This is a genomic window from Peribacillus sp. ACCC06369 (genome assembly GCF_030348945.1).
In the GTDB taxonomy this organism is placed as follows: Bacteria; Bacillota; Bacilli; order Bacillales; family DSM-1321; genus Peribacillus.
Genome location: NZ_JAUCEN010000002.1, coordinates 2,479,877 through 2,595,219, shown reverse-complemented (window position 1 = coordinate 2,595,219; position 115,343 = coordinate 2,479,877). Strand labels below are relative to the sequence as shown.

The following is a 115,343-nucleotide window of genomic DNA, read 5'->3' as shown; positions in this document are numbered from 1 at the left end:
AAATTTTTAAATGGAGAGTGTTCATTATTCTATATTTAATCGCGATTCTTTTCCCTCCCTTAGCCGTATTATTAGTGGGTAAACCTATTCAGGCAGTGCTTAACTTAATCCTCACACTATTTTTCTATGTTCCCGGTTTAATTCATGCCATCTTAGTGGTGCATGATAAACAAGCTAATAAACGAATGAAGCGGCAAGCAGCACTTATTGCTAAATCGAAACGAAATGACTAAGTGAATATATACAACCACTTTTAACCCAAATAACGTACACCAAAGGTGTACGTTATTTGGGTATTTAACATCAGAAAGAATTCGTTACTTGAACCTGTGCGACTTCCTAGGCCCTCTATGGTAACATGCATCACATATATTAAAACGTGAGTCATTCGGCAACCTTTTTCCACAGCGCTTGCATTTTTTTTGATAATTCAACATTTCATCTTTTAACTGATCATGGACGCCATCACTGATTTCTTCACGGATACGCTCCCAATAAACAGCTTCAGTCCTCTTGCCCATCCGATACAAGAATAATAAATGAAGCCCTATCGCTTTATAAGAAAGCTCCAATTCCTCCAGGTTTCTAGTCTTGATGATCGGTTCAGGAAGATCACTGCCCTCGGCAATCGCTTCGACCGTTTCCAGCCACTGCCTGATCAGACTTGGTTCCTTGGCTGAAAAAGGAATATGCAGGAAACCATATAAATCCATTAAGGAAAAACGCGCTTCGATTTCAGTATCCCGTATCAGCTCGTAAAGCTCCCTTTCTTCCGATAGAGATGCCTTTTTCGTGCCTTTAGGGGGCTCGAACCTTTCCCACATTTCGAAAAATGTTCCCATGTTCCGGTAATATTTTTGAAAACGTTCAAATACAGCAGAGGTTGGGGCAATGGTGAAGGTTTGAACGGGTTCATCCACTTGTTCCAGCAACTTATTCATGATTCTAATCTCTGCTGTAAATGCTACCTTGCCAGTGTCGTAAATACCTTTTCTACCCGCCCGCCCTGCGATCTGTTTGATTTCTTGAGAAGTCAATCTTCTTCTTCGTGTCCCGTCGAATTTTTCATTTTCAAGAAAGACGATACGGCGGATTGGCAAGTTCAATCCCATCCCAATCGCATCTGTGGCAACGACAACTGATGTTTCACCGCGATTGAATAACTCTATTTGCCGTTTTCTATTTTCTGGAGGCATACTGCCGTATATCATGCTGACATTATGTCCACTCTCTTTTAGACGGGACGCGGTTTCCAGTACCTGCCTTCTCGAAAAACAAATTAGGGCATCTCCTTTTTTGGTATACTTCAATCCAAATTCCTTTTGTTCTACCTCAAGCGGTATTTCCCGTCTGTATTCGTGGAGTTCTAAATCTGCCTCATTCAAAAGGTTCAGAAGCATCATTTTGATATTCTTGCTTCCGATGATATGGACCTCTCTCGCATTTGCTTGCGTGATTGCCCGAAACCACGAAAAGCCTCGATCTTTATCGGCTATCATTTGGGCTTCATCTATAACGATTACTTCATGGTAGTCCTTTTCATGAAACATTTCAACGGTGCTCGAGACATGATTGGCACCCGCAACTGCCTTTTCTTCTTCACCGGTTTTTAATGAGCAAGGAACACCATCCGCATTTAATTTATCAAACACTTCGAGGGCCAGCAGTCTTAGGGGAGCTAGATACAAACCGCTCTCTGCTTCCTTCATTTTTTGTAGAGCCCTATGAGTCTTCCCGGTATTAGTCTCTCCGATATGCAAAACATACCTAACCTTTTTCCCTAATGATGGAGTATAGGCCTTACCTATGATGTCATCAATCATCCTTTGCTCTTCAGCCCGCTTTTTTGCTTCCTCTGCCAATACTTCAGCTTTTCTTCTTTCTCTGTTCGCCTCGTCCTTTTCAAATATTTCTTCATGCAATGTTTCATCAAAAGGTATTCCTTCGAGGTTCATTAAATCAGAAAGGTATTCTTCCTGAAGTTCATCAAAACAGGCCTGAGACAAATCAGTCAATTCATCCCGTAGTATACCTTGAAGGGCTTCAACCGTCAGTCTCTCACCATATGACTCCAAAAAATCATGATGCAGTGCTACAGGTAAATGGTTCAAGTATTTTTTAGGTGCTAATTTCATAATGAAATCCGAAACTAACCTTTCATACCGGTAAAAATAATTTTCATATTCATAATGGTTTTTTCCCCAATCGAGTAACGTGTGAATATCCCCTGTCAGCTCTTCCAAAAAGTCGGTGACCATTAGGTATTCGTTAGGTTGAAATCCACCTTCTTCAACCAATTGTTCTTCAAGCAAGTATGGATCGACATATTGGAATTTAGGTTTATTATTAAGATCCGCTGCCAAAATTCCGGCAATATGATACCTGACATGTAAATATAAAAGAAGTGAGTTTTTTTCAAAAAATGTATTGGCCTCTTCTTGTAGCCTTACGCGTATCTTCCAACGCTGCTTAGCTATCCGCTGTTCATCTTGTCGTTTAAAGAAGTTTTCCCTCGCATTTTTATATCTCTTCTCCCAATCATCTGGATTTTCAGCAAAGGATTTTTTAATCCACGACAAGGCATCAAATGGGCGATACTTCTTTAATTCATTCCGGAACATGCTATTGATCAGCTTATGATCTGAGCCTTCCGTAACAAATCCCCTTTCGCTAAGAAACACCTTTTTTTCCTTTCTCGGCACATCGTTTGATGCTTTATTTAACCAAACATTAATCCAAATTTGCTCAATAAAAGACATCCTGTCAGATAAATATGTTGCATATGAAGGCATTGACTCTTGATTCTCGAAATAAAAATCCATATCCTGGATTATTTTTTCCTTTGTATTCTCTATAGCAATAGGATATATACTTTCTAATTTTCCCATAATGATCCCCTTTTGAATTATCCGTTATGTACTAATTCTTACCTATTATCCTCTCCAAAACATTGTTTTAAATGAGCGAGATACATTCGTTTTATCTATATAATTCATGTGTTTCGTTAATCATGATAAAAAGCAGAAATGCCAAGCTGTATGACCTCCGGACGCGCTCGGGTTAATTCCAATCCAAGTATGTACGTTTAAGGTACTCTTACCATTTCACGTACAGTATAATAGATATTAGATAGACTGATTATCGACTTTAAGAAAGTGAAGTCTATCCCGCATTCAGAAAACAATCCACGATTTAGCTATTTGGTCAACAGGCGCATGAAAATTTAATGATATTAAAAAAAACCGATATTAAGGTAAAGGGCAATTTTTAACTGACTGACATTCGTACTGAACCAAGAAAAATAGAAACAGCCCATTACACGATCGGCTACTTCTCGATTACAATATCCAATAAAACGAATCCCACCTCTTAATTGAGTTTAGTGGAAATCCGGACGACTGTCACGGTATTCAGATTCCGCTTTCGTGTCTTTCTAGTTCAATATGAGAAATAACATCCGGAAACCTAAAAAGACTGTAGATAAAAGAGGAGCCTTAAAATGATTCAACAAGATATCAATTATTTTAAAAATTTGGACTCAATCGCTAAAGAAGTATTAACACTATTAGCTCAAAGCATTGGTGTGAATACATTCTTCCTTTCGATATTGAATCCCATACAGAGTTTTATAATCAAATCCTTCAATAGAAATGCAAAGTTAATTTGTGAAGGTGACATCATTCCTTATAATATGGTTTATTGCAAATTAGTTGTTGAGAATGGCTTGGAACCACTTGTTATCCCGAATTTAAAGGAACATGATTTGACTAGTGGACACCCTGCGACGAAGTTTATTGGAAACGGTTGTTTTATGGGGGCCCCCCTTATTAATGAGGGTGAAATCATTGGTACATTATGTGCATTCGACATTAAACCCTATGATTTTAAAGAGTATGATCTGATACTCATTAAGTCTTTGGCAGCTTTGATTAGTCAAACCATCATTCTTGAAAATGGAATTATCAGGGATCCTTTGACAGGTCTTTATAATAGGCACTTCATTTATAATTATTTTGATTATCAAAAGAATAAACAAAACGATGAAATGGCCATTCTTTACATCGATCTTGACCACTTTAAATCTTTCAATGATTCCTTTGGTCATGATGCTGGTGACGAGGTTATTAAACAGGCAGCTGGATGTCTTTTGCAAACCGTACCTGGTGACAGTCATGTGGCTAGAATCGGTGGAGATGAATTCATTGTATTATTACATCCATCCCATTGTGAGGATTTTATGAAAAGCACACAGCAAAGCGCTGAATTATTATTGAACCATTTATCCACCATGCCCATTCAAATTAATGGAAATGATCATTTTGTATCGGCTAGCATAGGGATAAGCTTTTATCCTCATAATGGTACGAAAATGGAGTCACTTTTGACAAAAGCGGATCGTACGATGTATAAGGCTAAAGAATCTGGTCGTAAGAATATTCAATACTACCACCCGCTGTGATTTTCGGAAAATTCAAAAAAAACCAGTTCTCCTTAGAGACTGGCTTTCTTTCACCTTAAAAAAATCCAACGTTTAGCTTTCAACCTTTGCAAAAGCTTGAGCAGATCAGCATTTCCCTTATGTATCCGTTTCTCGGATGGTGAAGCGGAGGGGGCCGGGATGTTAACTCTCTCGGGTTTTTTGTTCATATTCTGAAAGACCCTTCCTATTCTTTAATTTTGAATAGTATATGCGGGTTTTCCATTAAATATCATCAGGCAAAGGAAAAACCTCTGCCCCGTTTCTTATAAAACATTTTTTAACCGGCTGAAGCGATCAGCTTTTTCTTTTTGTTTCAGGATAATGCGTTCGTTCTGTTTCATCACCTTTTTAGTATGGGGACTTAATCCTACATTGGGTATTTTCACCTGTGGTTTGATTACGGTAACTGACACTTCGCTGCCAGCTTTATCATAAATGCTCATTTATCCTTCACCACCTTGGTTATGTTTTATGACCATATCGAACATCATGATTAATAAGGCTATTAATAAACAATCGACTTCTGAAACGAAGCTTTCTGATTTCACGTCAAGGATATAGGGTTCCATCAAAATGCTTACAGGCTGCAGAGCCATTTTCTCTTCATCATTATAATACGTATCTTCTCTTTCCAATGTAGCACGAATGGTACTGCCATTCAAGTTCGGATGCCCATTTATCACCAATTGCTTGTCCTGTTCCGTTTTGAAAGGAAGAATTTTCACGTCCATCCCTTCCTTTGCTGCATAAGCTTGAAGGAGAATGCTCAAATAAGCCAAGTATTCCTTATTCGTTTGATAATACTCAGGAATCCCTTCTTTCTTTAGGAGATGAAACATATTCTTGACCTTTTCCCTATTATCCGTTAAAAGTTTGTCACTTTCCGCAACAGCTTTTGTTGCATAGGACAGTTCGTTATCGCCAATTTTGGATATATACATGCTCAAGAACACAAACATATCAATGAGGATAAATACGATAGCCATAATCAAAAAATTTTTCCACTCATTAAATATACTCATCGGATAGAAATTCCAATAAATCAATGCTCCCAGTATAAAAATGACATACCAGGTTTTTCGAATCGCTTCAATCCTTTTAGTTACCTTGTCTTTATATTTCCAAGAAAGAATGACATATGCCAATAAAGCAAAAAATACTACCCATACAAAGACTCTGAAAAACATTAACAATCGACTTATCACCCTACCCTTCATCCTGCTGCTACATTTCTTATTCCGTACTCTATATTATTCATTATATATACCTCTATTCCCTGCCTAGGGCGTGTGAAACTTAACCACTGTCGATGAGTTTTCACTTGACTCCCAAAGTGAGTTTAGAGTTAATGAATCATCGGTTCACATCTATAGACCTGAAGGGTAAATCCAAATCATTTCCATTGTGGGACATCGCATTAAATAACCTTATATATTCTGTGATATGATAAGTTAACGAAAAGGTCTGATTAATATGGGAGGAACATATTCATGCTGAAAATTATAAAGATCATCATTTCTTTTTTTATATTATTGTTACTTTTCCTTAACCTCTATCCTCCGCTAGGGAGGCGGACAAACAAAGAAAAAGTGAGAGCATTCACTACAAAAGAGAATTTTGCCAAGGGTAAATTCCACAATCAGATTCCTGCTGGTCAAGCGATGAGCCTTAAACATACTGGTTCCATTTTAAGGGATTACATAAAAGGCAATCCAAAAAGAAGGCCCGACCATCCAATTGTAATAGGAGCAAAAGAACCTGCATCATCTGAGAATTCCAATAAAATCACCTGGTTTGGTCATTCTGCATTCATGTTGGAGTTGGATGGTAAAACCATTTTAGTGGATCCAATGTTTGGAAAAGCCCCCACTCCCTTTCCTTGGTTTGGAAACAAGCGCTTTAGCGGGGAGTTGCCTATCGATTTGGATTTGCTGCCACCTATCGATGCCGTCTTACTCTCACATGACCACTACGATCATTTGGATTATTTCTCAATAAAGAAATTAAAAGATAAGGTCGGTCAGTTCATTGTTCCACTCGGTGTCGGTGGACATCTTGAAAGATGGGGCGTGAAAAAAGAACTGATTCAGGAACACAATTGGTGGGATGAAGTTTCATTCAAAGAGTTGCAATTTGTTTGTACGCCTGCAAGGCATTTTTCTGGAAGAAGTTTAAACGATGGCAATACGACACTTTGGTGTTCTTGGGTAATTAATGGCAAACAAGAAAAGGTATTCTTCAGCGGCGACAGTGGATATGGTGGCCATTTTAAAGAAATCGGCAAAAAATACGGTCCTTTTGATTTAACTTTAATGGAATGCGGCCAATATGATGAGCGTTGGTCAACCATCCATATGATGCCTGAAGAAACTGTTCAAGCACACATCGATGTAGAAGGAAAACTGATGATCCCCATTCATTGGGCAGGTTTCACATTGTCTTTTCATGACTGGACAGACCCGATAGAACGGGTAACAAAAGCGGCCAATGATCATGCTGTACAGGTCTGCACACCTCAACTAGGCGAGCCAGTAATGATTGGGACAACAGATTTCCCTCAAACAAAATGGTGGAAATAAAAATGGTCCTTCCCGAATGGGATGGACCATTTTTATTCATTTCGCACTTTGTTCCCCTTTATATTCAAGATTCACTTTTATCGAATGCTCTTTCTTCCCGCCAAAATAATTCGTGCCTATTACACCTAAAATGATTAGTATCGACCCCAATATATCGTAGATCGTAATCTTTTCATCAAGAATGAGAGCTCCTGCAGCAATCGTGACAACTGTGGAAAGATTTGCAAATACGCTCATTTGGGACGCTTTGATCTTTGATAAAATCGTATTGGATAATAACGAAGTGACCAATGAAGCCAATATTCCCAGATACAAAATGGAACTGATGAATTCCATGCTCGACCATGGTGTAAAAAATTCCGGCATCGTTCCTTGTTTTAGATGGGTGAAAAGTGCGGCCACGTTAAAAATGACAAAGCCTGTTCCCATCATGAAAAAGGACATTTCACCAGGTGTAAAATCCTTGGCAAGTGAACGGGTCATCGTTGTATAACATGCGGTTGCTATACAGGATAGCAAGATCAACACCATCCCAAGCATGTCAGAAAAATTGATCGTACTCCCTTTCACCACGAAAATAAAAATGACCCCAATTACAGACAAGATAATCGAAAGCTTTTGATATAAAGATGTTTTCTCCTTCAGGAAATATCCAGCTATCATCAATGTTAGAATTGGAGTGACTGCAGATAGAATTCCAGCATCTGTGGATTGTGAATACTTAAGTCCGAAAGTTTGAAAGGCAAAGAAAAGAGTTGGGAATAACAAGGATAGCGGGACCAGATTTTTAACCGACTCCCATGAATAGTTCACTTTAATGACTTTAACGGCAACAAGGAATAAAATGATGACGAAAGAAACGGTGAATCGGAACGCCAAAGTATCAAGCGGATTCGATTCCACAATGGCCATTTTGGTGAATAAGAAAGATAGGCCGACAATACTTGCATGAAAGATGGCTAACATGTATGCAAAAGTTCGGGATTTCATGGATGCAACTCCTTAACTAGATTACTATATTTCCTTTTTAGGTATAGTACCCTTTGCATCTGTATTGCAACCCAAGTTAGAGTTAAAAGATAAAGTTGGCATAAATTCCTCCTTTGAATTAAAATGCTGCAGTTAACGTTCATGCGGTTTTCACTTTTTTCAAAAGATATAGATTAAGTACACCGTTAAGTATGATCATGTACAGTTTCAAATATGGTAAAATTTCAACGAGAAAGTGAGGTATACATATATGTTAGTTACTACAGTAATATTCCTTATGGCAGGACTGGCGGAAATTGGTGGTGGCTACCTTATTTGGCTTTGGTTAAGGGAGGGTAAATCCATTTATATTGGTTTAGCCGGAGGTTTCGGGTTGGTATTATACGGTATCATTGCAACTTTCCAAACGTTCCCTACTTTTGGACGTATATATGCTGCATATGGCGGGGTTTTCATTGTTTTATCGGTTTTATGGGGATGGGGCATTGATAAGAAAACTCCTGATTTATATGATTGGATTGGATCAGTAATCTGTCTAGCCGGGGTTTCAATCATGATATGGGGACCTAGACAGTAAAAAAATTAAAGGGCCTAAGGCCCTTTAATCAGACTGTAGACAAACTCAAAGAAAAGCGAGTTAGCCTGCAGTTTTTTTATTTTAAAAAACGTTCCAGCCTTTCAGAAGCCCGCTACCTTTCCGCCGACTGTCTGCCAAGCGTCTTGGTGTCTCTGCTAGCCGGTTTTTCTTGCAGGAGTGTCGCAAATGCTTCAATCTTGTACCGTATAAAACAGTAAAAAATCAGGGGAGTAATCTTACATGCTAGTATGTTGGCCACCCTTGGGAATCCGCACCCTGATTCCATTCTCACCTACTAACCCCGTCCCAAATGTATACCAGGTATTCCCTTCTTTAATTATCGATGGATCATGAATAAGCGTATCACCGATTAATGCCCAATTACTCGCTGATGCAGCGTTACCTGCTGAAAAAGTAATGAATAAAGTAAAAATCAAAACTGAAAATGTTTTGTACTTTCCCATAATCCCCTCCTTTAAATATATATTTGAAAACGCATACATAATTCATGATAATCTTTTCATTAACTGGTTCCCAATTGGAATACAACTCATGTTTATTAGTTAGTAGCACTATAAAGGGGCGGTTTAATTTCCATTTGAATTTTTTTGTCATTTGATAGAGTAAAGTAAGAAATAAGGGTAACAAGTAAAACAACTGCACTTAAGCAATAATATGTGTTTTGGAAACCCATGAATGAATACATACTACCCGCTACGGAAGAAAAAATAGTAATGGCACTCTGTTTCGCAAAATTAAATGCCAGTAAATAAATGGTTGCGCTTAGTCTAGTATCAAATACTCCTGTAATGTATTTAAAAATGGAAACTAAGAGTAAGGGCATTTCAAAAGCTGCAATCAACCTGAATATTGATAAGAGAACAGGGCCCGTAGCTATTGCACTTCCAAAAATACGAACGAAAGTTAATACACCGAAAAGAATGAGCCCATTTTTAGCACCCATTTTATTTACGATCACAGGGGCAAAAATCATTAATATGGCTTCAAGTCCAACTTGAATGGAGACTAGCTTACTAAATATATCCGTTCCATATTCTTTAGAAGAAAAGAATTGTACATAATAGTTAGGAAACTGTTGATCGAACACATCATATATGGCGGCCGTGCCGATTATTAAGAATGAAAGGTACCAGAAGCTCTTTATTTTAAATATCGAAAGAACAGCTTTTTTACTAATTTCATTTCCTTTATCCTTCGAGCCTCCTGACTTGATATGGTCTTGACCTTCTATTTTAGCCGTAAATAATAAGACAGCTAAAAAAACCGCAGCACCTGATGCAAACCAAAAAATTGAATTTGGGTTTTTTACAAACATTACTCCCCCAATCAATGAGGCCGTAGCCCCTGCTATAGATCCGAATAACCTTACCCTGCCATATTCAAAACCATTATTACGACTCACTCTTTCTATATAGGATTCAACAACCCCCACCCCGCCGTTGAATACTGCACTAAGGTATACGCTTCCTATAATTGCTCCTATAACTATATTCGCTTTAAGTAATGGGGCATAAAGGAAGCTGAAGAAAGGCCCCATGAACATTAAAAGGATTACGACGACCCAAAATAAGTTTTTTTTGAATCCCAATTTATCTGAAATGATTCCTAAAAAAGGTTGATAACATAGTGCAATTAATGACATCGATGAAAAAACAATGCCTGTTTCACTTGGGTTAAGTCCGGCAACATCTTCTAACCATAATGGGAGGAAACCAAGAACGATTGCCCAAATAATAAAGTAAAAATAAAATAGTCCTCCAAAATTCCAAAAACCTTTAGAAACATTCATATAAAGTCCCCTTTACTTATTATAAGACATGCATTTGAATGAATTTAACCATACTAAAATGCAAGCGAATCTTTCCACGGCATTGTAGAAAGATTCCAAGCTGAATTTTAATATTTCATCTTTAGCTTTTACTTTTACTTTTATTCACCTCATCCGGTACTGGGATCCCAAAGTTTGGAGAGCCATCCTGGTTCCAGTTAAATACTTGTGCCCGTGTATGACGATTTGGATCATACAAGGGATCCCCTTCAATTTCGGTATAATTACGAGCATGGTAAATTAAAATATCTTCACTCCCATCCTCTGAAACTGTAAAGCTATTATGACCTGGTCCATATTGTCCATTTTCCGGTGCACTTTGAAAAACGGGAGTTGGGGATTTAGTCCAAGAAGCAGGGTTTAACAAATCACTATCTTCCTCAGCCGTAAGTAAACCCATGCAATAATTATGATCTGTTGCACTGCATGAATAAGTAATGAAAACCTTTCCATTTCTTTTAAGAATTGCTGGACCCTCATTAACATGGAAACCAATGGTCTCCCAAGGTAATTCAGGCTTTGAAAGCATTACCTGTGGACCCTTAATTGTCCAAGGATTTTCCATTTCCGCAATATATATATTGGAATTACCTTTAATATTCAAATCCCTTTGAGCCCATACATAATATAAAATACCATTATGTTCAAAAGCGGTAGCATCTAAAGAAAAAGTTTCCCATTCTGTCTTAACTTGTCCCTTATGTATCCATTCTCCCTTTAAAGGATCAGGACTTTCATTCTCAAGTACAAACATTCGGTGGTCGAACGTTCCGTTAACTGGTTGATCGGTTCTCGCCGCAGCGAAGTAGATGTACCACTTTCCCTTTATAAAATGAAGTTCTGGAGCCCAAATCAGTGAGCTTTGCGGTCCAGTCTCATTTTTTCTCCAGACAGTAATAGCCTCTGCTTTACCTATTCCTTGAATAGTTTTAGATCGCCTGATTTCAAGTCGGTCATATTCTGGTACGGATGCAACAAAATAATAATAGTTATCCGAATGCTTATATACCCAAGGATCTGCTCTTTGTTCAACAATTGGGTTCTTATAAGTTTGCATTGTATTCATATTTTAGTCTCCTTTTTGTTTACGTCTATTCTTTGAATCTAGTTGTATTTATCTACGATATGGAATTTTTTCATGCCGGCAGAGAAAAAACACCACCCCCTATTGTGTTTATAATAATTTTTTGCTCCGACCCAATAATCTTAATGATAAATAGATTCGCAATTCATACGGACTAATTTTAGAAAATATCAAATTTTCTTAATATTCATCCGTATAATTAAATAATAAGTTGTCGTTTCGAGGATGTCAACGCTTTCTTTTGTTATTATTTTGAAATTCCAGAGTAATATATCGAATAATTTGTACGTATAGCTTTGAATGGTGAATGGATGACACTGAGAATTACCATTTCTAAATCGAAACCTTTTTGCTACCTATCTTGTCTACGATCCAAGCAATTATAAAAACACTTGTGAACAGTAATCAGTTTCCCATTATTGACAAGTTTGCTGTCACTCGGGACATACAATTTTCCCCCTCCGAATTCCGATGGTCATACTATTAAACTAAGGATTGCACCCTTTTTGATACGCCAAAAAGCCCTCTTATCAAAAGAGGGCTCAGTTTGTAGACAAAAGGGGTTCAGAACTTGAGGTGATGAGGATCCTTTTTATACATGATTCCTTGATACGCTCGTGTTTCCTTTCGAACCAGCAGCTATCATTAAGAGTCTATAGAAAATCTTTTCGGACAGGTCTGTATCTTTAAAGCGTCGCTTAAAATGACTGTAGGAGAAAGCGGCCCTGAAAACGCATCTTTCATCAAGTGATGTACCCGAAACAACTGATTCAAAGCAACACCTTCAACTCCTCAGGTAGGGTTTCTATCTAAAAGTTGATTAGAGAGGAAGGTACGAGACTCCTGCGGGCACAAGCCGAGGAGGTGCCCGGACCGCCAGCGAAAAGCGAGGCCTTGCGTTCCAATCAACGTTCAAATTGTACAAGCCATAAAAAAACTGTAGTCAAACTCGATTTTCATCGAGTTTGACTACAGTCTGAGCCCTCTTATCAAAAGAGGGCTTTTACCTAAGATAGGATCAAGCTTCCAAGGCTTCTTTACGCTTTCTTTCCTTTGATTCAGTTATTAGATCATAACCAAGATAAAGGATGATGGCTCCGCCTATTAATTTTATATATAACGGAACGTCCGCTACAAAGAAATAAATCATAGAAAATAATGTCCCTATAATGCATAACCAAAAAATAATATGTTTTAAAAATTTCAAAGTAATGACTCCTCTCAAAAGATGAGGTAATTTCTATTTCGCTCCACTTTAAGGAGGAATTAATTATCCGTACCATTATTCTAACATTTATTCTTTATATAATGGAGTGAATCGTATTGCGAAATTATGAACATTTATGGGTTATCCATATTTATATCCTTACAATCGATTTCTTCTAGCGCAGGACAAACGCCAAGACTTGTCAATTTGCATAATTTTGATAGGAACCATGACTCCGATAATAGAAGGTAATTATACATAAAATGACAGCTAGGTATCCCTTCACTGACATTTCATGCATTTGATTTTACATGATATTCATTTTATTGGACTCTACCGCCATTTCTTCAGTTTGTTCCTTATGATCATTTTTGTAATAAGCTATTTTCACTGGAACGAATGATAAAGCTACCGCGGCAATGAGACCCGGAATGGCGAAGGCAATGAAATTCAATTGGATGGGTAGCGAGATGGATAATAAGAATCCGCCAAGAATGGGTCCAAGCATACCGCCGATCCTTCCGATTCCAGATGCCACTCCTAGTGCAGTCGATCTAATATTTGGTGGATAGTACTGGGAAACATAGGCTTGTACTAGGTTTTGGGCACCAATGGTACAGGCTCCTGCAATCGCTACCAATGTGTAAATCACGAAGGAACTTCCACCCATTCCCAATAGAGTCAAACTGACTGCCCCAAGCGCATACATCGGCACAAGCATTTTCTTGGATCCATAACGATCACAAAGTTTAGCGATGATAAGCGTGCCTATGATAGCTCCCCCTTGAAGAACGATCAAGAAACCTAAGCTTGAATTCAGCGCATACCCTGCCTCGATCATTAGCTTTGGAAGCCATGTATTCAATCCATATACCATCAATAGGCACATGAAAAAGGCGATCCAGAACATCAACGTGCTCAGGGCACGGGAATCCTTAAACAATCCAACAATCGGCATATTGGTATCCGTTTTTTTCACATCTACAATTTCGTCCTTGATGTCGAATTCACTCTCCGGACTGACCCTGGATAATATCCTGATTAACTCCTCTTTTCTGTTAACTCTGATCAGATGCGTCGAAGCCTCTGGTAAACGTTTCATCATGAAGGGTAAAAATAACAATGGTATTCCTGCAAACCAGAATATTGATTCCCAACCTAATGTCGGCATAACCAGGATACCCAGTATCGGTGCAAGCATCCCTCCGAATGAATAACCGCACAAAACAATCGAAACGACCATGCTCCGCATCCTTTTCGGTGCATAATCCGTCAATAAGGCAATGACGTTCGGCATAATGCCCCCAAGACCTAATCCCGCTAAAAACCTAAAAGTCGAAAACATTGTAGGCGTATTCGCAAATCCACATAAAAGCGTAAACAAACTAAATAAAATCAGTGTAATCGCTATTACGTTTTTTCTGCCAATCCGATCTGCTAATGTACCAAAGAAAATGGCCCCGAACAACATTCCAAATAGACCGTAGCTGCCCATAGCCCCAGCTTCCACGGAAGTAAGGTTCCACTCCTCTGTCAATAGCGGGACGACCGTTCCGTAAACGACAAGGTCATAGCCGTCAAAAAGGATAATGATAAAACACCATGCCAGCAATCCAAAATGAAAGCGGTTGAACTTACTGTTGCTAATTACCTCAGTCGTATTAATTCTTGCCATAAAATTTTCTCCTCTCCAGGTGACTACAATAAATCTCTCAAAATGACAGCGCTTACGTAATACTTAAAAAAAACATCGATACACTCATCTTTTATACAAATAGTGAACTTAGTTATCTAATTATTATTATAATGGCTAATTATCTGATATTTCAATAAAAACTTTCATAATAAATTAAAGCTTTAAAATGATCCAAGACAATACAAGGGATATATGTTTTCTGAAATATCCTTAAATACAACTAGCTATAACGTATCTGGACATACGTATAGACAACAAAAAACCAGTTCCGTTAAGGAACTGGTTTCTAATTTAAAAAAGGTAAGCCGCCATTGCCGTATTCAAGTAAGAAAGTTTTAAACCACCACTCCTCAAAGTGGGTGTTTGCAGAAACAATCCTGTTGTCCAAGTCAGTGACGAGGCATAACATTCCTGTTTCGATGTAAAACTCCCTATTACAGCTTAAAGGTTAAAACTTAATTATCATTACGAACAACGCAGCTTGTATAATTATAATACCTAAATATCATCAATCTTGCAAGTTTAATAATCCCAAGGAACCAAAAAATTATTATGTTACACGATATGTGGAGCGAAATTAGTTACGGCAGAACCAAAGCGAAATGTACTTACTCCCCCCTTTATTGGGTTTCCTAAGGTAGGTAAGATATATTTTTAGAAATATTGTGCAAGATAAAATTAGGACAGAATAGCAAGTGTTTATCTTACGGATGCCTAGTTTCGGATGTTGAACCTGACAATAAATACTAAATAACCTTTGCAAATACTTGTCAGGAGTCTATAATATTAACTAACAGATTTGATTGGAGTGACTAGTTATGCTTTCAAATATTGGTTTTCCCGGCTTAATTTTAATCCTTCTTTTAGCTTTAGTTGTTTTTGGACCGAATAAGCTTCCTCAAATCGGACGGGCCGTCGGCACCTCGCTTAGAGAGTTTAAGGATGCAACCAAGGGAATAACGGAAGAAATACAAGAGGAATTCAAGGAAGACGTACAAGCTGCAAGGAAAGAATCGATAAAATGAAAAAATGAAAAAGACGCCTGCACGCAGCAGGCGTCTTTGATGCGTTTGAGGCGCAGAACCGTCAGGCCACATCCCGACGTTTAGCTAAAAGCTTGTTCTTCGACTTACACAAATTAGCTCATCGCTTTATTAATATAACATTAATTCTATTTTATTTCAAGAGATTTATTAAACGGCCGGTTAACGGCATCCCTTGGAATTGAATGTTGAACCAAATTTTATAAACCGCTTTGAGTTTTTTTTATTAATATATTCTATCGAGTTCATTATTAAAATACAAAAAATCAAATAATCTCCTTTAAGCCCGTTCTGCAAACAAATCCTTGAACTACACTACAAGTTCATCGTCATTTGGGTCAATTGATCCGATGAAACGGCAACTTGATTGAACACTTCATTAATTTCATCGAAAATATCATTCAGTTCTGTCATTTCCTTGGTGATTTTAATATTTTGCTCTTTTACTGAAAGCATGGCCTTTGCTATATCGGTAAAAAATTTGCCCGTTTCTTTCCCTTGCTTCGTGCCTTTAGTAATCTCCCCGCTAACCATGGAAATTGAAGTATTCATTACATTGGTAAAATGAGCAATGCCACTAACCAGTTTCACTACTTCCGAAACTGATTGCTTGGTATTTTCCGAAAGCTTCCTTACTTCACCTGCAACAACCGCAAATCCCTTGCCATTATCACCCGCTCTTGCCGCTTCAATCGCTGCGTTCAATGCCAACAAATTCGTTTGTTCGGCAATAGAAGTGATAATCGTGACAATTCGTTCAATTTCCTTTGATGTATTGGATAGCTGTTCCATATCTTTTGAGATGATCGTCATTTGATCCTGTGTTTTTACCAACCTTTTCTCTAACCCTTGTAACAGTTCAACACCTTCATTCGATTTCCCCTCTGCATGTATCGCAATCTCTGACCCCTTTTGAGTGAAATTATGGATTTCGACTACCTTATTTGCCATTAATTGCGTTGCTGAACTTGTCTCTTCACTGATTGCTGCCAATTCTTCGGCATTTTGATTGACCTGTAGTTTAATCGTCTCTTTTTCTTCAAGGTTTTGTTGACGAATCTTCTCATTTTCAAGTTCATATGCCTCTAAAACTATTTGCTGCTCTAAATTAATAATTTTAGTGACTGCCAGAATGTTATCCTGATATTGCTCTATATTCTTTATATTGGCCATCACATGAATGATTATTGATTGCAGTAAATCTTGAAAAGCACTCATATACCATTTTGGCTGCAGTCCAATTCGCACATGTACCTGTGCGATAACATAGCGCTGTTTAATGTAAACATCATCAATGGTACCGCTAAACATTTCGAACATATGACGATGCAGTGTCTTTTTCAACCTATCGATAGAACTATTGGCCGAAATGATTTTCAATAAAGAGGATTCATTCTCTAGATTTTTATAAAAATTTTCAACAATTTGGGTCAGATGTTCTTTCACTTCTTCTTGTAAAGAACGAGTGATGCATAAATCCCCGATCGTCAAATGAATCATCTCCACTTGTGTCAATACGCTCGGATACTCCCTTATATTGATACCGACTTGTTCCTTAAATTGCAAATAGTCTATTGAATCTATCTTTTGTTTATTTCGCCATAAACTTTTCATGATGAATTACCCTCCAATTTTTCTACCCATATATACTATTTCGACATAAAGCCTGTTAATCTTTAACTAATTTGATAATTTCCCCTCTAACAAGCTAATATCACACAAGACTTATGAACTATATGGACCAAAACAAAAAAAACACTCCAGAGAGTGTCTCAGACTGTAGACAAATTAGAGAAGAGCCAGTTTACCTACAATTTTTTCTTTAAAAAAGGTTCAGTTGATTTCATCCGTATAAACAAGTAAAAAAACATGAAGGATAATCAAGTTTTCATTTAAAATCATGGTTCGGGGTGAGAGCATTCCGAACCTCCTTTTGTCGTCTAACTGAGACACTACAGAGAGTTTCTTTTTCAATGATTATTTTTCCTGCTGGTTAAGGTTGGAATGTTTACGGGAATAAGTGAAGTAAATGACGACTCCGATAGCCATCCAAATCAAGAACCTTATCCATGTATGACTTCCCAATTGAATCATCAAGAATACGCAAAAAACGATTGCTAAGCCCGGAACGAGCGGTACAGCCGGACAATAAAAAGCACGTTTCATATCCGGTCTTGTTTTCCGTAAAACGATGACCGCTACGGAAATCATCGTAAACGCAGTCAATGTTCCAATGTTGACCAACTCTGCCAATTCACCAAGCGGTATGAATGCTCCCAGTAAGGCCGCTATCAAACCAAACATCCATGAAGCAGCATATGGTGTTTTATATTTCTTATGAAGTCTTGATAAGGATTTAGGCATCAGCCCATCACGTGACATCGCAAACATGATCCGGGTTTGGCCATATAACATCACCAAAATCACCGTTGTCATACCGAGGAACGCACCTAGATCAATGATCCCTGCAACCCAATTTTGTCCTGCGCTTTGCAAGACCAAAGAAATCGGGTGATCGAGAGCCGTGCTGAATTGTGCATACGGTACCACACCTGTCATTATTAAACTCACGACCATGTATAGCACAACACAAATGACAAGAGAACCGAGTATTCCACGTGGTAAATTCTTTCCTGGATTTCTTGTTTCTTCAGCAGCAGAAGCAACCGCATCAAAGCCGATGAAGGCAAAGAACATTAATGCGGCAGTTGAAAATACCCCATCGATTCCAAATGGCATGAATGGCTGCCAGTTTTCCGGTTTTACATAATAAATAGAAGAAACGATGAACAGCAAGACTACCAACACTTTTATGACGACCATTATGTTATTAATCCTAGTCGTTTGTTTCGTGCCTCTGGAGATCAATAAAGTAATCGCCATTACTATCAAAAAGGCTGGCAAATTCATATAAGTCGTGACACCATCAACCGAACCCGGTGCTGCCGTAAATTTCTCTGGAAAGTTAATCCCGAATCCACTTAAAAATGATTGGAAATAGCCTGACCAGCCTGCCGATACGGCACTAACGGCCAATAAGTATTCAAGGATTAAATCCCAGCCGATTATCCAAGCGGCAAATTCACCTAGAGTTGCATAAGCATACGTATAAGTCGAACCGGAAACCGGTACGGATGCTGCAAATTCCGCATATGCGAGTGCAGCGAATAAACAGGCAAGACCTGCAATAACGAAAGATAATGAAAGTGCAGGACCAGCATTTACTGCACCAGTACCTGTTAATACAAAAATGCCTGTACCAATGATCGCTCCAATTCCAAGCATCGTTAAATCCCAAGCGCCTAGTTCCCTTTTCAATCCCTTACCGCTGGAACTTGCGTTTATCAATAAGTCCTCAATGGACTTCTTTCTAAAAATACTCATGCTATCTCCTCCATAAATTTTAAAAACTATTCTGAAAATTGCAGACGAATAAATTAACTTGCTATTTATATCGGAGAAATTTCGACAAATTCCTACAAAGCCTGAATTATCTGACTTTCAAATTATACGTATTAACACTTCCATCGTCAATGGATTATTATTGTAAAATTCTGTTTTTGATTCCTCTACAGAATGTAAGAATTAGCATTAAACAGAATTATCCTTCATTATCAATACATTCAGTAGTAACCTTTGTAGTTCATGCTGTTTTTTAAATCGAACGTTCATTATCTTAATATTATCAATAGCAAAATGCTGGAGTGTTCCCTGTAATCCTGTATTTTGGTCTTATTGAGTTTTAACATTATTTATCCTAGATGGATTTAACATTCATTTTTCCATATGTATTATTATGAAATAATACATCAATATTATTCTGATCATTCACGCACCAATAGTTTGACGGAATCAAAGTACATCTCTATACTTATTAAGTCTTAAAAAAAGTACGGGAATCATGCTTAATAATTGAAGAAGGTGACATTCATGGATTTTACGATTACCTATCTGTCTTTTTATTTAATCCAAGTCGATGGAAAAGGCGATCAGGCTGATAAGCGTTTTAAACATTTTCAAACTCTTGATACCCAGGAATACGAAGAAAGTCCTCTAAAGGATTTTTTGGATGGGGAATTGATGAAGATTTCCAAACGAAAAGTGGACCGTCATCCAAAAACTGAACAAATACCGACGAAAATCGGTTCTTTTATTGTCGAAGAAGGACATGCACTTGATTCCAACCCTAATTACAATGTATTTGACCGTGTTCGATATGCTAAAACGAAAGAAGAATTCCAAGAGGAAAATGAACAATTCACGCGGTCATATATTGATACTAGTGCCGTCCGCGGTGGTGTCTTCATAATCGCATCGGCTAAATTATCGAAATATCTCGATGAACCATTCGTTTTCTTATTAAAATGTGATTTCGAGCCAAAGGTTGCATCCATTTCGGATGAACGGACCCTGATCAGACACGTTGAAATGGCCATCACCACCAAAAATATGAAATCCATTCAATATCCCTACATGCCCGAAGAAGGAATGGTCGAAGAAGCCGAACTGAAAATCCACCAGGCTTCACATGCTCGCTACTTTGAGGACTTTTTGAAATTTGTTGAATATGGCGAATCGATGCCGGAAATCATGAAAAACCAGGTCATCCATATGGTCCATGAACATGTATCCGCTCAATTCGAAGAAAACAGTGACGAACTGCACAAATTCGAACAGGACCTCGAAATCTGGGAAACAAGCGATAAGCGGGAAATCCAGGAACGTCTTGAGACCCACCAAGTCGTCGAAGCCACAGCCCAGATTGTCGAACATACACCTGAAGCCGAACTGCGAATGAAGCTTGGCAGTACATCTATCAAAGGATTGCTAGCCGATTTTGGCGACAGTATCCATTTAGGAAAGATTAACGGGAAGTATGTATTAATGATTGAATCCGATACAATAGAGTTCGATAAAGGTGTTTCGCCGATTGAATTTCATAGGCCTGATGATTTGATGGAGATTGTGGAGAAGATTAGTAGGAAGGTTTGAGAATTGAAGAAAAAATAGCATCATTAAGACACTTTTAACTGGCTTAGTGACCGCATTAGTGACCGCTAGTATGACCTCAAAACACGTATCATTACAGCATTTATGACTATATTAGTGACCAAAAATGTGACCGCTCCCGTAATCAATTTTCTAAAAACGGTCTTAAAGTTTGTGATTAAGGTTTCTATTCATTTTAATCCACTAAAAGGAAGTTCCTAAAAAATAAAAAAACTTCTTTACCTATATATAAACTATTTTTGATTTAACGCATAAACGGGCAAGCAATTACGCAAGCCCGTTTATTTATTCTGTATAATTAAGTTTGTTTAAACTTTGGGTAATTGATTATAACCAATAGAAGGATAATTTGATTGATAGTATCTTATGTATTCTGCCTCTTTAACGTTAACCTCTTTATCGGTGGCGGTATTGGATTCCCACAATATTTCTTTACGTATTGTAAAATCTCTACGTTGTTCCCTTGTAAAATCCTTCGCAATTAACTTACTACTAACACTACCAAAGTAGTTAATTAATATCATCAGTCCAATCCTTGCCAACATAAATCTTTCCGTTAGGGTAAGTGATTTTGTAAATAACCTTCAAAATCCTAACCTCCACTATCCTAATAATTCTTTAAGCTCATTAATTGATAGCCACGGTCTTCTACGGTGTAACATACGGTGGCAATTAGCACAAACAAGGACTATATCTTCAATTTTTGTCTGCTCATCTTCACCCATTTCAGAAATAGGTTTAGTATGATGCCCTTCTATGTAACCTTCTCCTATATCGCCATAATGTTCTTTAAAATCAAATCGACACACTTCACAAAACAGCTTACCGTGTCGTTCTATAAAGCGTTCCTTTGCTAACTTAATTACTTCGGGATTCCGTTCCCTTACTAAGTGCTGTTTTAAGATTCGCTTACCTTCGGGGAAACCTTCATCATCTTCCGTAAAACCAATACGGTCTATGGAGTTAGTATAGTTTCATGGACACATTTTAGTTAAGTCCTTACAATGATTTTTGAGAGGATGTGTCCGTCTTGGAACGTAAGAATACAGGTAAAAAATACAATAATGAATTCAAGAAGACTATTGTAGATCTTTATCACTCGGGTAATTCGGTCAAAGAATTAAGCGGCGAATATGGCGTATCAGAAGTTACCATTTATAAATGGGTTAAAGAATTTACTCCAATCGGTTTAGGGGAAGAGTCCATGACTCCAAAGGAATTAGCCGCCATTCAAAAGGAAAACCTTCGGTTAAAGCAAGAAGTTGAAATCTTAAAAAAGGCTATGGCCATATTCGCGAAAAAGTAACCGAAACAGATCTTACCGAATTTATTGAGGAACACAAGAAACAATATCCCGTACAGAAGATGTGTGAAATACTAGAAATCCCAAGAAGCAGCCATTATCAGTCCCTTCAAATAGTCGTATCAAATCGCGAACAGGAAAACCAAGAAATCACGAAGGAAATTCATCTCATTTACCTGGAAAGCAAGGGACGATATGGGGCTCCAAAGATTCATGAAAGCTTATTAACCAAAGGGTTTTCCCTAAGTCTAAAGCGTGTTCAACGCTTAATGAGCAAGGCGAGAATTCGTTCTATTACTAAGAAAAAATACCGTCCCTATCCATCTAAAGAAAAGGTTATTCAATTGGATAATTTGTTAAAACGAGACTTCACTACTCAGACCATTAATGAGAAATGGGTAGCAGATATTACGTATATCCATACGTTAAAAGACGGATGGTGTTATTTAGCTTCGGTATTAGACCTTCATTCTAAGAAAATAGTAGGGTATTCATTTTCTCGTTCAATGACGACAGAACTGGTCATAAAAGCTTTCAATAACGCACACCTATCACAAAAGCCCTCGGAGGGCTTAGTTCTTCATACCGATCTTGGCTCACAATATACAAGCAGTGAGTTTACTCAACATATCCAAAACCATCATATTAAGCAATCCTTTAGTCAGAAAGGTTGCCCGTACGATAATGCCTGTATTGAATCCTTTCATGCCCTATTAAAGAAGGAAGAAGTCAACCACGTACAATATCTAGACTATCAAACAGCTAAATTAGCGATGTTCCAATTTATTGAAGGTTGGTATAACCGAAAAAGAATTCACAGCAGCTTGGGTTATCAAACCCCACAAGCCATTGAAGATCGAATTAGGAATACAGCTTAAGATTTAACTTTTTAGTGTCCAAAATATTGACTCAAATCCACTACTTCGTTCAGTTTACGCATAACTGTTTCCATAGTGTTAAATCCGTGCTCTAAAATTAAACCAATTTCTTTATCTGTTATACCTTTAGACTTACCCGATACAACGCTATTTTTAAACTCAATACCAATTTCACTTAAATATACGGGGTTATCGAATACTTGAAAATCGGATAAAATAATACATCCTATTTCACCGTTATCCATATCAGTTTCAAACATACTATTCATTCTTGTAACAAAACTTTCTTTCTCTACATCACCGTTACCTTGCCCGTACCTATCCCATGCTTCATTAACTGTTAAAACTTCAAATCTTTCATATGTTGCCTTACCTAATACGGCTCTTTCACCTTTAACACCATTTTCATTTTTCACTATGAAAAAGTACGGCTCCTCCGTTGTTAATACATTAAAATGGTTAGTGTTTTTACGCCAAAAATTAACTTCACCTACATTATTTTTATTGGATAAATACTTAAACCACTCCCTAGAAGTAACTCCAATATACCCCTTCATGTTTACGCTCCTCCCGTTAACAAAGTCCGTTTCTATATAAACTGCAAATCAAGTTTAATTAGTTATAAAGACTTTTTTAATGTGGTCTTAAATAAAGAACGCAGTTTAATTTAATTAACCAAATGATTAGTTGTACATTCCCATTAACTTTTCAAACTCCAAGCCAATATTGCATTTATTTAACCTATTTTGTCTTATTAAATATAATTCTCGGATTATTGGCTCTATTTCTTCCATTGTGGCATGATGGACTGTTTTATGACAAAGAGGACATAACGATATAATATTCGCTTCAACATCCAAGCTATTCTCAAATTGGTCTTGGAACTCCATAGGAATTAAATGATGTGCTTCAACATAATTTTCACCTGTTGTAGCCGATTTAAAAAATAAATGCAAGTTATCATATTCACACTTATTTTCAGCTAATACTATAGCCTTCTTAGAAACGATAGGATTCCTTTTCCACTTAGTTATTGGAGTGATTATATGTGTCCCTTTTATTATTTCTTTAGGTTCATCCACTACTTTCTCTGAACCATCCGTATTTATATTCTCAATTTGTTTTTGAAAAGATTCCTCATCTACTTCCCCATCAAGTACATATCTAATATTTTTCCTTAATAAAAGTTGATACAATAATTCATATTGTTTAATATCTAATTTTTGTAGAGACTGATTAAACCCTTTAAATTGAGTCCAAATATTCTTCATTTCCTCGGAAGTAATAGGGCTAAAAATAGCTATAGATGAAGGAGTAAAATAATATGCTCCTCTGTATTCCCCTTCATTATCTTCTGTATACATTATCTTTTCTTCAAGAATAGCAGAAGCAATAACATGCCCTTTATATTGAAATAAAACTAGAGTTCCAGGGTCTGCATTCATTCCTTTTTTAAAATTATACTTTCTAAAAGGTAATTCACTTACAAACCATTCTTGTAAATTTTCTATAGTTTGCTCTGCAAACTCTGGGTCAGTTTCTGACATTGGTAGCAGTCTAATAGCAAGCACAGTTGCTGTAGAAGTAGTAACCATACTCTCTTCTACTATTTCATTTTCAATTTCAAATCCATATTCTTTTAATCTATCTAATACAACCTGTCTTTCTTCTTCACTAAAAAGTGATTGATATGCTTCCTCAAGAACTAATGCTTCCACTGTTAAATCTAATCTCCCCAATAGCAATAAGCTTGTAAATCCATCAGAAGGACTGTTGCTATTAATGAACTTCTTAGCAACATTTAGTCCACCTTGATTAGCAACCATTTGCTTAAACCTTGAAGCATTATAACCAATCTTTCTTGCGTTCTCATAAATATTTAACATATCCTTATGAAATTGAATTTCTAACTGTCTTTGATTGGCAGTTGCCATACTAATACCTCCATTAAAACTGGATATTAAATGATTTCCCATAAGTTAAAATAGTAACAATTATCCATAAAAAATAATAGGCATTTTGTAACACAAAAAGATTATATTTAATCGCAAGAACTAAGGCAAACATAAAAAGCACCATTCTAGATTGAATGGTGCAAACACATTATAAGATTTCAGGTAAATCGAAAATCCTAAATCGCCAAGTCCTCATTGCTGAGAACATGTGGGTGTATTAAGTGATACGGTCTGTACGGGACATGGACTATCTTATAATAAAGTGACTAAATCAACGTTTATTAACTCGTTTCATCCTATTTATATGTGATTGTACTCATAGTTCAATAACAGTTGGTTCACTTTACCCACTTTATGTATGAACTAGGTTTATTATAACAAACTCTGCTTCAGTTGTTAAGAGCATAGTAGCAACGCTTATTGTTAACATCCATAAAAGAAAAAGACACACTGTTCAAATGTCTTTTTAAATTTTACTAACCATAGATAGAGGACTAATTTAGTATTCAGACCCCTTAACTATCACTACATAATAATAATGGCTTATCCTCTTATATTTCTTATATACTTCTCTCTAAAAGTCTTGTCAGTAAGAGAATACTTTCTTAGTTTTTCTTCTAACTCACTTTCTGTCCAAGAATTAGGTGATTTGTGCGATAGTTCCATACTGAATTTGCGCAAGTTACTCTTTAATAAACCTAATTTTTCTAAATCAATCACTGAAAATTCATTATTAATATGAGCATCCTGAGCAACTATATTACTTTTATGAAGAATTACTCCTACCATTCTATCACTTTCAGTATATACTGCTTTATACCATCTTATTGAAGCAGTCATTTGGTTAGCTTCATCTCTACTAATGTTATTTAAACTGTTGTTTTTACATTCTATAACAAAATCAAAGTTCTCAGTTCTCCAGAAATTATCTGGTCCATCATTAAATTCTTTATCTGGACATGTAGATACAAAACCTAAGAACTCTCCTATTTTTTTAACTGATGTTTCAAAGTCCTTATATAATATATCAGGAGAGTATTCTAATGTTGAAAGGATGTTATTCACATAAATAACCAAATCTGTTCCTCTATCAAATTCAGCTACTTTATTTTTAAAGTTTGGTATCTGACTACCATAATTTTTAACTTTTTTACTTCTAACAAAATTGAGAGGTCTAAGCAAACTAGTATTTAATTCTTTAGCTATTATTTGTAAATCACTGGCTCTAGTAGAATCCAAAGAATGTATTAATTGTGCATAGAGTTGAAAATACCATCCCTCATCGTTACTTTTAGCAACTAAAGTCAATATTCCCCTCATAATTTTATCAATATTAGGTAAGTCTTCTTTTCGTTTTGCTTCAAAAAGTGTATTTTCTAGCACTGACAAATCTATGAGGTTATCAAAGTTAACAATGCTAAATTCATTTTCCGCAGAGTTAACTAGTTGCTTATGAAAAGTCCTCCAACCATCATTGGCTTCAAGGCACTCTTTAATTGCTTCTTTCATGTAACCAATTGCAATATCTTTATCTAATACTTCCTCTCTAGCAACTAAATTAACCCCAAATTCCAATTGGGTTTGAATCACTGGGCTAAATAATGGTTTATTAGCGTTTTTTCCAATAAAGGATAATAAATCATCTCCCATTAATATAGTAACACAATGGTCAGTTCCTGAACGCACCCCTCTTCCTAACCCTTGTTCAATAGTCTGCGCTCTTTTCATATTAACTAGCATTGAGTTTTCTCTGTACTGCATTTCAATTTTTTCTTTTAAAGATTCCTTTGTAGGCATACCATCGATGACCAATAATCTACAAGCATCGTCCAATAAATCCATTCCATCATATCTATTCTGTACAACACAAACTCTACCTATTTTTTCACTCTTCAATTTGTTTATTTCCTCGACAACGTTGTCACTGTTTAACAAATCTGCCCCCATATTAGTCCAAATTTCGCTTTTTTTACTATTAGGAACAATAACAACAACATTTATGTCTTTTGCATATTCAAAACATAACTGACGTATTTCTAAGTCTGTAATTTCCTTATTATATCTCTTAGGAGCGAGGATTAAGCGTTCACCTAAGCTGATTGTATTTACATTTATTGGATTTTTAACAGCATTTTCATCAATTCCTAAATCACTTATTAAAGAAAATCCATTATTTAAAGTGGCAGATAAAATAAAGCGGTGTTGAGCTTTATTAAATGCTGGAATTTTATAATAGGGAATCATTATTGGTGTTATCTCAATAGTAGTACCACTTATATAGCACTCACAATTATCTAATTCATCTAAAATTAGGTTTGAATTGAAAAATATATCACTATTCCTAATATTATTATTATCCTCTAGCAATTTAGTTACACTCGATAATTTATTTTGCCAATCCCAATAAGGAATTTGTTTAATAACACTAGATTCACCCTTTATAATACCGCTTAATGCTGCTCTTCCTTGAATTTCGAGGTCTTTAATGAACAAATTACCTAAATTAGCAAACAATTGTTCATTTTCCTTTTTATGTATTTTTATAGATGCCTTTTGCCTAGCTTTTTTTACACACTCATGAGCATCATCTATTAACAATGCACCAATTTCTTTTATTTCTCTATCATTTCCAATTACTCCAAAAACAGACCTACCATTAAAAAGTTTATCAAAATTCGCTATCAAGATAGCTTCACCATTCTCATATTCTAAAGGGAATTGTTGATAACTTTCTGTTAGCTCAAATTTACATACTGGTATACCATACAAGGATGCTTGTTGATATACTTGCTCTACTAATTGATTATCAGGACACAAATAAACTGCAGGTCCAACCCCTTCTTTAAGCTTGGAGTATAACATTAATAAACCCGTTAAAGTCTTACCAGAACCAGTATCCATTAAACCAACTATATCTGTATCTTTCCTCCTACTATCCCAGAGGTTTAAAAACTCAGTTTGATTTCCTCTCAAAAAATCATATCCAGGCTGTTGTATAAGAGATTTATTAAAAATTTCTATAGGATTAGTTATTATTTCTTTTGGTTTTGCCGAATATTCCTTCATCTTCCTATCAAAAAAACCCATAAAATCATTCCTCTCAATTTCCTTTTCTTATTGATTTTCATAAGATATTTATGTTATCCTTTACTAAGTTAAGTTTTAAAGCGGATAGAACTCTTAGGAAAAACGCCATTTTTTCACTAAGAATCCCCAAAATCTATTTATTTCCAAAATGCAGAAAATACCCTATACTTTTACATTTTTCGACCTTTGGTTTTATTTTATCATAGGTCTATTCGTCTATCAATTTTTTTGTTCGTTTTAGAGAAAGTTTTCAAAATACATAAATATAAACTCCCCTTTACCCGATTTAACAAACCACCATAACACTATTAATCTACTATTTTACCGCTACTTGTATTTTTATTTCATTACTAATCAGACACCCTAATTGGATAATAATCCTTCTAAAAACATAATAGCTTCTTTCAAATCTTCTTAAATATCTATCTCCAAATCAAAAGGTTGGTATTAAGACATTTTTTTACAAAATGCCTATTTTGTGATATAATAATATTATCAATAAAACACTAACAAAACCTCGTAATATCAATTCTGGTTTCTTATCCTACAATAGAAAATATCCAAACATAAAAAAACAGTACGGTCAACATACGTAAAAACTATGTCTTTTGACATGATTTTATATCAGAAAAAACACTATTTACACGTAAAGAAATACGCACGGAGTGCAGGGTTAGATATGCTTATCCACCTCATACAATAGAGAGTTTTCCTATTAGTAGAAAGTACGTCAATTGTTTATGAGAAAACATTTAGACAATAATACTGTGTACCTTTTTTACACAAGCACGTTAAAAAAGTTGCAAAGCTCTCGCTTTACAACTTATTTCGCCGTGTTGCGATGCAAAAAAGGTACGCCAAAAAACATCGCTGGTTACAGTATTTTACTTACTTAATCAACGCCTTTGGTACTTTGGGCGAGGTCTGTCGAAAGCTAAGCTTTTGACAGAGATGGTGGCAAAGTACAAATATATAATGAAAAAAAGGCAACAAACTACAGCAAAAGTTGAATGGAGTATCGTTGAGTATTTAGGTCCTAGAAAAGGTTATAAGTTGGCTGAGAAACGTGATGTATTAATAGAACGTAAGGACTTATTAAACTATGATAATTGTGGACAAGGACAGATGGTTTATGCTTACGAATTACATAATCTTGTTTTAAAGTACATCTTGGATAATTGCAAAAATAATCTAAAAAACATGTCCATTAGTCAATGGTTAGTTGAGATAAATATAATTGGTTGGGAATTAGCAAATGCTTCTTGGAACGACAGCACCAAGAAGCAACACCTTGAGCAATTAAAGAATAAATACAAAGATAGTAATACAGTTTTTATTGACCAGGATATTGAACTATTAGAATACTTCATTAACCTAGAGCTAAGTCGATTAAAGAGGAATTTAGCATCTGTGTTTGAGAAATTGGCTGAAGGAAAAATTATTATTTACAAAAGGTCAATGTATGGAAAACTTATTAATGGCGATAGTCGCGAATTAACAGATGAGGAAATCACGAATTTCTCTAAGGTGAAACGTGAATTAGCAACAAAGCACAATGTATCATTGGATGAAATATCTTGGAAAACTAGAAGTAAGGATGTTATTGCATTTAAGAAAGAACTTGATTGGATTTTAATTGACTATGGATTTCGGTATATATATATGAAACTCATGGCTGCGTAGTACAAGCACCTGATAGACAGATATTAAAGTTTATTGATAAGTTAAATAAAAAAGGATAATTAAAGTATGAACATGGCTTGAGTGAAGATGAACTAACAACGTTGTTTCATGATTTTAAAACCCTATATGGTGAAAATTCCATTAACTTAGCAAAGAACCGACAAGATAAAATTACTGGAACTCAACATATAAAAAAGTTAAAGATTCTCGGTGACTATGTTCCATTATGGGAGAAGGTTTTATTATTTTATAGATTGGCAAATGAAAAGGAGAATAAGAAAAGTGAGTTATAATTATGTATGATTTTCGTAAAGCCCCCCAACTTTTTGGAGGGCTTTACTTATAGAAATATATTTTTGATAAACTTGTTCTTTTATCAACTAAGGATGCGTCACTAAGGGTTGTTGGTCTACTTAACTGGACAATAGCCTTTTTTTCTGGTTATTAAATTCTTCCTCTGATAGGACACCTTCCTTTAGTAATAAAGCTAATTTTGATAATTCATCAGCAATTGAGGAATTGGGAATATTCACTTCCACCTTATCCATAACTTGTTCATTATCCCGCTCAATTTTATTCTCCTTTTCACTCTTTTTTATTATGACTTCTAATAGCTTAAACCAATTAAATGCCATGTTATTTGCATTAGCATATTCCCTTGAATTAGTATCTACTGGTTTATGGAAACGTTCTATCTCTATAGAATAGGTAGGATTTTCCAAATCATCTAATGTTAAAATTAGCTTAATACTTTTAACCGCTCTTTTCTGTTTTTGTTTTCCACTTAAACCACCTATAACAGCCCCAACCCCACCAGCTAAAGCTCCACCAACAAGAGCGCCCCCTAATTGGCTTGTTCTTGATGTAACACCTACTGTTTCATCATCTTCCTTCAATTCAACTTGAATAATATCTTGATAATTGAATTGTTTAATAATATCTTTTGGTTTTGAATATAAGATAACCCATATACATTTATTCTTGTTATCATGTATTAGAGTGTAAACCATCTTCATATCAAACCTTTTGGAAATCGTAATTTTATTTTCCTCAATTACCTTATTAACACTTTTTTGACGAATATCCTCAATTTTGTCTTCACCTTTATTTATTAATGCTACTAGCAAGAAACACACTCCTGCAATAAGGAAACAAACAAGTATAGCCATTTTTTACCTCCACTTTTATGTTATAAACCATACGCTCTTTATAATTTACTCAGTTTGCGGGGGGGGTAGTACATATCTATAATTTGTATTTCAACATTGTCATTTTGGTGAAAACTACCCCGACTTATTCTTTGCTATTTATTTTTTATGTTCATTAAAGGACTTGATTTTGTAGCCATTTCAAGAATGTTTTCTGTTTCTAATCCCATTAGATATTTTTTTGTAATCTGTATATTCTCATGACCAGCTATCCTAGAACAACTATACAAATCCAATCCATTTCTTAGGTTTGACTGAATAGAAAAATGTCTTAATGTATGAGGACTACAACGAATCTCTTCTCTTCCCTTCGCCTTCACACCAGCATTTCTGACAATATTTTGGATTTGCACTCCTGTTAAGGGCCTTCCACTTCGTGATAAAAAGTAATTATCATATTCTTGTTTCTTATTTTTGAAATATCCTTCTTTCAACCTCTCATATCTAATCATATATTTCTTTAGCATTAGGCTTACTGGTACGTATCTCCATTTAGCCCCCTTACCAAATACTTTTATATTGGTTTCATTAAACCAGCTAGATCGAAGATTTATTAACTCGCTCATTCTCATTCCTGTATCAATAAACATTGCAATTATTACCTTGTTTCGTGCGTTTAAATAGGTTTTGAAGTCATAAGCAGCAATCATATTTGCTACCTCTTTATCAGTAAATGTTTTAATAATCACTTTCTCTTCTTTCAAGAATTTCACTTTCTCCACAATATTGTGGCTAACATATTCTTCAGCCACCAAATAATTATAGAACGCACGTAGAAGATTTAATGATGGTATTTATGTAATTCGATTTGTTGCCTAAATGTAATTGCTACTGTACAAATCGCTTAATATGTATTGTTGAAATCTCTTCTATTTCACTAAAACTGAAATGTTCGTCTAAGTAATACATTAATTGGTCAATATTATAATTGTATGTTTCAATCGTCCTCTTGGAGTAATTCTTAATTTCTAAATCAAATTTAAATTCCTTTTGTAAATCTTTTACCAACATAAAAAAACGTTGTACGACTAAGCTCATGTTTTCGTACTACATAATCCATCTAGCATAGAACTGTTTTGTACGAAACTTTGCATTCAAAGATTACTTCTTTAAGTTATAGAAAGATTTCAAGCCTGCATAAACAGCCAAGTCACCAAGCTGGTCTTCGATGCGAGGAAGTTGGTTGTATTTAGCGATATGGTCTGTACGAGACATAGAATTTTATACAAAACATGATTAAATTAACGTTTATAATTTTTTTCTTCCTATATTATATTATTCCACAATTATACTTAGTTGTCCTTCTTGAACTAAATTCACACGTAGAATAACCCCAAGACATGTTTTTCAAAAGAATCACACGTGACACATTTTTAACACAATCGAAGGGGAAGAATACTATTTTTTTTATAAAACATCTCTTTTATCCACCCTAGTTATCAAATAGATAAAAAAAGCGGTAAACTTAGAAAGTAAGTATTACCGCAAAATAATTTATAGTTTTGATTTTCTATATCCAGCAGATCTAGCTTCAGCTTCTGTACAGAAAGTTTCTTCAGGTTCAGTCTTATCATAAAACTGACCTGAAGGCACATGGTAAATCTTATCGCCTGAACTTGAAATATTACCTCGAATGTTTGAACAAGCTTGTTGTTCTTTTTCTTTTTCTTTTTCTTTTTCTTGTTCTTTTTCTCTTTCTGCTTGTTCTTTTTCTCTTTCTGCTTGTTCTTTTTCTCTTTCTTCCTGTTCTTCTTTTTCTTTTTCTGCTTGTTGTTTTTTCTCTTTATCTTCCTCATCATTGGTCAATACTTGATGATGGTTCATTTCGGTATCAGTTTCAGGTTCCTCTTCCAAATCTTTAAAGTGTCCAAATATACAAGGAATTAAAAACCAGGCTAGTAAAAGTAAAGAAAGAATAATTACTATAACTCCTTGCCAAACTGACTTCTGATTTTTCCTTCTAATTTTATACCACCACAGGGTTAATAAGATGATAATAATGAGAAGAATATTCCACCAAGCAGAAATTATACACTGAATAGTGTAAACAAAAAGTGATATAACAAAAAATATAAGACATAACCAAAATAGTATTTTTATTAATCGCACAATTTACCTCCAACTCTCTGATAGTGAGTTTTTATCAGCTCACTTATAAATTCCCTTTTGTTACTACCTACAAAAGCTCAATCGGTCGTACTCTGCTCTTTTATCTATATTGCTTTAGTTTTAGCTAGACCTCCAAATTTTTTCTACATAACTTCTACGTATTGTTGATTGAGTAGGGAAATAGTACATACAGGCTCTATAATTTTTAATTAGCCATTTCTATCCTCCTCAGGTATGCTAGTCGATTAGAACCATGATAATATTATCATATAATTGGATAAATGAGGAGAAGAGAAAAATTTCCCAAAAAGATTACTTATTATAAGACTTTCTGGACTTTATTATAGATTGTCTGACACCTTCAATTTCCTCTGGTGTTTTTATAATAACTAATTGAGATAGATACAAAAGCAAATTCTCAAGGTAACTAAAACTATTATTCTATCGTGGTTCAAACTTTGCTTATTAATGAGGACTTCCTTCCTTTTTTATTTACCAAGATTTCACGCACTCTAAATGTGAGTTTAAAAAATTTCTTTTGTCTTACCCACCCTTTTATTACAAATCATAGTTTAAAAAAAGCGGTAATACTTGGCTCAGTATTACCGCAAAATCTATACAGGTACCTTTTAATACTAATTTTATCTTGATACTAGCTCACCTTTACCGTTTTACTCTTACTCTTGTTGCCAGATTTGTCTTGGGCATATACCTTTAATGACGAACCCTTCTTTTGTGCCTTAATTTTCGCTTTAAAATATCCTCGACTATCCACTATTCCTTGCCCAATCTTCTTACTTCCATTGTAAATATAAATAGATGCTCCTTTTTCGCCTTTACCAGTTACCGTTACTGTCTTACTTGTAATATTATTGACTGTTGGGGTGCTTGGTGGAGTTTTGTCTATAACTTTAACTGTTTTACTTCCACTCTTATTACCTGAAGTATCTGTAGCATAAACAGAAATGCTTGTTCCTGCTTTTTGTTTTGCAATCTTAATCGTATATGCTCCATTTTTTGCAGTTACTTCTCCGATTTTCTTGCTTCCCACCATTGCATATACTTTTGCATTTGTTTCAACTTTGCCACTAATTACAGTAGCGTTATCATATACATTATTAACTGTTGGGGTGCTTGGTGGAGTTTTGTCTATAACTTTAACTGTTTTACTTCCACTCTTATTACCTGAAGTATCTATAGCATAAACAGAAATGCTTGTTCCTGCTTTTTGTTTTGCAATCTTAATCGTATATGCACCATTTTTTGCAGTTGCTTCGCCAATTTTCTTGCTTCCCACCATTGCATAAACTTTTGCATTTGATTCAGCTTTGCCACTAATAACAGTAGCGTTATCATATACATTATTAACTGTTGGGGTGCTTGGTGGAGTTTTGTCTATAACTTTAACTGTTTTACTTCCACTCTTATTACCTGAAGTATCTGTAGCATAAACAGAAATGCTTGTTCCTGCTTTTTGTTTTGCAATCTTAATCGTATATGCACCATTTTTTGCAGTTGCTTCGCCAATTTTCTTGCTTCCCACCATTGCATAAACTTTTGCATTTGATTCAGCTTTGCCACTAATAACAGTAGCATTATCATATACAACATTAACTGTTGGAACGCTTGGAGCTGTTACATCTTTTACTGTTACTTCCTTCACTTCACTTACGTTTCCTGCATCATCTGATACAGTTACCGTTAATTTTGTTCCTGCTTTTTGTTTCTCTATCGTTACTGTATATTTATCTTCGGTATCAACAGTCGCTGTTCCTAATACCGTCGTTCCTGCTTTTACTGTAATCGTAGAACCTGCTTCCGCTGTTCCAGAAATATTTGTAGAGTTTTCCGTTACTTCATTCACTGTTGGAGCTATGGGAGCTGTCACATCTTTTACTGTTACTTCTTTTGCTTCGCTTATGTTTCCTGCATCATCTGATGCAGTTACCGTTAATTTTGTTCCTGCTTTTTGTTTCTCTATCGTTACTGTATATTTGCCTTCGGTATCAGCAGTCGCTGTTCCTATTACCGCTGTTCCTGCCTTAACGGTAATCGTTGAACCTGCTTCCGCTGTTCCAGAAATATTTGTAGAGTTTTCCGTTACTTCATTCACTGTCGGAATCACTGGAGCTGTTACATCTTTTACTGTTACTTCCTTCATTTCACTTACGTTTCCTGCATCATCTGATGCAGTTACTGATAACTTCGTTCCTGCCTTTTGTTTCTCTATCGTTACTGTATATTTATCTTCGGTATCAACAATCGCTGTTCCTATTACCTCTGTTCCTGCCTTAACGGTAATCGTTGAACCTGCTTCCGCTGTTCCAGAAATATTTGTAGAGTTTTCCGTTACTTCATTCACTGTCGGAATCACTGGAGCTGTTACATCTTTTACTGTTACTTCCTTCATTTCACTTACGTTTCCTGCATCATCTGATGCAGTTACTGATAACTTCGTTCCTGCCTTTTGTTTCTCTATCGTTACTGTATATTTATCTTCGGTATCAACAGTCGCTGTTCCTATTACCGCTGTTCCTGCCTTAACGGTAATCGTTGAACCTGCTTCCGCTGTTCCAGAAATATTTGTAGAGTTTTCCGTTACTTCATTCACTGTTGGAGCTATGGGAGCTGTCACATCTTTTACTGTAACTTCTTTTGCTTCGCTTATGTTTCCTGCATCATCTTTTGCAGTGACTGTCAATGTTGTTCCTGCTTTTTGTACATCAATAGGAACGGAGAATGTTCCATCACTGTTAGTTACCCCTGTCCCGATTACACTAGTGCTTGCCATAACTGTTATCGTTGAACCTGCTTCCGCAGTACCAGTAACATTTGTTGATTTATCCGATACTTCATTTACACTTGGAACGTTAGGAGGAATTAAATCATTGGTTACTCTAAATGATTGGTAAAATCCACTTCCTTCACTTGGACGTATACTTGTTTTATTCCCTACATTATCCACAAAGTAAATCCAGGATATATACCATACCCCATTTATTGAATTAGTAGGGACGGTATATGTTCCAGTGTATTTCTTGGTTGTAGAATCATAATTTAGATAAACATATTGGTAAGTATCACCATTTTGTTTTTGTACTTGAACTACTCGATTCGTTCTGGTATTTGAAATTCCTGATTCCAAGTCTTCTGCTTCGACCTCAATATTTATATTGTCTCCTGGTTCAACTGCTGTTTTATCAATTTTAATACTCTTTACTGTTGGTGGTGTTGTATCATTACTACCATTAGAAACAACAAATGATTGGTAAAATCCACTTCCTTCACTTGGACGTATACTTGTTTTATTCCCTACATTATCCACAAAGTAAATCCAGGATATATACCATACCCCATTTATTGAATTAGTAGGGACGGTATATGTTCCAGTGTATTTCTTGGTTGTAGAATCATAATTTAGATAAACATATTGGTAAGTATCACCATTTTGTTTTTGTACTTGAACTACTCGATTCGTTCTGGTATTTGAAATTCCTGATTCCAAGTCTTCTGCTTCGACCTCAATATTTATATTGTCTCCTGGTTCAACTGCTGTTTTATCAATTTTAATACTCTTTACTGTTGGTGGTGTTGTATCATTACTACCATTAGAAACAACAAATGATTGGTAAAATCCACTTCCTTCACTTGGACGTATACTTGTTTTATTCCCTACATTATCCACAAAGTAAATCCAGGATATATACCATACCCCATTTATTGAATTAGTAGGGACGGTATATGTTCCAGTGTATTTCTTGGTTGTAGAATCATAATTTAGATAAACATATTGGTAAGTATCACCATTTTGTTTTTGTACTTGAACTACTCGATTCGTTCTGGTATTTGAAATTCCTGATTCCAAGTCTTCTGCTTCGACCTCAATATTTATATTGTCTCCTGGTTCAACTGCTGTTTTATCAATTTTAATACTCTTTACTGTTGGTGGTGTTGTATCTGAGGAGGCTAATGCCTGCAAAGTATTTAACATTGTAAAAGAAAAAAACAATACTAAAACTATAAAAATCCTCAATTTTTTAAACAAGATAAATCCCCTTTTCCCCAATAAATTATTTTTATAATAATATTACAAAAGTTTAACAGAAAGATATATAAAACCTCCAGAATAAATCTTACCATAATTAACAGAAAATTGGAAAAAATTTTATATTATTCTAGTATGTTATATATCATCCCAAATGATAAAAATCGAATTTTATCGATTTTACAACATAAAGGATAATGAAAATAGAAATAAAAAGAGGTACTTAACATAACAAAAGAACATTAGATTTCTAATGCTCTTTGTCAAATTTCTTTAATTGAATTTAAGACTTCGAGAATAAATTTTTTATTACTCTTTTTGTTTCTTCTGATGAGAGAATTTGTTGCAAATTATATAGAAATTCTTCTTCATTATTACTTAAATAACCATGAGTAGTTCCGTTAAATTCAAAAAGAACAGGATAATCTGAAACAGGTGAAGAAAAAACAGTAAAAAGATTGTATTTATAATTATCTAAATAATTACAAACAATATTAAAATTTGTCATTAATGTAAAGCCTTCGATTGGATTTGTTTGGATATTACTTGTTTCAATCCCTGCAACCAGTCTATAGCCAGTTTTACTACTGAGGAGGTCAGCTTGCTCTCTCATAAAATCAAATATACTATCTTTTTCACTACTTAATTCAAGTTCTCCCCATAAATCTCTATCACTCATTTTAGTCCTCCTTAAACATTTAATGTAAAAGATATTGGTAGATGGTCAGAAAAAACGTTTTTATTCGGAACTCCATTGAACAATAAGTCTTCTTCTTCATTAAATTTAGTGAGAATTTTTAATGAATCTATATTAAATTTACCCACCAAATTGGGTCTTAAAATAACCTGGTCAAAGCAATGCCATAGATAATTTTCAATACCAGAGTTATAATAATACGTTCCTAATGTATCATACGTAATATTACCATAAACATGCCACATCGGGTTATAAAAGAACATTCTATCCTCTTCATAAACCTGTCTGACAACGTTATTGACAGCAGTTATAGGACACATAATCGCATGGAAACCCTCTGCAGAAATCATTCCACTTTCAAAAGGGTTCATATTAAAATCTCCAAGTATCACAGTATTATTATGTCCTTCACTGGATTCAAAGTCCGCTATTGCTGTTCTTAACCTTGTAGCTAAAGCAAGTCTACCCTTCTCATTTGTATAAGATTGACCTTGCAAATGAACACCTGCAACATTTAGATTAAGGTTTTCACGCTTTATCCGAACAGCTGTATAATATGTATTACCTGAAATTCGACTTACGTCATTGCCTAGGTTATGAAAAATCTTAATCCTAGAATGCTCTGTTACTACTTCAGAATAGGTTTCACCTAATTGATGCAGTAGGGCACTAATATCTAAATTCTCAAATTCATTTACGATAATAATATTAGCTTCAGTTTCTCTACAAAGGTGTGCTAATGGGCTATGTAGATTTTTTTTTCGTAAATTCCAAAATAAAAAATTTAGCAATATATACCTCCTCCCTACAATGAATTATAACTATTTACAATGTTCATTACTACTAAACCATTAACATATTTTTCTCCTTCTTTTTAATTAAAGTTTATTCTTAATCTGAGTTATCTAACATGAAATGAAATGAAATTAATTATGTCCTTTTGAAAAATAATATAATAACTTATGACCCTTCCAATTTATATGCGTGCAATTTTATACATTGAAAAACCCCATTAATATAGAATGGGGTTTTCATCTTTTATGTTTGAAATCTCAAATAGCTTTACAATTCCCTTATTTGAGTATATATTTTGTGTTTTTTTACGTTTATAAAGTTATTTGAAAATTCAATTATCGATGTATTTATTTGGCTGTTATACTACTTTTTAAATTTAATCTCCTCATTATTTAACCATTGCTTCAATAACTTCCTCATTCTAATACTTGCAATATATATATTTATTGGTTCTGGTTTATGTTTTCTTATTGCACTTCTCCACATCCATTAGCCCAGATTGTCGAGCATACACCTGAAGCCGAACTGCGCATGAAGCTTGGCAGTACATCTATCAAAGGACTACTAGCCGATTTCGGAGATAACATCCATTTAGGAAAGATTAATGGGAAGTATGTATTGATGATAGAATCGGATACGATAGAGTTCGATAAAGGCGTTTCGCCGATTGAATTTCACAGGCCGGATGATTTGATGGAGATTGTGGAGAAGATTAGTAGGAAGGTTTGAGGGATTTTATACGTGTATTTTGAACATTGTGTGACCACTAATATAACAGAAAACAGCGATACAAAGGTTTTCTCGGCAATATTAGTGACCGAAAGTGTGCCGCTAAATTGACAAAAATGGCTCTTATTCCTGTTTAAAGGTTTCCTAAAGGATTACTAACATAAAGAGAGAATGCATTATGAAATAGCATTCTCTTTTTATATTTATACTTCAATTCAATGGATAGAAGAAGGAAAGCGTAAAACTATAAGAGTTAATGTATATGAGCGCAATCCTATTGCTCGCAAGCATTGTATGGAACATTATTGGCCGAGGTTAGTAAACTATGCGCGATATTTGCGTAAATTGTTCCTTTGTACACTGAATGAGGATTTTGTGCTCCTCGCCTTCTTCATCGATTAAATAAATGTAAGCGTTTGAAGTTTCTTTTTTCATTGCTCGGAATGCTACATCAGTGATTACACCGACTGAACCCACAAGAGCAGTACTTAAAATCGTGCTGCTTTTAGGTTTACCGACGTTTCGACTTTCACCATGTTCCCACTCAATCCGTGAAAGTTTGAAGTGTTTTTGTCCAAATGCAGTTGTAACCTTGACCTCGCCTGGCTGCCTCCTCTTCATTATAGTCATTCTGTTAACGCTTTCTTTACCTTCGACATTATCAGTTAATACGTGACCGCCTGCCAATACGCTGACTTGAATCCGCGGTTTAATGACCTGTTTCCAAAATCCCATAAAAGCACCGTCCCTTTTCCTTTTGTCTTATAATTATATGTACGCATCCGCCTACGAATGGGTTCATTCCTCGTAGGCTTCGCATTTATTTCGTTAACCGTTAAATGTCTTCGTTTCTTCGGAAAGAATGATCCCGTAATCTGACCGAAGTTCATAACTAGCGTGCCGATAATAAGATTCCGCGTCTGCTCGTCGCCGTAAAACACAAATAAGGCCGCCGACAAAACGATCAGCAGTCCGAAGGAAAAGAGGTATTGGAATTTAATCCGCTTGATAATAGTCATCATTAGAACATCACCGCCCAAGTCTTCCGCCAACGATACCGTCAGCCGAAAGCTTCTTGCGTTTCTGATACGCCTTGACCGCTGCCGACGTCCCTTTTCCGTAAATACCGTCAGGCTTAATGCCGACCGCACGCTGGATCCGCTCAACGTCCTTACCTTTAGCCGATTTCGATAACCTTCCCCGGATACTTGACGATAGAGGCTGTTGGTTTCGCCGCAGGTTTAGCCACGGGTTTCTGCTACGTTTTTTTCACCTAACCACATGTTCATTTTTTCATTGATCCATGATGAAGCATCCATAGCAGCCATAATCACACCCAAACTTTGTGAGTCAAATAAAATCTTCTTTAATTGCTGGATATCTTCTAGAATAAAATCAAATAAATCTGATCCTGATTTCGTTTGGATGTTTTGTTTTAACTCTTCTATCGATGTTTGACTACTCTTAATCAAATCAGAAACGATTGTCGGATCGTTTTCGATTTGTGCTTTAAAACCCGCAGACGACATACCTTTATTGCTTTTACTGGGACTCAGTTCTTTTTTATCATTTGGTAACGATTTAATAAAATCTCCTCGCTCTACTATGGTCATGAGTGCGTCCTTTATGAGCGGATCGGATTGTCCCAAGGTATCTATTATCGTTTTTCTGCTGACAGGCGAGGCCAGATTATGCGTGACATCAACAAATAACCTTCCACCAGCTTTAAACCGGGGTCCAAAAGAGGTTAACTGGAATACAGACATTCCCAATGGTTTCATGGGGTCGGTCATCATTTGTTGATGACCGACAGATACATAAACGTGATTTTCTTGATCATTCGCTTCAGGGATCGGGTATAAAGTAGTGATTGGCCGACTCTGGACAATATAAAATGTATCATCAACCAAACACCATTCGATATCTTGTGGGTAACCAAAATAAGCTTCGATCTGTCTTCTTGTGCGTGCTAGTTGTAAAATTTGTTGTTCAGTAAGTGTTTGAGTCTTTTGCTGATCAGGGTCGATCTGTTGTGTCTCTGTTCCGCCTTCTTTTAGTCCATAGATAGCCAATTTTTTGGTTGCTATCATCTTATCGACGATTTCCTCTTCCTGTACTTTATAACAATCGGCAGATACCAAGCCAGAGACTAGTGCTTCTCCAAGTCCAAAAACTGGCATCGATTGATAGCAGCTTTCGGTTAGAAGTAATCGGATCAGCGGTAAATACAATCCCTGAAGCTTGTGGGAACCCATTCGTTGATTGTCTTTAAAAATTCTTGTTCCCACTTCCAATTTTAAGTTTTATTAATAAGCTCTATATATTGTAAATCTCCATAGCCTACTGTTGGGAACAGAGCAAATAACCTATTAATTAATTCTGATGTTGCTAAATCTTTATTTTTGGAAATATACTTTACTACTGCATTATCTTCTTTTAGCATATCCAAATATATGTCTATTGCCTGACACATGACCGGAAGTAGTTCATTTGATGGTTTATTATGATTGACCAATACTTCCTCGTATACAGAATAATAATGACCTAATTTAAGTTCAGCTTGATTAACTTTAAATTCATCCTCTCTGAAGCAATTTAAGAACACTTTGCCTTCATATCCGGACTGTTCAAGATAGGAAAGTATGGTAAGTAGGTTCATTTGACAAAACATGTCTTCACCAAACCATAAAACGATACATTTATACTCTTTATTAAAAAGATTGTCTAATGGAACAATGACCTTTTTGATATAATTCTCTACCGACTCATGATGTCCAGAAGCTCGTGTGTTTATAAATTCTTTATCAAAAACTTGTTTAGTAGTCGCGTTTACACACATCGCTTCATTAAATGGAGCGTAATCAGAATCTCCCATTAGTCTGTTATCTTTAAACTCCTCATACATAACTTGACCATTCAATATGTTGAGTACATCTTTATCAAACAATTCACTCTTCTCATTTTGTAACTGTTCAACCTCAATTTTTCTAGAAACGTTCATTCTACACCATTCCCCGCCTTTATTAATAGTGAGCTTAACAAGGAACTGGACAGGCAACTTGTTAAGTTGATATTCTCTAGGATTGATACCAAAAACAGTTTTAAAGGCTCTGCTATATGCTTCTTGCGTAGAATAATCGTAATCAAAGGCGACGTCAATTATCTTCCTGTTGTTTGCTAAATCTTCCGTGGATAAATACAATCATCTAAGAAGAATATAGCGCCTAATACTTATACCTGTTACTTGGTGAATTTTAAACGAACAATAATAAGGGGACTATCCCATATAATTAGATAGTTCATCTAATGAAAATTGATTTTTTAATTTGTCTCCAATCAATCATAAGCTGTATCTGTTCATTCATTTATCTCACTCCTTAAAAAAATTATATGAGGTATCAATTTCTTTTATTTGATATTTCTTGTGATATTAAAAATTAAACCTACACTAAAATCCCGAAATATTGTTAAAATTATCAAACTTTATATTAAAGCTACAATAAAAGCCGTCACTATTAAAGTATAGTGTCGGTTTTTCATTTACATAATCTACCTTACAAATTGGAAAACGATCGCATGATTGGCTTAAGGTTATTAATTATCAATATACCGATGCAGTAATAACCAGATAAAGCCAGCCGGTGGAGTTTGTCACTCCTGCAGCCAGGAAACAATTCTATAGCCAGTATCAGGATTTAATTATTGGTGAAATTCATTTATATTGATCCGAAGATTAGGTACAAGGTAAGGTTCAGAAATTATACAACGGCGGGGCTATTGCGTATTCCGTCCATATTGTTGGATTAAAAATGAAATTTTTCAGAAAAGTAGGTGATTTTATAAAAAAACAATCCGCTCGTAAAAGTGACTTTTACGAACGGTAAATCTGTTCTTTTGATTTCTGATTTGAAGCAGCGGGAACTTTTCGTGTCTTATAATTTACCATATCTGAAGAGTAAACCCTGATACTTACCATTCCTCCTTGCGTTGTAGCTCGGATTAGGATAGGTTGATTGTACTTGTTTTTAAAACTAAAATCAGGACCATACCAACTTACTGTAGCATCGCGGCCAGATGGAACATACGGAACGCTCCTAGTATGGGAATAGCGTTGAATAGTTTGCAACCCTGCATTGTCGATAGCATTAAACAGGGTGGATGACACCTGACATATCCCTCCACCAATTCCTTCAGAAAACTCTCCTTTAACGATAACTCGAGCGAGCATATATCCTTTATTTACTGATCTCTTGCCAACGGCTTGATTAAAAGAAAACACCTCTCCTGGAAACACGACATAATTATTAATGGCTTCTGTAGCAAGCGAGATATTATTTGTACGATTTTTGTTGTTCACATTAAAATAAGTTCTATATTCACCTATCTTTTTTTCTCGAATCTCCGCAAGTAATTCGCTATCAACTTTTGGATGAATAGCAAGCAAAGGTACTTCTAGTTTATAGGCTCTACTACTGTACAAAAAGGAATAAAATTGCTCTTTAAATGCTTGATGGTATAACTTGTAACCTACCCGCCCAGGAAGAATATTACCTTGTTTGTCTAATGTGGCATTTACAGGTTTTTGGTAAACTTGTCGGTCTATTTTTTCGACAAATTGATTGTATTTATCCACGTCCATGATAGGAACATCTAGTAAGGGCATAGTAATATCAGCATGGTTGACTCTAGCAATCGTTTGTCCTTGGTGGGTTACCGATATCCTTTCAGAAATATTCACTGGTTGAACGAATAGTAAAAGTCCGGCAATCCATGATAATCGCATAGAATTCACCCCCATACTGGATTGGAATTTATTTTTACAAATCTTATTTTAAGTCTTCATAGATCGCATCTTGATCAATGAACCAACGATCAGTCAAATTCTCCCTTCGGATCATAAAATGCATAACCTTTATTTCTTTACCTTCTCTCTTCTTATAAAAAGCTACTTGAACGGGTACATCCACGAGAAATAGCCCATTTAGTTGTTCAGGAGGTTGTCTTAAAGGGTCAACTACTCCAAAATATGTAATATCTTTAACAAGTGTATTGACTCGATTAGGATGACTCGGATTTGATAAGGTCATTGCTAATAATTTCTGATTTCCTTGATTAATGGCAATGGTAAAAATACGTATAAGTTCATAGGGACTTACCGTTTGAATATAATCATCAAGCTTACCAGCCGCTTTCAATACCATTAATTTATGAGAAAGGTCTTCGTTTTTCAAACGATGCGTAATGCTTCCAGAGAAATGAACACAGAAATGACCTGAAAAACCATTTTGAAGTGCACCAGCACCATGTGGCATTCCGTGCATTGATGCAGCAATCATTTGATTATTGATTAATACAATAATGGCTCTTCTATTCCAACTCCATTTATTATTATAAATTTTCTTCATGATTTGAGTATCTTCTTTGGTTAGTGGCTGTACGTCGGCATGATGGCTACCTGCTCTTCGTTGTACCTTAAATGATAAACCAGTTTCAATATCAATAATGGTGAAATTTGTTTTATTAGGAATAATGTTGTTTACAATCTCCCAAGGTAACATCTCAATTTTAAAGCTAATAGGTACTTCTTCATCTTCCCATTCAATTGCATAGACCGAGTGATCGACCATTAAGACAATTATAAAAATAGCGATAAATACCTGATAAAATTTTTTGTTTTTCATTTGGTTTCTCCTACACTTTTTCTTATTATTTCAGGACATGATCAGTTGAATACCTTCAAATACTTGGGAATTTTTCAAATTAAACTCCTCCCTGTTAATTTATGTTCTAAAACACTGGGTTTGGGGGAATCAGCTATAAAGGCATAAAATGGCTCAATCAAAAAGTTCATTTTGAAAGTGGAATGCATTGATATTTCTCGTGGTAAATTTAACCTCTATCTCTCTTTGTTAAACTGTTTCTATAAGCTAGTACATCTTAATTTAAGTGTTTAACCTCACATTTGAAAAAAAGAAATCGACTACATCTGTTCTAACCAGGGAGCAAAAAGTTAAATGGTCAAATTTCATTACTCTTAATCACAAGGAACAAAGAGAACATTTATAGGGGGTGGTCTTTATGAGAACAAGTTATAGAAGATGGACAGAATATCCTTACCAAGGGGAGAGTATCCCGCCTAAAGGTTCTCCAGAGGCAGGAAATTGGTCGATGTTTATTTTCTCCATGAAAACCCCTCCTATGATATATAAAAGTATTTTCCTCCAAAATAAAGGTAAGGTCACGACAGATTCATAATGTTCCCATATCAGGTTGTATCCATATACAAGCATAATTTTTACTCTAATGTTGAATATGTTCTTTATTAAATAACCTTGATTAATCGACACCACTGGAGTAAACATACTTTTTATTAACTTATGTAAAAAAAACTTTCTATCCAATCCCAACCTTTCCAACTCATATAAGGCTAGCCTTCCTAAAGTAATATTCCCCACCTATTTTAAAGTGTTTCAGAGCCTGTGAAGTGTTTAATTGGCTCCCCTATAGTAATGGTGAAACGCCTTCTGCACTTCGTTTAATCTGTCAAAATCAAGTGGGAGTCTAAGGAGAGGTGTTATTTTAAGACTTCTTCCGAGTTACAAGCCAATAGAAATTACATTAATCAGAAAAGATAATACTAAAACAGATCTAAAAAGGATTTAAAAATATCACCAGCTACACTTGCTAAAATGTCCAAGGGTGAAAATGTTGCTTTATCCATTTTGATCAACATTTGTGAATACCTTGAATGCAATATTGAAGATGTAATTGAATTAGTTCAAGCAGAAGAAAACCACCAATCTTAAATGACTGGTGGTCTCAAGCTATAATTAATTCTTTTAAATTTTAATAATGGTCTACTGGTGCACCTAGGTTATCCAAGTCTTGTGAAATATTTAGAATGATTAAATATCTCCACTCGTTTTTAAGTTTCCCTAAGTCCACAACCTGATGAACCTCTACTTCATCATTTTCATACTCTTTACTAGTTTCGCAAATCTCATATAACCTTTCTACTAACTCTGTATTATCCCAATTCCTAACATCTAACTGTACGAATGTTTGGCTTTTTTTTATTTTCATTTTCTTCACTCCTAGTTTTTGAAAGATAAGGGATATTGAGTACTCCTATTTGATTTAGTTTTGTTAATTACAACCCTATGGTTTTTTGTTGATGTATCCTTAGTGCTAATATTAGAATCATAACTCTTAGCATAATGAACCTGAACTTGATTAGAGCCTTTGTCCTTAGTTGTCCACTTATCATCATAGTTGGCCATCGTATCTTCTCTTAATTTTTTCACATCAACATCTTTTCCATATTGAGTAGCCTTAGCTGATGATTTTACCTTAGAATTATATTTGTGCTTATTGTACGCATGCTCATTAATAAAGCTCGCTTTGTTTGATCCCCCATTCAATTTATATGGTACTGCATTTTTTTTGGTTTTTGGGTTCTTTGGCTTCTTTTTTTTAAGAATGTCCATTGTCATTAATGATGCATCTGAAACAACAGATGTTATATTACCGTTAATAATATCCGTTGTAACCATTAACTTTACATCCAAAGTTGTTCCATCTTCATACATGGGATTATATATAACTTCACTTGTTGTATCATTTTCGAATGCGGATTCTTCTTGAAGTATATCTAATCCATAAAATTCAATAGTATCTAATAATTTCAATCTCTCAAACTCCGCCCAATCCCAATCTGTTTCTTCTGCATAAGAAATATTAATACTACTAAACGTGAAAACTCCTACTAATAATAGTGAAACTAAAAAACGAATCTTTAACACTTTTGTCCATCTCCCTATGAAACTTTAATTGGAAACAAATACAAATTATACCATAAAAATAATATTTATGTATTTTTTTCATTAAAAGTAAAAAAATAATAATTTCAATAAAAAATCACCAATCATATTGACTTGTGATTTCCAATCATTTTGTATATTTTGCTACGATTATAATTAATCTATTTTTATAATAACTTTCCCATACTCGTCAGCGTTTTTATAAGGTCAAGGGTTGTTCCAACTATAGTACCTGCAGAACTAACTATCTTTTCTGCTTTCTCAACCTTTCCTATTGCACCATCAAAAAAGCTATTTTCTTGTTTGCTTACTTTTCCTGAATCATCTTCGGATTCACTTTCTGCTCTTTCCAATTGTTCTTGATGTTGTTTTTCCTTACTATTTTGATATTCAACTCTTAGTACACTCACAAAAGATATCCTACATAACATAACAATAAGGAACAAAGAAACGACACATGGTAACAATTACTTTGAGTAAGTTAATAAGAGTGTCGTTACTAACTGAAAGAGATGTGAATGGTCTCTTTTCATAAACCGTCTCAATTTTTTAAATAACACCGATATAACATCTGCTAGAAATCCTTTTATAAACAAAAAGCCGAGGAATTAATCCTCGGCTCTGTAATTGAACTTAATGTTTTACAACTTTAGTAGTTGCCTTTGAACTAGTATTCCCTGCCTTATCCTTTGCAGTTATAGAAAGTGTAGTCCCTTTTTTCTGTGCTTTAATCTTGACTGAGTAGCTCCCCTTAGAAGTTGCTTTTGCTGAACCGATGGTTTTACTTCCTACCTTCACAGTTACAGTTGAATTTGCTTCTGCTTTCCCAGTAACAACTTTATCATTATCATCTACTTTCTTTACTGTTGGCTTGCTTGGTGCGACAACATCTACTACAGTTACCGATGCACTTGAACTCACATTCCCTGCACTATCTTTAGCTGTGATTGTCAATTTAGTGCCTGCTTTTTGAACTGCTATTTTAACAGAGAATGTTCCTTTAGATGTTGCTTTTGCAGAACCTAACACTTTACTTCCACTTTTAACAGTAACCGTGGAACTAGCTTCTGCCTTTCCCGTTATTACTTTGTCATTGTTGTCAACCTTATTAACAGTTGGCTTCGATGGTTTAACATCGTCTACAAATGCTGTTGCCGTAGCATAAATGTCATATTCTGTATTATCGTCAATGTACTCGTTATCATGGTCTATAACACCCACATAGTATGTGCCTTTTTTAGCTTGATACGCTTGTACTTCAACACCGTTATCATATTCACTACCTAGATATACTAAGTTACTATTTTTAACAAAATCTTTTTGCACAGCAGCAAATACTAGATCAATAACATATGAGTCCGTTAATCCTGCCACTAATAAAACTCCACTACTAGGAACAACTACTTTATGAAAATCCACATCATTTAAAGGAAGCAATTGCCCGATTGTTCCTTTTTCATAAGATGCACTATCTGCTGAATCAAAGTCGTCATTGTACTCAGTTTCAAAAATATAATCGCTACTGGAAGAACTACTTATTCTACCCATTTTGTTAAAACCTTTAACTGAATGTGATTGAGAACCAAATACTTCTTTTTCAAGTTGATTAAACGTTTTAGAATCAATAACACCTTTTTCAAGTGGTTTTTCCACCTGACGTTCAATAGCTTTTCTTGCCAATCCGTTCTCGTTTCCTTCTGCCTTAACAGAAACTACAGACAATGATGAAGCAAATAGACCTACAGCAACCAATGACAAAATACCTTTATTACGCACGATTATTCCCCCTGAATTCGTTATAAAGAACCACTCACTTCACCAATACTAATACATAAGTACCTGAATTACCATAAGTTTCTTTATGTATATTTTGACAAAAATATACATGAAAAGGTCTCCCCACCCTTTCTCCCGGCCCAAAGAAGTCGAACTGAAAATCAACCAAGCGTCAGTTTCCTGCTACCTTTAGGGGTTTCCTGAAATTCGTCGAATATGGTGATCAATTCCAGAAATCATAAAAACCATTCACATTTGCCATGAACAATTCGAAGAGAACAGTGATGAACTGAATAATTCAAAATGGACTTGGTATCTTAGAAACAAGCAAAAGATACTTCTTATACTCAGTATGTCTTTCTGACTTATGTCATCACAATTAGGGAAAAAAAAAAGCCTGAGCATTGTGCCCAGACTCCTATCCAGAAATTACTTTTGGTATGTTGGTTTTTTAATTACTAACAAAACCCAAAAAACCATGATTATTGGAATGAAAAATAAATTTAAATTAGTTCTTTCATCAACGATAATTGAAAAAACATCGTTAATAATTAAACTAACTAAGCTTAATAAAATGCATAAAACCAAAGAATGTATCGTTAATTTCAGCATTTTCACTCTCGAAAAGTCAGGTATGTCAAACATTGTGTTTCCTCCTTAGTTTCGGATATTTTGCCAGTATCCTAGTGCTTTACACGCCTTATTAAATTCAGGTTTCTTTTTACCCCACTTGTGGCAAGCAGAATAATCACCTAATTTATACCAGTCTTGAACTATTAAAGTAGCAGCAGTAATCCCAACAACAGCTCCAAATACAAGTTTTAAAGCTTTTTCAAATCCTGAAGGCGGTGCAGCATGTCTACCAATAAATGACGCTGTGAGTCGAAACATGACTCTAAAGTCACACTATACCTGTATCCAGATTATGAGGTCTTTGTGACTGCCTAGTATTTTCTACTATTATATAAAGTTATCTCGTTTGTCGAGGTCCACCACCCGGATCAGCACTATGTTTGTAATATCTTAAATGAGGTTGGTCTTAAGCTCTAATTAATTGTATTTTTTTAATAATGGTCTACTGGTGCACCTAGGTTATCCAAGTCTTGTGAAATATTTAGAATGATTAAATATCTCCACTCGTTTTTAAGTTTTCCTACGTCTACAACTAACCAATGCTCTAAATTCCCCTGGGAAATCATCTGTATTTCCACCAGGCAATAAAATCTGAAATATTACCATATTAACAGGAAGGTTACCTATTGTCATCATACCTTCTACAATTGACATCAAATCTTTAGGATGATTAAATCTCACTCTAGTAAATTTCTATTATATAATTAAACTAATAAAATAATTCAATATATGTTGGGTACAATCATGGACATAAATGAAAGATTAGCATGAGACTCATTGTTATCTCCTGAATTAATCAGCAAACTGAAAAACTTTTCAGATAATACAGACATGCCTATCCCGGAATTATTAGAAATATCTGTATCGTCTCTCACAGAAAAGATGAGCAGTCCTGCCGAACTAAATATTGGACTTAATAATAAGGAAATGATTTTAAGAAAAAAAAATCATCATTAATCAAAATAAAGAAGTATTAAATAAATAGATACAAAAAAGCACTTTACCATTTAGGTTAAGTGCTTTTTTTGATTGATGAGTTCCTTGAGTTAAATATTTTTACATTTCAAGAACATTGAAATAAACATTCATTTTCTTTGGTTTCAAAATCAATTTAAGGTTAACCTCACTACATGACCAATCCATTATTCTACTAACAATATTCCGTCGGCAATTGGACGTTCACCTGTTGCATCAGATGGTCTTGTGACTCGATCATCCCCAACTGTCATGGTCGTCGATCCGCCGCCATCAAGATTGATGGCATCGACGGCTCCTAATGACTTCATGATTTTCGCACTTTCTTCAAAATTAGCCCCCACACTCCATCCGGGTGCGCGTCCATCGATGGTGACAAATAATAGATTGCCATTTTCCTTGATTCCTGCAAGCGTTCTAGGATTACGACGTTCCCCAAAACGATAATAAAACCCAGGATCTTCTTCCCAGTGAAAACCTTCCTCTACGGCATTAATGGAAATTTTTCCGTTTTCCAATAATCGAGGACCTCCATTTATCATGCTGGTAGTTTGGTCTAATTCCATTTGCTTTCCATCACCAACGATTTCACTCTTCACCTGAATCTTCATCCCTTGTTGGGCATGCTCACGAAGCCACTCTGCTGCTTCCCCCGTTCCCGCAAGAACAGAACCGCTGCTTGGAATGTCTCCCCCACGATGGTTACGAATTTCCACCACTTTTCCGGCATGATTTACTACCACTTCCACACCGTTGCCCGATTCTGTCTTTTCTCCAAATACGGAAGTATATTGGATAAGTTCACTTTCATCCTTACAAGTAAAATCATGTTTCGGCCGTTCTGTAGTGGTATCCCCTCCAACACCGCCACAATTGCGGATTAATCCTGGCTTCCGGTTTAATCCATCCACTTCTCTAACTGCACCATCAGATGAAGTAGCCTGAATTGAAGTGGAAACAGAAGCAATGTCTGCCTTCTTTTCAACAGAAGATAAAATCAGAGCTGAACGGCCATTAATCGCTTCACTGACAAGCTGTCCATTGCTGGCAAATATACCGGCAAGATCGCCTGGTGTTCCATCCTTTTCTCCTACAACAAAGTAACCGGCATTAACTCCTGCAATGCCATCATTTCTGTCAGCCATTTGGGTCAATGTTTCTTTCCCTGTCACAGCATCATTTGCTAATTCAGGCACCAATTGCCCTTGAAATTGATCCTGATCCACTTCAAGGACGTTTACTACCCATGGTCCTGTCGTTTTCTCTCCGTCCTCACCCGTATACACATTCCGGAGACCCGTATATCCCTTTTCCGATAACCTTTTTCTCATTTCGGTTGCGTCCGCTTCCAGCTGATATTGGCCGACGCGAACTATGTATCCAAGTGGATCTTTTTCGCGATCATCCATGGCCCGATTCTGTTCTCTAATGATACGAGCATTTTTGAAACCATCCTTCTTTAAATTTGCCAACAAGCTTTTTGCCTGTTCATGTGTTTCTACAAATGCCACATCCACTGTGAAAAAGTCTTTTGAAGATGTTTCACCACGATTGATTTTGGTATACGTAACTCCTGGTGCTGGATTCATTGAAGTTCTTTGCTCATGTAAATTAGGTGTTCCCAGCGGAAGCACATGATTTTTCATTTGCACTTGTGATTGAACATTCGAATTTGCTTGAACTAGAGTTTCCGGAATGGTATTTACGACCATCACAGAAGCTAAACTAATAGAAGCGATAGGCAAAATAGCCTTATTCCATAAATTCTTCATTTTTTCCCTCCAATAAAGTTATGTCATCCTTTAACTTTATTGTTTAAATATTACGGAAATTCAAAAGAACTATTATATTTCAGTCAATTTTAAGTGAATAAAAATGAGTATAAATACTCGATAAATATTACAATTCACATTTGTGAGAGGACAGAATTTTGGATATTTTCTCTTTGTACATAGTAAATCAACCTTTACTTTTAACAAAGCCTTCACCTTGCTTTGCTACTTGATCAGTGGATATTATAAAATGGGATTATCTTGGAGGTGAAATTTAAGGAGATAGTAAAAAAAAACGTGTTGTTGATGCCCACCATTTTGTCGGTTATCAATGTGATCTGCCTTGCTTCATTCCTCATTGGACTTAGTTCTATGAATTACCCAATTTCAAGGATTTTAACTGACCTTGGCTTGTTATGCCCATTGATCGCAACCTTATCATTCTTCTATTTAGTAATTAAAGTCAAAGGAATAAAGCATTCCGCATTAAAGTACTTTCATATCGTAAATGCGGTTACATTTCTTGTCCCGATATGTATTCTTACTTTTCTTATACTTCGATTCTTAAACGATTGGGATATTTACTTTTAAAAAACTGCTATTATAAAAATCCTTTTTCATTCATACAAAAAAAGCCCTCATTTTTAGGGCTTTTTGCTAAGGTAATTGCTTCAAGCATTATAGTTCTATTCCATTTCATATATCATCCAAATAATTTTGCAAAGGTATTTTCACCGGCGATCCCGTCTGCAGGTATTCCCGTGGCCCTTTGAAATGCCTTGACCGCTATTTCCGTTCCGCTTCCAAAGATACCATCTATGCCATGCGGATTATGTCCTTCCATATAAAGTGCTGCTTGTAGGATATAGGTGATATTCCCTTTCGCACCTTCCCTAACATTAGGTGAAGCCGCTTTTGTTTGGGGTCCCCATATTCCATCCACATTAATCTTTGCACCATATTGTTTATTCAATTCGGTTTGAAAACCCTTGATCAGCGCTTTTTTAGTATTAGGACCATAATAACCATCAACATCTATTTTTGCATTATAACGGCTATTTAATGTCCTTTGAATGGACTTGATAGTCTGATTGCCGCTGTCCTTTGCAGGCGTATCTTTTACAATGACATCGGATTCGACTTGTGTTGCTGGTGGTGTGGTTCCATTCACTTTTGATATCAGTCTAGGCTTTGCTCCCGCTTTTAACTGAGAATAAGTTAGTCCACCCGTCATATCCAAGTGCGGATAATCTTTAAAGCTTGACCAATCCCCTCCCCATGCAAAGCCCAAGGATTTACCAATTGCCGCTACCCGTTTCCATTTTGAATCAACTGTCCATATGGCTTTCTTCCATCATCGCTGACTATGAAATAATCTATGGCTAGTCCATAATTATGGTAAGATTGACCTGGCATCGCGTTGGTCACTCTCGGTTTCGATAAATCACTATAGTTTATACCATCGTAGTTATAACCTAGGCGACCTTGACCATATAGCTTTGCTTGCTCTTCCATAGACCGATAACCTGCGCTGATTTGAACGAAAATACCTTCTTGGTATGCCCGTTTAACCATTTCCAATGCTGATTCTTTTACGACTGGATGAATACCGCTGCCCATATTCTTTTCCGAACGATCCAATAAAGTTTCTAATTTAACTGTCAATTTAACCACCTCCTATAAATAGATAAATTGAATTAAACAACCACATAATCAGTCAATACTCTTCTAAATCCCTCATTTCTCTGCTCTCTACAATATGTTTTCTAAAAAGAGTTTACACTCTAGAACAGATTAGACTTTCAAAAGGCTAATGATCAAGGAACGTTGTCGACCTTTTCCGGGTATAAGAGGTTCTTGTAAACGTAAGACTAAGAGTTTCCTAAAGTCTTGAAACTCCACGAAGTGTATACCTCTCCCCCCATTCCTGTTCAATATACTTCGACACTAAAGAAAGGGTCCAATTGTAAGTTGTAGAAATTCCAAGATCATTGGGAGTTTGATAAGTGACTACTTGAACATGTGGTGCACCAGGAGAGTGTCCCATTTTAAAACCATCAATTCCGCCTTTTTTATAAGCATTGATGTAAGAGGAGATGATTTTAAGACTCCGCTTCGAGTCGATTTTATGCCCAAAATGTTGAAAAATAATCCCTTAATTCACAACAAGTGAATCATAATAGATTCTATTCAAAATTCAATAATTCTTAGTTTAATCCAGTTCATTTTAAAGCAATTAATTTTATCCTACTGTCTTTGTAAATCATTAGATTGATGTTTATTCATTTTTATTAATAGATCTTATATGATTGTTTGAGGGAATATTGAGGTTCCTCGTACGTACTGACCAGCAAATCTAAGACTATGAAAACCTATCATTACTTACCAGGGGCTTCTTCATATTACTTAATTCGTTAAAGCAGCCAGGATAAGTAATACCTCTCCAAGATCCTGGATTGAAGGCTGCTTTATTCCCGATTTAGAATATAAAAACCAATCAATTTAGGGGTGACAGAACTTTTAAGGTAAATAGATGCTAAGACAATTTTCTGTTCAAGAAAATCCTGATAAAGTTAAAGATATGTTCCTCAAATATTGACTTATTGGATATTTTTACATAATTACACCTACTTATACTTTTTTTATAATACTAGTAGATGATATTAAAAAAAGTCTGATCTCATTTGTAGCGATTTAGTACTAAAGTGCAATTCTTTAATTCGAATAAGGTTAGTGTTAACATATAGTATGTATATCTTCTAATGAAGGAGCCAATTATGAATCCCAATATTTTATTACGTAATAATGTAAAGATTAAAGGTAGTGGTACACGACCAATGATATTTGCCCCAGGTTTTGGTTGTGATCAAAATGTCTGGCAATTAGTTGCAAAAGACTTCGAAGATGAATACCAAATTATCCTATTTGACTATGTTGGGTCAGGTAATTCAGATATAAATGCATACAACGTGGAAAGATACAGTACTCTTGAAGGGTATGCACAAGACGTACTTGATGTATGTTCGGCTTTAGACCTAAAAGATGCTATATTTGTTGGACACTCTGTTGGATGTGTGATTGGCATGCTGGCATCAATTAAACATCCTGAATATTTTTCTAAACTTGTTCTGGTTGGTCCTTCCCCTTGCTACCTGAATCTCCCTAATGATTATTACGGAGGATTTGAGAAAGAACAGCTTTTAGGATTGATTGATATGATGGACAAAAATTATATAGGCTGGGCAACCGCCTTTGCGGGAACGGTAATGAATAATCCAGATCGCCCAGAGCTTAAACGGGAGCTAGAGAATCGTTTTTGTTCTACTGATCCTATTATCGCTCGACAATTTGCGGAGGTTACCTTTTTTGCAGACAACCGTAAAGACTTAGCAAAAGTTAAAGTACCATCACTCATTTTGCAATGTTCTAATGATGTTATTGCTCCGTCAGCGGTAGGTGATTATATTCATAAGCATCTTCCTCATAGTACATTGAAATTGATGAAAGCAACAGGACACTGTCCACATATGAGTCATCCTGAAGAGACGATATACCTAATCCGTCAGTATTTGGATGAATTTCCGACAAACGATTTACAGAAAGGAATGGGTGTGAACTTTTGTGAATGTACAATTAAATGAGGCACCCTGCGGATATTTGACTTTATCAGAAGAAGATACTATTTTATCCGTTAACCAAACCTTACTTAAAATATTGGGATATAATCTCGATCAATTGAAAGAGCAGCATATTAATTTTATCCTTTCGGCTTCTGCTATACTCTTTCATCAGCTTTATCTGGTTCCTCTGATCAGGTTAGAAAATCACATTGAGGAAATATATATATCCTTAAAGTCTGTAGATGATGAAGAAATACCTGTGTTACTCAACGCTGTTCGAAGAAAGAGAGATGGAAGAACTATTATTGAGTGTGTGGTGATTCCCATGCGAAAAAGAAACGAATTAGAAAATGAGCTTCTACTAGCGAAAAAAGAGGCAGTGACAGCTCTAAATGCTAGGAATAAGGCTTATTCTGATTTAGAGAATGCTCATGAAACGATGAAAATGCAAAAGGATAAACTTATTGAATTGAACGAAACAAACGAAAAATACAAAGTAGATACAGAAAGAGAAATGGAGTTTGCCAAAAAAATCCAAGAGACACTATTAACTGTTCCCATTATTAATGAACATCTTGAAATTCAAGCGTATTATAAAGGCTCCAATCAATTATCAGGTGATATTTATGGATTTTACCAAATTGACGCCCGACGGTATGGCCTTATCCTACTTGATGTGATGGGGCACGGGCTTTCTTCAGCTCTAATTACCATGTCACTTCATTCCATATTTCAGAGATTAATTTTAAAAGGTTCTGAAGTAAGAACTGTGATGAAGGAATTAGATGATCATCTTCATTCTTTATTCAAAAACACAAGTGAAACTTCTCATTATTGCACAGCTGTCTACCTTTTAATCGATACTGATAAGAGAGAAATTAAATATATCAATGCAGGCCATCCTTCCGTTCTTTTACAGGATATAAACGGAAAACAATATCACTTGCGTTCTAATCGGCCTCCACTCGGGATGTTTGAAGATATAACTTTTAAAGTAAATACCCTTACATACAATAAGGACAGTAAGCTGTGCCTTTATACAGATGGAGTTGAAGAACCTCTAGGTTCAGACCGTTTATGCTCATTGTTAAAGACCTATTCGGCTGCCCCTATATCTACACTTAAAGAGGAAATTATACATTCGCTTAGAAATGAAGAGGGCACTGACCAACGTAAAGATGACCAATGTCTTATTTTAGTTAACCTAAAATAAGACATTGGGGTTGTGCTATCCGTTACATAAACCAATACAGGTTGCAGTTAACTTATTATGGGTAGCTTCTATTTTTTACGCAAAATAATTATTAAAATCACGTAATATAAATAATAAAATGACAGCTTCCAATCCAAAAATCATCCAGCTCCCAGTACAATTCACCAATCCACAACCAACTTTCCATTAATCCCCATTCACTTTGTTCCATTTGCCTTCCAATCCTTTCCATCATATAATGGAGCTATTAAAGCTGATGGGGGAATGCAAATGAACGATGGTAGAGATCCATTTGTTTCTTCACTCGCTTCTCATTTAAACATGAGACTCACTCGTTTAGCAGATGAAAGGGGTATCCCACTGGAAAGATTGTTGGATAAATCCGTCGAATTGTTACTAGAATATATGGAAGACAATGAATTGATCAATGATCATGTTAAGTTAAACAATGTGGAAGCCATTAATAAAAATAATGAAATCATTCAGCAAAGCAGGCAAATCCTTAAGAAAGATTAACTGATGAACACTTAGCCACCAAGGTTAAGTGTTTATTCATCTTTATATGATTGTATAAATCAGGCTCACATCTATCACCATTATCTGCGTGTCAAAATAAAAAAGGCAGCCACTAGGACTGCCCTGTAGAACAACTGCCTTACAGTTGCTTCATTCTTTTAGTGATTAATACAAACGGTGCTAGTTTTTTTTGCATTTTTTACATTTACAACGCTTTCCAGGAAACCATATTGTACTGGGGTCATTGTTCTCAAAACATTTTTCTACATAACAACAATTTATCTCCATCCTAACACCCTCCTTACTATTGTATATGCATGGACTAATGGAAGGTGTGGACAAGTTGCTAAAAGTTTAGAAGTGAATGCGAATTATTTTTATTTTCATGTTTCTGGACAATTTCCAATGTATGTGGAAGCAAACTGAAATCCCCCCAAGTTTTATGGCCTGGAATCACGATTTTCGCATCATTATATACATACATTAAATTCTTCATCGTATTTGGCCATGCTTCCATGTTAGCTTCATCAATGATCCCGGAATTTTTTTGTTCCAGCGCGAAAATCATATCACCAAATAATAAGTTATACTTTGGAAGCCATATTGTCATGTTATCAGAAGTATGGGCTTTTCCCAGGAAGTATGTTTCGATTTTCATATTTCCAACTTTTAAAGTTGATGCCATTGAATCCAGGGAAGGATCGGGCATAGGATAGTTGAACTCTTTTGCCAATCTTGCAGTTTCAGGAGTACTTATTGTTTTTATTTTTTGATCCAATAATGTCTGTATACCCCCAATTCTATCGTATTTGTGGTGCGTAATTATAGCCAGCTTTACAGGTTTTTTGAATTCCTTTTTAATCATATCCAATAATTGCTTTGCCAGCGTATCGTCCCATGTTGCATCGACTAAGACGATTCCTTCTGAAGTATTAAGAACCAAACCATTCGCACCAATCTTATTACCACTGATTTCCGTATAGGTTGTATGAACCCATACATCTTTTTTTATTTTAGTTAAAACCACTGTTCCATCTTCACTGGTTATAACCGTTTGTTTTGATTTGAATTCATGAGCTGAAACCGGTGTCGAAATGTTTAAGAGTAAAAAACAAACACTTGCTAAAACGATTAAAAATCCTTTTTTTAACTTTTTCATATAATTCTTCCTTTCTCTACTATATTTATAGAATTATATACACTTCCAAATTTTAGTTTAAAGATACATGACGTTCTATTAATCGCAAAACAACAGCTCCTCTGCTACACGGAGGAGCTGTTGCGAATTTGCTTTTAGGCTTGTGCTTCATGGATTTTCTGTTTTTTTGCCGGTTTCCAAAATTCTTCGATTTCCTCGAGCGTTTTGTTTTTGGTCTCAGGGATGATTTTCACGACGAAGATGAAGCAAATGACGTTAATCGCAGCGAATATCCAGAAAGTTATCGCGCCGCCTAGCCCATTAAGTAATATCGGCGTGAATTGCCCAATTGCCCAATTCGCTCCCCATAAGAACATCGTAGTCAGCCCTACTGCACGCGCCCTTAAATGGTTTGGAAAAATTTCGGGTATCATGATCCATGGTATAGGACCCATCGATACGCAAAATGCACCTGTGAAACCCATTATTAAGATAATTAACAAGGGACCATTGTTTATATCGAAAAAGAAAACGCCTCCAATCAGCAGCATGAAAAGAGCCATGAAGGCAGAACCGATTGCCATGAGCTTCTTACGACCGATTTTATCGATGAAGATCACTGCTGCTACAGTGGCAGCCACTTGCATGAGTCCGACCAAACTAGTCGCAACGAATTCTGTGTTATTCTCGAATCCTCCCATTCTGAAAATTTCCGGCCCATAGTATGTAATCGCATTCATTCCTATCACTTGATTGAAAAGAGCAAGAAAAATCCCCACTCCAAGTGCTTTCCTTAAACCTGGCTTGAACAATTGCATCATTGATAGATTCGTTTCGGAATCAATCGATTTTTTAATGGCCTTAAGCTCTTCTTGGCCTAATTTTTTCCCATTAATCTTAGATAGCACAAACAGTGCTTCTTGGTCTTTACCCTTTTGAACCAAATACCGGGGACTTTCTGGAACAAAAATCAACGTTACAAAAAAGATGAGGGCTGGTATCACTCCATACCCCAGCATCCACCGCCATCCAGTTTCCACTCCCCATTCATGTGTACCGGAACCGGCAACCATCAGATTAACGAAGAATGTGGCTGATATCCCGATAATCGTGAATAGTTGGTACATGGAGGATAATCTTCCACGAATGGCAGCCGGGGCACATTCGGTAATGTACGTGACAGCTAAGGCTGAAGCAAGTCCAATTCCTACACCGCCAAATATCCTGGCCCCAATTAACATCTCGACCGAAATCGTGAAAGCGGATGCAATGGCGGATATGGCAAAAAACAAGGCCGCCAACATTAGTATTTTCCGTCTTCCGAAGGCATCGCTTAAATACCCTGATACACTGACCCCTAAAATACCGCCTACCATGATACTGGATATGACGAATCCTTCCATGGCCGGTGACAGATCGTATAACTCTTGTAAAAAACCGATGGCTCCCGAAATGACTGCGGTATCATAACCATAGAGTAAACCTGCCATCCCTGCCGCTGCAGAGATAATAACAATATACCAAAATGAATTTTTGTCCCTTACCTTACGATTCCCCATTTTTAGTTCCTCCCAGTCTTTTATGCTTCCAGTTTTTATGTAATATTCTGAATACTGAAACTATAGCCATTGACAATGGAACCTGTTACTTTCCTTCTCCCGCAGATAGTAAGAAGCTAACTGAATAACTATTTTCAGGAAGCGCTTTCTTTAATCGAGTTTATAATTTATACGTATAAATGTCAACACTAAAAATTAGTCTGCAAAAAAATGATACCAATCGCCGATTGGTATCATTTTTTTACTTTTTTCGTAGAATCCCGCTTTACTAGTTCAGGTTCGTAGACAATCGATTCGATGTCCTTACTTGTCTGCGATCCGATTAACTTAAGAATCATGTTTCCCGCATCTGTGCCCATCTGTTCTTTCGGATGTTTGATCGTCGTTAATTTGATATCAAGCATTTTGGCGATCGGTGAATCATCATATCCTATGACGGATAGTTCATCCGGAACGGCGATTCCTAATTCTTTCGCAATGGAAATCACCAGGAAAGCGATTTGATCATTGTAGCAAACAATTCCAGTTGGCCGATTGGATTGTGTCAGGACGGTCCTGATACGGTCGGATAATTCCTTTTTCTCTTCATTTGTTTGGAAGGTGATGAATTGGCCGGGAGAAGCAAGTGAAGGCTGTTGCTGATATGCGGCAATAAATCCATTCATACGGTTTACCCCTTGCTTATCATCCGTTTTAAATATCCCTAATATTTTCACATGGCCAAGCGTTAGAAGGTGTTCCGTGGCCATATACCCCCCTTTAAAATCATCAACGACGAGAAACGGGAAATCCATATCCTGATAAGTGGAATTAATCATTAAACATGGGATATCATTTTTCTTTATATTTTTGTACATTCCAATATTCTGGCTGGGAAAGGAACTTTTTGTCGGTTCGATTATCATGCCATCGATCGGTTGGGATAATAGATTTTCCAAGCTCTTCCGTTCTATTGCTACATCATTGTGCGTACTGGCAAGAACGAGTGAAAATGAATGCTCCGATAAGACCTTTTCAATGCCGACGATGATGTTGGGAAAAATATAGTCAGCGATATGGGTCGTTAAAACGGCAATGGTTTTCGTTGGTGCCTGATTGATCCGTTTATCCTCCCAATCCGCAACGAATATCCCCCCGCCTTGAATGCGATACAGATAATTCGCCACTTCCAAATCTCCAATTGCCCGTCTGATCGTGTGTCTGCTGACATTAAATTTATCCATTAATTGCGTTTCAGTCGGTAATTTATCATGAGGAAGAAACTGTTCCTTGAAAAGCCAGGACTTAATCTCTTCTATTACAATTTTATATTTCGGTAACATGGTATCCCTCCGTAAATCATTACTAATATCATACCTATTTACTTCATTGATTACAAGATAACCATTGAAACGCTTTATATTCATTAGTACAAAAAACTTAATTGACATTTGTACGTATAAATATTATATTAGCTTCATAGAAAACGCTTACTCGAAAGGGAGGATAAAATGCGTGGTAAATACTCAATTGGGGTGGATTTCGGTACCTTGTCAGCTCGAGCCGTAATTGTCAATCTTGACAACGGGGATGTTATAAACTCAACCGTTAAAGACTATCCTGACGCGGTAATATGCAATCATTTACCTGGTACAACTATTCAATTAGGAAAAGATTGGGCCCTTCAAAATCCTAGGGATTATGTAATTTGCTTGATTGATACAGTCAAGGAAGCGGTCTCCCTAAGTCATATAGCTAAAGAAGATATCATTTCCATTGGGGTGGATTTCACTGCATGCACAGTATTGCCTGTGAAAAATGATGGCACTCCTTTATGTGAAATCCCAGAGTTCAGGAATCGTCCGCATGCATGGGTGAAACTGTGGAAGCATCATGCAGCACAATACGCTGCAGATAAATTGAATCGCATTGCCCAAGAACGGAACGAACCGTTTTTGGCCCGATATGGCGGTAAGATCTCCTCTGAATGGATTTTCCCGAAACTGATGCAAATCGTTGATGAAGATCCGGAAATCTATCAAGCTATGGATCGTTTTATTGAAGCTGCTGATTGGATCACTTGGCAAATGACAGGAAAAGAAACACGTAATTCCTGTACTGCCGGTTATAAAGCTATGTGGAATGAACATACCGGATACCCGGATTCCTCTTTTTTCAGCGCTTTAGACCCTCGCCTTGAACATGTCGTTTCTGAAAAATTAAGTGAGGAACTTCTTCCTGTTGGTTCGAAAGCTGGTGAATTGACTGTTGAAATGGCTCACGAAATGGGACTTTTACCTGGAATCTCCGTATGTGTGGGAAATGTCGATGCACACGTTTCCGTTGCTCCAACCGGAGTGATCACTAGCGGAACCATGCTTAACATAATGGGCACTTCAACTTGTGACATTACACTTTCCGATAAAGAAGTGCTTGTGCCTGGAATGTGTGGGGTCGTGAAAAATGGTGCCGTTCCTGGTTATTATGCTTACGAATCCGGGCAAAATGCAGTCGGGGATATCTTTGCATGGTTTGTCGATAATCAAGTTCCCCCTTCTTATTTTAAAGAAGCCGATCAAAGGAACATCAATATTCATCAATTATTAGAAGAAAAAGCAAATGAATTGGCCATAGGCGAAAGCGGTCTGCTTGCCCTTGATTGGTGGAATGGTAATCGATCTGTGCTTGTAGATACAGATCTAACGGGCTTAATTCTTGGAATGACCCTCAGCACAAAACCTGAAGAAATTTATCGAGCCTTGATTGAGGCAACCGCCTTTGGAAAAAGATTGGTCATTGATACGTTCAAAGCCTCTGGCGTTGACATCAACCAATTGATGGTTTGCGGTGGATTGCCTCATAAAAATCAAATGCTCAACCAAATATATGCAGACATTACCCAGAAAGAAATATCCATTGCCACTCACCTTCAGGCCCCCGCCATAGGTGCAGCGATGTTTGCTGCGGTAGCTGCCGGACAGGATGCCGGAGGCTTTACTAATATCGAAGAAGCCGCAGCAAGGATTGCCCGTATCCAAGAAGAAAAAGTGAAGCCGATTCCTGAAAACATGAAGAAATACAATGCTTTATATCAGGAATACGTTAAGCTGCATGATTATTTCGGCAGAGGTGCAAATGATGTAATGAAAGTGCTGAAAACTCTAAAATCCAATAGTGGAAAAGAGGAATCGTTAATATGCTAGAACAATTAAAACTGCAGGTATATCAAGCAAACATGCTGCTTCCGCAACATCAACTCATTACCTTTACCTGGGGAAACGTAAGTGCTATCGACCGGGAAAGCGGACTGATTGCCATCAAACCCAGCGGCATTGAATATGACAAACTTCAGCCTGAAGATATGGTGATCGTGGACTTGGAAGGAAAAATAATTGAGGGAACCTATAAACCTTCCAGCGATACGGATACACATATCAGGCTTTATCAAGCGTTTAAGGATATTGGCGGTATCGTTCATACCCATTCTCCTTGGGCAGTTTCCTTCGCGCAGGCTGGCTGCGGCATTCCCGCTGCCGGGACGACTCAAGCCGATTATTTTTATGGGGATATCCCTGTAACCAGAGCCATGACACAGGCTGAAATCCAGCAAGACTATGAAAAACAAACCGGTGATGTGATTATCGAAACATTCACCGAGAATCATATTGACCCCAACCGTGTACCAGGCGTCTTAGTGAATGATCATGGTCCTTTCACGTGGGGAACCGATGCAAAGAATGCTGTACATAATGCTGTAGTGCTGGAAGAAGTGGCAAAAATGACTTACCATTCCCTTCAGCTTAATCCGCACGATATTCGCATGGACCAAAATTTATTAAACAAGCATTTTAATAGAAAGCATGGACCTCACGCTTACTATGGCCAAGGTAAATCCAAAAAGGACGGAGTGAATGATTATGTTAAAAATTAAACAAAAAGAATTCTGGTTCATTGTAGGCAGTCAAAGTCTATATGGTGAGGAAGCATTAAAAGAAGTGGAAAACCATGCAATGGAAATGGCAGAAAAACTCAATCAATCCGGCAATCTAGCTTACCCAATCCAGTTCAAATCCCTGGCCACATCAGCCGATGAAATCACTGCCATCATGAAAGAAATCAACTACCAAGATAAGGTCGCAGGTGTAATTACTTGGATGCATACATTTTCTCCAGCAAAAATGTGGATAACCGGAACAAAATTGCTTCAAAAACCACTGCTACACCTGGTAACTCAATACAATCAAGAGGTTCCTTGGTCTACGATCGACATGGATTTCATGAATTTAAATCAAAGCGCACACGGAGATCGTGAATATGGTTTTATCAATGCGCGACTAAAGAAAAACAACAAGACCGTTGTCGGTTACTGGAAAAATGAGGACATCCAACAAGAAATAAGTGACTGGATGAATGTCGCTATCGGGTTTTGCTACAGTTCACAGCTAAAAGTAGCTCGGTTTGGTGATAATATGAGGCATGTTGCCGTAACGGAAGGTGACAAGGTAGAAGCCCAGATTCAATTTGGCTGGACAGTTGATTATTATGGCATCGGTGATCTAGTGGCAGTGATGAATGGCGTCACAGAAGATGAAATCAATCGAACCTATCAAGAATATCAAACGTTATACGATTTTGAGATCGGGAATAATGATCCCAACTACTTCGAAGAACATGTCAAAGAACAAGCAAAAATTGAAATTGGTCTACGGCGTTTCCTGGAAAATGGCGGTTACACAGCTTTTACGACCAACTTTGAAGACTTGCATGGTATGAAGCAATTACCCGGGTTGGCGGTTCAGCGTTTGAATGCAGAAGGCTATGGGTTTGCTGGAGAAGGAGACTGGAAGACCGCTGCCCTCGACCGCTTGATGAAAGTGATGGCGAACAACGAACAGACGGGCTTCATGGAAGACTACACCTATGACCTAACTACAGGAGCAGAACGGATAATTGGTTCACATATGCTTGAAGTGGATCCCACACTTGCTGCAAATAAACCAAAAATCGTCGTACACCCTCTGGGCATCGGTAATAAAGAAGATCCAGCACGACTTATTTTTGATGGAGCCGCCGGAGAAGGCATCGTGGTCTCGATGCTGGATTTAGGAACCCATTACCGTCTCCTTGTCAATGCCATAAGTACAGTCACATCGGAAAATGAAACACCTCATTTACCAGTCGCCAAAGTGATATGGGAACCGAAACCCAACTTCAAAGACGGCATTAAATCTTGGATCCAAGCTGGCGGAGGCCATCATACCGTACTATCCCTCTCCCTTTCAGTTAATCAAATTGCTGATTGGAGTAAGATGGTCGAGCTGGAAACTGTAATCATTCAATAATGTAAGCAAATGAGGCGCATAGATCAATTATGCGCCTTTAATTCATATAAATAAATTATCTTCGTTTTATAGGATAGACTATTAAAAAGTTTCTCATTTTTATATATCCTAAATTTTTCAACAACCATTTTTCATAACATTTCTTTATTTAATTTTTCAGATTTATGTAATTCTACAAGTAATGAATTTTGATAGTCACTATAACTATCCATATAAGCCCTTATACTTCCGATAATATTTATTTCTTTTATATCTTCATTATTCTCTAATACTTCCAATGCATTCTTATATCTTTTATATATTAGTTGTAAAACACCACTATTTATTTCACTACAATAATCTTTTTCAAGCTTATTTATCACCAATTTTATTTGTTCGATTAACTGCTCTCGCTTATCCATTATATCCACCCTACATGTTTAAAATAGATTTTGTTTTTGAATTCGCTGCAAAGTAATGTAGTAATAAAGAGTGGGTGGTCTATATTCGTCAACTGACTGATTATATAGTATTGAATTATAAAGTAACTCTTTAAGGAAGATAATAACTTTTAATTCACAGTTACTTACCTTATTTTCATAATTTTTAAAATTACTATTATATATAACTAGTAGAAGTAACAAATTGTTGTCCAAAGCATTAATATCTCATAAAAAAACTAACCTTATTAAGATTACTTTGTGATTGGTGGGAATGGTATTGGAGTTGGATAAGCATGTATGTTTTATTACATATTTCATATAGGATTTTCACTAGACTTAGAGCTTAGAAATAGTGAAAAAATTAAGCACGAGGCGCTGGCCGATAAAAAGAAGAGAGCATCTGTAAACTACACAGCTGCCCTCCTGATTTTCTCCAAGATCCATCATTAATCTCGTAATTCTGTACAATGAAGTATTTAATCTACCGGACGGTCATCAAAATCATAGTCTACCGTGCCAGGAGCTACACGTGCATTTGTTAATGCCGGAGTTTCCGGACGGGCAATTTGATACACACTGGCACCAACAATTTCAGCTGCTTGCTGCAATTTTTCTTTCGATATCTTATCCAGTGTATCTGTAGGCTGGTGATACCAAGGCTCTACAGGGGAATGGATAAACAAGGCGGATGGAATGCCAAGCTCATGGAATGGTTGGTGGTCACTCCTGCCCAGCTGTCCATAAGGAATCGCAACATCCATCGTTCTGGCCCCTGCTGAGGAACCCAGGTCCGTCACAAGGTTTTTCATTCCATCAATGGTATACATAATCAAACCACCTGCAGGATTATCCTCGCCAGCATCACGTCCGCCTATCATATCCATTTGGAAGTGAGCCACCATGCGGTCTACATCCTCTTTGGGAAGGGAATCTGCATAGAAGGATGATCCAACGAGCCCTCTTTCCTCAGATCCGAACGTGAGGAAGCGAATTTCAGTGTCAATTGGCGTTTTGGCCAGGATCCTTGCCAGTTCCAGCACAGCTGATACACCCGAAGCATCATCGTTTGCACCAGGGCCGCCCGGGACAGAATCATGATGGGCTCCAACAGTTACGATTTGACCATTATCCTTATTGGCTTTTGGTTTTAGGGAAGCGATGACATTGTAGGATGTCTTTTCGATTCTTTCAGCTTTTCCCACTTCCAGAGTGGACGTGATTTGTTTAGTTTTAAGCTGTTCGACCAACTCTAACCCTTGGGCTTGTGTAATGGCTACAGCAGGTATATTTTGCCCCGCTGATACTTGTCCAAAATTATTTCCTGATGGTGAGTTGTTGTACATTAAAACGCCAACCGCTCCTTTATTTAGGACATTCTGAACCTTTTCAACAAAGGTAATGTCCCCACGTTCAACTAGTGCAATTTTCCCAGATACATTTTCTCCAACTTCCTCTGGCTTTGCTTTTCCAACATTAACAAGTTCGGCCGTTACCTTCCCGCTGATACTGCCGCTAATGGCACGCGGTGTTCCTCCTAAATCACTGTCACCAATTTTCACTTTTACATTTTGCACCGTATCATAGATGGGAAAAGGCTGAACCTTTGTTTCAAAACCAAGACTCTTAAACTGACTTTCTATGTATTTGACTGCACGGAGCTCCCCTTCTGTACCAGCAGCCCTCGGTTGCTCTGATAGATAGGCAATCGTATTATACATATTGTCCGCACTAATTTTTTTGATAACTTTGTTATCAAAAGCTGTGTCAGACTGGGCATTTGTTGCCCCGTTTGTTTGTGCGAATACTGTACCAGTTGATAGAACCATACCCGCAGCTAATAGTACTGTTAGTGATTTTCTATACATATAATCCCTCCTTCTTCATAATCTTCCTAATTATGTATTTAACTGAATATTTTGTAAATGAGTCATTAGTCTTTAAATTCCTACTATCAATTGATGTCTGACACCCGCTCTTGTTTTAGGATGCTTCAGCATCCGTTGGCAGGCTCGATGCCTGCCTTATAATCAAGAAAAAACGTAGGTTTTTTCCTTCCATAATATCAATACCGGTTTCATGTTCCATTTGTTCATCATTAAATGCAAATTGTCCATCATTATTAACTTTTGCTTGTACTTCTTCAGTATCATTAAACGCATACTATTATTGGATTAATTTTCTATTTTACCTTACCCTGAAACCATTGTTAAAGATAGTTCCCTTCTTTCCTCTACTCTCGTAATACACTGTTCACAGTCATTACAGTCTATTTACAGGACAATAAGAATTTAACACTTAGTGTATTATAAAAATTATAGTGCTCTTTTAATTTTTAACGCTAAAAAGCACTCGTTGCCTTTAGTAGACAATCAAGCGCTTTAAGTTCATTTTCTAAATAAAACATTAAGTTTCATGTTTTTATGGTGACAGTATGACATCTATGAGGGGTCCTATCTATTAAAATGTTATCCCGCCCTATTCTCGTTCTTATTGCCTAATATTAAAATTACATTGACACTCCTTGAAGGTACAACCTAGATGAGTCATGAATTCAAATTAGAGCATATCTTTAACTGGAAACAATTTAAAGGTTGTTATTTTTAACTCCTCAAACCACTCATTAGCAATATGATGGGCCGTTTTAATATCGTCATTAGTATATACTAAATCATACTTGTATTCAGCTTTAAAGTTCCCACTCTTAACATCATATATTAATTTCATCTCAGTGGGCATATCTCTTTCATATTCTTTGCACAATACTTTTATTTTTTCAGTATTTTCATTGATAATATCAAGTACCATAAACCCTCGTCCTGCAGACACATCATATCTTTCTTCCCCATTTTCCAATGCATCATTCAATTTATGAGACTTTACATACTTATTGTTAATCAAATAAAAGAAACTGCTCGAAATAATTCCTTCTTCACATGAAGCATAAACATATACTTTATCAGCTCTATCTTCAACATATTCCATACATATGGATATCATATCTGCTTGCAATTCACTAAATATATCTTCAAATTCTCTCATACTACTTTTTCACTCCTTTGATTAATTTTTAAGATTTGCAGAACCAAACTCACAATCAATAGTGTAACTGACTATAAATTTCTCTGGACGCATATCGTTCCCAGAGTAAATTATATTAACATCAACTGTTACTTTTTTGGGAGGTGTTTCTTTTAGAGTTGCAGCCCATATTTCTTCAAGTTTCTTATATTGCTTCAAATTAACATCAGATAATTGCGAAACCAAATTATCAATTTTAGGTGAGCCTCCAAACCTATCACCTGCCAAATGCCCTGCATAGTCTTGACCTTTTACTTTACCTGGTGTATTTTTGCTGTGTGACAATCTGTCTTTTCTTTCTGTTAATTGTAAATTTTCTGTTTCAAATTTTGTAATCCTACCTAAATTATCTGCATATAAGTAATCATACTCTCCAGTTTTATACCTAATATCAGGCTTTAACCTATCTACCATTTGTAAACTGTTGCCCTTTGTCGATAAATGTTTTGACTTCACTTACTCCAGAATTATCTTTACGCGTACCCTTAGGAATAATCTCCCCTGAAACAGCCTCTACTTTGCTATCCTTAACCGTAAATTTCTGATAGGCTTCCTTAATTGTCTGCTTTTCCATTACAACTTGGGGAAGGTTTGGTCCTCCTGCGAGGGAAACTTGTTCCACACTTATACGTTTAGGATTTTCCTTTTTACCTAGTTCTTCACCTATATTTTTTAACGTGGTTTTTCCTGATCTCGCTATATCTGTTATTGTAGCTTGAACCTTCTGAACCTGCTTTTGCGCAAACTCCTTACTGTAAGGAATGAACTTTGTACCACTCGCTACTTTTTTCTAAGCAACCTTGCCTTGAAGTAAATCTGTATGATTTTAAGTCCTTACGGCCTATTATCGGAGGAGCCCGATATGGCGTAAGATGATCCATTTTCATATTTCAACAATGAAAAGACAAAAGACCTTAACTTTTGCGTTAAGGTCATTCAAAAGAACAAGCTCTTCTTGTCCTCCAATATTCATTCTTAAGGTATTCTTCTAAAATATTCTTATCATATTCAGATTCATGTAAAAGACCCAAGGAAGTATATTCCCAAATAACCCTTCTTTCGTGATTATCTGAATCTGATAGATCTTCATAATTATAATCATAATCTTTTCAACTTGATTGGTTCTCCCTTATTCGATTGGTCCCATGAATTGAGTAATCAGATAAATATGTTCAATAAGTTTCACCTTTTTCAGGTTTTCCACTTTATCTGGTCCACCTAATCCAAGGAGAGGGGTATAACCAAAACATTCATCAAAATTTGGTTCTCCATATTTATCAACTGCTTCAGGATAAGGATTCCAATCTAATTCTTCAACAATAAAGCTATTATCATTTAAATCATCTAGAAAAAAGTCAAAACCAGCTGAAATAACATTTACATTCCCTTTTCTAAAATTTAGCAAGTTTAAATATCTTCCTTTTTCCCAAACAATTATATCGCCCATAGATGTAGCAAATAACGGAATAGCATCTTCGCTTCTTATATATACATCTTTTAAAAGTTCTTCAAATACATCAGGGTTTACCAATTTTAAATAACCTTTTAATATACTCCCAAACCCGTATTGCCTCCATATTTCTGTTATTTGTTCTGGTATCTTCTCTTTATATTTATCGATGACTTCTTTATCAATTTTTTCTTCTAATATAAATCCTTCAAATACATTATTTGACAAATTATTCTCCCTCCAATAATTAATTCATTAATTTAACATTTAAATATGTTGATTTTCTTTCTGATTCAACCATGGTTTTTGATAGCTCTCTTATTTGTTCATCTAATACATCTATTCTGTATTTCCATTGAGAACCAATAGAAGAATTAACTTTTTTATCCCCCATCCCACCTATATTAATAGGATTTCCTCCCGCAATTTGATCCGGGTTATGGAGAGCAGCTTGAGTTTCTAACCATTCATTTGCTTTTTTGTTTGCGTCTTGTCTAGACAATCCTTGTTTACGTAATTCTAAAACTTTTTCTTTTAAAGCTTCCTTTCTAGCAAGTTTTTGAGCTGCATTACCTTCTAAAGCTCTTCCTTCTTCTATATATCTTTCTCTATTCTTTAAATACTCTTCATTAGTTAAATCATTCAACCCTTTTTCTTGGTCTTTAACTGTCTTGCAAATTCTTCTGCATTGTGTTTTGGATTTTGCTTGAACATAACCTCTATTTCTGAGATTCTTTGGACATGGTATAACATGCCTGTACCCTTACCACCATCACTCTTCACCGCAAACTTCTGTACTATATCCTTAATAGTCGTTTTATCAAAAGTGACATGCTTGTAGTTGTTTCCATACGCCGTGGCTAACTCTTCGACCCTGATACGAAGAGGTACTTCCACATTACCGATTTGCCGGCCGAATGCTTTTGCCTTCTGAACCTGCTTTTGCGCAAATTCCTTACTGTAAGGAATTAACTTTGTACCACTCGCTACTTTATCTGCGACCTTCGCCGCACCTGCACACCGCCGATTCCGAGTGCCATCAACAGCCCGTTCTGGCGCTGTTCCTCGGTTAGCTGGTTGCCGAACATGTCTTTGCCGGTGGCCGCTTCGCCGAGGCCATTAGCTGCGAGGAGTCCGTACAAATCGCATTTGGTCTTTTGGATGATATGTTAGCTGAGGATTAATTTTCTTTTCTACTTTCCCATAAAGCCCACAACTTGGGGAAGGCTAGGTCCTCCTGCGAGGGAAACTTGTTCCACACTTATCCGTTTAGGAATTTCTTTTTTACCTAGTTCTTCACCTATATTTTTTAATGTTGTTTTTCCTCGATCTCTCTATGTCTGTTATTGTAGCTTTTACATACTGAACCTGCTTTTGCGCAAATTCTTGCTGTAAGGGACGAACTTTATACCACTCGCTATTTTTTTCTTAGCCATCTTGCCTGAAGTAATTCTATATGATTTTAAGTCCTCACGGCCTTTTATCTGAGGAACCGATATGGCTTAAGATGATACATATTCATATCAACAATGAAAAGACCTTAACTTTTGCGTTAAGGTCATACAAAAGAACAAGCTTTTCTTGTCCTTCATTATTCTTTCTTAAGGTATTCTTCTAAAATACTTGTATCATATTCAGATTCAGGTAAAATACCCAAATGAGTATATTCCCAAATAACACTTCTTTCGTGGTCATCTGCATCTGATAGATCTACATAATCATAATCAACCTTAAATTTTCCTGTACTTTCTAAAGTAAAAGTTAAATTGGTACATCGTTCTTGATTATTCTGTTTAAATTCTTCTGATAAGTCTTTTAAGATCTTTATTAACCTCCGCCATGTTTCTCTATGCTCCATTCAACTAATATGTAATTAAGGTATATCATGGATATATATGAGGTTATCATTAAAATTAAGTGATAGAAAATGAACGCTGTCCCTGTCCCCACAGTAATTTCTCCATACAAAATTACTTTACTCCACTCTCCTGGAATTATCTCATTTACAGTTTGAGCTATTTTTTGGTAGTTTGATTCATTCAATTCTTTTACTCTCCTGCTCTAAAAAAGACGCTACCTGATAAGAGTAAAGTTTTGGTTTATTTTGTATAAAAGGTCAAAAGAATTATAACCATGGCTAATAGCTTTTAATATCATTCATAAAAACGAACAAATTGAAGAATAGCATCAGAAAGCGTTGATGATAGTGCTTGGAATCCACCGGGTTCTATATATTAATTGTTGTATTTTCGCACCCAATATTCAGACTTTATTTACTTTGCGACAAATAAATTGTCCATGAACTCTTTAAAATTTCCAGATATCGGTTTAATAAATTCTTTCCTTAATTCATTATCCTCCTCAAAGTAGTCCATGTCACAAAAATAAACTTTACCTTTTTGTTCTCTATCTAAAGATAAACAGATTAAACTATTAGCCGGATCTAATCCTATAGGGAGAAAATCTTTCGGTACAATCCTGCTTTCATTATACTTAATGAAATTACTTTCTAAATTTTCTTCTATTTCACTAGATAAAGGGAAAAATAGTATAATCGAGGAAGTTATTGTTCGATCTTCTGTTTGAAATCTTCTATTTACCGCTTTTCCACCATTATTAGATAATAAAAATTTACTGAAATCTTCCGGTAGTACTAAATTAAATTTTTTCTCGAAATTTTCAAGTTCACTTACTGTAATATTTTTAAATGTATATTCAAATTTATATTCCATTTTATTTTTGCTCCCCCATCTACTTTGTATCTTCTAAAGAATACATTTGCTCTAGCAAATCACTAAATGTATCACACACTAATGATAACGCTTCTTCTTCATGATTGAAGAAAATTATTTTGGGAGAAGGATAATTATTTCGATAATCAAAACATAAGTAGCTTCCAAATGGATCTCTGGCAAAAGGCACAATCCCTTTTAACGTTGGACTAGAAAATAGCTCATAAAACATCCCTATATTTATATCATTATCAGTAAAGCTAATTAAATCATTAAATACTCCCTGTTGCCCTTCACCAAAATTAAAGATATTAGGCTCTGGAAAACCTCCGTTATATCTCATAACACACATTTTGTAGTCATCAGGATATTCAATCTCAAACACTCTTTCAATCGAAGCAATTACACCCTCATCGGGTTTTTCTTCCTCTACAAATAGCCACTTTTTTAATCCCATGTTACCATCTCCAGAATTTCTTTTTTTATAATACCTTTTCTGCCCGATTCACCACCGCCCCATATAGCTCTTCCACCAGTATGTCCGGCTGCTTGGTGTTCAAAATAATCCACAATTTGCATTCTACCTGTTTCCTGATGATGATGCCAAGTAAGTGTTTTAGGAACTCTACCTTCTTTTAACACTTCATATTCTTTCGCTGTGAACTTTTCAGCTAGTTCTGGATTGCTTATAATTTCTTCAGATAAGGTTTTAGATAAATATTCAAATTGTGCAGCATCTGTTTCTAAAAAATATTTTTCTGGTAAGTAAATTTCAAATTTTGATTGAAAAATTGGGTATCCATCTTTGTCATAAATTACTTGATATTCTTTTCCATTTTTGTTTGAAATAAAAGTGTACAGTGTAGTTCCGTCTTCATTACGTTCTTTATATTTATAATTTCTTGGTTGGTTAGGTCTTCTTGTATATGCTGGTAGATTTCTAACTGCTTCAACCATCGCATCGTCAGCCTTTGCCTGGTTTACAGTAGACAGTCTCTTCACCGCAAACTTCTGTACGATATCCTTAATCGTCGTTTTATCAAAAGTGACATGCTTGTAGTTGTTTCCATACGCCGTGGCTAACTCTTCGACCCTGATACGAAGAGGTACTTCCACATTACCGATTTGCCGGCCGAATGCTTTTGCCTTCTGAACCTGCTTTTGCGCAAATTCTTTACTGTAAGGGACGAACTTTGTTCCACTCGCTACCTTATCTGCGACCTTCGCCGCACCAGCCACACCGCCGATTCCGAGTGCCATCAACAGCCCATTCTGGCGCTGTTCCTCGGTTAGTTGGTTACCGAACATGTCTTTGCCGGTGACCGCTTCGCCAAGGCCGTTGGCTGCGAGGAGTCCGTATATCCCGTATTCGGTTTTCTGGAGGAGGCTAAAGCCTTTTGTCGTTTTATAGGCATCGAGTGCGTGGTTCGCTGCGTTGAGTCCTTTGGCCGTTTTGTATAGGGCGCTGCCGCCTTTGATGGCCCGGCCAGCCCAGCCGACGACGGGGATGAATCCAGCGGCGGCCATGGCGCCGGCGGCGATTCGTTCGGCATCGGACAGCTTGCGGCCCGTTACTGGATCGACTCCGGTTGAGGCCCTGATTGAATCATAATATCCCGTGAATTCCCCTGTAAAGGTTTTTGTCGTATCCCAGGCTTTTTCATACCATGGGCGGTTTTCGAGTTCTTCCATTTCATGTTCGATTTTCTGGGCTTCGGCTTGTTGCTTTTTGAAGGTCTGATAGTCTTTCATCTGACCGGCGACTTCATCCTTCACTTGATAGACGTCACTATTCTTGAATGCCGATTGGTTGAACGTCATCGGCGAAACGTTGCCGTCCTGTTTGGTGGCATCAAGCAAGGCGCGGAAGAGGCCAACGGCCACGTTTTCCTGCCCGACGGACACATCATATTCCTCGACCAATTGCCGGTCGACATTCTCGACCTTTGTCACGGTGTCATCCAGTCTCTGTCCGGCCAGCGTGATTTTTTCATTAAAGTCCTTTTGGTTGAACATATCAAGAGGAAGGATATCGTCAATGCTGTTCAGGATTCTTTGAAGATCGCTCGCTTGTTCATCGACAAGCGACTTCGCTTGGTTAATGCCGGTCGAGACTTCGCCATCTAAAAAGGGAACCTCGACCACCGTATTTCCGGATAGATCCGCCTCTTCCAGGCTGGCTGGAATGCCTTCCAAAAAACTGATCTGGGTAGTGAAAAGTTCCATCCAGGCGTCCGCCACCTCGATTTGCGCTTCATAGAAGCTTTTGATGGCGGTGGCACCAGCACCTTGAAACTCATTATCCAAGCTAACGATGCCCTGAAATTCCTTTTTCAGGGCTGCGACTTCTTTCTTTAATTCTTCATATTGCTTGGCACGCGACTTGGTTGCGGCCGTCAATGTCTTGGCTTCATATATTTTCATCGCGGCTGATACCCATGTGAAGACGTATGGGCGATGGCTTCATCTTGTTCTTTTAATAAGTCAATGTTGGCACGGGTATCTTCCACATTTTTCTGGACGATTTTGATATATTGCTCAAAGACCTTCTCCAGGTTCGTTTCCCGATCGATCCACTTCGAGGTGAATTCCAATTTATTGTTGCCAAGTTCGCCTGCCGGCAGATTTCCGAGCGTGACTGTACCAAGTGCCGTCTTCACCTGATCGACTTGCTTCGTTACGGCAGGATGATTCAGTTTGATTGTCGTCATTAAAACAACCGCCTTTTTAAATCTGATATTTTGCTTTCCAGCTGCTCAAATGCCTCTTCGCCTTTACTTAAAAGGTGGTCGGCTTCTTGGGCTATATTCCCCGCTATGCTCAGAAGCGTATTCTCGGCATTTAACTTTGTAATCATCGCTTCGATTTTCCATTGGTAATCGTCATAATCGTCATGAATGATACTGAACATCACATTATAGGCATCATGACGGGCTTCCTGAAAATGATCTGAGCGCTGCCCTGTCCAGCTGCCACCTAGCTCAGGGTCTTTTATTTTCCTGATCTCGTTAAGGCACATACTCTGTTCTCTTATAATATCGTTTTTCGCATTTACCAAACGTTCAATTTTCACATTTAAATCAGCTTTTTTACCGGAGATAGCAGAGTGTATATTACTCAATATATCTGCATATACCATGAAACTCACCTCAAAAACAGTATATTCCTACACTAACTGTCATATTTTTCTTATTTATCATTATAAGGATTATAGTCCGAGAGTTAAATAGGGAAAAATATGCTATTTTATCAGTTAAAAGAGAAGTTTGGCATACAAAAGTTCATACATACCATATTCTTTATACCCTGAATTTTACCAATTTTAAACAATAAGTAAAAAATGTCACCTCGTTAGATCCCCTATAAAAATTTCAACCACTTTATTCAAACTGCCCCAGACTATATCTGTTCATCAAATCACCCTGAACAAACTCCCTGCAAGTGGAAGATAGATGTGACCGTTGAGGATGTATTAGATCTCCAAAAGGCAAATCACCGACAAATTTAACTTCGCCTTCAAAACTCTGTCCGGATTCAGCATCAAAACCGATTACTTTCACAAAGCAAGTTTTGTGTCCGGTTTTCATAAAATCAATTACCGTTAACACATGATTATGTACATCATTCATTCTTTTTCCTCCAACCATGAAAACATTGAGTAAGGATAAGATCATACAAATTATTCTTTACTAACCTTATAAATAAAGAAACCGATCAAAACAATCATCGCTAAGATCGCTATAGGCATTAATATATTGGAAATAGGTACACCTACTTTCCATGAAAAAACTTATTCTTTATTTTTCTATGTATTTTGATTGATCTATTCACCATTAACTATACCTTTATTTAGCTGTCATTGCATGTCTTGACTTTCCAAGACATCACTTATGCTTTTCTTATGTTTCCCAATAAAACGCGAAAGAATGAAACACTTACATAGTAGAAGATATACTCGCCTTAGCATGTTTATGATCGCATATTACGTTAATGTAAGGTCAGCTTTTACACCCCTGAAAACCAGCCCTCTTCTATATAGATTTATAACCTGCTATAATCTAAGGATTGGAGGTGTGAAAAATGAAAGAAATCATCCAGATATTAGCGGAAGTCGTCAATAATCTTCACGATTTCATTTTATTCTTTGTGAGTGACACATTAAATTCAAATGCAACGGACAAAGATCTGCATTTTTGGATAATGGGAATCATCGGTATCATCATATTTTTGTTCGTGTTATTTATATCTAATTTAATTTCCCGGATGCGTTTTGGGATTACGATACTCTCTTTCCTTTATACCTTTACTGTCATGGTTGTTTTAGTATTTGCCATTGAAATACAGCAAGCCCTTACCAGCAGAGGGAATATGGAATTTCAAGATGCGGCTATAGGTCTTTGGGGGTTCATCGTATTTTTCATGGTTTTTGCTGTACTATCATCCATATTCCTTTTAGTGAAGAATTTTTTCAAGCAATCAAAAAAAAGGTAACGATAGGTCACCTTACTTAAAATTTTCCTTATGGACATTCAATCAGGATGATCTTTGAAATTCGGATTTTGCATCGGGAATGATAAACTCTCTGTAGCATCATCTTAAATCAGATTGGAAAGGTTACAGAGAAGCGGATTTGAGGCGGGGTAAAATAAACATATGCTATCAATTACTTCGGTTCACTTTCATTGAATAAATCAATGCTAAACAGATTAAAAGAATCGTCGTCATTAATTCGTTCTTGATCATTTCCGGATATTTCAGAACTATTTTCCCTGCGACGGCGATTTACTTCACGTAATTCCGCTTCCAGAAACTCCGCTTGACCATGGGAAAGCTTGATCGTAATTTCATTATTATTTTGATCATCTGCAGCTTTCAAGAGGACATAACTATCCGCTGCATTACGTAAAGTCACATTGCTTACTGTTAAGTTCATGTTCGCGAGTTCATATCTTGCCTTCATAACGTAAAAAGAACCTCCATCGGAAAATACCGGTTAGAATATTGTATATTAAATATACTCTACTTCAAGATATCTAAATATACAAATCCTTTGTTTGATATTTTAGGTCTATAAAAGCTTCATTCCCTATATACGGAATGACGTTTCAGACTATAGTTTTAAAAAAGGGGCATCTCACGCCATAAAGGTATGCGATGAGTCTTTCTGTCCAAATATTTCTCTTTAATTTGTTTTGTGCCATTCCGGTCAGCTGGCTTGCATGAGAACTATATCCATATAGGTATAAAATTAGAAAATGTTATTTTCATTAGTTATAACTCCCTCCTTAAATAAGACAAGACCGTTTAAACGGTCTTGTCTTCATCGCATTTTTCTTCATATTCAAAATTATGTTTTGTATCTTGTGCCGGGTGTTCTCTTTTAACATCTTCTTTTTTCCCCATTAACATGTCATCGTATGGTGTATACATGTTAGAAGGCGTTTTCTTTTTAAAAATTATTCTGTAACCAATCAGGACTATAATGCCAACTACTATTATTATAAATAAAGAAGAAACCATACATATCCCCCTCAAATTATCTTAATACCATATTATAACATAAGGCATGAGGGGCAATTTCACTATCGTATTCCTTCCATTTCTCTTTCAGCACTATTTTGTCGATTTGTAGAAAACCTATATTTACAACGATTAGGGGCTATTTTTTGCACTTTTCCGTATTGATTCGAGTAATTAGGATAGCGCTTTTTAAACTAGGTATTTAAATGAAGGATGGAACCTTTCCCTATCGAAATGGTTTCATTTGTTTATAATTCTTTCTCGATTGCGCGGGCAATATCGTACGGACCCATGCTTTCATTTGAAACAATGACCGTTTTCATCCGATTTGCCGGATATACCGCAGAATGGAAACTTACACCGGGGTCATATCCCATAATATGATATTTGAATATCCCGTCATTTTTTTTACTAATCCATATACCATACCCATAGTATTCCCCTTCATCTTCCGTAGAAATATGGGGTTCCAATAAAAGATTGGTATATTCTTGATTCAGTAACTGATTGGAAAATAACCCTTCCCAAAACCTGAACATATCTGTTGTGGAAATATACGCCCCTCCATCCGCTCCACCTTTGATCGGAAGGGAATAAACATTCGTTCTCCATGCTCCATTTTCTTCGTCAATGTACCCTAATGCAGTATTTTTAGGAAGCTTGTCCATGGAAAAATAACCGGAATTCTTCATTTCACAAGGCAGAAAGATATTTTTATTGATATATTCAGAAAATTCGAGGCCGGTTAGTTCCTCAACAATTAATCCCAATACAATATAGCTAGCATTATTATAATGAAATCTTCCCCCGGGTTCGAACATCATCACGCCATCTTGAAACATTGGCAGGAAATCTTTTAATCTTTTTATATGGTACATCGGATTTTTCTGCCATAGCTCTTCAAAATCCTCCATCACTTCTTCATCAAAGTAATCAGGAATGCCCGAAGTGTGTGTTAAGAGGTGATGTATGGTTACATTTTGATGAAAATTAGGAAACACCATCGGAAGACAGTCTTGAAGTTTAGACTCAACGCTAAGTTTCCCTTTTTGTATTAACTGGCAAATGGCGATCGCGGTAAACAGTTTACATCCAGAAGCAATTCCGAACCTTGTTTCAGTCGTATTCATAATCTCATCCGATCGATTGGAATAGCCATGTGCTGAGCTATGGATCAGATCATCTCCCACTTTCACACCAACTACACCCGAGAAATCAATTTCCTTGCTTGTTTCTTTAATAAGCCTGGATAAATCCATATGTAGAGTCGACATTTAGTTTTCCCCTTTGCTGGTAAAATTTTTAATTACTGATGTGTTAGCAAAGGTGATAGTAGTGGTCTTGTAAAAAAACACCCGCACCTTAAGAGATGCAGGTGTTAAATTTCTTTAACTAGTCTCGGCTTCACACGTTCTTTTATTTCCACCAAGTATCATAAACGTTTATGGCTTCATTGCGTTTATGTTCGGTTTTTGTATACCATCCTTCGATGATTTCAGCAGCTTCCGTCCTGATTTCCTTGCCTTCAAGGTAATCATCGATTTCATCGTAGCTAACGCCTAAAGCGACTTCATCAGGAAGTAACGGTTTGTCATCTTCTAAATCGGCCGTTGGTATTTTCGTATAAAGACGCTCAGGAGCACCGACGAATTTCAGGATTTCTTTTCCTTGCCTTTTATTTAAGCGGAATAATGGAATGATATCCGCTGCACCGTCACCATGTTTCGTAAAGAAACCTGTGATCGCTTCAGCTGCATGGTCCGTACCAAGCACGACGCCTTTATAAAGTCCGGCTAAATCATATTGTACCTTCATTCGTTCACGTGCTTTGACATTTCCCCTTAAGAAATTCGATAGCTTTTCAGAAACTGCTTCTTCCACAGCTTTTACTGATGCATCCACCGCTTCCTTGATGTTGACTGTAACCGTTTGGCTGGGCTTGATGAATTTTAAAGCCAGCTGCCTGTCATCTTCATCAGCCTGTACTCCATATGGCAAGCTTACAGCAACAAACTTATAGTCGCTGCCATTCGTTTCTTCATTCAATTCATTGACAGCGGTTTGGGCAATATACCCCGCCAGTGTTGAATCTTGACCTCCAGATATTCCAAGTACAAAGCTTTTCAGAAACGTATTTTTCTTCATATACCCTTTTAATAGATCAACACTTTTCCTGAATTCGACTTCAGGATCGATCGTTGGTTGGACAAGTAATTTTTTTACGATTTCTTTTTGTAATGGACGCATTGGCATAGCCCCGCTTTCTAATAAAATAGATTGGTCATTTCGTTAGCATTCTTTCTACATTGGCTTTAACTTCATCTATATTCCTCATTTTATTATCCCAACAATCCTGGCTGAGATCTACCGGGTATTCCTCTGGATTAAGTGCACGAAGGTACTCCGGCCATAATACTTGGAGGTTTTTTTGCGTGAAGGCCTTGATTTCATCTATGGTTGGCAATTCATAAATCAAGCTGCCATCCTTGAAAATATCCACATGCAGATCAACCGCATCGAAATCCGTGACGAATTTACTTAGGAAGGTATGGACAGGATGAAACATTTTTAATTTTTCCTGTTCCTGCGGCTTCTCATATTCCATCGCCAAATAATCACCTTCAGCATGATGGTTCACTTTATTGATGATTCGATATACTCGTTTTAAGCCAGGTGTCGTAACCTTTTCAGGGTTAGAAGAAATTTTGATGGTATCTCTCATATTCCCATCTTCGCCCTCTATTGAAACCATTTTATAAACAGCACCGAGCGCTGGCTGGTCATAAGCCGTAATCAATTTGGTTCCGATTCCCCAAATGTCAATTCTTGCTCCTTGTTGCTTAAGGTTGATGATCGTATATTCATCCAGGTCATTGGAAGCGACAATCTTCGCATCATGGAAGCCTGCAGCATCAAGCATACGTCGTGCTTCTTTAGATAAGTAAGCTAAATCACCGCTGTCAAGACGGACGCCAATGAAATTGATTTTATCGCCCAGTTCCTTGGCAACACGGATTGCATTCGGGATGCCGGAACGCAATGTATCATAGGTATCAACCAAGAATACGCAGTCTTTATGGGAAACAGCGTATTTATGGAAAGCCGTATATTCATCTTTATAAGCTTGGATCATGGAATGGGCATGCGTTCCTGAAACAGGAATGCCGAACAGCTTTCCAGCACGTACATTACTAGTGGAATCAAAGCCGGCAATATAGGCCGCTCTCGCTCCCCAAATTGCAGCATCCATTTCTTGCGCCCGTCTTGAACCGAATTCAAGGGCAGATTCTTCACCGATGACCTGTTTGATACGCGAAGCTTTTGTTGCCACGAGTGTGTGATAGTTCACAATGTTGAGCAACGCCGTTTCTATTAGTTGAGCCTCGCCAAGTGGTGCCTCCACCCGTAAAATCGGTTCATTGCCGAAGACGAGCTCTCCCTCTTTCATGCAACGGATCGCTCCCGTGAAACGGATGTTCTGCAAATATTTCAAAAATTCTTCATCGTAGTGCAGGTCCGTTTTCAAATAGTCGATATCACTTTCCGAGAAGGAAAAGTTTTGAAGATAATGGACAATTTTTTCAAGTCCCGCAAAAATCGCATATCCGCTATTAAATGGAAGCTTTCTGAAAAATATCTCGAAAACTGCCTTTCGGTCATGTGTTTTGTCCTGCCAATAAGTTTGGGCCATATTGATTTGGTAAAGGTCAGTGTGTAATGCGTAACTGTCGTCGTTGTACTTTTTTTCCATGGATAGTTCCTCCCAAAAGAGAAGCATTCGCTTCCCTTCTATTCTGTTGCGTGAATCGTTATTATAGAATGGTGGCTCCAAGAGATCCTTTAAAATGTCCAAGCGCCCAATGGTGACCGGCATCATTGAACGAGGCCACTGCATTTTCATATACAAAGATTTTATAGCCTAGATTATAAGCGTCGATTGCCGTATGCAAAATGCAGATATCTGTACAAACCCCGACTAAATATACATCAGTAATGTGGCGTTCCCTTAGGCGGATATCTAGGTCCGTTCCTGCAAATGCCGAATAACGCGTTTTATCTATATAATGAACATTCTTTTGATTTTTATTTGTTTCATACTCTTCTTTTAACGCCCCATATAGGTCTCTACCCATTGTACCGCTAATATTATGCGGCGGAAACAAATTCGATTCAGGATGTAAGCGGTCTCCTTCTTCATGCAAGTCAATCGCAAAGACTGTGTATTCGCCTTGTTTGATAAATTCCTTTGTTATGCTGACAAGTGCCTTCTCGATATCCTGGCCTGGCTTCCCGCAAGTCAATGAACCCCCGTCTGCCACAAAGTCATACGTATAATCGATATTGATCAATGCCTTTTTACCCATTTCACTATTCCCCCTTAGTAATAAATAGAGTCCATGACAACCTCTGCATTAAATCGGTAAAGTTGTGAAGGCCGATATGAATTACGTTTCGTTTTCTTCTGCATACCCTTTTCATCCAAGACTTTCTCCAAGAACGGGAGTTTAGGGGCTTTAGCATAAAAAAGTGAGTCTGCGCTGATTTTTGCATCATCTCTAGCTGTCAGCAAAACCCGTTGCAGTTCAGAAAGAGTAAATTCATCCGGCAGGAATTTTTGGGCTATCGTCGTTTGCACCATTTCTTTTTTCATTAAGTTCATCGCATCGTTAATGATTGTATGATGATCAAATGCAAGCTCTAATCGTAAGGCTTCCTGTATCGTGAACAATTCAACCTCGGCTGCATCGTCATTCGCTTTTCTTTGATGAAGATACTCTTCCTGGACAATTGCATAAAAAGCATTGGATATGATCCATCCCCTGGGATCGCGTCCTGGCCGGTCATAGACCCCGAAATGCTTGACATGGAATCCAGCTACGCCCGTTTCTTCTTTTAATTCTCGTTTAGCTGCTTCATAGGCAGTCTCGAAAGCATTGACAAAGCCTCCGGGCAAAGCCCATTTATCTCCTTCGACATTTGGGCGTCCTTCTTTATCTTTTGTTGCGCGTTTGATTAATAATAGCTTCAAAAACATTTCAGGCGGGGCTTTCTCTGCCGTTTTCTTCGAAGTTATAGTAAAGATCGCAATATCAGCTGTGTATCCATCTGGAGTAATATATTTCTTTTTTTCCTGCTGAGCCATGGCAACTCTCACTTTCTTTCACTAAGTATGGGATTGAGTAATTAGTAAATCATTAATTACTAATTATAGTACTCTTCCTTGTAAGATTTAGCAACTCAAAATCAGAAAAATTTTCTAATTTTTTTAAAAATCATTTATTTTAACACATGTAAATAGCCCCACCCGTACGTCTTACCCTGGCTACTGATATAATAGATTCTATTAAAAAACTGCACCTCCAATTGTTTGTTGTGTCTAACAATTGGAGGTGCAGTTCATTTTTACTGGTCGACCGTATAATACGAACGCACCCTTTAGTTTAAGTAGAAAGCTTCACAATCATTTCTTTACCTAAAAAATCCAATCCCTGAAATTTATAAGTATATTATAAAAAGACGCCTTCTTATAAAAGAAAAGCGCCCTTTAATGGAATAACTTACATTTATCCTCGTTACTAAGAACCCCTTATTTCTAGTTCAACTAACGCAGTTTAAGAACCACTATATTTTCTAGTTTTTGAAAAGTTAAAAATTCTAATCAACAAGCATTTCATACTCAAAGCCTAAATAATTCCTGGTAAACCGGAATTGAAAACATCGATTAATTGAAGGAATATAGTCTATGTTAGGATTCAAGTCTTTTGACACAGCTACATCCATTCATTTTGGAGTAGAGGCCATGCAAATGATCAAAAAAGAACAGGTTGATTTATGGAATCATCTGTCCATAATCAGAAAGAATTCGTCCATCAGTTCTGTTTCTTCTCGTTTTACATATGGATTGTATAAGGCTTTCCGCATCTTACGTTTTTAAGGAGGTATCGTCCCATGGTAAGCATAGGAGGACTAACCGGGCGTGTAATCCTGCAAGGCTCACCCCGCTATGACGAAGCAAGACAAAATTATAACGGCCGCTTTAATAAATTCCCAAAGGTGATCGTTTACTGTGAGGTCACACAGGACGTTGTCAACGCGATCCTATGGGCACGTAAGCAGCAGCTTCCTTTTCGCGTACGCAGCGGCGGACATAGCTATGAAGCATTTTCCCTCGTCGACGGTGGTCTCGTCATTGATGTCAGCGGGCTGCTAAAGCTGCAAATCAATAAAGAGGGCGGCACGGAGCAGATCGGCGCGGGGTTCCGTTTGCTACCTTTGTACGAAGCGCTTTGGAAACAAAGATTAACCATCCCATCCGGGACGTGTCCGACGATCGGTGTATCCGGAATAACTCTCGGAGGAGGATACGGGTTGTTGTCCAGGCAATTGGGAATGACCTGCGATAACGTACTCGAGGTGGAAATGGTTACAGCACAAGGCAAGATTATCCGTGCCAATGACAGTCAGCACAGCAACCTGTTTTGGGCTTGCCGTGGTGGGGGAGACGGCAGCTTTGGCGTGATCACATCCTTTACCTTTCGTGTGCATCCGATCGAGTATGTCGCTCGTTACAGAATAACATGGGACTTTGCCGTTCTCGAAAAAGTGGTGCGTTATTGGCAGACGTGGGCTCCCCATACCGATGCATGTCTGACATCCCTGCTATTGGTTCCTGCGCATAACCAGGGCGATCTCCGTTCCAGCGGCGTATTTGTCGGCTCGGAACAAGAGCTCAGGCAGATTATGCGTCCTCTGCAAGAGGCGACTCGGCCCAAGACCGCTGAGTTCCACTCCACTACTTGGATTGAAGCAGCCCGCCTGTTTGCAGGACGACAGGTAAAGCAAGACAAATTTAAACATTCTTCCGCCTATGCCTACGAACCTCTGTCAGATGCGACACTTGGCGTATTGATCCATAACTTGCAAACCGCCCCCGGCACAGCTAATGTGATCGCGTTTGACTCCTATGGTGGTTCGATTGGCCAAGTACCCATTAAGAGCTTGGCCAACTTCCGGCGGAGGACTTTGACGCTGCATCAAAGCACCATTATCCCAGGTTCATTCTCATCGCCAGTCACCGCTCCCAAGTAAGGCATTCCTGCGAAATCACTCCAATCTTGAAATGACCATCCAAATACCTCACCATAAAATTTCTTTGCCCATTCCATGTCATCCACATGAATTTCGAGGTGAACTAATCTTCCCATGATTACCTCCTAGTTTTGTTCAAAATTTTTCCTCTTACCGTAAGTTGATACTTATATAGCTTCATGCCTATGGTGCTTTATTTATATTTTAAAGTCTAAGATGAAGCAGGCTTTTCAATTTGAGTTAAGTCACCTCTTTATTATAGGACAGTTGCGGGAATATCTGACAAAAAAGGCAGCTCCCTGATGGGGGATAGCTACCTTCGTTTACGATTACTATGAAAAGGTAGGAGCAGGGAATTCATCAATTCTCATACGAAGTAAACTATATGGTTTTTCCCGCAGGTCTCTTCCATAATGAAATCTCGCCTGCCGATGTAATTGATTCACAATGACATATAAGTATTGATCGGGGCCAATCGAAAAAGTATCCGGCCATAAAATTCTGGGGTCATGTGCGATGGTTTCCATTGCGCCATTCGGCAATATCTTCCGGATACTATTGTTTTCATAGTCTCCCGCATAAACGGTTCCTTTTGCGCCGGTGATCATTCCATCAGACGCACCTTTTTCCCCCCAATACTGCACATATTGGGATAAATTCAGGTCCTGTATTCTTCTGTCTCTTAGGGCTTCTGTTGAGATCGAGAACAGCTGACGGCTGGTTAGCGGAGCATAAAATAAAACCTTTCCATCAGGAGAAATCGCTAAACTATCGGAAGCCAATCTAAATGGGAAAGTTGCGCCGTCCGGGTTTCGATTCATCAAAATTCCACCTTCTACTTTCGGTAAAAAATAGGGATCAGGTGAAGTTGATATTGCCCCATTTAACCGTCTAAACGCGTTCCCATTTTCTAAATCTACGACGATAATAGCCCCTGGCCCACTGGAAGAAGAATCTGTTATATATGCATAGCCTGCTCTTCCAACCCGAAAATCCAAACGGACATCATTCAGATAAGTTGTTGGCAAGACAACATCTTCTGTAAAGGTATATACTCTCCTTATTGTATTCGTGCTTAAATCAACAGCAACTAATTTTGCTCCCCCTTGAATAGGTTCAGAAAAATTTGGTGCCCCTGTATCTAGTACCCAAAGTGTTCCTCTTCCATCAGCAACGATACTTTGGACACTGACGAAAGACATCGTAATATTTCCAGTATTAACTAAATTGGTTTCTACACTGGGATAAGGCTGTAATGCACCCTTAACAATTTCCGCCACAGTAAATTGAACATCGTCTCCCCATTTCGGAAAGCATACAAAAATACGACCGGTTTCGGAAACGCTGACACCTGTAGGCATAGCCCCATAAAAAGCATGCACCAGTTCAAACTGCCCAAAATATTTTTCCATAGGTAACATAGGTTGCATGATATCCTCCTCATCAAATCCGAACGGATATCACCTATATATGATGAAATTTTTTTGTAGTGCCTGTTTCTTGATAAATTTTTCTATCGTGATGGATGCTGTGGGTTTATTAGTCCAGGAGAAACATGGGAGTTTCGATAAAGTGATTCAAACTTCCACTGGCTCTCCAAAGACGGGGAATGAGAGCATTTGAATTTACGTTTGCAGTCAATTTTAGAACTAACATAAAAACTATTATGATTTGCTCCCGTCCAGCAGCCTGGTTAGAAAATATATCTGTCTCCTTTAAAGGGGAGTATTTTTAAGTTTAGTGTAACTTTTTCATCCTGAGCATAAGTAAGAATTTTTAGAAGCCTATAAAGTGGGCGGATACTCATTTAATATAGATTATTTAAGAACCTCATTTTCTTATGATACGGTTCCCCGTAACGAATCTAAATGAGGTTATAAAACCATGATATATTTTATTTTTCATTTAAAGATCTACTTTACCACAGTCAAGACTAATACCTGTGTCATTTTATTTGCCATTTTTCAACGTTGAAGTCTTTTACTTTTGAGTAAATAATTTTGGTGTCTAAAAAAGTTTTAAAAATTCTTTTGCTGCTTTTGATAAATAACTATTCTTCCTCCAAATTACTTTGGGTTCAGATATTAAGGTCTGATCCTTTAGCTGAATGACTCTCAATCCTCCCAATGAATGGAGGGATAATAACGAGAGCGGTAAGATCGTTGCACCAAACCCCGATGAAACGAGACCAAGTAACATAATTAAATCCTGACATTCGCACAGTATGTTTGGTTCTAAATCTAACCGTTGAAATTCATTGACAATTTGTCCATACGCACCTAAACCATAGTTTGGTCGCAGAAGAATCAATGGCAAATCGATGATTTCCTCTAACCTGCATTGTTCTGATCCACTCCACGTCCATTTTTCAGGCAAAACAAGCACATATGGGTCACTTTCCAATGTCATTTGAGAGATACTTTTTTCTGTTATTGGACTATTTGTTATCGCAATCTCAATCTGACGTTTAGATAACATTTTTATGAGATGAATCGTTTCACCTTCCCATACTTTGAAAGTAAGACCAGGATTTTTCTCACGAATATCTACCACCTTGGAAAGAATTAAAGATGCACAATAAAGATTGGATCCAACAGATAAAATCCCACTGGCGTCTTTCCTCAATTCTTGAACTTCTACCATTGTTTCATCAAGTTTATTTAAAAGTTCTTTTGCTCGAAGAAGTAATCTTTCCCCCTCCAAGGTTAAATTAAGACTTTTATTATCTCGATCAAATAAAATGACGCCTAGCTCTTCTTCCATTTGTTTGAGTTGTCTGCTCAATGGGGGTTGAGCAATATTTAATTTCTTTGCAGCTGTCGTAATCTTACCTTCTTCTGCTATAGTGACAAAGTATTTTAACTGTCGAATATCCAAGATGAAACCTCCATCATACCTAAAAGATATAGTAAAAAGATAAAACAGATATTTTAAGTATTGATAAATTAAGTATACACTAAGATGTAGTGTTATTCATAAGTTGAAGGGGAGTGACTTTGTTGTTCAAAAAAAATACCATACAATTTCCAAAGCTTTTATCGGTTGGGAATATATCGAATGGATTTGTGGCCTGGCTTTTTGGTTCAGCAGGACCATTATTAATTGTTTTACAAGCTGCTGAAAAAGGTCATTTGTCTGGTAGCATAACCAGCTCATGGATTTTCGCCATTTATGGAATGGGGGGACTCCTAACGCTCATCGTCTCCTTATATTATGGGCAACCCATAGGCTATGCCTTTTCAATACCTGGAGCCATTCTTGTCGGCTCAAGCTTAACCCATTATTCTTTCAACCAAGTGGTTGGTGCCTATATTATAACCGGGATCCTTATTTTTCTTTTAGGATTATCTGGCCTTGTTACAAAATTGATGAAGGTTTTGCCTATGCCAGTTATGATGGGGATGGTGTCAGGCGTCTTACTCCCTTTCGGAACTGAAATGATCGGCTCGGTTGTAAAAAATCCTTTACTCAACGGAATCCCTTTACTTGTCTTTCTAGCTCTTTCTTTTTTCTTACGATTTTCAAAAAAGTTTCCGCCTATATTAGGGGCGATCATTGCAGCAATTCTTTGTCTTAAATTTTTGCCGAACGTTTCTGTACAGCCTATCCATATAACAATGGGCATTCCCCATTTTATCATTCCATCATTTAGTTTTTCCGTTGTAGGGGAACTTGTCATTCCATTACTCTTAACGGTTATTGCCATTCAAAATGCCCAAGGGATTGCTATGTTAGAGACCCATGGCTATCGTCCACCGATCAATGCCATGACCAATTGGAGCGGAATCGGTACCATTATAAATGCTTTTTTTGGGGGCCACCCAGCCTGTATTGCAGGTCCCATGACGGGCTTACTTGTTAATAAAGAATCAGGCAAACTTGAACATAGGTATGTCGCTGCTATTGTATTAGGAGTATTATCCTGTCTATTAGCTCTATTCTCTCCAATAGCTTCGCAAATTCCATATGTCATTCCTGCCTCATTAATTCAATTACTAGGTGGCGTCGCCATGATTAGTGTACTGGTTGACTCTTTGAAAATGAGTTTCTCTGGTCCATTCAAATCAGGCGCCCTCTTTTCTTTTATGATCACAATCTCTGGGATCTCTATTCTCCATATTGGAGCACCATTCTGGGGTCTGGTTGGGGGTACCTTGGCCACCGTATTCTTGGATAAACAAGATTTTTACAAATCCGAATCAAGTGACCAAAACAATGAAACTAACTTGAGTGAAGCTCTTTACAAGGACAAAATTTCCTAACACCGTTTCTTTAGACCTCGGATACATCTCATGACAAAATAAATGACACCTAGACATAGTGCAGTCTAGGTGTCATTTATTTCTTTGTATAGAATAAAAACCTCATATACTTATGATACGATTCACCGCACCTATTCAAGCAGTGATTTTTTAAAAACTGTCAGCCTTTTTATTTTACACTTCTACTTTAAATCGACGCTGCTGATGAAGCAGCTGCTTGATCAGCCTTCACACAATCAAATGCAACAACGAGTGAAATAATAATGGGTTCCCATCTCTTCATCTATTATTTGAACCTGTAGCTATCGCCCCAAGTGAACCACTCCTTGCCCACTTCACCTACGATTTTACCATGCTGTAAAACTTAAAAATCCATATCCAACCAATTACCATGTACCTCAATGCCTGCCGCATCAATTGTATATCGTGCTTTTAAGAAGGAAATTCCTTCTTTATTGTTAATACCTCTCGACCATTCACCTCAACCAAAAACTTTGGTAAAATGCTGAACACCTTTTTCGTAATGAGTGCTACTTCATCTCTTGCTGTATTATACTGGAGAAAGTCTTTGGAACTTGCATAAAACTTCCCTCCACGTAATATTTAAGTCTTTTACATTACTTACGTTTGAAATGGGCATTGGTTCCAATCTTATGCATTAAATTCCAAATAATAGTTTCACTCAAAAGCACCTTCTTTTCGATTCATCACTATTTATCCTTACTAATTTACCTTTTGTAAAGTCAGCAATTCTTCCTAAGTGTAATCCTTCACAAACTCCCCTTTTTCCACCCTATACCAGTGATGGTATAGGGTGGTAAATAACTGCAGATACATGCAGTTCTATTAAAAATTTGGTATATCTATCGATTATAGTAAGATAAGCATTGTTTACTTCTTGAAAAAGGTTTAATGTTTTTTAATATTTAATAATTGTTCTTCCCAAATGGTGACCATTTTTAATCGCTTCAATCGTTTGAGGTAATTCTTCAAGTGAAATTTCACTTATTAGAGTAGTTTGAGAAATATTCCATTCATTTGCTATTTTCTCCCAAATATAACAACGATCTTTGATTGGTACATTTACAGAATCAATTCCCAAAAGGTTAATTCCTCTAAGTATAAACGGCAATACTGTTGATGTTAGTTTTATACCACCTGCATTCCCACACATACTCATACTTCCACCATAAGAAATTTGAGGAATTAATACAGAAGCAATTTCCCCACCAACAGTATCTAGGACAAAGTCAAACTTTTGCTTATTTAATGGTTTATTTTGCACTCCTAATTCATTTACAAAAATGACATCGGTAGCTCCTAAAGATATAGCTACCTCTATTTGGTGTTCTTTTCGAACTAAAGCAGCAATATTTTTGTAACCAATTTTAGATAAAATTTGTAAAGCAATACTACCTACTCCACCAGTTGAACCAGTGACTAGAATCCTAGGGTTTTTAATTATATCCATACCTTTCTCCTCTAAAGCTATGATAGAAAGGGCAGCCGTAAACCCTGCTGTTCCAAAAACCATAGCATCTTTTAAGGATAAGTTGACTGGCATAGGAACAATCCAATCTCCAGGGACTCTAGCATATTCTGCAAATCCTCCTGTATGGCTCATCCCCATAGCAAAACCTGTAACAACAACTTCCTGTCCCTCTGTGTAACGATTATCTGTTGTATGAACAATGGTTCCACTTAAATCAATTCCGGGGATCATTGGGTAATTCCGAATAACTCCTCCATTTTTTTGAACAGCTAACATATCCTTATAGTTTATTGAAGAATATGACACCTTAATTAAAACCTCGCCGTCCGAAAGACTGTCAAGATTAACATCTTCCAAACCATAAATTACTTGATCATGTTTTTCTTTTACAATTATTGCCTTGAATGTATTCATAGATATCTACCTCCCTTTTGATACAAAACATTTTTGTACCAAAAATGTTTCATTACAAAAACTAACATGATATTATAGGTAATGTCAATATGGAGGAGATACTATGGAATTAAAAGATTGCATGAACTTTTTACTAAGTGCTAGTCAGAATAAAGTTTTTAAATATTTCAGCAAGCTTTTAGAGGAATATGGAGTAACACCAGCTCAATATGGTGTGTTGAATTGTTTGTGGAGAGAAGGACAATTATCTCCTAAACAAATTGGAGAAATGGTATATTTAGAAGCTCCTACTGTCTCGGGGATATTAGATAAAATGCAAAAAGCTGAATTAATAAAACGTTCGGTAGATCCAAAAAATCGTAGAAATGTTTTAGTGATGGCTACTCAAAAATCTAAAGAAATCAGAGATGAAGTTGAAGCTGCAACAATTAAGTTGAATAATAAGGTTCTTCAAAACTTGTCGGATAATGATAAAGTAGTACTAAAAAAAGCATTAGATACAATAATAAAGTCTGATTTTTAACGATATGTAGCCAATATAATAACACTTATTTTCTTAACCTACGGTTGGAACAGTACTTGGTTGGAGTGTAAATTTGCAGATTAGCTCTACCTAGTTTGTTAATATAAATTAAATTAGCCCCCCCTTCATAATGGTTGATGGGGGGGCCTGACTACGTTGTATAATGTAAGACTAAATCCCATTGTTAAACTAACCTGCCCCTTCGTATTATTAGGTCAGCCAGATATTTCTGGTTGACCAATTTTTATATAGTTTTAATATAACGGTAGCCGGGGTAGAACGTACCTGCCCGTGGGGCTTAAGATCCCGTCAACTAAACAGTTCGCCCCCTACTTGCTTAAACATGATTTGGCTGGTTGGGACCAAGATCTCGTATAACAAGCGAAGCTATGATACTGCAAGAAGGATTAGGGGTTACCGGCAAATATTATGTTTTTGGAGGAGATAAAAAATGAATCCAGTGGTTGGTCTGGATGTAGCTAAAGGTGAAAGTCAGGTTCAAGCATTCTTGGAAAAGAAGAAGCCTTATCAAGGCAGTTTCAAAGTTACACATACCATTGAAGGATTAGAAACGCTATTTCAGTTTCTGAGAAAAATAGAAAATAAAACAGGAATCAAACCTCCGATTGTATTGGAATCCACGGGGCATTATCATACGCCAGTTGTACAGTATTTTGAGGAGAGAGGCTACTTATTAATTGTCGTTAACCCACTCATTTCTTATCGTGCGAAGAGCTCAAGTTTACGCAAAGTAAAGACAGATATAATCGATGCACGTCACCTCTGCGAGCTGTACTATAAAGAGGATTTAGAGCCTTATAAAAAACGAGGGATACAACTCTTAAATCTTCGTAATCTTTCAAGACAACACGAAAATATAACAGGTATCTATGTACAAACAAAACTACAGTTCCAGGCTGTTCTTGATCAAGTATTTCCTGAATATAGAGGGGTTTTTGGAGATTTGTATTCGGTTGTTTCTTTGCTTACTCTATTAGAATTCCCTACTTCTGAAGACATATTAGCAGTCGGTGAAGAAACTGTAGCAAATAGGATTAATGAACTTTGTCCAAGTCGTTCTAAAAAGTGGGCGAATACACAGGCAGAGAAACTTACGGCTGCCTCAGCTCGAAACCCTTTTCAGAGAACCTTATATCAGAGTCACATTTTAAGCCTTGAAATGTATATAAAAATGCTTCTAGAATACCAAAAGCACCTATCCAAATTTGAAGACGAGATAGATGCTTTGGCAAAAGAAATTGAAGAATATAAGATTATCCAATCCATCCCTGGAATCGGTGAAAAAATCGCTGCAACGATTATTTCTGAAATTGGAGAGATTGAACGGTTTAATCACCCTAAAAAACTAGTGGCATTTGCCGGAATTGATCCAAGTATCTTTGAATCAGGTAAATTTAAAGGCACAGTAAATCGGATTACCAAAAGAGGTTCTGGCAGACTAAGACACGCCTTGTATATGGCTGTTAAATGTGCCATTCGTGATTGTCGCAAGAAGAAAACGACAGATGAAATCATCCCTCGTAACAAGCGATTACGAGAGTTTTATGATAAGAAACGTGAAGAAGGAAAGCCCTTTAAAGTAGCTGTGATAGCATGTGCCAATAAACTCTTACATTGGATTTATGCACTTTTAAAAAGCAACTCACCTTTCCAAGATAGGCTAGTTTGAAAGTATAACTAAACCACCCAGAACTTTCCAAACACAGAAACTTGGAAGGTTATTTGGTATGCACAAATTTAGTATAGCATGAAATATTTTAAGGTTTTATTGAAAAATATTGACAAACTATTGGCTGGTTTAGTTGCATAACAAAAAGCTGCCTTAAAGGCAGCTCCGATCTTCTTCAGCCAACGCAAAAGTGAATTGTATAATTCAAGGCGAAAAAACATTGGAAAGAAAATAAACCCATGAATCTAATATCATGGGTATTAAATAAGTTTTGGTCTACTTTAAATATTGTGTTAATATTTTATTTTAAATCAATCAAAATAAAACACTGATCATCATTTTTAAATTTCTCTTCTCCTTCATTCTGAAGTGATTGCAAAATTTTTTCTTTTAACCCAATCAAAGAATCAGATGAGTGCTCCATTAACAAGGAACCCAACCGGTGGAAGCCAAGAGGCTCCGAGACACCATCTGTGTATAGAAGGATCTTGCTACCTTTATCATAATTAAATGTTTCTATTTTAAACTGTATTCCCTCAAATGTTCCTATTGGGGGCGAGGTTGCTCGTAGTTCTAGCTGATTCCCTGCAGAATTCTGAAAAATAGCTGGTGGATGACCAGAATTCGTATATTCAATAGTTTGTTTGTCGGTATCAATAATAAGATAAATAGCCGTGCAATAATGCCAGGAATCTTGATTGTTATGGAACAAAGTATGTAAATGATCATCTAATTCTTTTATAACTACATTAGTAGCAGCTCCTTTTGTAATCAACCTTTGGAATAAAGATTGAAGAGACATGGTTATAAGTGCGGAAGAAATACCATGTCCCATTACATCTAATAAAATAATTCCATACCGATGTTTATTTATTTGATAGCAACCATAAATATCACCTGACAATTCCCTCGATGCAAAATAATATGATTCAATCTCAATGTGATCATCAGAAATAGTTTCAGGTAGTGACCTTTCTTGTATTTTCTTCGCTAGTTTCAATTCATTATGAGTATCTCTTTTGAATTTTTCGTTCTGTTTATTAACCTCCAAAAGTTTCTGCTGATTTTCCTCCAAGTCCTTAAGGGCTTTCTCCAATTTAGAATTAGCTTCACTTGTTTCCTTTAGAGCATCCTCAGCAAGTTTTTTTGATATAATTAACTGGTTTACGTATTCGATTCTTCTTTGCATAGGTATAACGACACACGTTATAACTTGGTTATCCGTATCTTGGCTGAGGGTGGCGTTAATCAGAACTGGTATTTCCTCTCCACTTACATTTGTAAGCGAGAGATACATTTCCTCTATTCGATGTTGAACGGTTACTAATGGAAAGAAATAAAGTTGAATAAATAACCGGGCAGATTTAGCAAGAATTACGTTGATGTGATGTCCAACCAGTTGCTCTGAACTATATCCAAGCAATTGTACTAATGTCTGATTAATAGATAAAAGAATGCCCTCCTTTGAAAGTGTAACAAAACCACAAGGAGCATGGTTTAATTGCTCATTCATAAGCCGGGCTCAAAACAACTTTACTAGGAAATTTCCCCAAATAATCACGGATTAATTGAACCGTCTCTTCAGGATGACTCATATGCGGGCAGTGTCCTGCTGCTTTCATATATGTAATCGTACTTTTGGGTACATGTTGACTCAGATACTCACCTACTACGGTAGGAGCAATTACATCTTCAGAACATTGTATGATTAGAGAAGGTACTGTAACTTTTGGCAAGTCCTCACGGTTATCTGCAAAGAAACAAGCCTCTGCAAATTTACGAGCAATGACGGGATCAGTAGAACAAAAACGATTTTCCAGCTCGTTTGCAACATCTGGCCGACCGGGATTATTTGTAACGGTTGAAGCAAAAAAAGTTGCCCAGCCGATATAATTTTTATCCATCATATCAATTAAGCCTATCAAATCTTCTTTCTCAAAACCTCCAAAATATTCAGGGAGGTCATTAAGGTAACAAGGGGATGGACCGATCAAAATAAGACGGGAAAAATACTCTGGATGTTGTAGTGATGCTAGTAAACCAATCATTCCTGAAACGGAATGACCAACAAATATTGCATTTTTAAGATTTAAGGCTGAACAAACATCTATCACATCTTGGACATAACCGGAAAGTTTGCTGTATTTATTCGGATCAAATGCCTTTACATCTGATTTACCCATCCCAACATAATCAAATAAAATAATTTGATTATCACTTTCAAATGATTCAGATACAGATTTCCATACCGTTTGGTCACATCCAAAACCTGGTGCGAATATCATAGTTTGTTCTCCATTACCTTTGATATTTACATTATTTCGGTTTAGGATATTTGGGTTCATAATAAAGCCCCTTTCTTATCATAACTGTAAAAAATATAACATTTTTCAAACTGTCTAATCCATCCTCATATTATACTCTTCCTCACTTATCACTTTTTATCAGGATTACTTATATTACTTAAAACCTCATTATCTCGACTATCAAGCAACTTCTCCCATACAGTAAAATCGCCTTGTATGTTTAAACGTGGTTTTAAAGAAATAGAAGAGGGAAGAAATGAAAAAATCAATTCCCTCCCTAAAGCGAATAAAGGTACACCTGTTTCAAATGCTTTCATCTCATCGGGTGTCCGCAGCATCCCAACACCCATCACAGGAACACGATTGCTGACACGCTCATGGATGTCTGATTGTTATCATCACGGATTGATCCGTTCCAAAAGCCGCCACAGAAATATGGAGATAATCCAGGTCCTGGTCCGCTAACTTGTCCACTAATTGCAACAACGTTTCTTCCATGGTGAGGACAGTTTTGACCTATTTTAGCTGAGTAATATCTGCCAATATTTCATAGGAATGGAGGCGTGCCTTATGATCATAAACCTGGGCGATTGCCATAATTTCATCGGCTTGACTTTCATCCAGAACCTTTTCCAGCTTTTCTTTTACGATTTGAGGGCTGCCGACAATCGAAGTTCCTAATTGATTCTCAAGGGCAGCTATTTCATAGTCGCTCGCTATATCATTAATATTATCCACTGGCGGCTGCAATGGGACTTCCTTCCCGCGCATCAAATTCAAGAACTGCTGCTGCAATGTTGTAGCGAGCCGCTCAGCTTCTTGATCTGTATCGGCCGCAATGATGTTTAGCCCTACCATTGCATGCGGCTTGTCCAGTACTTTAGAAGGCTTAAACGAACGGCGGTACAGCTGGATAGCCGGCAGTGTGTTATGCGGCGAGAAATGGCTCGCAAATGCAAACGGCAGTCCAAGCTCTCCTGCCAGCTGAGCACTGTATCCGCTCGAACCTAACAGCCAAATAGGTATGTTTAATCCCTCACCCGGAATTGCTTTAACATGACTATATCCTTGTGCCAGGGAAGGGTCAAAGTAATTCCGGAGCTCAGCCAGCTGCTCAGGGAAATCTTCTCCTGAACTTCTCAAGTCACGTCTTAATGCACGTGCGGTAAGCTGATCAGTGCCAGGTGCACGGCCCAAGCCAAGATCAATACGTCCTGGATATAATGATTCCAGAGTACCAAATTGCTCAGCAATAACAAGAGGTGCATGATTCGGCAGCATAATGCCGCCTGAACCTACCCGGATTTTTGATGTACCTGCTGCAACATGGGAAATGACTACCGATGTTGCAGAGCTGGCGATAAATGGCATATTATGATGCTCAGCGAGCCAATATCGGTTATACCCCAGCTTTTCAGCGAGCCGGGCCAGCTCCAAAGTATTGCGAAAAGAATCAGCCGGCGTCCTTCCATCTGCAATTGGAGAGAGATCCAGGACCGAGAATGGAATATCCGTAATTTGTTTTGTATTATTTTCAGGCATATGCTCATCTTCTTTCTTTAAAAATTTCGTTTCAAACCTATAAAAGAATTTACAGGTTGTATTCTTTGTCTTCTTTTACTGCTTCAATCTAAATCACATTAATTTAACTGATTTAATATCTGCAGAAAATACATCCTTTATTAGACTAGACAATGTTTAATTTACTGCAGCCTGAGCCAAAATTTCATAAGAGCGCAGCCGTGCCTTATGATCAAAAATCTCTGTATGAGCCATAATTTCATCAGCGTCAGTCTTTTCTATTAACTCATGGAGCTGCTGCTTCACACCTGCAGGGTCCCCGATGATGGAAGTGAAAAGCTGTTCTTCAACCGCCCTGCGTTCATTATCGTTCCAAAGCTTGTCCATATTATCAACTGGTGGCAAAATGGGCGAAGGCTGTCCGCGGGTTAACAAAAGAAATTTTTGATACATCGAAGTGGCAAGCCTTTGTGCCTCCTGTTTCTCATCAGCAGCCACCACTTGTACGGCTAACAGTACATAAGGCTCCTCCAAAAATTGAGACGGACGAAAATAATCCCGGTACAGTTTTATGGCCTCCATCATGTTACCTGGAGCAAAATGTCCCGCGAAAGAGAATGGTAACCCAAGTATTCCAGACAATTGTGCACTATAAAACCCTGAACCTAACAGCCAAATTGGCACATTTTTTTTTTCGCCGGGAATGGCGTGAATGCTAAATGAACCATTCTTAGTGGCTGTTCCTGTACCATAAAGATATGCGATAAGCTCCTCAAGCCGAGCATCAAATTCAGGTTCACCAGCAACCCGCTGCCGCAATACATTTGCTGTATATTGGTCGGTGCCAGGTGCCCGCCCCAATCCAAGGTCGATTCGGCCAGGGAAGAAGGTTTCTAATGTTCCAAATTGCTCAGCCACGGAAAGAGGAGAATAATGGGAAAGCAGCATTGCGCCTGATCCAATACGCATTTTTTCCGTGACAGAGGCTACTCGTCCAATTACGATCGGGGATGCTGAACTCGCCATTCCTGCCCAATTATGATGTTCAGCAAGCCAAAACCGTTTATATCCCCACTGCTCTGTTTTCTTTGCTAAATCAAGCGTGTTTTGAAGGGAAAGTTCGGCTGATCCTCCCTCGACAATTGGGGAGGGATCTAGCACTGAAAGTTCTATTTTCTTTGTCATAATTCTTCCTCCTTTTATACAATTAAATTTTTTAAAGCTGGCCTGTACCTTTATGGGTTGGAAAGTAAGGTAAAACAAATTCTCCAAGTTCCTGAATTACTTCCTCTGGAGGGCGCTTGGAAAAATACAGAACAAACGCCAAATGGTTGACACCAATCGCTTGAAATTGATGAAGTAGATCAACTAAACGGTTTCTTCCCACGGAATAGCCTAAGGGTATGGGTACAGACATTTCATCGGGATTTTCCAATAAATTGATGAACAAGCTTTGAGAGAAGGGTTTAAAATCTCCTGGAGCATGAACTTCAGTTAAAGCACGATAATCCTGGATAAGCTGCGCCTGTTGAATAATGCTTCTTGGGTATTGAAGCCACCCATCCCCATTCCTGGCTATCCAATTGATAGACTGATTGCTAAATCCAGTCACCATGGTCGGAATCGGAGATACAGGCTTTGGGATTAACCTCATATCTGTACCATCGATCAGCCCGGCGTTGCTGTGGATTGTCGGCTGATCCTCTTTTAACAGCCGGTCGAGAATTTCGAAATTTTCTTTAAATAACGGACCGCTTTCTTGCTTAGATATCCCTAAAGCTGTAAAGTCTTTTTCCCTGTCCCCTGATGCCACTCCCATAATCAATCGACCTGGAAACAATTGATCGATTGATGCAGCTTCCTTGGCTACCCTGACGGGGTGGCGCAAAGGGAGAACTACACTTCCTGTCACTAACGCAATGTGCTTCGTATAGGCAGCAAGATACGTCAAATAAATCCATAAATCGAACTTTTGGCCGTTATCATCAATATTCAAATTCTGCATCGTAATATCACGGAGCCATAATGAAGCAAAGCCATATTCCTCAATTTTACGGGCAAGCTCCAGCTGATTCTCCATAATCGGATTTTTAGACATCCTGGCAGTCGGGAGGATAAATCCGAGTGTCATTTTGTCTTTCTGGTACATGCTGTTATAGGCACGATGATTTTGAAAACTCACTCTTGGTCCTCCTTAAAAGGTTATATTTTTAAGCCTATATACTTTTCAAACTGTTTAATGGTTTCCTCATTGCGTCGATAATAAGTCCATTGTCCGATTCGTTTCATTTCCACCAGACCGCTTTGCAATAGGATAGATAAATACTGGGAGGTAGTGGACTGTGATAGTCCTACTTTGCTGCGAATATCACTAACACAAACCCCGCCATCAAAGCTTTTTTCTTTGATGACATGGGCCTGCGGGGAAAAGTTATTATCAGGTTCTTTCAACATTTGCAGAATATTTACTCTTATTTGATTTGACAGAGCCTTGAAAATTTCAACTGCCTGTTCGTCATTTATCATATTTGATTCCCGATTCAACGGTGCCCGCCCCTTTCTGATCTTATTAAAATCTATTTTGCTTGGAATGCGTATAAACTAATCGAACAAAAGGAAATTGATAATTTGCGATATCTCTATATTATTTTCCTTTATACCCAAAATCAAATTTTATGCTTTAGACAGGGCTAGGAAACGGCTTTATAAAGGAACTACACAAATTAGCTTTGAGAACAGGTGGCAAAGAGATGAGGATTATTTTGCCCATCTTTTAAATGGTTTGGGTTGGTATATAGCTTTGAAAATCAAGACTTTAAAAGGATAGGTGAAGAAACTTCTGATGAAAATGATGTTATAGATGACGATACAATGTCTATGGATTCTGTTGCTTCGTTTGGGATCCTTGTAAACAACGTTTTGAAGCAGTCTTTATTGAGTCAAAGAGTAAACCCTCTCAGGATGATATTGTAAAATGGATTAACAAGTGTAGAAGTGCACAGGAATTTATAGAGGAAAGTGATGAGATTCCACATAAATTATGTGCTGGAACAGGGCAGGAAGACATTCAATGTTCAAAAAGCATTGACTTTCTGTACAAAACTATCGTTCAGTAGACTTAATAGCTAACGAAGAAGCTGAAAAACTGGTTAATGGGATTGTTTTTGTAGCGGGTGCAGGAAGATCCGGGCTTATGGGTAAATCCTTTGCCATGCGAATGATGCACATGGGGATAGTAGATGGGTTTATGCCTAAAAAATTTTTAAAGTCTTCAGGTAACTGCATAACACTAGCTCCTTTTTATTTTTTATAAAGGGGACCACCAGCAAAACGCAAATTTACAACGTTAAGGAAATACTAATATTAAAATGCCCAATTTCTCAGCATTAAATTGAGAAATTGGGCTTTTTTCCATACTTTAGATAATGCCTCGATTGTGGAAGATTGATAAATTTGAACAAAAAAGTGATTATTTCTACATCTTTGGGTGAATCATATCATTTCACAGAAACTTTACCTTGAACTTCAATTTTAACATCTGCTTTTTTCAATATATTTCCGACATCGCACCCTTTATCTGCTGCTTCTGTCGCTCTTTGTGCAGATTGAATTTGTTCTTCTGTCGCGCCAGCAGATAAAACGATGTGAGGATAATGGATAATTTTAAACTCATTATCAGATATACTTGCCTCAGAGTTCACTGTAAGTTCTTCCACAGGAAGTTTTCTGCTTTCAAGCACAAATGTTAGTGTTGCTGCATAACAAGTTGTTACAGAAGCAACGAGAACCTCTTTTGGATTTGCTCCGTTACCACTACCTCCTAATGATGTTGGAATAGCGATTTTTGTATCCAGATACTCCGCTTTAAGGGTTCCATTCCCTGTTACCCCACCATCCCAAATTGCATTCACATTTATTTTCATATCAGCCATAATTAACACTCCTTCAATATATTAAATGCATATATATCTTGCCTATTCACGTATGTTTTTACTCGATGGGTATCGCAAACACTTCGTTAAAAGACAAGAAGAACATTTTAGAGGGCGTGGCTATTTTTGGAATTTGGGTACGTTCGTGATTCAGCTAAGGATCAAAATACAGAACGACAGCTTAAGAAATTTCGTGAACTTAGAATTGAAGAACGTTATATCTTCATTGATAAACAAAGTGGAAAAGATTTCAATCGTCCGCAGTATCAGGCGATGCTCCTAATCATTCGCGAAGGGGATTTGATATACCTTGATGCACTAGATCGATTAGGTCGGGATTATGATGGTATTATTCGAGAGTGGAAGTATATTACTCGAAAGTTAAACCCAGCTATTGTGGTATTAGAGAATGAGACGCCTTTTGATAGCCGGAAATTCCGGGGAATGGGTGATCTTGGGAAGTTAATGGAGGACCAATTTTTAAGTCTACTTTCTTATGCCGCTGAGCAAGAACGTAAAAAAAATAGACAACGGCAGGCTGAAGGAATTGAAGTAGCAAAGAATAAGGGAGTGAAATTCGGGCGACGTAAGTACAAGATCAATGCTGATTTCATTCAGGTGTATGATGAGTGGAAATCTGGATTTATTACTTCGACAGAAGGAATGAAGCGTCTTGATTTAAAGCCAAATACCTTTTATCCACGAGTCATCGCGGGACTACAATCGATTAGGCTTTGCCGTCCAATTAGCACTACTACGTTATGCGGGAATAATTCGAAAAGGGTATTAAACTTCCCCGATAAAAAAACTGTATGGAATAAATTCTACACAGTTTTTTTGAAATTCCTATTAGATTGTCAGCAACTCCAAAAATATTCCCTCTTTAAAGTGAATTTTCAAATAATATCCAATGGCATTTTCCTAGTAGGTTTAGGAAATACTTGATCTATTCTACTGAGATCTTCTTCAGTAAACTCAATTGCTGCTGCTTCAGCATTTGCTAAAACATGTTCATCTTGAACCGCTTTTGGAATAGAGATGACGTTATTCGAACGGATGGTCCAAGCAAGAGCGATTTGTAATGGTTGGACATTGTATTTGTCAGCAATATCATGAATAGCTGAATCGTTTAAAAGCTGTCTTCTTAAAGAGCCTCCTTGAGCAAGGGGACTATAGGCCATGATTGGCATGTTATGTTCACGCTGCCATGGTAAGAGATCGAAGTCGATTCCTCTTGAACCTAAATGGTATAGCACTTGGTTCGTCACACAATTTTTTCCATGCTTAGTGTTCCATAGCTCTTCCATATCAATCGTGTCAAAATTAGAGACGCCCCATCTTAAAATTTTCCCTTCTTCACGTAGTTTTTCCATTCCTTCAATTGTATCCTCTAAAGGAACACGTCCTCTCCAGTGGAGAAGATATAAGTCCAAGTGGTCTGTTCCTAGTCGTTTTAAGCTGTTTTCACATGCTTTTGAAATCTTATCTAAACCTGCATGATGGGGATACACTTTTGAGACTAAAAAGACTTCATTTCTGCGCCCTTTAATGGCTTTGCCAACTAAGCGTTCAGAGTCTCCATTTCCATACATTTCAGCAGTGTCAATAAGTTTCATACCCAATTCTAAGCCGAGCTGCAAGGCTTTTATTTCTTTGTCTCTCACTTGGGGATTTTCCCCCATGTACCATGTTCCTTGTCCTAGACTAGGTAAAGAAGTGCCGTCAGGCAGGGTTACCACGTGTTTGGCTAAAGCATTTTTAATTTCCGCTCTTTTCTTTTCTTCCATTAGGCTCGACCCTTTCTTTTATGTATTTGGGTATCATAGAAGTAGAATGTTAACGTCTCTTCGTATAATTACGCATATATTTAAAATTTCCGCAACCAAAAAAATCCTTCTTTGTTGCATGATATGGCCATTTCTGCTTCCGTCTGTGCAAAAAAAACAAAGAAGTGAGGATGGCCTATAAGTGTCTGACACTTTGAGTCATCCTCATCTATTCTAAATAAATTTATCAATCGACTTTGATATCAAATGGATTAGATCAGATGAGCTCCTCCATCGATAAGAACCGATGTGCCAGTTGTAAACCCATTTTTCACTAGGTAAACATAGGTTTCAGCAATATCTTTAGGTTGAGCAACACGTCCGACAGGTAATTGCTTAGCAATCCCATGGTACATATCTTGTCTTTGATCTTCTGGCATTCCGCCGTAAAGAGGAGTGTCAACGATACCAGGTGATACCACGTTTACTCTGATGGGTGCCAGGTCTACTGAAAGTCCTCGTACTAATCCATCGATTGCTGAATTAATGGAAGCTAGAGTCGTTGTACCTTGAGGAGGACGCACACCATATACACCAGAAGTTAATGTAATAGAACTTTCATTATTCAAGTATGGAAGAGCAGCGCGAACCGAAATATACTGCCCCCAGAACTTACTATCAAAAGCCTCTCTTACGGTTGCAACAGGCAGTTCGCTAAAGTGACCCATAACGCCTTCACCTGCTGTAACCACCAGGTGATCAAATTTCCCAACCTTCTTGAAAAAGTCTGCAACCTTTTCCTCGCTGCGAAAGTCGATTTCATAGCCCTCTACGTTACCACCAAGCTTCACTTTTGCGTCAGATAATTTTGAAGCAGAACGGCTAGCAATAATAACTTGAGCGGATTCATCGATAAACGCCTTAGCAGCGGCTAAACCAATACCAGATGTACCTCCTAAAACAACCACTCGTTTTCCTTTTAATGACAACGCAATTCCTCCTTTATTCATACGTTTGTTTAACCAACTTGTGGATCCTGATTAATGAATCCGCAAGTTAGAAATATTTACGTTTTTACATCAGCATTATTTAGCTAAAAGTTTAAGTGATTCACGATTAAATGCTGGAATATCTTTTGGTTCTCGACTTGTTACAATATTTTTGCTGATGACAACTTCTTCGTCTTTAAAATTTGCACCAGCATTTTTCAAATCGTTGCGAATGGATTTATAGCCAGTGATGTCGACACCCTTTAAAAGGTGTGTATCGATTAACACTTGTGGTCCATGACAAATGGCAAAAACAGGTTTTCCATCTTGGATAAATGCTTTTGCAAATTCACCAAAACGATCGTCTTCACGCAATAAATCGGGAGAGAATCCACCAGGGATAAGCAACGCATCAAAGTCTGCAGGATGAACTTCATCAATGGATTTATCAATTTTTACGGTTGTGCCTTTTTTACTACTTCGTTACCTGATTGTTTGTCAATCGTGATAACTTCATGACCAGCTTCTTTAAAGGCTTGTACTGGTTCAGTGTACTCCACATCTTCAAATAGGTTTGTTATAAGCGTAGCGATTTTTTTGCTCATGTTCATTAACCTCCTTAAAATCATAGAACAGAAGTAAAAATATTCATTTTCGTACCATGTTCTGATTATCTTCATTAGAAGTTGATTTTATCTCCGTTGTAAGCCGCAATATAGATTTTTTTCATATCCTCCACCGATACTTCTCGTGGATTGGACGGAGTACAAGGATCCTCAAAAGCTCCTGCCATCTGGTTCAGGTGTTTTTCAAATTCTGCTTCTCCCACACCAAATTCCTTTACTGTTAATGGCATTTTTTCATCATCTCACCTGAAAATATGTATTATTCTTGATTCCTTACTATAAAACAGTTCAGCTAAAATCCTTTACAACACAGGAATATTATTTACCTTTTTTCCAGAATGTACTCCTTTATTTCCTTTATGAACTGGATCATTGCAAATAAAAAGACCACAAGTCTTGACTTATTAAAAGTCTACTTGTGGTTTTTAATCCCCTCTTTTTAGAATGATTGCTATTTAATAGGTGCACTTTTATTGGCAGGAGTATCCATCACATTCTCCATATAGTTTTTACCCCATTCATACATGGAATCGAGTATTGGCATTAAGCTTTTTCCTTGTTCGGTCAATGAATATTCTACTTTTGGCGGAACAACAGGATAGACTTTTCGTTCAACAATGAGGTCTTCTTCTAGCTCGCGTAATTGGTTAACAAGCATTCGTTGGGTAATGCCCGGCATAAGAGCCTTCAGCTCACCAAATCGCTTCGTTCCCTCTTTTCCTAAATGCCACAAAATCAGCATTTTCCATTTACCGCCAATAACATAAAGCGTTAATTCTTTTTCACAGTTAAACATTTTTTCCTGCATACGTGACATTTGTTTCACCTCCACTTCTATATAGTATACTTTTTAACACTATGTAACAATAAAGTGCGTACTTTCACACTTTTAATATACACATTATACTAACACTGTACCATTATTAACAAGGTTACGGTTGCCAGGAGAAATGAAAGTGAGTAATGGGCATAATTACTACTGTGCAACAAACTTAAAAAATTATGAGGAGTGAAACATAGATGGAATTACAATTAGCATTAGATTTAGTCAACATTCCAGAAGCAATCGAATTGGTAAAAGAAGTAGAGGAGCATATTGATATCGTAGAAATCGGAACACCGGTTGTGATCAACGAAGGTCTCCATGCAGTAAAGGCAGTAAAAGAAGCATTCCCTAACTTAAAAGTATTAGCAGACCTGAAAATTATGGATGCTGCTGGATATGAAGTGATGAAAGCTTCAGAAGCAGGTGCTGATATCATCACTATTCTTGGAACGGCTGAAGATATGTCGATTAAAGGTGCTGTAGAAGAAGCGAAAAAACAGGGTAAAAAAGTCCTTGTCGATATGATTGCGGTAAAAGACCTTGCTGGACGTGCTAAAGAAGTGGATACTATGGGCGTGGATTATATTTGTGTTCACACGGGCTACGATCTTCAAGCAGTCGGAAAAAATTCTTTTGAAGATCTACAAACCATCAAAAGTGTGGTTAAAAATGCTAAAACGGCCATCGCAGGCGGCATTAAATTAGAAACACTTTCAGAAGTCATAAAAGTAAATCCGGACCTTGTCATTGTAGGCGGCGGGATTACTGGACAAGCTGATAAAAAAGCTGCTGCTGCCAAAATGCAACAAATGATCAAAGAACAAACGGTTACAGCAGGTTAATCCTAAGATGCAGACGACTCAATATTTAGCAGAAATCTTAAAAGAGCTTAATCATTCAGCTGACTTAATCGCAGATGAAGAAGCTGAAAAACTCGTCAACGGGATACTTGAATCGAAAAAAGTTTTTGTCGCCGGTGCAGGCAGATCAGGATTCATGGCCAAATCCTTCGCCATGCGGATGATGCATATGGGAATTGATTCTTATGTAATCGGTGAAACTGTAACTCCCAACTTTGAAAAAGAGGATATCTTAATCATCGGATCAGGATCCGGGGAAACGAAAAGCTTAGTCTCCATGGCTGAAAAAGCAAAAAGCATTGGTGGTAAAATTGTAACTGTCACGATATTCCCTGATTCCACTATTGGACAGTTAGCAGATATCACCATTAAATTGCCTGGATCCCCGAAAGACCAATCAAAGGGCGATTATAAAACCATCCAACCAATGGGCTCACTATTTGAGCAGACCCTTTTACTTTTTTATGATGCCGTCATCTTGAGATTCATGGAGAAAAAGGGATTAGATACCAATAAGATGTATGGCAGACATGCCAATCTTGAATAAAACATAGTCCTAAGAATGTAATAACCAAAAGACCGCAGACATACTAAAGAAACTTTGCGGTCTTTTGGTTAGTCTTTAAATCATTATTTTGTTATTATTAACAATTATTCTAAAATTTTTTAAAAAGGAATGATAGCATGATTTCATTAAAAGGAAAAACTGCTTTAATTACTGGGGCAGGCAGAGGAATCGGGCGTGCAACTGCGATTGCTTTAGCAAAAGAAGGAGTTCATTTAGGATTGATTGGATTAACGATGTCAAATCTTGAAAAGGTAACCGCGGAACTAGAGCAATATGATGTGAACGTTTCAGCAGCAACAGCAGATGTAGCCGATCTTGAAGCAGTTCATCAAGCTGTTGAACACATCAAATCAGACCTAGGTTCTATTGATATTTTAATCAACAATGCAGGTATAGCTAAATTTGGCGGTTTTCTTGATTTAACTCCTGAAGAATGGGAAAACATCATCCGAGTAAACTTGATGGGTGTATATAATGTAACAAGAGCCGTTTTACCTGATATGATTGAAAGAAAATCAGGAGATATTGTGAATATCTCCTCAACTGCGGGCCAAAAAGGAGCACCTGTTACAAGTGCTTACAGCGCTTCTAAATTTGCTGTTTTAGGACTAACGGAATCACTCATGCTAGAGGTAAGAAAGCATAATATCCGTGTAACGGCTTTAACACCAAGTACAGTTGCAACTGATTTGGCCATTGAAACCAATCTTATTAGTGGAAATCCTGAAAATGTTATGCAACCAGAGGATTTAGCAGAGCTGCTTGTAGCCGGGTTAAAGCTTCATCCAAGAGTCCTAGTAAAGACTTCAGGATTATGGTCAACTAATCCTTAATTTGAGAAGCGATCGTCTCTTCATGTCTATATTGGTTAAGAAGTATGCTTGTTGTAAAGTGTACCCTTTGTAAAGGACATTGTAAAAAAAGGGATTAGGCAGCCTAGAGAAGATGATCTCTGTATTGTGGAGTGACCCCTGTCAAATAGACAGAAATAAAAAAGACTAATTAAGCAACCTGAGTTCTATATTGATATGGACTCAGGTTGTTTAATTTTTTCTGGAAGCGATGATGATGGTTATAGAATCGAATATACATACTTACAGCACCTCGAACCTCTTCAGAGGTACCGAAGGAGTTCATATAGAAACACTCCGATTTAAAGTGGCTGAAGAAATTCTCCATACAAGCGTTATCCCAGCAGTTTCCCTTTCTTGACATGCTGGATTGCATTTTATATTTTTTCAAATAGGTTATTGTATTGGTGGGAAGTGTATTGGTACCCCTGGTCGCAATGCAGAAGAATTCCTTTAACATCCCGTTTTTTCTTTGCTTTTTTTATTGTTACTATTACAAGTGTTAAGTCGTTTCTCCGGCTGACTTGATAAGAAATGATTTCATTGTTATAGAGGTCTTTTATGGCGGATAGGAAAAGTTTCTGTCTATTAAAAATCAAATATGTAATGTCAGTTACCCATTTCTCATTAGATCTGGATGCATGAAAATCCCTATTAAGAAGGTTTTTTGAAATGACATATGCTTCTTTATGATTAGTAATATTTTTCAAATCTCCTTCAATTGTGGTAGCAACTTCCAATCTGGCATTTGTAAAGTGTCTAAGTAAACGGATGCCACCGAAAGCTATAATTACGATGGAAATGTCGTTTCTAGATTGGATTAACCAACTTGTTAAAGAGTTGACCATATTCAGCTCGCTGCTCCTAAAGGTAGTGAGGACACTGCAAGAAAATTTTTAAATAATATTTTAGGTTTTGCCGAAGTTGAAAAACCTGAAGAAGGGGTCCTACCAACAAAATGCGGAAAACATACGTTAAGGAAAATCCTGCTTTCGTATTTTCAAAGAAACACGTTTTACCCCGTTCCAATCCTCTAAAATCCTGTGCTCTCGCGACATGATTGTGCTTGGCTAGGATTTACTCCGACAATTAGGGTTTCAGAAGTCATTTGAGTGGTTTTATGATTTTGGTTATTATTCATTGTAGACCTCCAAATAGATGTGTTTTGTCCTTTTTTAGCTGGCCAGCTTAGGAAACATTCATCTTATCAAGATGTCTTTTTTCGTTCAAACCTCATTTTCAGTTATTACAGGAATGCTGACCCTTTAGTCATAATGAACGAAAACGGCTCCCATCGCTTAACGTAGATTGCACTTGGTCATAATGTTACTACCAAAAATAAAAAACCAAGTGTAGAGCTACACACGAAAAGGAGCCTATATTATGAAGGATGTTCAAAAATTTGTTGGTTTAGACGTATCTAAAGATTCAATTGCTGTTGCGATTGCTGATTCTGGTCGTGGTGAACCTAGATTTCATGGAACTATTCAAAATAAACCAGAGGATATTCGCAAATTGATGAAAAAGTTAGGGAAGCCTGAAAGCCTATTAGTATGTTATGAAGCAGGATCTTCTGGGTATGGAATTTATCGATTTCTTCTATCTATGGACATTGATTGTATGGTTGTCGCACCCTCCCTTATTCCAAAGCGATCGGGCGATCGTGTAAAAACAGATAAAAGAGATTCTATTAGATTAGCTCAGCTACTTCGCGCTGGAGAGCTTACTTCTGTATGGGTTCCAGATGAAGATCATGAAGCATTGAGAGACTTAATTCGTGCTCGTCATGATGCTCGTGAGGATTTACAAAGTTCTCGCCAGAGACTTGTTCACTTCTTACTTCGCCATGGAATACGTCCTCCGCAAGGAGTTAGAAATTGGTCCGTAAAACATCGTGAATGGTTAAAACGATTAACATTTGAAAGAGCTTCTCAACGTATTGTTTTTCAAGAATATCTTCATGCAATCAATGAAGTTGAAGATCGTATGAAACGTATCGAAGCTCAAATTCATGAAGAAGCCCTTCAAAGTGAACATGCTCCGGTAATTCAAGCTCTTCAAACATTAAGAGGAGTCGCAGAAGTCACAGCTGTTACTTTGGTAGCTGAAATTGGACAGTTTTCTCGCTTTTCAAACCCAAGACAACTGATGTCCTATGCTGGACTTGTTCCAAAGGAATACTCGAGTGGGTCTAGTCGTTGGCAAGGTTCCATTACGAAAACCGGAAACTCCCAAATTCGTCGTTCCATAGTAGAAGTTTGTTGGTCTTATCGCCATCGACCATCTCTTAAAGGTGAATTGCTTAAACGTCAAGAAGGTCAAGATCCAGAGGCAAAACGTATTGCTTGGAAAGCTCAACACCGTCTTCATATGAAATATCATCGCATCTCTGCTAAAGGAAAAGGTGGAAAAGTAGCTGTTGTTGCAGTAGCCAGAGAATTACTTGGTTTTATTTGGGCTATCGGTTGTGCCATTGAGGATAAGCAAGTAAGTGTATCGAATGTTGCTTAAGTAGATCGAAAGTAAGATTATGTAATAAATGATTTTATCGAATCATAATTTTGTGATTTAGAATTGAAGATTTGGCTCGAAGGCAAACCCCCGGGAAGGAGAACCCTCATGTGCAACTATGCACTAGGTCTAGGAACTGAACGTGCGCCGTTAGTCCGAGGCAGCTCCGTGACGGATGGAGTGAAATGTGGTAACCAACCCACGCATATCAGTTTGTATACCACCGTCAACGTTTTTGCCTTCGTGCCAAGTTTTTAAGGTTATCCTTGTTCAACTTTTAGAATTGTATCCATTTCGATTTAGCTTATCAAGGGAAAGTACGCCCTTGACAAGCTAAATCCGAAAGGATATTTGGTTTATAAGTTGAACAAGGAATAACTCTATTCATAGCTGAATGAAACACCATTTAAAAACATTTGGGTGTGGTGGGTTGACAGTTTCGTTCATATCAGTTGCATAAAGAAAAAGCTGCCTTAAAGACATTACACAATTTTTGATGAAAGATTAAAGGACACCTAATCTTTTCAGTCTTTTTTTTATAAAAAATGACCATACTGAGGATAAAAACATTAGAGGATGTTATAAAATGATTACACAGGAACAAGTGATGCAAGTTTTAAGTGGTGTGCAGGATCCAGAACTTCACAGAAGCCTTGTTGAGTTAAAAATGGTTAGAAACGTAAAAATAGAAGAATCAGATGTTAGTCTTGAGGTTGTATTAACCATTCAGGGCTGTCCCTTAAAAGCGAAGATTAAAGAAGATGTTCAAAATGCTCTTCGAGGCATTGGTGCTGAAAATGTGTATGTAAGCTTTGGGGCCATGAGTCCTGAAGAAAGAGCTTCATTAACTCAAGTATTGAAGAAGAATTCAACAACGGAAAGCGGGATGCCGTCGATGCTGAGCCATGATTCCGGGGTACGCTTTATCGCGATAACCAGCGGCAAAGGCGGCGTTGGGAAATCGACCGTTACCATCAACCTGGCTGCTGCCCTCGCCAGAATGGGGAAAAAGGTAGGAATTTTGGACGCGGATATTTATGGATTCAGCATCCCGTCCATGATGCAGATTAATGAAAAGCCGACTATGATCGGCAAAACTGCAATACCAGTTCTCAGTCATGATGTGAAGGTAATGAGCATGGGTTTTTTTGCAGAGGATAATAACCCGGTTATGTGGCGGGGGCCGATGCTGAATAAATGGATTCAAAACTTCCTTGCCAATACCCATTGGGGCGAACTGGATTATCTGCTTCTCGACCTGCCTCCAGGTACAGGAGATGTGGCAATTGATGTGGCTGCCATGATTCCGCAGGCAAAGGAAGTGATTGTGACTACTCCTCATAATGTAGCGTCGCATGTTGCCTCAAGAGCTGGGGTCATGGCGCGTCATACGAAACATGACATATTAGGCGTAATTGAAAATATGGCCTACTATGAAGAAAGCGATGGCACACGGAATTACCTTTTTGGAAGAGGCGGCGGAGAACGCCTGGCTGAACGGCTTCAAACAGATGTAATCGCACGAGTCCCCTTTGCGAGTCCTGTACAAGCAGCAGGTACTTCTGTATATGACGAAGACTCACTGGTAGGAGAGCTATTCCGATCCCTGGCAGAAGATGTGTTATATAAGGATGCTCAATAAAATGGAAGGCGATATAGATTTTTATATCGCTTTTTTTATGAAGGTTCTGGTTTCTTAGGGTATGGAACGTAAAGTTAAACCCGGTAAGACTAAAGTATAACTCTAAATGAATTTTTTAGTGGCCATACGGCAATTTTAGTGACTAAAACTTCTTTATATCGCAATCAGAGCTGGTTTATGCTGACTGAGTCACAGCTTCAAGTACTCTCGCTCATATGTGGACTGCTATTTGGATTAACTCACAGCTTTATACAGCCAAACTGGCAGCTGCTCTTACCGCCTTGCCATAAAAAAAGGGAATTCCACAATCGGATTCCCTTTTCTCACGTCTTCTTTTAGTTGTCAAAATAGTTGAAAGCTCTGTCGTTCTGACAGTTTTCACAGACATGAAGAATTCTGGTTCTTTCTGATTCAGTTTCTTCTGTTTCCATTTCCTGCTCACTGCCGCATAATTCACAAATCTGCATAATCTTCCTCCTCTTAGTGAGGTGAATTTTGATTTTCCGTTTTTATATCGTAGCCTGAGTCTCTGATGGCCTGTTGAAAATCCTGGAATGAAGCGGCATTTTTGTCATAGCCAATTCTTGCTTCTCCACTTTCTTTATTTACATCAGCCTGGAGGATGCCCCATACACCGTTTAATGACCGAATGATTTCGTCGGAATCTTTTTCCGATAGCGGTCCATGAATCTTAATAACACCTTGTTCTTCCATCACCCTTGTCCTCCTTCTGGATGAAGTTCCTGTGAAGGATGCTGTGTAAATGATTCACCCATACCATGCAGGAATTCAACCATGGTTGTCATCGCCGCTTTGATTTCTGGATCTCTCAAGCTTTTACCTAATTTCCATAAGCTGTGTTTTTCATGGTTTTTGATGCTTTCGCCCATATGGTCAAGGCCTTTTGTAACACCGCCCAGCATAGATTGTAGCTGGTCAGGCTTTAAGGTGCCCATGAAATTGAAAAGGTAAATGGCATTTTTGATGGTGTTATGCATACCAGGCTGGTTAACTTGCTGCATCGCTATAACGCCGACGTCTGTACGATTTTCCAAAATGGCATGAAGCGCATCGAGAATCCCAATTTCCTGTAGATTCTTTAATATGGCGAGTGCAGAAAGAATCCCTTCTTTGTTATCAGCAAGAGCTTTTAATATTTCCCCGATTGACTGAGCTTGTTCTTCCATCGCATTTGGAACCTGTTTATTAATTTGCCTGATTGCTTTCGCCATATGCTTCCCCCCCATTTCCAAATAACTCTTCTATCGCTTGAAAATCGTCACGCTGCCACTTTTCCTCAACCCGAACGCTGATCTGCGGATTCCTGTTACCAAACCGGTGGTTATGCTTAGGCAATGGCGGTTCACCAGTTGCTTCTAAAATCTCCATTTTAACACCGATTTCCTTATATGCAGGAGTATGTGTAACTAGATCATGATAGCTACTTGTCAGGTAATTGACAGCTTCATCGTCCTCAAAGCTGTTCATCGTGAGATAAATTTCCTTGCCTTTCACCCGGTCCGTAACAAGCGTCCTTACTTTAACCTGTCCATATGGTGAACTTAATCTAACTAATGTACCGTCACTGAGATTGCGTTCCTCCGCCAATTCGTGCGATACCTCCAGCCATGTGCCAGGTACCTTATGGATAAGTCCTTCTGTCCGGTACGTCATATTTCCTTCATGGAAGTGCTCAAGCAAACGTCCATTGTTTAAATGGAGATCATATTCTTCTCCTGCCATATATGGAGGAGTCCAGTCAACAGCGAACAGCCTTGCCTTTCCATCCTTAAAGGCAAATTTGTCTTCATATAATAGAGGTGTATCCGTTCCATCTTTGTGAACCGGCCAAACTTGGCTGTTAAAGCCTTCAAGACGGTCATAGCTCACACCTGCAAATAGGACAGCAAGACTGGCTGCTTCATCCATAATTTCACTTGGGTGCGAATAATTCCAATTCGCACCCATACGGTTCGCTACTTCCTGGAAGATCTGCCAGTCCGGTTTCGAATCGCCTAGCGGATCAAACACCTTATAGAACCTTTGAATGCGCCTTTCCGTATTTACAAATGTCCCATCTTTTTCAAGTGAAGGTGATGCCGGTAAAACAACATCGGCAAATTGTGCCGTTTTCGAGAAGAAAATATCCTGTACGACAAAGAAGTCTAATTTTTCAAATGCACTTTGAACATGGTTCGAGTTTGCATCCACAAGCCCCATTTCTTCTCCAAATAGATAAAGGGATTTTAATTTTCCTTTGTGGATTGCCTCTACCATGTGGTGGTTGTCCATTCCAGGATCTTTTGGAATTTCAACGCCCCATGCTTTTTCATACTTTTCTCTAACCTCGGCATTTCCGACTGGCTCATAACCAGGAAACCATGATGGCATTGTACCGAAATCACAGGCTCCCTGTACGTTATTGTGGCCTCTTAAGGGATAGGCACCTGTACCTGGACGGCCATAATTTCCCGTAATCAGCAATAAATTTGAAATGGCAGTGCTTGCGTCAGTTGCGCCGGAATGCTGGGTAATCCCCATAGCCCAAAGGATACAGACAGAATTAGCTTCATGAATCATTGTAGCTGCCTTGATTAATTCCTCCTGCGAAAGTCCGGTCATCTCTTCTGCGTAGCTTATGGTGAATTTATCCAGTGTTTTAATATATTCTTCTACGCCTGATACACGATTCGCCAGAAATTCTTTATCATGCCAACCTTGATCGATAATGTACTTCGTTACGGCAGAAATCCAGATTAAATCAGAACTTGGCTTAGGATGCAAGAGGAAATCCGCACGTTGTGCTAGCTCATGCTCTCTAATATCAGCTACTAATAATTTTTGTCCAAATAGCTTATGAGCCCGTTTTACACGTGTAGCGAGGACGGGATGAGATTCTGCTGGATTTGCACCAATTACAATAACC

108 protein-coding genes, 1 other RNA gene and 15 pseudogenes (1 of these 124 cut by a window edge) are annotated in these 115,343 nt (G+C 37.3%); 32 read left to right on the top strand and 92 right to left on the bottom strand.

The genetic code is table 11. The features are described 5' to 3' along the window. The first annotated feature begins 26 nt into the window (after positions 1–26). Entirely contained in the window at positions 27–233 is a 207-nt protein-coding gene (locus QUF78_RS13495) for a YqaE/Pmp3 family membrane protein (protein WP_289327310.1), read from the top strand. Positions 234–317: 84 nt separating this feature from the next. On the opposite strand, the gene QUF78_RS13490 is transcribed toward QUF78_RS13495, so the two are convergent. Beyond that, positions 318–2,888 (bottom strand): DEAD/DEAH box helicase, encoded by a 2,571-nt coding sequence (locus QUF78_RS13490; protein WP_289325039.1) that lies wholly within the window; start codon positions 2,886–2,888, stop codon positions 318–320. 611 nt (positions 2,889–3,499) lie between these two features. On the opposite strand from QUF78_RS13490, the gene QUF78_RS13485 reads away from it, so the two are divergent. Further along, positions 3,500–4,459 carry a sensor domain-containing diguanylate cyclase gene (locus tag QUF78_RS13485; protein ID WP_289325038.1) on the top strand — a complete coding sequence of 320 codons (960 nt, stop codon included), beginning with the start codon at positions 3,500–3,502 and terminating at the stop codon, positions 4,457–4,459. Positions 4,460–4,743: 284 nt separating this feature from the next. Here QUF78_RS13485 and QUF78_RS13480 read toward each other — a convergent pair whose 3' ends face one another. Beyond that, entirely contained in the window at positions 4,744–4,923 is a 180-nt protein-coding gene (locus QUF78_RS13480) for a hypothetical protein (RefSeq protein WP_289325037.1), read from the bottom strand. Further along, positions 4,924–5,685: a type II toxin-antitoxin system SpoIISA family toxin gene (locus tag QUF78_RS13475; protein ID WP_289325036.1), complete on the bottom strand. Its 762-nt coding sequence runs from the start codon at positions 5,683–5,685 to the stop codon at positions 4,924–4,926. It abuts the gene before it with no gap. Between the two features lie 285 nt (positions 5,686–5,970). Here QUF78_RS13475 and QUF78_RS13470 point away from each other — a divergent pair, with 285 nt between their 5' ends. Beyond that, positions 5,971–7,059: an MBL fold metallo-hydrolase gene (locus QUF78_RS13470; RefSeq protein WP_289325035.1), complete on the top strand. Its 1,089-nt coding sequence runs from the start codon at positions 5,971–5,973 to the stop codon at positions 7,057–7,059. 36 nt (positions 7,060–7,095) lie between these two features. Here QUF78_RS13470 and QUF78_RS13465 read toward each other — a convergent pair whose 3' ends face one another. Continuing rightward, entirely contained in the window at positions 7,096–8,049 is a 954-nt protein-coding gene (locus tag QUF78_RS13465; RefSeq protein WP_289325034.1) for a DMT family transporter, read from the bottom strand. A gap of 250 nt (positions 8,050–8,299) precedes the next feature. Here QUF78_RS13465 and QUF78_RS13460 point away from each other — a divergent pair, with 250 nt between their 5' ends. Continuing rightward, entirely contained in the window at positions 8,300–8,626 is a 327-nt protein-coding gene (locus QUF78_RS13460; RefSeq protein WP_289325033.1) for a YnfA family protein, read from the top strand. A 272-nt stretch (positions 8,627–8,898) separates the two neighbouring features. Here QUF78_RS13460 and QUF78_RS28020 read toward each other — a convergent pair. The 6 genes and pseudogenes from QUF78_RS28020 to ssrS form a co-directional block, all read right to left on the bottom strand. After that, a pseudogene (locus QUF78_RS28020) lies at positions 8,899–9,090 on the bottom strand (arabinan endo-1,5-alpha-L-arabinosidase); the annotation flags it as partial. Positions 9,091–9,185: 95 nt separating this feature from the next. Next, on the bottom strand, positions 9,186–10,436 hold the full coding sequence (locus tag QUF78_RS13450; RefSeq protein WP_289325031.1) for an MFS transporter: 1,251 nt from the start codon (positions 10,434–10,436) through the stop codon (positions 9,186–9,188). A 121-nt stretch (positions 10,437–10,557) separates the two neighbouring features. Then, complete coding sequence (locus QUF78_RS13445) at positions 10,558–11,541, bottom strand: glycoside hydrolase family 43 protein (protein WP_289325030.1); 984 nt, start codon at positions 11,539–11,541, stop codon at positions 10,558–10,560. Between the two features lie 1,036 nt (positions 11,542–12,577). Then, a complete protein-coding gene (locus QUF78_RS13440; RefSeq protein ID WP_289325029.1) occupies positions 12,578–12,766 on the bottom strand; it encodes a hypothetical protein in 189 nt (62 codons plus the stop codon). A 307-nt stretch (positions 12,767–13,073) separates the two neighbouring features. Then, positions 13,074–14,441, bottom strand: coding sequence for an MFS transporter (locus QUF78_RS13435; protein ID WP_289325028.1), 1,368 nt, complete (start codon positions 14,439–14,441; stop codon positions 13,074–13,076). A 319-nt stretch (positions 14,442–14,760) separates the two neighbouring features. Further along, positions 14,761–14,948, bottom strand: a non-coding RNA gene (ssrS, locus tag QUF78_RS13430) — 6S RNA. A gap of 332 nt (positions 14,949–15,280) precedes the next feature. Between ssrS and QUF78_RS13425 the strand changes: the two genes are divergently transcribed. After that, complete coding sequence (locus tag QUF78_RS13425) at positions 15,281–15,487, top strand: twin-arginine translocase TatA/TatE family subunit (protein WP_289316484.1); 207 nt, start codon at positions 15,281–15,283, stop codon at positions 15,485–15,487. A gap of 333 nt (positions 15,488–15,820) precedes the next feature. On the opposite strand, the gene QUF78_RS13420 is transcribed toward QUF78_RS13425, so the two are convergent. After that, positions 15,821–17,119 carry a globin-coupled sensor protein gene (locus QUF78_RS13420; protein WP_289325027.1) on the bottom strand — a complete coding sequence of 433 codons (1,299 nt, stop codon included), beginning with the start codon at positions 17,117–17,119 and terminating at the stop codon, positions 15,821–15,823. A 363-nt stretch (positions 17,120–17,482) separates the two neighbouring features. Beyond that, the gene (gene bcaP, locus QUF78_RS13415; RefSeq protein WP_289325026.1) at positions 17,483–18,889 is read right to left on the bottom strand and encodes a branched-chain amino acid transporter BcaP; all 1,407 of its coding nucleotides are present in this window, start codon (positions 18,887–18,889) and stop codon (positions 17,483–17,485) included. A gap of 546 nt (positions 18,890–19,435) precedes the next feature. Between bcaP and QUF78_RS13410 the strand changes: the two genes are divergently transcribed. Next, positions 19,436–20,497 (top strand): DUF3900 domain-containing protein, encoded by a 1,062-nt coding sequence (locus QUF78_RS13410; protein WP_289325025.1) that lies wholly within the window; start codon positions 19,436–19,438, stop codon positions 20,495–20,497. Between the two features lie 326 nt (positions 20,498–20,823). On the opposite strand, the gene QUF78_RS13405 is transcribed toward QUF78_RS13410, so the two are convergent. Together QUF78_RS13405 and QUF78_RS13400 are read right to left on the bottom strand one after the other, a co-directional pair. Beyond that, the gene (locus tag QUF78_RS13405) at positions 20,824–21,039 is read right to left on the bottom strand and encodes a GIY-YIG nuclease family protein (protein ID WP_289325024.1); all 216 of its coding nucleotides are present in this window, start codon (positions 21,037–21,039) and stop codon (positions 20,824–20,826) included. Positions 21,040–21,117: 78 nt separating this feature from the next. Further along, on the bottom strand, positions 21,118–21,324 hold the full coding sequence (locus QUF78_RS13400) for an HNH endonuclease (protein WP_289325023.1): 207 nt from the start codon (positions 21,322–21,324) through the stop codon (positions 21,118–21,120). 221 nt (positions 21,325–21,545) lie between these two features. On the opposite strand from QUF78_RS13400, the gene QUF78_RS13395 reads away from it, so the two are divergent. Next, positions 21,546–22,696 (top strand): IS3 family transposase gene (locus tag QUF78_RS13395; RefSeq protein WP_483313823.1). Its coding sequence is split into 2 segments (ribosomal slippage): positions 21,546–21,795 and positions 21,795–22,696, totalling 1,152 coding nucleotides; the frame shifts between segments, so codons are not numbered across the junction. Between the two features lie 11 nt (positions 22,697–22,707). Here the strand turns inward: QUF78_RS13395 and QUF78_RS13390 are convergent. From QUF78_RS13390 to QUF78_RS13380, 3 genes are all read right to left on the bottom strand, one after another. Beyond that, a complete protein-coding gene (locus QUF78_RS13390; RefSeq protein ID WP_289325022.1) occupies positions 22,708–23,253 on the bottom strand; it encodes a hypothetical protein in 546 nt (181 codons plus the stop codon). 126 nt (positions 23,254–23,379) lie between these two features. Further along, positions 23,380–24,630: an HNH endonuclease gene (locus QUF78_RS13385; protein ID WP_289325021.1), complete on the bottom strand. Its 1,251-nt coding sequence runs from the start codon at positions 24,628–24,630 to the stop codon at positions 23,380–23,382. Positions 24,631–25,194: 564 nt separating this feature from the next. Further along, positions 25,195–27,738 carry a DEAD/DEAH box helicase gene (locus QUF78_RS13380; protein ID WP_289325020.1) on the bottom strand — a complete coding sequence of 848 codons (2,544 nt, stop codon included), beginning with the start codon at positions 27,736–27,738 and terminating at the stop codon, positions 25,195–25,197. Positions 27,739–28,713: 975 nt separating this feature from the next. On the opposite strand from QUF78_RS13380, the gene QUF78_RS13375 reads away from it, so the two are divergent. Further along, positions 28,714–29,421 carry a hypothetical protein gene (locus tag QUF78_RS13375; protein WP_289325019.1) on the top strand — a complete coding sequence of 236 codons (708 nt, stop codon included), beginning with the start codon at positions 28,714–28,716 and terminating at the stop codon, positions 29,419–29,421. 77 nt (positions 29,422–29,498) lie between these two features. Beyond that, a complete protein-coding gene (locus tag QUF78_RS13370) occupies positions 29,499–29,714 on the top strand; it encodes a hypothetical protein (protein WP_289325018.1) in 216 nt (71 codons plus the stop codon). 120 nt (positions 29,715–29,834) lie between these two features. On the opposite strand, the gene QUF78_RS13365 is transcribed toward QUF78_RS13370, so the two are convergent. From QUF78_RS13365 to QUF78_RS13330, 8 genes and pseudogenes are all read right to left on the bottom strand, one after another. After that, positions 29,835–30,590, bottom strand: a complete 756-nt coding sequence (locus tag QUF78_RS13365; protein WP_289325017.1) for an SHOCT domain-containing protein — start codon at positions 30,588–30,590, stop codon at positions 29,835–29,837. A gap of 134 nt (positions 30,591–30,724) precedes the next feature. Beyond that, positions 30,725–31,381: a tyrosine-type recombinase/integrase gene (locus QUF78_RS13360; protein ID WP_289325016.1), complete on the bottom strand. Its 657-nt coding sequence runs from the start codon at positions 31,379–31,381 to the stop codon at positions 30,725–30,727. A 76-nt stretch (positions 31,382–31,457) separates the two neighbouring features. After that, the gene (locus QUF78_RS13355; RefSeq protein ID WP_289327309.1) at positions 31,458–31,640 is read right to left on the bottom strand and encodes a phage integrase N-terminal SAM-like domain-containing protein; all 183 of its coding nucleotides are present in this window, start codon (positions 31,638–31,640) and stop codon (positions 31,458–31,460) included. A gap of 90 nt (positions 31,641–31,730) precedes the next feature. Next, positions 31,731–31,847: pseudogene (locus QUF78_RS13350) on the bottom strand (hypothetical protein); the annotation flags it as partial. 276 nt (positions 31,848–32,123) lie between these two features. Further along, positions 32,124–32,738, bottom strand: coding sequence for a sunset domain-containing protein (locus tag QUF78_RS13345; protein ID WP_289325015.1), 615 nt, complete (start codon positions 32,736–32,738; stop codon positions 32,124–32,126). 652 nt (positions 32,739–33,390) lie between these two features. Further along, positions 33,391–36,783, bottom strand: coding sequence for an Ig-like domain-containing protein (locus QUF78_RS13340; RefSeq protein WP_289325014.1), 3,393 nt, complete (start codon positions 36,781–36,783; stop codon positions 33,391–33,393). A 283-nt stretch (positions 36,784–37,066) separates the two neighbouring features. Next, the gene (locus tag QUF78_RS13335) at positions 37,067–37,462 is read right to left on the bottom strand and encodes a hypothetical protein (RefSeq protein WP_289325013.1); all 396 of its coding nucleotides are present in this window, start codon (positions 37,460–37,462) and stop codon (positions 37,067–37,069) included. An 11-nt stretch (positions 37,463–37,473) separates the two neighbouring features. Then, positions 37,474–38,271, bottom strand: coding sequence for an exonuclease/endonuclease/phosphatase family protein (locus QUF78_RS13330; RefSeq protein WP_289325012.1), 798 nt, complete (start codon positions 38,269–38,271; stop codon positions 37,474–37,476). 496 nt (positions 38,272–38,767) lie between these two features. Here QUF78_RS13330 and QUF78_RS13320 point away from each other — a divergent pair. Next, positions 38,768–39,004, top strand: a pseudogene (locus QUF78_RS13320) (DUF3898 domain-containing protein); the annotation flags it as partial. 315 nt (positions 39,005–39,319) lie between these two features. Here the strand turns inward: QUF78_RS13320 and QUF78_RS13315 are convergent. The 6 genes and pseudogenes from QUF78_RS13315 to QUF78_RS13290 form a co-directional block, all read right to left on the bottom strand. Further along, on the bottom strand, positions 39,320–39,739 hold the full coding sequence (locus QUF78_RS13315) for a hypothetical protein (RefSeq protein ID WP_289325011.1): 420 nt from the start codon (positions 39,737–39,739) through the stop codon (positions 39,320–39,322). Positions 39,740–40,033: 294 nt separating this feature from the next. Beyond that, the gene (locus QUF78_RS27845) at positions 40,034–40,129 is read right to left on the bottom strand and encodes a peptidoglycan-binding domain-containing protein (RefSeq protein WP_353957943.1); all 96 of its coding nucleotides are present in this window, start codon (positions 40,127–40,129) and stop codon (positions 40,034–40,036) included. Between the two features lie 125 nt (positions 40,130–40,254). Continuing rightward, positions 40,255–41,254, bottom strand: a pseudogene (locus QUF78_RS13305) (PEP/pyruvate-binding domain-containing protein); the annotation flags it as partial. A 46-nt stretch (positions 41,255–41,300) separates the two neighbouring features. Further along, positions 41,301–42,369: pseudogene (locus QUF78_RS13300) on the bottom strand (helix-turn-helix domain-containing protein). A gap of 506 nt (positions 42,370–42,875) precedes the next feature. Further along, the gene (locus tag QUF78_RS13295) at positions 42,876–43,787 is read right to left on the bottom strand and encodes a VanW family protein (protein WP_289325009.1); all 912 of its coding nucleotides are present in this window, start codon (positions 43,785–43,787) and stop codon (positions 42,876–42,878) included. A 43-nt stretch (positions 43,788–43,830) separates the two neighbouring features. After that, entirely contained in the window at positions 43,831–44,685 is an 855-nt protein-coding gene (locus QUF78_RS13290) for a hypothetical protein (protein ID WP_289325008.1), read from the bottom strand. Between the two features lie 397 nt (positions 44,686–45,082). Here QUF78_RS13290 and QUF78_RS13285 point away from each other — a divergent pair, with 397 nt between their 5' ends. Further along, positions 45,083–45,259, top strand: a complete 177-nt coding sequence (locus QUF78_RS13285) for a hypothetical protein (protein WP_289325007.1) — start codon at positions 45,083–45,085, stop codon at positions 45,257–45,259. Positions 45,260–45,693: 434 nt separating this feature from the next. Continuing rightward, positions 45,694–45,810: a helix-turn-helix domain-containing protein gene (locus QUF78_RS28015; protein ID WP_483313845.1), complete on the top strand. Its 117-nt coding sequence runs from the start codon at positions 45,694–45,696 to the stop codon at positions 45,808–45,810. Between the two features lie 40 nt (positions 45,811–45,850). Here the strand turns inward: QUF78_RS28015 and QUF78_RS13275 are convergent, their stop codons facing one another. The 8 genes from QUF78_RS13275 to QUF78_RS13240 all read right to left on the bottom strand — a co-directional run bounded on the left by QUF78_RS13275 (position 45,851) and on the right by QUF78_RS13240 (position 53,645). Beyond that, the gene (locus QUF78_RS13275) at positions 45,851–46,087 is read right to left on the bottom strand and encodes a hypothetical protein (RefSeq protein WP_289325006.1); all 237 of its coding nucleotides are present in this window, start codon (positions 46,085–46,087) and stop codon (positions 45,851–45,853) included. An 11-nt stretch (positions 46,088–46,098) separates the two neighbouring features. Then, the gene (locus QUF78_RS13270) at positions 46,099–46,806 is read right to left on the bottom strand and encodes a hypothetical protein (protein ID WP_289325005.1); all 708 of its coding nucleotides are present in this window, start codon (positions 46,804–46,806) and stop codon (positions 46,099–46,101) included. 185 nt (positions 46,807–46,991) lie between these two features. Continuing rightward, positions 46,992–47,234, bottom strand: a complete 243-nt coding sequence (locus QUF78_RS13265) for a hypothetical protein (RefSeq protein WP_289325004.1) — start codon at positions 47,232–47,234, stop codon at positions 46,992–46,994. A 223-nt stretch (positions 47,235–47,457) separates the two neighbouring features. Then, entirely contained in the window at positions 47,458–48,600 is a 1,143-nt protein-coding gene (locus QUF78_RS13260; protein ID WP_289325003.1) for an Ig-like domain-containing protein, read from the bottom strand. 657 nt (positions 48,601–49,257) lie between these two features. Beyond that, positions 49,258–49,491 (bottom strand): hypothetical protein, encoded by a 234-nt coding sequence (locus tag QUF78_RS13255; RefSeq protein ID WP_289325002.1) that lies wholly within the window; start codon positions 49,489–49,491, stop codon positions 49,258–49,260. 884 nt (positions 49,492–50,375) lie between these two features. Then, the gene (locus QUF78_RS13250) at positions 50,376–51,980 is read right to left on the bottom strand and encodes a phosphodiester glycosidase family protein (RefSeq protein WP_289325001.1); all 1,605 of its coding nucleotides are present in this window, start codon (positions 51,978–51,980) and stop codon (positions 50,376–50,378) included. A 703-nt stretch (positions 51,981–52,683) separates the two neighbouring features. Beyond that, a complete protein-coding gene (locus QUF78_RS13245) occupies positions 52,684–53,271 on the bottom strand; it encodes a peptidoglycan-binding protein (protein ID WP_289325000.1) in 588 nt (195 codons plus the stop codon). Positions 53,272–53,288: 17 nt separating this feature from the next. Continuing rightward, positions 53,289–53,645 carry a M15 family metallopeptidase gene (locus QUF78_RS13240; protein WP_289324999.1) on the bottom strand — a complete coding sequence of 119 codons (357 nt, stop codon included), beginning with the start codon at positions 53,643–53,645 and terminating at the stop codon, positions 53,289–53,291. 1,112 nt (positions 53,646–54,757) lie between these two features. On the opposite strand from QUF78_RS13240, the gene QUF78_RS13235 reads away from it, so the two are divergent. The 3 genes from QUF78_RS13235 to QUF78_RS13225 all read left to right on the top strand — a co-directional run bounded on the left by QUF78_RS13235 (position 54,758) and on the right by QUF78_RS13225 (position 57,329). Beyond that, positions 54,758–55,621: an alpha/beta fold hydrolase gene (locus QUF78_RS13235; protein ID WP_289324998.1), complete on the top strand. Its 864-nt coding sequence runs from the start codon at positions 54,758–54,760 to the stop codon at positions 55,619–55,621. Further along, positions 55,602–56,813 (top strand): PP2C family protein-serine/threonine phosphatase, encoded by a 1,212-nt coding sequence (locus tag QUF78_RS13230; RefSeq protein ID WP_289324997.1) that lies wholly within the window; start codon positions 55,602–55,604, stop codon positions 56,811–56,813. Before QUF78_RS13235 ends, QUF78_RS13230 begins: the two co-directional genes overlap by 20 nt. A 270-nt stretch (positions 56,814–57,083) precedes the next feature. Next, the gene (locus QUF78_RS13225; RefSeq protein ID WP_289316531.1) at positions 57,084–57,329 is read left to right on the top strand and encodes a hypothetical protein; all 246 of its coding nucleotides are present in this window, start codon (positions 57,084–57,086) and stop codon (positions 57,327–57,329) included. A gap of 346 nt (positions 57,330–57,675) precedes the next feature. On the opposite strand, the gene bla is transcribed toward QUF78_RS13225, so the two are convergent. From bla to QUF78_RS13210, 3 genes are all read right to left on the bottom strand, one after another. Further along, a complete protein-coding gene (gene bla / locus QUF78_RS13220) occupies positions 57,676–58,488 on the bottom strand; it encodes a subclass B1 metallo-beta-lactamase (protein WP_289324996.1) in 813 nt (270 codons plus the stop codon). 134 nt (positions 58,489–58,622) lie between these two features. Beyond that, complete coding sequence (locus QUF78_RS13215; RefSeq protein WP_289324995.1) at positions 58,623–60,026, bottom strand: sugar porter family MFS transporter; 1,404 nt, start codon at positions 60,024–60,026, stop codon at positions 58,623–58,625. A 233-nt stretch (positions 60,027–60,259) separates the two neighbouring features. Then, complete coding sequence (locus QUF78_RS13210; RefSeq protein WP_289324994.1) at positions 60,260–61,348, bottom strand: GntR family transcriptional regulator; 1,089 nt, start codon at positions 61,346–61,348, stop codon at positions 60,260–60,262. Between the two features lie 168 nt (positions 61,349–61,516). On the opposite strand from QUF78_RS13210, the gene QUF78_RS13205 reads away from it, so the two are divergent. The 3 genes from QUF78_RS13205 to araA are packed head-to-tail and all read left to right on the top strand — an operon-like array spanning position 61,517 to position 65,347. After that, complete coding sequence (locus QUF78_RS13205; protein WP_289324993.1) at positions 61,517–63,208, top strand: ribulokinase; 1,692 nt, start codon at positions 61,517–61,519, stop codon at positions 63,206–63,208. Then, a complete protein-coding gene (locus QUF78_RS13200; RefSeq protein ID WP_289324992.1) occupies positions 63,202–63,936 on the top strand; it encodes an L-ribulose-5-phosphate 4-epimerase in 735 nt (244 codons plus the stop codon). The genes QUF78_RS13205 and QUF78_RS13200 overlap by 7 nt, the downstream gene beginning before the upstream one ends. Next, on the top strand, positions 63,923–65,347 hold the full coding sequence (araA, locus tag QUF78_RS13195) for an L-arabinose isomerase (protein WP_289324991.1): 1,425 nt from the start codon (positions 63,923–63,925) through the stop codon (positions 65,345–65,347). The genes QUF78_RS13200 and araA overlap by 14 nt, the downstream gene beginning before the upstream one ends. 131 nt (positions 65,348–65,478) lie before the next feature. On the opposite strand, the gene QUF78_RS13190 is transcribed toward araA, so the two are convergent. The 17 genes and pseudogenes from QUF78_RS13190 to QUF78_RS13110 all read right to left on the bottom strand — a co-directional run bounded on the left by QUF78_RS13190 (position 65,479) and on the right by QUF78_RS13110 (position 76,658). After that, the gene (locus QUF78_RS13190) at positions 65,479–65,748 is read right to left on the bottom strand and encodes a hypothetical protein (RefSeq protein ID WP_289324990.1); all 270 of its coding nucleotides are present in this window, start codon (positions 65,746–65,748) and stop codon (positions 65,479–65,481) included. Between the two features lie 497 nt (positions 65,749–66,245). Then, complete coding sequence (locus QUF78_RS13185) at positions 66,246–67,634, bottom strand: M28 family peptidase (protein ID WP_057216448.1); 1,389 nt, start codon at positions 67,632–67,634, stop codon at positions 66,246–66,248. Between the two features lie 691 nt (positions 67,635–68,325). Next, positions 68,326–68,808: an immunity protein YezG family protein gene (locus QUF78_RS13180; RefSeq protein WP_289324989.1), complete on the bottom strand. Its 483-nt coding sequence runs from the start codon at positions 68,806–68,808 to the stop codon at positions 68,326–68,328. 21 nt (positions 68,809–68,829) lie between these two features. Further along, positions 68,830–69,261 (bottom strand): DNA/RNA non-specific endonuclease, encoded by a 432-nt coding sequence (locus tag QUF78_RS13175; protein ID WP_289324988.1) that lies wholly within the window; start codon positions 69,259–69,261, stop codon positions 68,830–68,832. Further along, complete coding sequence (locus tag QUF78_RS13170; RefSeq protein ID WP_289324987.1) at positions 69,251–69,421, bottom strand: toxin; 171 nt, start codon at positions 69,419–69,421, stop codon at positions 69,251–69,253. The genes QUF78_RS13175 and QUF78_RS13170 overlap by 11 nt, the downstream gene beginning before the upstream one ends. Before the next feature lie 358 nt (positions 69,422–69,779). Next, positions 69,780–69,935 (bottom strand): annotated as a pseudogene (locus tag QUF78_RS13165) (hypothetical protein); the annotation flags it as partial. A gap of 41 nt (positions 69,936–69,976) precedes the next feature. Then, on the bottom strand, positions 69,977–70,525 hold the full coding sequence (locus QUF78_RS13160) for a T6SS immunity protein Tdi1 domain-containing protein (protein WP_289324986.1): 549 nt from the start codon (positions 70,523–70,525) through the stop codon (positions 69,977–69,979). Positions 70,526–70,544: 19 nt separating this feature from the next. Then, entirely contained in the window at positions 70,545–70,943 is a 399-nt protein-coding gene (locus QUF78_RS13155) for a polymorphic toxin type 15 domain-containing protein (protein WP_289324985.1), read from the bottom strand. Beyond that, a complete protein-coding gene (locus tag QUF78_RS13150; RefSeq protein ID WP_289324984.1) occupies positions 70,940–71,194 on the bottom strand; it encodes a hypothetical protein in 255 nt (84 codons plus the stop codon). The genes QUF78_RS13155 and QUF78_RS13150 overlap by 4 nt, the downstream gene beginning before the upstream one ends. 694 nt (positions 71,195–71,888) lie before the next feature. Beyond that, positions 71,889–72,155 (bottom strand): immunity protein YezG family protein, encoded by a 267-nt coding sequence (locus QUF78_RS13145; RefSeq protein WP_289324983.1) that lies wholly within the window; start codon positions 72,153–72,155, stop codon positions 71,889–71,891. Further along, complete coding sequence (locus tag QUF78_RS13140; RefSeq protein WP_289316537.1) at positions 72,125–72,340, bottom strand: immunity protein YezG family protein; 216 nt, start codon at positions 72,338–72,340, stop codon at positions 72,125–72,127. Before QUF78_RS13140 ends, QUF78_RS13145 begins: the two co-directional genes overlap by 31 nt. 230 nt (positions 72,341–72,570) lie before the next feature. Next, a complete protein-coding gene (locus QUF78_RS13135) occupies positions 72,571–73,029 on the bottom strand; it encodes an SMI1/KNR4 family protein (RefSeq protein ID WP_289321968.1) in 459 nt (152 codons plus the stop codon). Positions 73,030–73,048: 19 nt separating this feature from the next. After that, entirely contained in the window at positions 73,049–73,486 is a 438-nt protein-coding gene (locus tag QUF78_RS13130; RefSeq protein ID WP_289324982.1) for an SMI1/KNR4 family protein, read from the bottom strand. Then, positions 73,477–75,453: a T7SS effector LXG polymorphic toxin gene (locus tag QUF78_RS13125; RefSeq protein ID WP_289324981.1), complete on the bottom strand. Its 1,977-nt coding sequence runs from the start codon at positions 75,451–75,453 to the stop codon at positions 73,477–73,479. Before QUF78_RS13125 ends, QUF78_RS13130 begins: the two co-directional genes overlap by 10 nt. Beyond that, positions 75,450–75,740, bottom strand: coding sequence for a YwqI/YxiC family protein (locus QUF78_RS13120; RefSeq protein WP_053344261.1), 291 nt, complete (start codon positions 75,738–75,740; stop codon positions 75,450–75,452). The genes QUF78_RS13125 and QUF78_RS13120 overlap by 4 nt, the downstream gene beginning before the upstream one ends. Continuing rightward, the gene (locus QUF78_RS13115; protein WP_289324980.1) at positions 75,740–76,168 is read right to left on the bottom strand and encodes a DUF5082 family protein; all 429 of its coding nucleotides are present in this window, start codon (positions 76,166–76,168) and stop codon (positions 75,740–75,742) included. Before QUF78_RS13115 ends, QUF78_RS13120 begins: the two co-directional genes overlap by 1 nt. A 241-nt stretch (positions 76,169–76,409) precedes the next feature. Beyond that, entirely contained in the window at positions 76,410–76,658 is a 249-nt protein-coding gene (locus QUF78_RS13110; RefSeq protein ID WP_289316543.1) for a hypothetical protein, read from the bottom strand. Between the two features lie 451 nt (positions 76,659–77,109). On the opposite strand from QUF78_RS13110, the gene QUF78_RS13105 reads away from it, so the two are divergent. Next, positions 77,110–77,520: a hypothetical protein gene (locus QUF78_RS13105; protein ID WP_289324979.1), complete on the top strand. Its 411-nt coding sequence runs from the start codon at positions 77,110–77,112 to the stop codon at positions 77,518–77,520. Positions 77,521–77,692: 172 nt separating this feature from the next. Here QUF78_RS13105 and QUF78_RS13100 read toward each other — a convergent pair whose 3' ends face one another. The 7 genes from QUF78_RS13100 to QUF78_RS13070 all read right to left on the bottom strand — a co-directional run bounded on the left by QUF78_RS13100 (position 77,693) and on the right by QUF78_RS13070 (position 83,692). After that, positions 77,693–77,989, bottom strand: coding sequence for a hypothetical protein (locus tag QUF78_RS13100; RefSeq protein WP_289316545.1), 297 nt, complete (start codon positions 77,987–77,989; stop codon positions 77,693–77,695). Between the two features lie 344 nt (positions 77,990–78,333). Beyond that, entirely contained in the window at positions 78,334–78,549 is a 216-nt protein-coding gene (locus QUF78_RS13095) for a hypothetical protein (RefSeq protein ID WP_289324978.1), read from the bottom strand. Between the two features lie 248 nt (positions 78,550–78,797). After that, positions 78,798–79,823, bottom strand: coding sequence for a serine hydrolase domain-containing protein (locus tag QUF78_RS13090; RefSeq protein ID WP_289324977.1), 1,026 nt, complete (start codon positions 79,821–79,823; stop codon positions 78,798–78,800). A 142-nt stretch (positions 79,824–79,965) separates the two neighbouring features. Next, the gene (nadE, locus tag QUF78_RS13085; protein ID WP_289324976.1) at positions 79,966–80,796 is read right to left on the bottom strand and encodes an ammonia-dependent NAD(+) synthetase; all 831 of its coding nucleotides are present in this window, start codon (positions 80,794–80,796) and stop codon (positions 79,966–79,968) included. 34 nt (positions 80,797–80,830) lie between these two features. After that, positions 80,831–82,300: a nicotinate phosphoribosyltransferase gene (locus QUF78_RS13080; protein WP_289324975.1), complete on the bottom strand. Its 1,470-nt coding sequence runs from the start codon at positions 82,298–82,300 to the stop codon at positions 80,831–80,833. A 61-nt stretch (positions 82,301–82,361) separates the two neighbouring features. Next, positions 82,362–82,913, bottom strand: a complete 552-nt coding sequence (locus QUF78_RS13075; RefSeq protein ID WP_289324974.1) for a cysteine hydrolase family protein — start codon at positions 82,911–82,913, stop codon at positions 82,362–82,364. A 14-nt stretch (positions 82,914–82,927) separates the two neighbouring features. Further along, positions 82,928–83,692 carry an NUDIX domain-containing protein gene (locus QUF78_RS13070; RefSeq protein WP_289324973.1) on the bottom strand — a complete coding sequence of 255 codons (765 nt, stop codon included), beginning with the start codon at positions 83,690–83,692 and terminating at the stop codon, positions 82,928–82,930. 597 nt (positions 83,693–84,289) lie between these two features. Here QUF78_RS13070 and QUF78_RS13065 point away from each other — a divergent pair. Both QUF78_RS13065 and QUF78_RS13060 read left to right on the top strand, forming a co-directional pair. Then, positions 84,290–84,459: pseudogene (locus QUF78_RS13065) on the top strand (IS6 family transposase); the annotation flags it as partial. A 39-nt stretch (positions 84,460–84,498) separates the two neighbouring features. Further along, positions 84,499–84,990: pseudogene (locus tag QUF78_RS13060) on the top strand (FAD-binding oxidoreductase); the annotation flags it as partial. 513 nt (positions 84,991–85,503) lie between these two features. Here the strand turns inward: QUF78_RS13060 and QUF78_RS13055 are convergent. From QUF78_RS13055 to QUF78_RS13045, 3 genes and pseudogenes are all read right to left on the bottom strand, one after another. After that, positions 85,504–85,754 (bottom strand): annotated as a pseudogene (locus tag QUF78_RS13055) (VOC family protein); the annotation flags it as partial. A 216-nt stretch (positions 85,755–85,970) separates the two neighbouring features. Further along, complete coding sequence (locus tag QUF78_RS13050; protein ID WP_289324972.1) at positions 85,971–87,068, bottom strand: L-dopachrome tautomerase-related protein; 1,098 nt, start codon at positions 87,066–87,068, stop codon at positions 85,971–85,973. A 577-nt stretch (positions 87,069–87,645) separates the two neighbouring features. Next, positions 87,646–88,515, bottom strand: a complete 870-nt coding sequence (locus QUF78_RS13045; protein ID WP_101591484.1) for a LysR family transcriptional regulator — start codon at positions 88,513–88,515, stop codon at positions 87,646–87,648. Between the two features lie 122 nt (positions 88,516–88,637). Here QUF78_RS13045 and QUF78_RS13040 point away from each other — a divergent pair, with 122 nt between their 5' ends. After that, positions 88,638–89,900 (top strand): benzoate/H(+) symporter BenE family transporter, encoded by a 1,263-nt coding sequence (locus QUF78_RS13040; protein ID WP_289324971.1) that lies wholly within the window; start codon positions 88,638–88,640, stop codon positions 89,898–89,900. A gap of 187 nt (positions 89,901–90,087) precedes the next feature. Here the strand turns inward: QUF78_RS13040 and QUF78_RS13035 are convergent. Continuing rightward, positions 90,088–90,502 (bottom strand): annotated as a pseudogene (locus QUF78_RS13035) (LURP-one-related/scramblase family protein); the annotation flags it as partial. Between the two features lie 317 nt (positions 90,503–90,819). Then, positions 90,820–91,806 carry a YhdH/YhfP family quinone oxidoreductase gene (locus tag QUF78_RS13030; protein ID WP_289324970.1) on the bottom strand — a complete coding sequence of 329 codons (987 nt, stop codon included), beginning with the start codon at positions 91,804–91,806 and terminating at the stop codon, positions 90,820–90,822. A 103-nt stretch (positions 91,807–91,909) separates the two neighbouring features. On the opposite strand from QUF78_RS13030, the gene QUF78_RS13025 reads away from it, so the two are divergent. Both QUF78_RS13025 and QUF78_RS13020 read left to right on the top strand, forming a co-directional pair. Then, entirely contained in the window at positions 91,910–92,329 is a 420-nt protein-coding gene (locus tag QUF78_RS13025) for a MarR family winged helix-turn-helix transcriptional regulator (protein ID WP_144554001.1), read from the top strand. A gap of 451 nt (positions 92,330–92,780) precedes the next feature. After that, on the top strand, positions 92,781–94,019 hold the full coding sequence (locus tag QUF78_RS13020) for an IS110 family RNA-guided transposase (RefSeq protein WP_289324650.1): 1,239 nt from the start codon (positions 92,781–92,783) through the stop codon (positions 94,017–94,019). Between the two features lie 301 nt (positions 94,020–94,320). Here QUF78_RS13020 and QUF78_RS13015 read toward each other — a convergent pair whose 3' ends face one another. The 8 genes from QUF78_RS13015 to QUF78_RS12980 form a co-directional block, all read right to left on the bottom strand. After that, complete coding sequence (locus QUF78_RS13015; protein ID WP_289324969.1) at positions 94,321–95,532, bottom strand: SpoIIE family protein phosphatase; 1,212 nt, start codon at positions 95,530–95,532, stop codon at positions 94,321–94,323. Continuing rightward, positions 95,525–96,364: an alpha/beta fold hydrolase gene (locus tag QUF78_RS13010; protein WP_289324968.1), complete on the bottom strand. Its 840-nt coding sequence runs from the start codon at positions 96,362–96,364 to the stop codon at positions 95,525–95,527. Before QUF78_RS13010 ends, QUF78_RS13015 begins: the two co-directional genes overlap by 8 nt. 89 nt (positions 96,365–96,453) lie before the next feature. Next, positions 96,454–96,675 (bottom strand): hypothetical protein, encoded by a 222-nt coding sequence (locus tag QUF78_RS13005; RefSeq protein ID WP_289324967.1) that lies wholly within the window; start codon positions 96,673–96,675, stop codon positions 96,454–96,456. 25 nt (positions 96,676–96,700) lie between these two features. Then, entirely contained in the window at positions 96,701–96,823 is a 123-nt protein-coding gene (locus QUF78_RS13000; RefSeq protein ID WP_289324966.1) for a hypothetical protein, read from the bottom strand. A gap of 18 nt (positions 96,824–96,841) precedes the next feature. Beyond that, positions 96,842–97,867 carry an LLM class flavin-dependent oxidoreductase gene (locus tag QUF78_RS12995; protein ID WP_289324965.1) on the bottom strand — a complete coding sequence of 342 codons (1,026 nt, stop codon included), beginning with the start codon at positions 97,865–97,867 and terminating at the stop codon, positions 96,842–96,844. A 156-nt stretch (positions 97,868–98,023) separates the two neighbouring features. Next, positions 98,024–99,031, bottom strand: a complete 1,008-nt coding sequence (locus QUF78_RS12990; RefSeq protein ID WP_289318540.1) for an LLM class flavin-dependent oxidoreductase — start codon at positions 99,029–99,031, stop codon at positions 98,024–98,026. Positions 99,032–99,062: 31 nt separating this feature from the next. Then, a complete protein-coding gene (locus tag QUF78_RS12985) occupies positions 99,063–100,028 on the bottom strand; it encodes a TIGR03571 family LLM class oxidoreductase (protein WP_289324964.1) in 966 nt (321 codons plus the stop codon). 20 nt (positions 100,029–100,048) lie between these two features. Further along, positions 100,049–100,372 (bottom strand): ArsR/SmtB family transcription factor, encoded by a 324-nt coding sequence (locus tag QUF78_RS12980; RefSeq protein ID WP_289318621.1) that lies wholly within the window; start codon positions 100,370–100,372, stop codon positions 100,049–100,051. A 595-nt stretch (positions 100,373–100,967) separates the two neighbouring features. Here QUF78_RS12980 and QUF78_RS12975 point away from each other — a divergent pair. After that, positions 100,968–101,081: pseudogene (locus QUF78_RS12975) on the top strand (6-phospho-3-hexuloisomerase); the annotation flags it as partial. Between the two features lie 262 nt (positions 101,082–101,343). On the opposite strand, the gene QUF78_RS12970 reads toward QUF78_RS12975, so the two are convergent. Further along, a complete protein-coding gene (locus tag QUF78_RS12970) occupies positions 101,344–101,778 on the bottom strand; it encodes an OsmC family protein (RefSeq protein ID WP_289324963.1) in 435 nt (144 codons plus the stop codon). 126 nt (positions 101,779–101,904) lie between these two features. Here QUF78_RS12970 and QUF78_RS12965 point away from each other — a divergent pair. After that, positions 101,905–102,477 (top strand): annotated as a pseudogene (locus tag QUF78_RS12965) (recombinase family protein); the annotation flags it as partial. Between the two features lie 197 nt (positions 102,478–102,674). On the opposite strand, the gene QUF78_RS12960 reads toward QUF78_RS12965, so the two are convergent. The 5 genes and pseudogenes from QUF78_RS12960 to QUF78_RS12940 form a co-directional block, all read right to left on the bottom strand. Continuing rightward, complete coding sequence (locus QUF78_RS12960) at positions 102,675–103,565, bottom strand: aldo/keto reductase (RefSeq protein ID WP_289324962.1); 891 nt, start codon at positions 103,563–103,565, stop codon at positions 102,675–102,677. Positions 103,566–103,816: 251 nt separating this feature from the next. After that, the gene (locus QUF78_RS12955; protein WP_289324961.1) at positions 103,817–104,533 is read right to left on the bottom strand and encodes an SDR family oxidoreductase; all 717 of its coding nucleotides are present in this window, start codon (positions 104,531–104,533) and stop codon (positions 103,817–103,819) included. A gap of 96 nt (positions 104,534–104,629) precedes the next feature. Then, positions 104,630–105,138, bottom strand: a pseudogene (locus tag QUF78_RS12950) (type 1 glutamine amidotransferase domain-containing protein). Between the two features lie 74 nt (positions 105,139–105,212). Further along, positions 105,213–105,389 carry a hypothetical protein gene (locus QUF78_RS12945; RefSeq protein ID WP_289324960.1) on the bottom strand — a complete coding sequence of 59 codons (177 nt, stop codon included), beginning with the start codon at positions 105,387–105,389 and terminating at the stop codon, positions 105,213–105,215. Positions 105,390–105,610: 221 nt separating this feature from the next. Then, positions 105,611–105,976, bottom strand: coding sequence for a winged helix-turn-helix transcriptional regulator (locus QUF78_RS12940; RefSeq protein ID WP_063593816.1), 366 nt, complete (start codon positions 105,974–105,976; stop codon positions 105,611–105,613). A 203-nt stretch (positions 105,977–106,179) separates the two neighbouring features. Here QUF78_RS12940 and hxlA point away from each other — a divergent pair, with 203 nt between their 5' ends. From hxlA to QUF78_RS12925, 3 genes are all read left to right on the top strand, one after another. After that, entirely contained in the window at positions 106,180–106,827 is a 648-nt protein-coding gene (hxlA, locus tag QUF78_RS12935) for a 3-hexulose-6-phosphate synthase (protein ID WP_289324959.1), read from the top strand. Positions 106,828–106,834: 7 nt separating this feature from the next. Continuing rightward, positions 106,835–107,392 (top strand): 6-phospho-3-hexuloisomerase, encoded by a 558-nt coding sequence (hxlB, locus tag QUF78_RS12930; protein WP_289324958.1) that lies wholly within the window; start codon positions 106,835–106,837, stop codon positions 107,390–107,392. Positions 107,393–107,529: 137 nt separating this feature from the next. Further along, on the top strand, positions 107,530–108,246 hold the full coding sequence (locus tag QUF78_RS12925; protein WP_289318553.1) for a 3-ketoacyl-ACP reductase: 717 nt from the start codon (positions 107,530–107,532) through the stop codon (positions 108,244–108,246). A 169-nt stretch (positions 108,247–108,415) separates the two neighbouring features. Here QUF78_RS12925 and QUF78_RS27835 read toward each other — a convergent pair whose 3' ends face one another. Then, positions 108,416–108,640 carry an IS3 family transposase gene (locus QUF78_RS27835; protein WP_353957942.1) on the bottom strand — a complete coding sequence of 75 codons (225 nt, stop codon included), beginning with the start codon at positions 108,638–108,640 and terminating at the stop codon, positions 108,416–108,418. Between the two features lies 1 nt (position 108,641). Then, positions 108,642–109,112 carry a DDE-type integrase/transposase/recombinase gene (locus QUF78_RS12920; RefSeq protein ID WP_289324957.1) on the bottom strand — a complete coding sequence of 157 codons (471 nt, stop codon included), beginning with the start codon at positions 109,110–109,112 and terminating at the stop codon, positions 108,642–108,644. Here QUF78_RS12920 and QUF78_RS12915 point away from each other — a divergent pair. Beyond that, positions 109,113–109,205 (top strand): annotated as a pseudogene (locus QUF78_RS12915) (VOC family protein); the annotation flags it as partial. Between the two features lie 40 nt (positions 109,206–109,245). Here the strand turns inward: QUF78_RS12915 and QUF78_RS28010 are convergent. Then, a pseudogene (locus tag QUF78_RS28010) lies at positions 109,246–109,405 on the bottom strand (IS110 family transposase); the annotation flags it as partial. A 242-nt stretch (positions 109,406–109,647) separates the two neighbouring features. On the opposite strand from QUF78_RS28010, the gene QUF78_RS12910 reads away from it, so the two are divergent. Together QUF78_RS12910 and QUF78_RS12905 are read left to right on the top strand one after the other, a co-directional pair. After that, positions 109,648–110,775 (top strand): IS110 family RNA-guided transposase, encoded by a 1,128-nt coding sequence (locus QUF78_RS12910; RefSeq protein ID WP_034306249.1) that lies wholly within the window; start codon positions 109,648–109,650, stop codon positions 110,773–110,775. A gap of 586 nt (positions 110,776–111,361) precedes the next feature. Further along, positions 111,362–112,417, top strand: coding sequence for a P-loop NTPase (locus QUF78_RS12905; RefSeq protein WP_289324956.1), 1,056 nt, complete (start codon positions 111,362–111,364; stop codon positions 112,415–112,417). Between the two features lie 247 nt (positions 112,418–112,664). Here QUF78_RS12905 and QUF78_RS12900 read toward each other — a convergent pair whose 3' ends face one another. The 4 genes in view from QUF78_RS12900 to fdhF are tightly spaced (at most 38 nt apart) and all read right to left on the bottom strand, a layout consistent with a single transcriptional unit that may run on beyond the window. Continuing rightward, positions 112,665–112,859, bottom strand: a complete 195-nt coding sequence (locus tag QUF78_RS12900; RefSeq protein WP_289324955.1) for a hypothetical protein — start codon at positions 112,857–112,859, stop codon at positions 112,665–112,667. Positions 112,860–112,897: 38 nt separating this feature from the next. Then, positions 112,898–113,131, bottom strand: coding sequence for a heavy-metal-associated domain-containing protein (locus QUF78_RS12895; RefSeq protein ID WP_048683086.1), 234 nt, complete (start codon positions 113,129–113,131; stop codon positions 112,898–112,900). Continuing rightward, positions 113,131–113,649 (bottom strand): helical membrane plugin domain-containing protein, encoded by a 519-nt coding sequence (locus QUF78_RS12890; RefSeq protein WP_057219147.1) that lies wholly within the window; start codon positions 113,647–113,649, stop codon positions 113,131–113,133. Before QUF78_RS12890 ends, QUF78_RS12895 begins: the two co-directional genes overlap by 1 nt. Continuing rightward, positions 113,624–115,343, bottom strand: the 3' portion of a protein-coding gene (gene fdhF / locus QUF78_RS12885; RefSeq protein WP_289324954.1) for a formate dehydrogenase subunit alpha. It continues 1,262 nt past the right edge of the window; 1,720 of the gene's 2,982 nt are visible here — the last part of the coding sequence; its start codon lies off the right edge, out of view; the stop codon is at positions 113,624–113,626. The genes QUF78_RS12890 and fdhF overlap by 26 nt, the downstream gene beginning before the upstream one ends.

What these genes read in the sequence shown, in the direction of transcription:
- QUF78_RS13490 (WP_289325039.1), bottom strand. Translation starts at nt 2,888, where the DNA reads ATGGGAAAATTAGAAAGTATATATCCTATTGCTATAGAGAATACAAAG.
- QUF78_RS13485 (WP_289325038.1), top strand. Translation starts at nt 3,500, where the DNA reads ATGATTCAACAAGATATCAATTATTTTAAAAATTTGGACTCAATCGCT.
- QUF78_RS13480 (WP_289325037.1), bottom strand. Translation starts at nt 4,923, where the DNA reads ATGAGCATTTATGATAAAGCTGGCAGCGAAGTGTCAGTTACCGTAATC.
- QUF78_RS13470 (WP_289325035.1), top strand. Translation starts at nt 5,971, where the DNA reads ATGCTGAAAATTATAAAGATCATCATTTCTTTTTTTATATTATTGTTA.
- QUF78_RS13465 (WP_289325034.1), bottom strand. Translation starts at nt 8,049, where the DNA reads ATGAAATCCCGAACTTTTGCATACATGTTAGCCATCTTTCATGCAAGT.
- QUF78_RS13460 (WP_289325033.1), top strand. Translation starts at nt 8,300, where the DNA reads ATGTTAGTTACTACAGTAATATTCCTTATGGCAGGACTGGCGGAAATT.
- QUF78_RS13450 (WP_289325031.1), bottom strand. Translation starts at nt 10,436, where the DNA reads ATGAATGTTTCTAAAGGTTTTTGGAATTTTGGAGGACTATTTTATTTT.
- QUF78_RS13445 (WP_289325030.1), bottom strand. Translation starts at nt 11,541, where the DNA reads ATGAATACAATGCAAACTTATAAGAACCCAATTGTTGAACAAAGAGCA.
- QUF78_RS13435 (WP_289325028.1), bottom strand. Translation starts at nt 14,441, where the DNA reads ATGGCAAGAATTAATACGACTGAGGTAATTAGCAACAGTAAGTTCAAC.
- QUF78_RS13425 (WP_289316484.1), top strand. Translation starts at nt 15,281, where the DNA reads ATGCTTTCAAATATTGGTTTTCCCGGCTTAATTTTAATCCTTCTTTTA.
- QUF78_RS13420 (WP_289325027.1), bottom strand. Translation starts at nt 17,119, where the DNA reads ATGAAAAGTTTATGGCGAAATAAACAAAAGATAGATTCAATAGACTAT.
- bcaP (WP_289325026.1), bottom strand. Translation starts at nt 18,889, where the DNA reads ATGAGTATTTTTAGAAAGAAGTCCATTGAGGACTTATTGATAAACGCA.
- QUF78_RS13410 (WP_289325025.1), top strand. Translation starts at nt 19,436, where the DNA reads ATGGATTTTACGATTACCTATCTGTCTTTTTATTTAATCCAAGTCGAT.
- QUF78_RS13405 (WP_289325024.1), bottom strand. Translation starts at nt 21,039, where the DNA reads ATGATATTAATTAACTACTTTGGTAGTGTTAGTAGTAAGTTAATTGCG.
- QUF78_RS13390 (WP_289325022.1), bottom strand. Translation starts at nt 23,253, where the DNA reads ATGAAGGGGTATATTGGAGTTACTTCTAGGGAGTGGTTTAAGTATTTA.
- QUF78_RS13385 (WP_289325021.1), bottom strand. Translation starts at nt 24,630, where the DNA reads ATGGCAACTGCCAATCAAAGACAGTTAGAAATTCAATTTCATAAGGAT.
- QUF78_RS13380 (WP_289325020.1), bottom strand. Translation starts at nt 27,738, where the DNA reads ATGGGTTTTTTTGATAGGAAGATGAAGGAATATTCGGCAAAACCAAAA.
- QUF78_RS13375 (WP_289325019.1), top strand. Translation starts at nt 28,714, where the DNA reads ATGAAAAAAAGGCAACAAACTACAGCAAAAGTTGAATGGAGTATCGTT.
- QUF78_RS13365 (WP_289325017.1), bottom strand. Translation starts at nt 30,590, where the DNA reads ATGGCTATACTTGTTTGTTTCCTTATTGCAGGAGTGTGTTTCTTGCTA.
- QUF78_RS13355 (WP_289327309.1), bottom strand. Translation starts at nt 31,640, where the DNA reads ATGTTGGTAAAAGATTTACAAAAGGAATTTAAATTTGATTTAGAAATT.
- QUF78_RS13335 (WP_289325013.1), bottom strand. Translation starts at nt 37,462, where the DNA reads ATGAGTGATAGAGATTTATGGGGAGAACTTGAATTAAGTAGTGAAAAA.
- QUF78_RS13315 (WP_289325011.1), bottom strand. Translation starts at nt 39,739, where the DNA reads ATGGGATTTTGGAAACAGGTCATTAAACCGCGGATTCAAGTCAGCGTA.
- QUF78_RS13295 (WP_289325009.1), bottom strand. Translation starts at nt 43,787, where the DNA reads ATGCGATTATCATGGATTGCCGGACTTTTACTATTCGTTCAACCAGTG.
- QUF78_RS13290 (WP_289325008.1), bottom strand. Translation starts at nt 44,685, where the DNA reads ATGAAAAACAAAAAATTTTATCAGGTATTTATCGCTATTTTTATAATT.
- QUF78_RS13285 (WP_289325007.1), top strand. Translation starts at nt 45,083, where the DNA reads ATGAGAACAAGTTATAGAAGATGGACAGAATATCCTTACCAAGGGGAG.
- QUF78_RS28015 (WP_483313845.1), top strand. Translation starts at nt 45,694, where the DNA reads ATGTCCAAGGGTGAAAATGTTGCTTTATCCATTTTGATCAACATTTGT.
- QUF78_RS13275 (WP_289325006.1), bottom strand. Translation starts at nt 46,087, where the DNA reads ATGAAAATAAAAAAAAGCCAAACATTCGTACAGTTAGATGTTAGGAAT.
- QUF78_RS13255 (WP_289325002.1), bottom strand. Translation starts at nt 49,491, where the DNA reads ATGTTTCGACTCACAGCGTCATTTATTGGTAGACATGCTGCACCGCCT.
- QUF78_RS13250 (WP_289325001.1), bottom strand. Translation starts at nt 51,980, where the DNA reads ATGAAGAATTTATGGAATAAGGCTATTTTGCCTATCGCTTCTATTAGT.
- QUF78_RS13235 (WP_289324998.1), top strand. Translation starts at nt 54,758, where the DNA reads ATGAATCCCAATATTTTATTACGTAATAATGTAAAGATTAAAGGTAGT.
- QUF78_RS13225 (WP_289316531.1), top strand. Translation starts at nt 57,084, where the DNA reads ATGAACGATGGTAGAGATCCATTTGTTTCTTCACTCGCTTCTCATTTA.
- bla (WP_289324996.1), bottom strand. Translation starts at nt 58,488, where the DNA reads ATGAAAAAGTTAAAAAAAGGATTTTTAATCGTTTTAGCAAGTGTTTGT.
- QUF78_RS13215 (WP_289324995.1), bottom strand. Translation starts at nt 60,026, where the DNA reads ATGGGGAATCGTAAGGTAAGGGACAAAAATTCATTTTGGTATATTGTT.
- QUF78_RS13210 (WP_289324994.1), bottom strand. Translation starts at nt 61,348, where the DNA reads ATGTTACCGAAATATAAAATTGTAATAGAAGAGATTAAGTCCTGGCTT.
- QUF78_RS13205 (WP_289324993.1), top strand. Translation starts at nt 61,517, where the DNA reads ATGCGTGGTAAATACTCAATTGGGGTGGATTTCGGTACCTTGTCAGCT.
- QUF78_RS13200 (WP_289324992.1), top strand. Translation starts at nt 63,202, where the DNA reads ATGCTAGAACAATTAAAACTGCAGGTATATCAAGCAAACATGCTGCTT.
- araA (WP_289324991.1), top strand. Translation starts at nt 63,923, where the DNA reads ATGTTAAAAATTAAACAAAAAGAATTCTGGTTCATTGTAGGCAGTCAA.
- QUF78_RS13190 (WP_289324990.1), bottom strand. Translation starts at nt 65,748, where the DNA reads ATGGATAAGCGAGAGCAGTTAATCGAACAAATAAAATTGGTGATAAAT.
- QUF78_RS13185 (WP_057216448.1), bottom strand. Translation starts at nt 67,634, where the DNA reads ATGTATAGAAAATCACTAACAGTACTATTAGCTGCGGGTATGGTTCTA.
- QUF78_RS13180 (WP_289324989.1), bottom strand. Translation starts at nt 68,808, where the DNA reads ATGAGAGAATTTGAAGATATATTTAGTGAATTGCAAGCAGATATGATA.
- QUF78_RS13175 (WP_289324988.1), bottom strand. Translation starts at nt 69,261, where the DNA reads ATGGTAGATAGGTTAAAGCCTGATATTAGGTATAAAACTGGAGAGTAT.
- QUF78_RS13170 (WP_289324987.1), bottom strand. Translation starts at nt 69,421, where the DNA reads ATGGAAAAGCAGACAATTAAGGAAGCCTATCAGAAATTTACGGTTAAG.
- QUF78_RS13145 (WP_289324983.1), bottom strand. Translation starts at nt 72,155, where the DNA reads ATGGAGCATAGAGAAACATGGCGGAGGTTAATAAAGATCTTAAAAGAC.
- QUF78_RS13135 (WP_289321968.1), bottom strand. Translation starts at nt 73,029, where the DNA reads ATGGAATATAAATTTGAATATACATTTAAAAATATTACAGTAAGTGAA.
- QUF78_RS13130 (WP_289324982.1), bottom strand. Translation starts at nt 73,486, where the DNA reads ATGGGATTAAAAAAGTGGCTATTTGTAGAGGAAGAAAAACCCGATGAG.
- QUF78_RS13125 (WP_289324981.1), bottom strand. Translation starts at nt 75,453, where the DNA reads ATGAAAATATATGAAGCCAAGACATTGACGGCCGCAACCAAGTCGCGT.
- QUF78_RS13120 (WP_053344261.1), bottom strand. Translation starts at nt 75,740, where the DNA reads ATGACGACAATCAAACTGAATCATCCTGCCGTAACGAAGCAAGTCGAT.
- QUF78_RS13115 (WP_289324980.1), bottom strand. Translation starts at nt 76,168, where the DNA reads ATGGTATATGCAGATATATTGAGTAATATACACTCTGCTATCTCCGGT.
- QUF78_RS13110 (WP_289316543.1), bottom strand. Translation starts at nt 76,658, where the DNA reads ATGAATGATGTACATAATCATGTGTTAACGGTAATTGATTTTATGAAA.
- QUF78_RS13105 (WP_289324979.1), top strand. Translation starts at nt 77,110, where the DNA reads ATGAAAGAAATCATCCAGATATTAGCGGAAGTCGTCAATAATCTTCAC.
- QUF78_RS13100 (WP_289316545.1), bottom strand. Translation starts at nt 77,989, where the DNA reads ATGAAGGCAAGATATGAACTCGCGAACATGAACTTAACAGTAAGCAAT.
- QUF78_RS13095 (WP_289324978.1), bottom strand. Translation starts at nt 78,549, where the DNA reads ATGGTTTCTTCTTTATTTATAATAATAGTAGTTGGCATTATAGTCCTG.
- QUF78_RS13090 (WP_289324977.1), bottom strand. Translation starts at nt 79,823, where the DNA reads ATGTCGACTCTACATATGGATTTATCCAGGCTTATTAAAGAAACAAGC.
- nadE (WP_289324976.1), bottom strand. Translation starts at nt 80,796, where the DNA reads ATGCGTCCATTACAAAAAGAAATCGTAAAAAAATTACTTGTCCAACCA.
- QUF78_RS13080 (WP_289324975.1), bottom strand. Translation starts at nt 82,300, where the DNA reads ATGGAAAAAAAGTACAACGACGACAGTTACGCATTACACACTGACCTT.
- QUF78_RS13075 (WP_289324974.1), bottom strand. Translation starts at nt 82,913, where the DNA reads ATGGGTAAAAAGGCATTGATCAATATCGATTATACGTATGACTTTGTG.
- QUF78_RS13070 (WP_289324973.1), bottom strand. Translation starts at nt 83,692, where the DNA reads ATGGCTCAGCAGGAAAAAAAGAAATATATTACTCCAGATGGATACACA.
- QUF78_RS13050 (WP_289324972.1), bottom strand. Translation starts at nt 87,068, where the DNA reads ATGCAACCTATGTTACCTATGGAAAAATATTTTGGGCAGTTTGAACTG.
- QUF78_RS13030 (WP_289324970.1), bottom strand. Translation starts at nt 91,806, where the DNA reads ATGAATACATTCAAGGCAATAATTGTAAAAGAAAAACATGATCAAGTA.
- QUF78_RS13025 (WP_144554001.1), top strand. Translation starts at nt 91,910, where the DNA reads ATGGAATTAAAAGATTGCATGAACTTTTTACTAAGTGCTAGTCAGAAT.
- QUF78_RS13020 (WP_289324650.1), top strand. Translation starts at nt 92,781, where the DNA reads ATGAATCCAGTGGTTGGTCTGGATGTAGCTAAAGGTGAAAGTCAGGTT.
- QUF78_RS13015 (WP_289324969.1), bottom strand. Translation starts at nt 95,532, where the DNA reads ATGAATGAGCAATTAAACCATGCTCCTTGTGGTTTTGTTACACTTTCA.
- QUF78_RS13010 (WP_289324968.1), bottom strand. Translation starts at nt 96,364, where the DNA reads ATGAACCCAAATATCCTAAACCGAAATAATGTAAATATCAAAGGTAAT.
- QUF78_RS13005 (WP_289324967.1), bottom strand. Translation starts at nt 96,675, where the DNA reads ATGGGTGTTGGGATGCTGCGGACACCCGATGAGATGAAAGCATTTGAA.
- QUF78_RS13000 (WP_289324966.1), bottom strand. Translation starts at nt 96,823, where the DNA reads ATGGAAGAAACGTTGTTGCAATTAGTGGACAAGTTAGCGGACCAGGAC.
- QUF78_RS12995 (WP_289324965.1), bottom strand. Translation starts at nt 97,867, where the DNA reads ATGCCTGAAAATAATACAAAACAAATTACGGATATTCCATTCTCGGTC.
- QUF78_RS12990 (WP_289318540.1), bottom strand. Translation starts at nt 99,031, where the DNA reads ATGACAAAGAAAATAGAACTTTCAGTGCTAGATCCCTCCCCAATTGTC.
- QUF78_RS12980 (WP_289318621.1), bottom strand. Translation starts at nt 100,372, where the DNA reads ATGATAAATGACGAACAGGCAGTTGAAATTTTCAAGGCTCTGTCAAAT.
- QUF78_RS12970 (WP_289324963.1), bottom strand. Translation starts at nt 101,778, where the DNA reads ATGGCTGATATGAAAATAAATGTGAATGCAATTTGGGATGGTGGGGTA.
- QUF78_RS12960 (WP_289324962.1), bottom strand. Translation starts at nt 103,565, where the DNA reads ATGGAAGAAAAGAAAAGAGCGGAAATTAAAAATGCTTTAGCCAAACAC.
- QUF78_RS12945 (WP_289324960.1), bottom strand. Translation starts at nt 105,389, where the DNA reads ATGCCATTAACAGTAAAGGAATTTGGTGTGGGAGAAGCAGAATTTGAA.
- QUF78_RS12940 (WP_063593816.1), bottom strand. Translation starts at nt 105,976, where the DNA reads ATGTCACGTATGCAGGAAAAAATGTTTAACTGTGAAAAAGAATTAACG.
- hxlA (WP_289324959.1), top strand. Translation starts at nt 106,180, where the DNA reads ATGGAATTACAATTAGCATTAGATTTAGTCAACATTCCAGAAGCAATC.
- hxlB (WP_289324958.1), top strand. Translation starts at nt 106,835, where the DNA reads ATGCAGACGACTCAATATTTAGCAGAAATCTTAAAAGAGCTTAATCAT.
- QUF78_RS12925 (WP_289318553.1), top strand. Translation starts at nt 107,530, where the DNA reads ATGATTTCATTAAAAGGAAAAACTGCTTTAATTACTGGGGCAGGCAGA.
- QUF78_RS27835 (WP_353957942.1), bottom strand. Translation starts at nt 108,640, where the DNA reads ATGCAATCCAGCATGTCAAGAAAGGGAAACTGCTGGGATAACGCTTGT.
- QUF78_RS12920 (WP_289324957.1), bottom strand. Translation starts at nt 109,112, where the DNA reads ATGGTCAACTCTTTAACAAGTTGGTTAATCCAATCTAGAAACGACATT.
- QUF78_RS12910 (WP_034306249.1), top strand. Translation starts at nt 109,648, where the DNA reads ATGAAGGATGTTCAAAAATTTGTTGGTTTAGACGTATCTAAAGATTCA.
- QUF78_RS12905 (WP_289324956.1), top strand. Translation starts at nt 111,362, where the DNA reads ATGATTACACAGGAACAAGTGATGCAAGTTTTAAGTGGTGTGCAGGAT.
- QUF78_RS12895 (WP_048683086.1), bottom strand. Translation starts at nt 113,131, where the DNA reads ATGGAAGAACAAGGTGTTATTAAGATTCATGGACCGCTATCGGAAAAA.
- QUF78_RS12890 (WP_057219147.1), bottom strand. Translation starts at nt 113,649, where the DNA reads ATGGCGAAAGCAATCAGGCAAATTAATAAACAGGTTCCAAATGCGATG.